103 protein-coding genes (2 of these 103 only partly in view) are annotated in these 114,536 nt (G+C 62.3%); 46 read left to right on the forward strand and 57 right to left on the reverse strand.

Translation table 11 applies throughout. The annotated features are described in order from the left end of the window. A protein-coding gene (locus tag AB4Z53_RS09855) for an ABC transporter permease (RefSeq protein WP_441595689.1) crosses the window boundary here: on the forward strand, window positions 1-424 show its 3' end. 689 nt of this gene lie to the left of the window's left edge; only the last 424 of its 1,113 coding nucleotides appear in the window; its start codon lies beyond the left edge, outside the window; it ends in the stop codon at window positions 422-424. Between the two features lie 77 nt (window positions 425-501). On the opposite strand, the gene AB4Z53_RS09860 is transcribed toward AB4Z53_RS09855, so the two are convergent. Beyond that, window positions 502-1,104, reverse strand: a complete 603-nt coding sequence (locus AB4Z53_RS09860; protein ID WP_441595690.1) for an alpha/beta hydrolase — start codon at window positions 1,102-1,104, stop codon at window positions 502-504. 151 nt (window positions 1,105-1,255) lie between these two features. Further along, on the reverse strand, window positions 1,256-2,185 hold the full coding sequence (locus AB4Z53_RS09865) for a VOC family protein (protein ID WP_441595691.1): 930 nt from the start codon (window positions 2,183-2,185) through the stop codon (window positions 1,256-1,258). A gap of 239 nt (window positions 2,186-2,424) precedes the next feature. Here AB4Z53_RS09865 and AB4Z53_RS09870 point away from each other — a divergent pair, with 239 nt between their 5' ends. Together AB4Z53_RS09870 and AB4Z53_RS09875 are read left to right on the forward strand one after the other, a co-directional pair. Then, window positions 2,425-4,251 carry a sensor histidine kinase gene (locus tag AB4Z53_RS09870; protein WP_441595692.1) on the forward strand — a complete coding sequence of 609 codons (1,827 nt, stop codon included), beginning with the start codon at window positions 2,425-2,427 and terminating at the stop codon, window positions 4,249-4,251. Next, on the forward strand, window positions 4,248-5,606 hold the full coding sequence (locus AB4Z53_RS09875) for a sigma-54-dependent transcriptional regulator (RefSeq protein ID WP_441595693.1): 1,359 nt from the start codon (window positions 4,248-4,250) through the stop codon (window positions 5,604-5,606). Before AB4Z53_RS09870 ends, AB4Z53_RS09875 begins: the two co-directional genes overlap by 4 nt. A gap of 86 nt (window positions 5,607-5,692) precedes the next feature. On the opposite strand, the gene AB4Z53_RS09880 is transcribed toward AB4Z53_RS09875, so the two are convergent. Genes AB4Z53_RS09880 through AB4Z53_RS09895 form a run of 4 tightly spaced genes read right to left on the reverse strand, consistent with a single transcriptional unit; the run spans window position 5,693 to window position 10,994 of the window. Beyond that, the gene (locus AB4Z53_RS09880) at window positions 5,693-7,294 is read right to left on the reverse strand and encodes an ABC transporter ATP-binding protein (protein ID WP_441595694.1); all 1,602 of its coding nucleotides are present in this window, start codon (window positions 7,292-7,294) and stop codon (window positions 5,693-5,695) included. Between the two features lies 1 nt (window position 7,295). Then, on the reverse strand, window positions 7,296-8,426 hold the full coding sequence (locus tag AB4Z53_RS09885) for an ABC transporter permease (protein ID WP_441595695.1): 1,131 nt from the start codon (window positions 8,424-8,426) through the stop codon (window positions 7,296-7,298). Beyond that, entirely contained in the window at window positions 8,419-9,342 is a 924-nt protein-coding gene (gene oppB / locus AB4Z53_RS09890) for an oligopeptide ABC transporter permease OppB (protein WP_441595696.1), read from the reverse strand. The genes AB4Z53_RS09885 and oppB overlap by 8 nt, the downstream gene beginning before the upstream one ends. Window positions 9,343-9,395: 53 nt before the next feature. Then, window positions 9,396-10,994, reverse strand: coding sequence for a peptide ABC transporter substrate-binding protein (locus AB4Z53_RS09895; protein WP_113535132.1), 1,599 nt, complete (start codon window positions 10,992-10,994; stop codon window positions 9,396-9,398). Between the two features lie 768 nt (window positions 10,995-11,762). Here AB4Z53_RS09895 and fba point away from each other — a divergent pair. The 3 genes from fba (at window position 11,763) to AB4Z53_RS09910 (ending at window position 14,826) form a co-directional block, all read left to right on the forward strand. After that, a complete protein-coding gene (gene fba / locus AB4Z53_RS09900) occupies window positions 11,763-12,806 on the forward strand; it encodes a class II fructose-bisphosphate aldolase (RefSeq protein WP_113535133.1) in 1,044 nt (347 codons plus the stop codon). A gap of 551 nt (window positions 12,807-13,357) precedes the next feature. Then, window positions 13,358-14,617 (forward strand): DUF2092 domain-containing protein, encoded by a 1,260-nt coding sequence (locus tag AB4Z53_RS09905; RefSeq protein ID WP_113535134.1) that lies wholly within the window; start codon window positions 13,358-13,360, stop codon window positions 14,615-14,617. Further along, on the forward strand, window positions 14,614-14,826 hold the full coding sequence (locus tag AB4Z53_RS09910) for a hypothetical protein (protein ID WP_113535135.1): 213 nt from the start codon (window positions 14,614-14,616) through the stop codon (window positions 14,824-14,826). Before AB4Z53_RS09905 ends, AB4Z53_RS09910 begins: the two co-directional genes overlap by 4 nt. Window positions 14,827-15,139: 313 nt before the next feature. Here the strand turns inward: AB4Z53_RS09910 and AB4Z53_RS09915 are convergent, their stop codons facing one another. After that, window positions 15,140-15,952 (reverse strand): MerR family transcriptional regulator, encoded by an 813-nt coding sequence (locus AB4Z53_RS09915; protein WP_113535136.1) that lies wholly within the window; start codon window positions 15,950-15,952, stop codon window positions 15,140-15,142. A 228-nt stretch (window positions 15,953-16,180) separates the two neighbouring features. On the opposite strand from AB4Z53_RS09915, the gene AB4Z53_RS09920 reads away from it, so the two are divergent. Together AB4Z53_RS09920 and AB4Z53_RS09925 are read left to right on the forward strand one after the other, a co-directional pair. Then, window positions 16,181-17,449: a 4-aminobutyrate--2-oxoglutarate transaminase gene (locus AB4Z53_RS09920; RefSeq protein ID WP_113535137.1), complete on the forward strand. Its 1,269-nt coding sequence runs from the start codon at window positions 16,181-16,183 to the stop codon at window positions 17,447-17,449. Window positions 17,450-17,708: 259 nt separating this feature from the next. After that, window positions 17,709-19,184 (forward strand): NAD-dependent succinate-semialdehyde dehydrogenase, encoded by a 1,476-nt coding sequence (locus AB4Z53_RS09925; RefSeq protein ID WP_113535138.1) that lies wholly within the window; start codon window positions 17,709-17,711, stop codon window positions 19,182-19,184. A 122-nt stretch (window positions 19,185-19,306) separates the two neighbouring features. Here AB4Z53_RS09925 and fabI read toward each other — a convergent pair whose 3' ends face one another. Genes fabI through AB4Z53_RS09945 form a run of 4 tightly spaced genes read right to left on the reverse strand, consistent with a single transcriptional unit; the run spans window position 19,307 to window position 24,489 of the window. Further along, window positions 19,307-20,092 (reverse strand): enoyl-ACP reductase FabI, encoded by a 786-nt coding sequence (gene fabI, locus AB4Z53_RS09930; protein ID WP_113535139.1) that lies wholly within the window; start codon window positions 20,090-20,092, stop codon window positions 19,307-19,309. Between the two features lie 17 nt (window positions 20,093-20,109). Then, complete coding sequence (locus AB4Z53_RS09935; RefSeq protein ID WP_113535140.1) at window positions 20,110-21,294, reverse strand: acetate/propionate family kinase; 1,185 nt, start codon at window positions 21,292-21,294, stop codon at window positions 20,110-20,112. Window positions 21,295-21,296: 2 nt separating this feature from the next. Beyond that, window positions 21,297-22,253 carry a phosphate acetyltransferase gene (locus AB4Z53_RS09940; RefSeq protein ID WP_235693182.1) on the reverse strand — a complete coding sequence of 319 codons (957 nt, stop codon included), beginning with the start codon at window positions 22,251-22,253 and terminating at the stop codon, window positions 21,297-21,299. 19 nt (window positions 22,254-22,272) lie between these two features. Next, window positions 22,273-24,489, reverse strand: coding sequence for a DUF3141 domain-containing protein (locus AB4Z53_RS09945; RefSeq protein ID WP_441595697.1), 2,217 nt, complete (start codon window positions 24,487-24,489; stop codon window positions 22,273-22,275). 362 nt (window positions 24,490-24,851) lie between these two features. On the opposite strand from AB4Z53_RS09945, the gene htpG reads away from it, so the two are divergent. Then, entirely contained in the window at window positions 24,852-26,741 is a 1,890-nt protein-coding gene (htpG, locus tag AB4Z53_RS09950) for a molecular chaperone HtpG (protein WP_441595698.1), read from the forward strand. A 93-nt stretch (window positions 26,742-26,834) separates the two neighbouring features. On the opposite strand, the gene AB4Z53_RS09955 is transcribed toward htpG, so the two are convergent. Both AB4Z53_RS09955 and AB4Z53_RS09960 read right to left on the reverse strand, forming a co-directional pair. Next, the gene (locus tag AB4Z53_RS09955; protein ID WP_113535144.1) at window positions 26,835-28,019 is read right to left on the reverse strand and encodes a CaiB/BaiF CoA transferase family protein; all 1,185 of its coding nucleotides are present in this window, start codon (window positions 28,017-28,019) and stop codon (window positions 26,835-26,837) included. A gap of 11 nt (window positions 28,020-28,030) precedes the next feature. Next, entirely contained in the window at window positions 28,031-29,218 is a 1,188-nt protein-coding gene (locus AB4Z53_RS09960) for an acyl-CoA dehydrogenase (RefSeq protein ID WP_441595699.1), read from the reverse strand. Between the two features lie 235 nt (window positions 29,219-29,453). On the opposite strand from AB4Z53_RS09960, the gene AB4Z53_RS09965 reads away from it, so the two are divergent. After that, entirely contained in the window at window positions 29,454-30,407 is a 954-nt protein-coding gene (locus AB4Z53_RS09965) for a LysR family transcriptional regulator (protein ID WP_113535146.1), read from the forward strand. A gap of 95 nt (window positions 30,408-30,502) precedes the next feature. After that, complete coding sequence (locus tag AB4Z53_RS09970) at window positions 30,503-31,630, forward strand: NAD(P)/FAD-dependent oxidoreductase (RefSeq protein WP_113535147.1); 1,128 nt, start codon at window positions 30,503-30,505, stop codon at window positions 31,628-31,630. Between the two features lie 70 nt (window positions 31,631-31,700). Here AB4Z53_RS09970 and AB4Z53_RS09975 read toward each other — a convergent pair whose 3' ends face one another. Further along, window positions 31,701-32,432: a GntR family transcriptional regulator gene (locus AB4Z53_RS09975; RefSeq protein WP_113535148.1), complete on the reverse strand. Its 732-nt coding sequence runs from the start codon at window positions 32,430-32,432 to the stop codon at window positions 31,701-31,703. Between the two features lie 238 nt (window positions 32,433-32,670). On the opposite strand from AB4Z53_RS09975, the gene AB4Z53_RS09980 reads away from it, so the two are divergent. Beyond that, window positions 32,671-33,684 carry an SIS domain-containing protein gene (locus AB4Z53_RS09980; protein WP_441595700.1) on the forward strand — a complete coding sequence of 338 codons (1,014 nt, stop codon included), beginning with the start codon at window positions 32,671-32,673 and terminating at the stop codon, window positions 33,682-33,684. Between the two features lie 83 nt (window positions 33,685-33,767). Continuing rightward, window positions 33,768-34,580, forward strand: a complete 813-nt coding sequence (locus AB4Z53_RS09985; RefSeq protein ID WP_113535150.1) for a PfkB family carbohydrate kinase — start codon at window positions 33,768-33,770, stop codon at window positions 34,578-34,580. 98 nt (window positions 34,581-34,678) lie between these two features. On the opposite strand, the gene AB4Z53_RS09990 is transcribed toward AB4Z53_RS09985, so the two are convergent. From AB4Z53_RS09990 to AB4Z53_RS10000, 3 genes are all read right to left on the reverse strand, one after another. Continuing rightward, window positions 34,679-35,650, reverse strand: coding sequence for an amino acid ABC transporter permease (locus AB4Z53_RS09990; RefSeq protein ID WP_441595701.1), 972 nt, complete (start codon window positions 35,648-35,650; stop codon window positions 34,679-34,681). A 16-nt stretch (window positions 35,651-35,666) separates the two neighbouring features. Then, complete coding sequence (locus AB4Z53_RS09995) at window positions 35,667-36,947, reverse strand: NAD(P)/FAD-dependent oxidoreductase (RefSeq protein ID WP_441595702.1); 1,281 nt, start codon at window positions 36,945-36,947, stop codon at window positions 35,667-35,669. Window positions 36,948-37,019: 72 nt separating this feature from the next. Further along, a complete protein-coding gene (locus tag AB4Z53_RS10000) occupies window positions 37,020-37,847 on the reverse strand; it encodes a transporter substrate-binding domain-containing protein (RefSeq protein ID WP_441595703.1) in 828 nt (275 codons plus the stop codon). Window positions 37,848-38,148: 301 nt separating this feature from the next. Between AB4Z53_RS10000 and AB4Z53_RS10005 the strand changes: the two genes are divergently transcribed. From AB4Z53_RS10005 to AB4Z53_RS10015, 3 genes are read left to right on the forward strand one after another with little or no spacing between them, the layout of a single operon-like run. Then, window positions 38,149-39,108 (forward strand): ATP-grasp fold amidoligase family protein, encoded by a 960-nt coding sequence (locus AB4Z53_RS10005; RefSeq protein ID WP_441595704.1) that lies wholly within the window; start codon window positions 38,149-38,151, stop codon window positions 39,106-39,108. After that, the gene (locus AB4Z53_RS10010) at window positions 39,108-40,145 is read left to right on the forward strand and encodes a sugar-transfer associated ATP-grasp domain-containing protein (protein WP_441595705.1); all 1,038 of its coding nucleotides are present in this window, start codon (window positions 39,108-39,110) and stop codon (window positions 40,143-40,145) included. Before AB4Z53_RS10005 ends, AB4Z53_RS10010 begins: the two co-directional genes overlap by 1 nt. Next, window positions 40,145-41,200 carry a sugar-transfer associated ATP-grasp domain-containing protein gene (locus AB4Z53_RS10015; protein WP_441595706.1) on the forward strand — a complete coding sequence of 352 codons (1,056 nt, stop codon included), beginning with the start codon at window positions 40,145-40,147 and terminating at the stop codon, window positions 41,198-41,200. The genes AB4Z53_RS10010 and AB4Z53_RS10015 overlap by 1 nt, the downstream gene beginning before the upstream one ends. A 41-nt stretch (window positions 41,201-41,241) precedes the next feature. Here AB4Z53_RS10015 and AB4Z53_RS10020 read toward each other — a convergent pair whose 3' ends face one another. Beyond that, on the reverse strand, window positions 41,242-42,744 hold the full coding sequence (locus AB4Z53_RS10020) for an oligosaccharide flippase family protein (RefSeq protein ID WP_441595707.1): 1,503 nt from the start codon (window positions 42,742-42,744) through the stop codon (window positions 41,242-41,244). A gap of 313 nt (window positions 42,745-43,057) precedes the next feature. Between AB4Z53_RS10020 and AB4Z53_RS10025 the strand changes: the two genes are divergently transcribed. The 14 genes from AB4Z53_RS10025 to AB4Z53_RS10090 all read left to right on the forward strand — a co-directional run bounded on the left by AB4Z53_RS10025 (window position 43,058) and on the right by AB4Z53_RS10090 (window position 58,478). Then, on the forward strand, window positions 43,058-44,218 hold the full coding sequence (locus AB4Z53_RS10025) for a glycosyltransferase family 2 protein (protein WP_441595708.1): 1,161 nt from the start codon (window positions 43,058-43,060) through the stop codon (window positions 44,216-44,218). Between the two features lie 89 nt (window positions 44,219-44,307). Then, a complete protein-coding gene (locus AB4Z53_RS10030) occupies window positions 44,308-44,691 on the forward strand; it encodes a YciI family protein (RefSeq protein WP_223728738.1) in 384 nt (127 codons plus the stop codon). A 253-nt stretch (window positions 44,692-44,944) separates the two neighbouring features. Next, complete coding sequence (gene phnC / locus AB4Z53_RS10035) at window positions 44,945-45,787, forward strand: phosphonate ABC transporter ATP-binding protein (RefSeq protein ID WP_441595709.1); 843 nt, start codon at window positions 44,945-44,947, stop codon at window positions 45,785-45,787. Between the two features lie 85 nt (window positions 45,788-45,872). Beyond that, window positions 45,873-46,778, forward strand: coding sequence for a phosphonate ABC transporter substrate-binding protein (phnD, locus tag AB4Z53_RS10040; RefSeq protein ID WP_113535161.1), 906 nt, complete (start codon window positions 45,873-45,875; stop codon window positions 46,776-46,778). 179 nt (window positions 46,779-46,957) lie between these two features. Further along, on the forward strand, window positions 46,958-47,920 hold the full coding sequence (gene phnE / locus AB4Z53_RS10045; protein ID WP_441595710.1) for a phosphonate ABC transporter, permease protein PhnE: 963 nt from the start codon (window positions 46,958-46,960) through the stop codon (window positions 47,918-47,920). An 8-nt stretch (window positions 47,921-47,928) separates the two neighbouring features. Further along, complete coding sequence (gene phnE, locus AB4Z53_RS10050; RefSeq protein WP_441595711.1) at window positions 47,929-49,446, forward strand: phosphonate ABC transporter, permease protein PhnE; 1,518 nt, start codon at window positions 47,929-47,931, stop codon at window positions 49,444-49,446. Window positions 49,447-49,573: 127 nt separating this feature from the next. Beyond that, window positions 49,574-50,281 carry a DUF1045 domain-containing protein gene (locus tag AB4Z53_RS10055; protein WP_113535164.1) on the forward strand — a complete coding sequence of 236 codons (708 nt, stop codon included), beginning with the start codon at window positions 49,574-49,576 and terminating at the stop codon, window positions 50,279-50,281. A gap of 1 nt (window position 50,282) precedes the next feature. Beyond that, window positions 50,283-51,422, forward strand: coding sequence for an alpha-D-ribose 1-methylphosphonate 5-triphosphate diphosphatase (locus AB4Z53_RS10060; RefSeq protein WP_113535165.1), 1,140 nt, complete (start codon window positions 50,283-50,285; stop codon window positions 51,420-51,422). Continuing rightward, a complete protein-coding gene (phnN, locus tag AB4Z53_RS10065) occupies window positions 51,419-52,000 on the forward strand; it encodes a phosphonate metabolism protein/1,5-bisphosphokinase (PRPP-forming) PhnN (protein WP_113535166.1) in 582 nt (193 codons plus the stop codon). Before AB4Z53_RS10060 ends, phnN begins: the two co-directional genes overlap by 4 nt. A 298-nt stretch (window positions 52,001-52,298) precedes the next feature. After that, entirely contained in the window at window positions 52,299-53,543 is a 1,245-nt protein-coding gene (hutI, locus tag AB4Z53_RS10070; protein WP_441595712.1) for an imidazolonepropionase, read from the forward strand. Next, on the forward strand, window positions 53,540-55,075 hold the full coding sequence (gene hutH, locus AB4Z53_RS10075) for a histidine ammonia-lyase (protein WP_441595713.1): 1,536 nt from the start codon (window positions 53,540-53,542) through the stop codon (window positions 55,073-55,075). The genes hutI and hutH overlap by 4 nt, the downstream gene beginning before the upstream one ends. 1 nt (window position 55,076) lies before the next feature. After that, on the forward strand, window positions 55,077-55,895 hold the full coding sequence (gene hutG, locus AB4Z53_RS10080) for an N-formylglutamate deformylase (RefSeq protein ID WP_441595714.1): 819 nt from the start codon (window positions 55,077-55,079) through the stop codon (window positions 55,893-55,895). A 2-nt stretch (window positions 55,896-55,897) separates the two neighbouring features. Further along, entirely contained in the window at window positions 55,898-57,571 is a 1,674-nt protein-coding gene (hutU, locus tag AB4Z53_RS10085; protein ID WP_223730389.1) for a urocanate hydratase, read from the forward strand. A gap of 268 nt (window positions 57,572-57,839) precedes the next feature. Beyond that, entirely contained in the window at window positions 57,840-58,478 is a 639-nt protein-coding gene (locus AB4Z53_RS10090) for a hypothetical protein (protein ID WP_113535171.1), read from the forward strand. Here the strand turns inward: AB4Z53_RS10090 and AB4Z53_RS10095 are convergent. The 6 genes from AB4Z53_RS10095 to AB4Z53_RS10120 form a co-directional block, all read right to left on the reverse strand. Continuing rightward, window positions 58,475-59,701, reverse strand: a complete 1,227-nt coding sequence (locus AB4Z53_RS10095) for an MFS transporter (protein ID WP_441595715.1) — start codon at window positions 59,699-59,701, stop codon at window positions 58,475-58,477. The genes AB4Z53_RS10090 and AB4Z53_RS10095 overlap by 4 nt on opposite strands. A gap of 184 nt (window positions 59,702-59,885) precedes the next feature. After that, window positions 59,886-61,328, reverse strand: a complete 1,443-nt coding sequence (locus AB4Z53_RS10100) for a M81 family metallopeptidase (protein ID WP_441595716.1) — start codon at window positions 61,326-61,328, stop codon at window positions 59,886-59,888. An 11-nt stretch (window positions 61,329-61,339) separates the two neighbouring features. Next, on the reverse strand, window positions 61,340-63,259 hold the full coding sequence (locus AB4Z53_RS10105; RefSeq protein WP_441595717.1) for a beta-N-acetylhexosaminidase: 1,920 nt from the start codon (window positions 63,257-63,259) through the stop codon (window positions 61,340-61,342). A gap of 24 nt (window positions 63,260-63,283) precedes the next feature. Next, complete coding sequence (locus AB4Z53_RS10110; RefSeq protein WP_113535175.1) at window positions 63,284-64,060, reverse strand: SDR family oxidoreductase; 777 nt, start codon at window positions 64,058-64,060, stop codon at window positions 63,284-63,286. A gap of 21 nt (window positions 64,061-64,081) precedes the next feature. Continuing rightward, window positions 64,082-64,945 (reverse strand): MurR/RpiR family transcriptional regulator, encoded by an 864-nt coding sequence (locus AB4Z53_RS10115; RefSeq protein WP_113535176.1) that lies wholly within the window; start codon window positions 64,943-64,945, stop codon window positions 64,082-64,084. A 25-nt stretch (window positions 64,946-64,970) separates the two neighbouring features. Then, complete coding sequence (locus tag AB4Z53_RS10120) at window positions 64,971-65,360, reverse strand: RidA family protein (protein WP_104665256.1); 390 nt, start codon at window positions 65,358-65,360, stop codon at window positions 64,971-64,973. Between the two features lie 113 nt (window positions 65,361-65,473). Here AB4Z53_RS10120 and AB4Z53_RS10125 point away from each other — a divergent pair, with 113 nt between their 5' ends. Further along, on the forward strand, window positions 65,474-65,965 hold the full coding sequence (locus tag AB4Z53_RS10125) for a hypothetical protein (RefSeq protein ID WP_113535177.1): 492 nt from the start codon (window positions 65,474-65,476) through the stop codon (window positions 65,963-65,965). 31 nt (window positions 65,966-65,996) lie between these two features. Beyond that, window positions 65,997-67,472: a M81 family metallopeptidase gene (locus tag AB4Z53_RS10130; RefSeq protein WP_441595718.1), complete on the forward strand. Its 1,476-nt coding sequence runs from the start codon at window positions 65,997-65,999 to the stop codon at window positions 67,470-67,472. Window positions 67,473-67,503: 31 nt separating this feature from the next. Here the strand turns inward: AB4Z53_RS10130 and AB4Z53_RS10135 are convergent, their stop codons facing one another. From AB4Z53_RS10135 to osmF, 10 genes are all read right to left on the reverse strand, one after another. Continuing rightward, window positions 67,504-67,767: a DUF1801 domain-containing protein gene (locus tag AB4Z53_RS10135; RefSeq protein ID WP_441595825.1), complete on the reverse strand. Its 264-nt coding sequence runs from the start codon at window positions 67,765-67,767 to the stop codon at window positions 67,504-67,506. Window positions 67,768-67,800: 33 nt separating this feature from the next. Further along, window positions 67,801-68,934 carry an ABC transporter ATP-binding protein gene (locus AB4Z53_RS10140; RefSeq protein ID WP_113535179.1) on the reverse strand — a complete coding sequence of 378 codons (1,134 nt, stop codon included), beginning with the start codon at window positions 68,932-68,934 and terminating at the stop codon, window positions 67,801-67,803. Between the two features lie 95 nt (window positions 68,935-69,029). Continuing rightward, a complete protein-coding gene (locus AB4Z53_RS10145; protein ID WP_441595719.1) occupies window positions 69,030-70,259 on the reverse strand; it encodes an ABC transporter substrate-binding protein in 1,230 nt (409 codons plus the stop codon). A gap of 38 nt (window positions 70,260-70,297) precedes the next feature. Continuing rightward, window positions 70,298-71,155: a carbohydrate ABC transporter permease gene (locus AB4Z53_RS10150; protein WP_034799530.1), complete on the reverse strand. Its 858-nt coding sequence runs from the start codon at window positions 71,153-71,155 to the stop codon at window positions 70,298-70,300. Continuing rightward, window positions 71,152-72,036 (reverse strand): carbohydrate ABC transporter permease, encoded by an 885-nt coding sequence (locus AB4Z53_RS10155; protein WP_113535181.1) that lies wholly within the window; start codon window positions 72,034-72,036, stop codon window positions 71,152-71,154. The genes AB4Z53_RS10150 and AB4Z53_RS10155 overlap by 4 nt, the downstream gene beginning before the upstream one ends. 12 nt (window positions 72,037-72,048) lie before the next feature. Then, on the reverse strand, window positions 72,049-73,206 hold the full coding sequence (locus AB4Z53_RS10160) for a Gfo/Idh/MocA family protein (RefSeq protein WP_113535182.1): 1,158 nt from the start codon (window positions 73,204-73,206) through the stop codon (window positions 72,049-72,051). 295 nt (window positions 73,207-73,501) lie between these two features. Beyond that, window positions 73,502-74,239, reverse strand: a complete 738-nt coding sequence (locus AB4Z53_RS10165) for an ABC transporter permease (RefSeq protein ID WP_113535183.1) — start codon at window positions 74,237-74,239, stop codon at window positions 73,502-73,504. Then, entirely contained in the window at window positions 74,239-75,177 is a 939-nt protein-coding gene (locus AB4Z53_RS10170; RefSeq protein WP_441595720.1) for an ABC transporter ATP-binding protein, read from the reverse strand. Before AB4Z53_RS10170 ends, AB4Z53_RS10165 begins: the two co-directional genes overlap by 1 nt. Further along, complete coding sequence (locus AB4Z53_RS10175) at window positions 75,174-76,340, reverse strand: ABC transporter permease (protein ID WP_441595721.1); 1,167 nt, start codon at window positions 76,338-76,340, stop codon at window positions 75,174-75,176. The genes AB4Z53_RS10170 and AB4Z53_RS10175 overlap by 4 nt, the downstream gene beginning before the upstream one ends. Window positions 76,341-76,441: 101 nt before the next feature. After that, complete coding sequence (gene osmF / locus AB4Z53_RS10180) at window positions 76,442-77,353, reverse strand: glycine betaine ABC transporter substrate-binding protein OsmF (protein WP_113535186.1); 912 nt, start codon at window positions 77,351-77,353, stop codon at window positions 76,442-76,444. 331 nt (window positions 77,354-77,684) lie between these two features. Between osmF and AB4Z53_RS10185 the strand changes: the two genes are divergently transcribed. After that, on the forward strand, window positions 77,685-78,152 hold the full coding sequence (locus AB4Z53_RS10185) for a DUF4126 domain-containing protein (protein WP_441595722.1): 468 nt from the start codon (window positions 77,685-77,687) through the stop codon (window positions 78,150-78,152). After that, on the forward strand, window positions 78,149-79,525 hold the full coding sequence (locus tag AB4Z53_RS10190; RefSeq protein WP_441595723.1) for an FAD-containing oxidoreductase: 1,377 nt from the start codon (window positions 78,149-78,151) through the stop codon (window positions 79,523-79,525). The genes AB4Z53_RS10185 and AB4Z53_RS10190 overlap by 4 nt, the downstream gene beginning before the upstream one ends. Window positions 79,526-79,551: 26 nt before the next feature. Here the strand turns inward: AB4Z53_RS10190 and AB4Z53_RS10195 are convergent, their stop codons facing one another. The 8 genes from AB4Z53_RS10195 to AB4Z53_RS10230 form a co-directional block, all read right to left on the reverse strand. Beyond that, the gene (locus AB4Z53_RS10195) at window positions 79,552-80,703 is read right to left on the reverse strand and encodes a M20 aminoacylase family protein (protein WP_441595724.1); all 1,152 of its coding nucleotides are present in this window, start codon (window positions 80,701-80,703) and stop codon (window positions 79,552-79,554) included. Between the two features lie 10 nt (window positions 80,704-80,713). Continuing rightward, window positions 80,714-81,478: an ABC transporter ATP-binding protein gene (locus tag AB4Z53_RS10200; RefSeq protein ID WP_113535190.1), complete on the reverse strand. Its 765-nt coding sequence runs from the start codon at window positions 81,476-81,478 to the stop codon at window positions 80,714-80,716. A 36-nt stretch (window positions 81,479-81,514) separates the two neighbouring features. Continuing rightward, window positions 81,515-82,216: an ABC transporter permease gene (locus AB4Z53_RS10205; RefSeq protein ID WP_441595725.1), complete on the reverse strand. Its 702-nt coding sequence runs from the start codon at window positions 82,214-82,216 to the stop codon at window positions 81,515-81,517. Continuing rightward, on the reverse strand, window positions 82,216-82,929 hold the full coding sequence (locus tag AB4Z53_RS10210) for an ABC transporter permease (protein WP_113535192.1): 714 nt from the start codon (window positions 82,927-82,929) through the stop codon (window positions 82,216-82,218). Before AB4Z53_RS10210 ends, AB4Z53_RS10205 begins: the two co-directional genes overlap by 1 nt. A 169-nt stretch (window positions 82,930-83,098) precedes the next feature. Next, window positions 83,099-83,899 (reverse strand): transporter substrate-binding domain-containing protein, encoded by an 801-nt coding sequence (locus tag AB4Z53_RS10215; RefSeq protein ID WP_441595726.1) that lies wholly within the window; start codon window positions 83,897-83,899, stop codon window positions 83,099-83,101. 29 nt (window positions 83,900-83,928) lie between these two features. Beyond that, entirely contained in the window at window positions 83,929-84,732 is an 804-nt protein-coding gene (locus AB4Z53_RS10220) for a dimethylarginine dimethylaminohydrolase family protein (RefSeq protein ID WP_043613513.1), read from the reverse strand. Window positions 84,733-84,763: 31 nt separating this feature from the next. Continuing rightward, window positions 84,764-85,735, reverse strand: a complete 972-nt coding sequence (ctlX, locus tag AB4Z53_RS10225) for a citrulline utilization hydrolase CtlX (protein ID WP_441595727.1) — start codon at window positions 85,733-85,735, stop codon at window positions 84,764-84,766. Between the two features lies 1 nt (window position 85,736). Then, the gene (locus tag AB4Z53_RS10230) at window positions 85,737-86,819 is read right to left on the reverse strand and encodes an ornithine cyclodeaminase (RefSeq protein ID WP_441595826.1); all 1,083 of its coding nucleotides are present in this window, start codon (window positions 86,817-86,819) and stop codon (window positions 85,737-85,739) included. Between the two features lie 92 nt (window positions 86,820-86,911). Here AB4Z53_RS10230 and AB4Z53_RS10235 point away from each other — a divergent pair, with 92 nt between their 5' ends. From AB4Z53_RS10235 to AB4Z53_RS10250, 4 genes are all read left to right on the forward strand, one after another. Beyond that, on the forward strand, window positions 86,912-87,337 hold the full coding sequence (locus AB4Z53_RS10235; RefSeq protein ID WP_113535197.1) for an Lrp/AsnC family transcriptional regulator: 426 nt from the start codon (window positions 86,912-86,914) through the stop codon (window positions 87,335-87,337). A gap of 51 nt (window positions 87,338-87,388) precedes the next feature. Next, window positions 87,389-87,910 (forward strand): hypothetical protein, encoded by a 522-nt coding sequence (locus AB4Z53_RS10240; RefSeq protein WP_441595827.1) that lies wholly within the window; start codon window positions 87,389-87,391, stop codon window positions 87,908-87,910. Between the two features lie 165 nt (window positions 87,911-88,075). Next, on the forward strand, window positions 88,076-88,471 hold the full coding sequence (locus AB4Z53_RS10245; protein ID WP_441595728.1) for a MarR family winged helix-turn-helix transcriptional regulator: 396 nt from the start codon (window positions 88,076-88,078) through the stop codon (window positions 88,469-88,471). A 116-nt stretch (window positions 88,472-88,587) separates the two neighbouring features. Further along, a complete protein-coding gene (locus AB4Z53_RS10250; protein WP_441595729.1) occupies window positions 88,588-89,883 on the forward strand; it encodes an MFS transporter in 1,296 nt (431 codons plus the stop codon). Between the two features lie 86 nt (window positions 89,884-89,969). Here AB4Z53_RS10250 and AB4Z53_RS10255 read toward each other — a convergent pair whose 3' ends face one another. The 3 genes from AB4Z53_RS10255 to AB4Z53_RS10265 all read right to left on the reverse strand — a co-directional run bounded on the left by AB4Z53_RS10255 (window position 89,970) and on the right by AB4Z53_RS10265 (window position 92,805). Next, entirely contained in the window at window positions 89,970-90,398 is a 429-nt protein-coding gene (locus AB4Z53_RS10255) for an OsmC family protein (protein WP_113535200.1), read from the reverse strand. Window positions 90,399-90,521: 123 nt separating this feature from the next. Beyond that, on the reverse strand, window positions 90,522-92,111 hold the full coding sequence (locus tag AB4Z53_RS10260) for an ABC transporter substrate-binding protein (protein WP_441595730.1): 1,590 nt from the start codon (window positions 92,109-92,111) through the stop codon (window positions 90,522-90,524). 10 nt (window positions 92,112-92,121) lie between these two features. Continuing rightward, window positions 92,122-92,805, reverse strand: coding sequence for a helix-turn-helix domain-containing protein (locus tag AB4Z53_RS10265; protein WP_223728704.1), 684 nt, complete (start codon window positions 92,803-92,805; stop codon window positions 92,122-92,124). A gap of 198 nt (window positions 92,806-93,003) precedes the next feature. Between AB4Z53_RS10265 and AB4Z53_RS10270 the strand changes: the two genes are divergently transcribed. From AB4Z53_RS10270 to AB4Z53_RS10290, 5 genes are all read left to right on the forward strand, one after another. After that, on the forward strand, window positions 93,004-93,993 hold the full coding sequence (locus AB4Z53_RS10270; RefSeq protein WP_113535202.1) for an ABC transporter permease: 990 nt from the start codon (window positions 93,004-93,006) through the stop codon (window positions 93,991-93,993). A gap of 12 nt (window positions 93,994-94,005) precedes the next feature. After that, window positions 94,006-94,911, forward strand: coding sequence for an ABC transporter permease (locus AB4Z53_RS10275; RefSeq protein WP_113535203.1), 906 nt, complete (start codon window positions 94,006-94,008; stop codon window positions 94,909-94,911). Then, the gene (locus AB4Z53_RS10280; RefSeq protein WP_441595731.1) at window positions 94,911-95,744 is read left to right on the forward strand and encodes an ABC transporter ATP-binding protein; all 834 of its coding nucleotides are present in this window, start codon (window positions 94,911-94,913) and stop codon (window positions 95,742-95,744) included. The genes AB4Z53_RS10275 and AB4Z53_RS10280 overlap by 1 nt, the downstream gene beginning before the upstream one ends. Next, window positions 95,741-96,481, forward strand: a complete 741-nt coding sequence (locus tag AB4Z53_RS10285; protein WP_441595732.1) for an ABC transporter ATP-binding protein — start codon at window positions 95,741-95,743, stop codon at window positions 96,479-96,481. The genes AB4Z53_RS10280 and AB4Z53_RS10285 overlap by 4 nt, the downstream gene beginning before the upstream one ends. Before the next feature lie 75 nt (window positions 96,482-96,556). Continuing rightward, window positions 96,557-97,063: a GAF domain-containing protein gene (locus AB4Z53_RS10290; RefSeq protein WP_113535204.1), complete on the forward strand. Its 507-nt coding sequence runs from the start codon at window positions 96,557-96,559 to the stop codon at window positions 97,061-97,063. A 112-nt stretch (window positions 97,064-97,175) separates the two neighbouring features. Here the strand turns inward: AB4Z53_RS10290 and rbsK are convergent, their stop codons facing one another. The 11 genes from rbsK to AB4Z53_RS10345 all read right to left on the reverse strand — a co-directional run bounded on the left by rbsK (window position 97,176) and on the right by AB4Z53_RS10345 (window position 110,707). Further along, window positions 97,176-98,108 carry a ribokinase gene (gene rbsK, locus AB4Z53_RS10295; RefSeq protein WP_441595733.1) on the reverse strand — a complete coding sequence of 311 codons (933 nt, stop codon included), beginning with the start codon at window positions 98,106-98,108 and terminating at the stop codon, window positions 97,176-97,178. A gap of 167 nt (window positions 98,109-98,275) precedes the next feature. Next, window positions 98,276-98,725, reverse strand: coding sequence for an RbsD/FucU family protein (locus AB4Z53_RS10300; protein ID WP_113535206.1), 450 nt, complete (start codon window positions 98,723-98,725; stop codon window positions 98,276-98,278). A 148-nt stretch (window positions 98,726-98,873) separates the two neighbouring features. Then, on the reverse strand, window positions 98,874-101,258 hold the full coding sequence (locus AB4Z53_RS10305; protein WP_441595734.1) for an aldehyde dehydrogenase family protein: 2,385 nt from the start codon (window positions 101,256-101,258) through the stop codon (window positions 98,874-98,876). Between the two features lie 5 nt (window positions 101,259-101,263). Then, the gene (gene deoC, locus AB4Z53_RS10310; RefSeq protein ID WP_441595735.1) at window positions 101,264-102,277 is read right to left on the reverse strand and encodes a deoxyribose-phosphate aldolase; all 1,014 of its coding nucleotides are present in this window, start codon (window positions 102,275-102,277) and stop codon (window positions 101,264-101,266) included. Between the two features lie 161 nt (window positions 102,278-102,438). Next, on the reverse strand, window positions 102,439-103,170 hold the full coding sequence (locus AB4Z53_RS10315; RefSeq protein ID WP_441595828.1) for a DeoR family transcriptional regulator: 732 nt from the start codon (window positions 103,168-103,170) through the stop codon (window positions 102,439-102,441). 232 nt (window positions 103,171-103,402) lie between these two features. Beyond that, window positions 103,403-105,205 carry an aminopeptidase P family protein gene (locus AB4Z53_RS10320; protein WP_441595736.1) on the reverse strand — a complete coding sequence of 601 codons (1,803 nt, stop codon included), beginning with the start codon at window positions 105,203-105,205 and terminating at the stop codon, window positions 103,403-103,405. A gap of 25 nt (window positions 105,206-105,230) precedes the next feature. Beyond that, window positions 105,231-106,247 carry an ABC transporter ATP-binding protein gene (locus AB4Z53_RS10325; protein WP_441595737.1) on the reverse strand — a complete coding sequence of 339 codons (1,017 nt, stop codon included), beginning with the start codon at window positions 106,245-106,247 and terminating at the stop codon, window positions 105,231-105,233. Then, a complete protein-coding gene (locus AB4Z53_RS10330) occupies window positions 106,244-107,257 on the reverse strand; it encodes an ABC transporter ATP-binding protein (RefSeq protein WP_441595738.1) in 1,014 nt (337 codons plus the stop codon). The genes AB4Z53_RS10325 and AB4Z53_RS10330 overlap by 4 nt, the downstream gene beginning before the upstream one ends. 1 nt (window position 107,258) lies before the next feature. Beyond that, complete coding sequence (locus AB4Z53_RS10335) at window positions 107,259-108,128, reverse strand: ABC transporter permease (protein WP_113535213.1); 870 nt, start codon at window positions 108,126-108,128, stop codon at window positions 107,259-107,261. After that, entirely contained in the window at window positions 108,125-109,066 is a 942-nt protein-coding gene (locus AB4Z53_RS10340; protein ID WP_113535214.1) for an ABC transporter permease, read from the reverse strand. Before AB4Z53_RS10340 ends, AB4Z53_RS10335 begins: the two co-directional genes overlap by 4 nt. A gap of 63 nt (window positions 109,067-109,129) precedes the next feature. Then, a complete protein-coding gene (locus AB4Z53_RS10345; protein ID WP_441595739.1) occupies window positions 109,130-110,707 on the reverse strand; it encodes an ABC transporter substrate-binding protein in 1,578 nt (525 codons plus the stop codon). A gap of 227 nt (window positions 110,708-110,934) precedes the next feature. Here AB4Z53_RS10345 and AB4Z53_RS10350 point away from each other — a divergent pair, with 227 nt between their 5' ends. Then, entirely contained in the window at window positions 110,935-111,555 is a 621-nt protein-coding gene (locus tag AB4Z53_RS10350) for a cupin domain-containing protein (protein ID WP_113535216.1), read from the forward strand. 72 nt (window positions 111,556-111,627) lie between these two features. Here AB4Z53_RS10350 and AB4Z53_RS10355 read toward each other — a convergent pair whose 3' ends face one another. Next, the gene (locus AB4Z53_RS10355) at window positions 111,628-112,659 is read right to left on the reverse strand and encodes a trans-3-hydroxy-L-proline dehydratase (RefSeq protein WP_223728689.1); all 1,032 of its coding nucleotides are present in this window, start codon (window positions 112,657-112,659) and stop codon (window positions 111,628-111,630) included. 291 nt (window positions 112,660-112,950) lie between these two features. On the opposite strand from AB4Z53_RS10355, the gene AB4Z53_RS10360 reads away from it, so the two are divergent. Next, window positions 112,951-113,616 carry a GntR family transcriptional regulator gene (locus AB4Z53_RS10360; protein ID WP_113535218.1) on the forward strand — a complete coding sequence of 222 codons (666 nt, stop codon included), beginning with the start codon at window positions 112,951-112,953 and terminating at the stop codon, window positions 113,614-113,616. A 211-nt stretch (window positions 113,617-113,827) separates the two neighbouring features. After that, on the forward strand, window positions 113,828-114,536 hold the 5' portion of the coding sequence (locus tag AB4Z53_RS10365) for an MG2 domain-containing protein (protein ID WP_441595740.1). The gene runs 4,748 nt beyond the window's last position; 709 of the gene's 5,457 nt are visible here — the first part of the coding sequence; the start codon lies at window positions 113,828-113,830; its stop codon lies off the right edge, out of view.

A 114,536-nucleotide genomic window follows, 5' to 3' on the forward strand; every position in this document is an offset into this window, starting at 1 on the left:
GATTGGCCTCTTCCACATCACCATCTATATCCTGGCGGCAGTCTTCATTTTCGGGGTGCCGTTGCGCGGCTCGCTATTGCTGCTCTATGGCAGCGCGATCTTCTATCTCGCCTCCGTCGTCGGCCTCGGCCTCTTCATTTCGGCCCTTTCGATGACGCAGCAGCAGGCGATCCTCGGCGCCTTCCTTTTCATGGTGCCGGCGATGCTGCTCTCGGGCTTCGCGACGCCGATCGAGAACATGCCCACCTGGCTGCAGCCGATCACCTACATCAACCCGCTACGCTATTTCCTCGTGATCGTGAAGGGTGTGTTCCTCAAGGACATTCCGGCGGTCGAGGTGGCGCGGCAGACGATCCCACTGTTTATGATCGCCATCGTCACCCTCTCGGCCGCCTCCTGGCTCTTCCGCCGTCGACTGGAGTAACCGGAGYAACTCCAGCCAAGGTGCGCAGTGGTTTTCCGGTCGGAGTACGCAATCGGATCCTTCCGACCGGAAACGCTCTATTCCTTCAGGAAGCGCGTGATCGCAGCAATCTCGTTCTGGCGAATGTCATGTCCGCCGGAATGCCACTCCGTGTGCGTTACCGCACCCTGCCCCTGGAAATAGTCGGCCAAGGCCTGCGTCAGCGGCGCCGGGCAGATCGGGTCGCGTTCGCCGGCGGTGATCAGCACGCGACGGCCTTTGAGCGCCGGATTGTCCTTCGGCCGGAATGGGATCAGGGGATGCATGAGCACCACCTTGTCGAAGACGCCTTTTTCGATGAGCACATTGGCGAGAATGTTCGCACCATTGGAATAGCCGAGGCCGATCACCTGCGAAGCCTGATGCTCCGTGGCCAACGCCTTTACGAAGCCGGCCATCTTTTCGGTAGCCCGGGCAAGATCCGCCATGTCATAGACGCCCTCACCCGTGCGCCTGAAGAACCTTGCCGCTCCATGTTCCGAGACGTCACCGCGCGGCGAGACGATCGTCGCATCGGGCAGAAGCTCGGTCGCAAAGGTGAAGAACTGGTTTTCATCTCCGCCCGTTCCGTGAAAGACGAAGAAGATCGGCTGACCGGGTTTGCCTGCCTTCAGCTTGTGGACGTAACCGTAATCGACCATTTTTGTCTCCTGGAGCAGTTCCAGAGCCTCAGCCCGAAACTGCCTGATTTCAAAGTGTTGGATTCACCGTTTCGATGAAACTGTGAAGCGATCTTCATAGGATCTGGTGCCAAAGGCTCGCCGGTACGGCGAGCCTTTTCTGTATCGACGACTAGTCAATCTTCTGCAGGTGGCTTTCCAGGATCGGACGCAGGTGCTTGTGCTGCTGAGGCAGCTTCAGTGCCTCGCCGAGGTGCGCGAGATCCTCGTCCCGGTCGAAGCCCGGCTCGTTGGTGGCGATCTCGAACAGCACACCACCCGGTGTGCGAAAGTAGATCGCCCAGAAGTAATCGCGGTCGATCACCGGGGTCACCTGATAGCCGGTATCCATCAGCGCCTTGCGCACTTCGAGCTGCTTTTCGCGGTTTTCGACGGCGAAGGCGATATGGTGCACCGAACCGGCGCCCTGCGAAGCGCGGCCGATATTCGGCATCGTCTCCAGGTCGATGACGCGCGCATCGTTGCCACCAGGCACGATCAGACGCGTGACGCCATCCTTGCGGTCAAGCTCCTCGTAGCCCATGAACTTCAAGAGTTCGGCCGTAGCACCTTCATCGCGAAGACGAAGTGCCGCGGAATGAAACCCGCGGATCGCATGATCCGCCGAAATGCCGCCTTCCGTCCAGGGTGCGCGCTGATCATCCTTGACCTCGACGAGCGCAAAGCCGTCACCATCAGGGCCGGCAAAGTTCAGGCGCTTCTCGCCGAAGGTTTCTTCGTCCTTGAGGCCGGAGACACCCGAAGCCGTCAGGCGATCCCGCCAGTAGCCGAGCGAACCTTCGGGCACGGAGAAGACGGTGGTCCCGACTTCTCCGGTACCGGCGCGCCCACGCGGCATGTTCGGGAACGGGAAATAGGTCATGACCGTACCGGGCGTGCCGGCTTCGTCGCCGTAATAGAGGTGGTAGACGTCCGGCGAGTCGAAGTTGACCGTCTTCTTGACCCGACGCAGACCGAGCGACTTGGTGAAGAACAGGTTGTTTTCGCGCGCATCGTCGGCCATCGAAGTGACGTGATGCAGACCCTTGATCTGATTGAGCATTGCCGTGATCCTTTCGCTCCGGCGCCACCGGGGCGCTCCGTTGGGTGATAGATGCGCTCTTCCGGCCCACAGCGAAAGCCGGCCAAGGCCAAACGCATTGTCAACATTACATTGACAGCACTACAGACTCGTCAACAATCGAGAGGCCGATTGCCCCGCGCTTGTGACCTGTTGCGCCGATGCATAAGATCGCCTTGCGGCATGCCGTCGTAGGCACGCGAGGAGGCGCGCGGACATCTGTGAAACATCGCTTGGCCCTTGGATTCCTGCTGTTGCCGCTGCTCGCGACCATACTGGCCTGGAAAGGCTACGCGGTCACGACCGACAGCTATTTGCGCGAGGCAAGCGCCCAGGCGACCACGGCGCTTCGCCTGGCCGTCACCGCGCTCGACGGCCATCTCAATCGCTACCAGGCGCTGCCGGCGTTGATTGCCGATCATGACGATGTCCGCGAGCTCGTCACCCGCCCGCGGGACCGGCGACTGCGGCAGGCCGTCGACAACTACCTCAAGGACATCAACGGGCTGTTGCAGTCCTCGGACATCTACGTGATCACGCCGGATGGCAACACCATCGCCGCCAGCAACTATGACGGGCCGACGAGCTTCGTCGGGCAGAATTTCAGCTACCGACCCTATTTCCAAGAAGCGCTTCGCGGGCAGCAATCGCGATTCTATGCGCTCGGGACCACATCGTTGAAGCGCGGCTATTTTTTCGGCTCCCCGATCCGGGTCGGAAACGAGATCCGCGGCGTCATGGTGTTCAAGGTCGATGTCGAGCGCATCGAGGCCTCCTGGCAGGGCGGCGAGTACAAGATTTTCGTCTCCGACCCGGAAGGCATCATCTTCATGTCCGGCGATCCGGAGTGGCGCTATGCGTCGATCCTGCCGCTGACATCGGACCGGCTGGCACGCACCGGGGCCTCCCGGCGCTACGCCGACGCCACCGTGCACGCCCTTCCCGTCTTGGAGAGCGTCTCGTCCGATCGTCATTTCCTCACCGTCTCGGCCGGAAACTCCAGCCGCGAATACCTGATGCTTTCGCAGCGGATGCCCGATGCGGACTGGACCGTGAATGTGCTGGTCGATACGGCCTCGGTGCGAACACAGGCGCTGACGACGGTCATCGCAGCCCTGCTTCTGCTCTGCCTTGCAGCTCTCGGCGTTGCCATCATTCTTCAGCGGCGGGCACGGCTCAACGAGCGCCTGTCGATGCAGGAGGAAGCACAGGCCGAGCTGGAACGCCGCGTCGACGAACGCACTGCCGACCTTGCGCGCGTCAACGCCCAGATCGAGGAAGAGATCGCCGAACGGCGACTGACGGAGAAGCAACTGCGCCGTACGCAGGCCGACCTGATCCAGGCCGGAAAACTGGCAGGGCTCGGGCAGATGTCCGCCGCCCTCTCGCACGAATTCAACCAGCCGCTTGCCGCCGCAAAGACCTATGCCGACAGCGCCGCATTGCTGATCGAGCGCGGTCGATCCGACGAGGCAACTGACAACATCCGCCGGATCTCCGGCCTCGTCGATCGCATGGCAGCGATCAGCAAGCACCTGCGCAACTTCGCCCGCAAACCGAACGAGAAGCTCGGGCCGGTTCCGGTCGAAGAGGTGGTGCGCGATACGATGGAGATCGTATCGGTTCGGCTGAAGGCTGCGTCAGCAACCATCGACATTGATCTCGGCGATCAGCCGCTCGTCGTTCGCGCCGGATCGGTGCGCCTGCAGCAGGTGCTCGTCAACGTCATCTCGAACGCCGCAGATGCCGTCGAGGGACTTGAAGACCGGACCATTCGCCTACGAGCTAGACAGGATGGCGGCAAGGTGTTGCTGACCGTCAGCGACCGGGGACCAGGCGTCCCGCCGGCGATTGCCGAACGCATTTTCGATCCGTTCTTTTCGACCAAGGGCGTCGGCAAGGGGCTGGGCCTCGGCCTTTCGATTTCCTATAACATTATCAAGGATTTCGGCGGCAGCCTTGTTGCCACCAATCTTGCGGAGGGTGGCGCCGAGTTCCGCATCGAACTTACCGCCGAAGATAGCAATGCCCGGGAGGCTGCCGAATGATCGAGAGCCGGATCCTGCTCGTCGATGACGAAGAGGATGTACGCCATTCGAGTGCGCAAGCGCTGGAACTTGCGGGCTTTCGAGTCGAGACATTTGCGGCAGCCGAACACGCACTGGAATTCATCAGCTTCAGTTTTTCCGGCGTAGTCATCAGCGACATCCGCATGCCCGGCATGGACGGCATGACACTTCTGCAGCGCATCCGCGAGATCGATGCCGAAGTGCCTGTCATCCTCGTCACCGGCCATGGCGATGTGCAGCTTGCGGTGCGCGCGATGCGCGAAGGCGCCTATGATTTCGTCGAGAAGCCCTTTGCGACACAGATGCTCGCCGGCACGATCCGCCGGGCCCTCGACTGGCGCGCGCTCGTCCTGGAAAACCGCCGTTTGAAGGCCGTGGCCGGCAAACGCGACGATATCGAGCAGCGGCTCCCCGGTCGCAGCCAAGTGATGGTCGATCTGCGCTATCGCATTCGCGCGATCGGCGCCGCCGACGCCGACACGCTGATCATCGGCGACACCGGCGTTGGCAAGGAGGTGCTGGCCCGCACGCTGCACGACCTCAGTGCGCGCGCCAATAGCCCCTTCATTGCGATCAACTGTGCGGCCCTGCCGGAAAATCTGATCGAGAGCGAGCTTTTTGGCCATGAGCCCGGCGCCTTTCCCGGTGCCATCCGCCCGCGCTATGGCAAGTTCGAGCATGGTCGCGGTGGTACCATCCTGCTCGACGAGATCGGCTCGATGCCATTCGACCTTCAGGCTAAATTCCTGCGCGTCCTCCAGGAACGCGTCATCACCCGGCTCGGATCGAACGAAATCGTGCCGCTCGACGTGCGCTTCATCGCGACCAGCAAAGTCGACCTCGAAAAGGAGGTTGCCGCAGGGCGCTTCCGCGCCGATCTGCTCTATCGGCTCAACGTCGCGACGCTTCGTGTTCCCTCGCTTGCACAACGCCGCACGGATATCCCGCTGCTCTTTCTGCAATTGGTCAGGGAATCCGCCGCGCGCTACGGCCGGGACGAAGTCGAGGTCTCACAAGCCATGCTGGCGGAAATGGCAGAGCGCGACTGGCCGGGCAACGTACGCGAACTGCGCAATGCCGCCGAGCGGCTGGTGCTTGGGCTTGATGCCTCGCCACACGATGCGGCGAAGGAAGATAGCGGCCGGCTTGCAGACAAGGTGGCGGCCTATGAAAAGGGCCTGATCGCCAGCGCCATCRCGGCCCACGGAGGCGCCCTGAAACCGGTTTATGAGTCGCTCGGCATCTCGCGCAAGACGCTCTACGAAAAGATGCAGAAATTTGGGCTCGACAAGAAGCTCGTCGCCGCGGACTTTTTCGCAGACGGCGATCTCTGATCGCAGCCGGCATCCGAAACCCCAAGCGCAGAAACGAATTCAGGGACGCGATCGCTCGCGTCCCTGTCAACGATGTGTCCAAAGTCTCAGATGTTGAAGGCAGCGCCGATCAGCGTCTTGGTATAGGGCTGTTTCGGCGCCTCGAAGATCGCGTCAGTTTCGCCTTCCTCGACGATCTTGCCGTTCTTCATGACGATCACATAGTCCGACATCGCCTTCACCACCGAAAGATCGTGGCTGATGAAGATGTAGGAGAGCCCATGTGAGCGCTGCAGATCGCGCAGGAGTTCGATCACCTGCCCCTGCACCGAGCGGTCGAGCGCCGAGGTCGGTTCGTCGAGAATGACGACCTTCGGCTTCAGGATCATCGCGCGGGCAATCGCGATACGCTGCCGCTGGCCGCCCGAAAACTCGTGCGGGTAGCGATTGCGCGACGCAGGATCGAGCCCCACTTCCTTCAGTGCCTCGGACGCCCGGCGGTCGCGGTCGGCGCGGCTGAGCTCGGGCTCATGCACGTGCAGACCTTCGGTGATGATTTCACCGACGGTTCGGCGTGGCGAAAGCGAGCCGTAGGGATCCTGGAAGACGAGCTGCAAGGTGCGGCGCAACGGCCGCATCTGGCCGCGGTCGAAACCGGAGATATCCGTCGTCCCGAAGCGGTAGTGACCGCTGCTCGGCAGCAGTCTCAGCAGCGCACGGCCGAGCGTCGATTTTCCGGAGCCGGACTCGCCGACGACCCCGATCGTCTGCCCCTCTTTCAGGCGCAGATTGACGCTGTCCACGGCACGGAAGACCGACTTGCCGCCTTTGAACAGTCCGCCTCCGATCTGGTAATCGACGCAAACATCGCGACCTTCGAGAATGATCGGCGCGCTGTCGGGCGGCGAAGCCTTGCGACCACTGGGCTCGGCGGCGAGCAGCATCTTCGTATAATCGGCCTGCGGCCGCTCGAAGATATCTGCCGTCGTGCCCCGCTCCACCACTTCGCCGCGGCGCATGACCGCAACCCGATCGGCGAAGTGCTTGACGATGCCGAGGTCGTGCGTGATCAGAACGATCGCCATGCCGAAGCGCTGCTGCAGCGACTTCAGGAGATCGAGGATCTGCGCCTGGATCGTCACGTCGAGTGCCGTCGTCGGTTCGTCAGCGATTAGCAGATCAGGCTCGTTGGCGAGTGCCATGGCGATCATCACGCGCTGGCGCTGGCCACCCGAAAGCTCGTGCGGGTAGCTGTCGATGCGACGTCCCGGCTCGGGGATGCCGACAAGTTCGAGCAGTTCGAGCACGCGTGCCCGCGCCTGCTTGAACGAGCCACCGCGGTGGTGAACGATCGGCTCGGCGATCTGGCGTCCGATCGGATAGAGCGGATCGAGCGAGGTCATCGGCTCCTGGAAGATCATGGTGACCTTCGCGCCGCGGACCTGATTCAAGGCCTTCGGCGGCAGGCCAACAAGCTCCTGCCCACGGTAGGTTGCCGAGCCCGTGACCTCACCGTTCTTGGCGAGCAGGCCCATGATGCCCATCATCGTCTGGCTCTTGCCGGAGCCGGATTCGCCGACGACTGCGAGCGTTTCGCCTGAGCGTACGTCGAGATCGATGCCCTTGACCGCTTCTACGGTGCCGTCAGGCGTCGAGAAGTTCACCTTGAGGCCGCGAACGGCCAGGATGGTTTCCTTGGTATCTGCCATGTCAGCGATCCTTCGGGTCGAGCGCGTCGCGCAGGCCGTCGCCGACGAAGTTCAGCGAGAACAGCGTCAGGACGAAGAAGATGGCCGGGAAGATCAAAAGCCACGGCGCCGACTGTATATTGTTTGCGCCTTCCGAGATCAGCGCGCCCCAGCTCGTCAGCGGCGCCTGAACGCCAAGACCGAGGAAGGAGAGGAAGCTCTCGAGCAGGATCACCTTGGGCACGACGACGGTCACGAAAACTATGACCGGTCCGATCGTGTTGGGGATGATGTGCCGGCGGATGATCTGCCAGTCGGTAAGACCGAGTGCCTGCGCGGCGCCGACGAATTCGCGGCGTTTGAGCGCAAGTGTCTGGCCACGCACGATACGGGCCATGTCGAGCCATTCCACCGCACCGATCACCAGGAAGATCAGGATGAACGAGCGGCCGAAGAACACGACGAGCACGACGACGAGGAAGACGAAGGGCAGAGAGTAGAGGATCTCCACCAGACGCATCATGACGTTGTCGACGCGGCCGCCGATATAGCCCGAAGTCGCGCCATAAACGACGCCGATGCCGAGCGACACGAGACTGGCGAGCAGGCCGACGGCGATCGAGATCTGGCCGCCGAGCATGACGCGGACCAAGAGGTCGCGGCCGTTGGAGTCGGTGCCGAAGGGGAAATACTCCCGGTCGACCTGACCGGTGACCTTCAGCGTCTTCCCGTCGTCTTCCGTTGCCACCACCTGGGTGTCACGAAACTCGTTGGCGCGATCGAAATAGCGCGTGGCGCGTGCGTCGATCGGCTGTTCGGAGGTGATCGTCGCGGTAAAGGTCTCGCCCTCGACGGCGAACTCCTTCAGCGTGACGCGCGCTCGCGTGGCAACGCCTTCCATAACGTCCTGAAGCGTGGACGTATCGGGCCGCGGATCGAGGCTCGGGCTGATCGAGACGTAGGACGGAAACACCTGGTCATAGGTGTGCGGAACGAAGAGCGGTCCGAGGAACGAGAACAGCGCGATCAGCGCCAGCATGAAGCAGCCGGCCATTGCGGCGCGGTTGCGCCGGAAGCGCATGGCGGCGAGTTGGAAGAGGCTTCGCCCCTTCGTTTCCGGTGTCACCACCGGGGTCTGGACGATATCAGTCATGGCGAACCCTCGGATCGAGCAGGCCGTAGAGAATGTCGACCAGGAGATTGAAAACGATGACGAAGATGGYGACGAGGATAACCGTGCCCATCACCAGCGTGTAATCGCGGTTGATCGCGCCGAGGACGAAGTAACGACCGACGCCAGGAATGGTGAAGATCGTCTCGACGACGGCCGAGCCGGTCAGAAGGGCCGCAGCGCAAGGCGCGAGATAGGAGACGACCGGCAGCATCGCGCCACGCATGGCGTGGGTGACGACAACCGTGCGTGACGGCAGACCGTAGGCCTTGGCCGTTCGGATATGGTCGGTATGCAAGGCCTCGATCATCGAGCCGCGCGTCAGGCGCGCAAACACCGCAAGCTGCGGCAGCGCCAGCGCGATCATCGGCAGGATCAGGAAGCGCAGCGATCCGTCGCCCCAGCCGCCTGCCGGCAGCCATGCGAGCACGATCGCAAAGACCAGCGTCAACACCGGGCCGACGACGAAGTTGGGCACGGTGACGCCCATGGTCGAGACCGACATGATCGCGAAATCGAGAATGCTGTTCTGCCTGAGCGCGGCGATCGTACCGGCGGTCACGCCGCCGATAAGTGCAAGCAGCAGCGCGTAGAAGCCGAGCTCCATCGAATAGGGAAGCCCCTTGCCGATCAGCTCGGCGACGTTGTTGTCCTTGTAGACATAGCTCGGGCCGAAGTCGCCGGTCACTGCATTGCTGAGATAGTGCGTGTATTGGCGCCAAAGAGGCTGGTCGAGCTGATAAGTCTTCATCAGGTTCGCCATCGTTTGTGGCGGAAGAGGACGCTCGAGGTTGAAGGGGCCACCAGGGGCGAACCGCATCAGGAAAAAGGATATGGTGACGACGATAAACAACGTCGGCACCGCACTCGCCAATCGGCGAAGGATGAAGGAAATCATGGACGTGCTCCGGAAACGACGCGCGGCGAGAGGCCGCGCGTCGTCTCAGTTCGTTATTCGGCGATGCTCAGGAACTTGCTCAGGTGCTCGTTCGGAGCATTGTCCGCCCAGCCCTTGACGCGGCTGGCAACCAGCCATAGGTCGGCCTGGGTCAGAAGCGGAGCGATCGGCTGTTCCTTCATCAGCAGCGCTTCGGCTTCGTGCAGCAGCTTGGAGCGAGCTGCCGGATCCTGCTCGTCGTAGGACTTCTTCATCAGGCTATCGAATTCGGCGTTTTCGAAATGGCCGTAGTTGAAGGTCTTGTTGGAACCGACGCTGAGCGCCAGGAAGTTCTCGGCGTCCGCATAGTCAGCCTGCCAGCCGGCGCGGGCAACGTTGAACTTGCCGCCTTCCTGCAGGTAGGCGTAGTGCGAGGACACGTCGAGGTTCACCAGCGACACCTTGGCGCCGAAGGTGTTCTTCCACATGTCGGCGACAGCCGTCGCCACGCGCTCGTGGTTCGGGTTGGTGTTGTAGCGCAGCTCGATATTGAGCGGCTTGCCACCTTCGCCGTAGCCAGCCTCCTTCATCAGGGCGATGGCCTTGTCTTCGCGGTCGAGCTGCGACAGCGTGCCGAAGTCAGCCTTGGACGGCTCACCGTAGCTTTCGATGCCCGGAGGAACCATCGAGTAGGCGGGGAGCTGCGAACCGGCATAGATCTCCTTGGCAAGGAAGTCGCGATCTACGGCCATCGACAGGGCCTGACGAACGCGAACGTCGCTATAGGGCTCCTGGCGGGTGTCGAATGCGTAGTAGTAGGTCGCAAGCGACGGCGACACGTGGACCTGGTCGTTGTAGGACGTGCGCAGGCGGTCGATCTGGTCGGCCGAGAAGTTATAGACTAGGTCCATTTCCTTGGCTTCGAAGCGGCGAACCGAAGCCGCCTGGTCGTCGATCGGGTAGAAGATGACCTTGTCGAGCTTGACGTTGGCCGCATCCCAGTAGTTGGCGTTCTTGACGACGGTCAGGCTGTCGTTCGGAACGTGGGCCTGGAGCGTGAACGCGCCGTTCGAAACCATGACGCCCGGCTTGACGAAGTCTGCGCCGTTCTTTTCAACGCTTGCCTTGCTGACCGGAAGTGCGGTCTGGTGCGCGAGCAGTTCCAGGAAGAACGGGGTCGGACGCTCAAGCGTAATTTCGACCGTCTTTTCATCGATCGCCTTCACGCCAAGCTGGTCGGTCGGCACTTCGCCCTTGTTGACCTTTTCGGCGTTCTTGATCGGGAAGAGGATGTTGGCGTAGCCGGCCGCGGTCTTCGGATCTTCAACGCGGCGGAAGGAAAAGACGAAATCTTCGGCGGTTACCGGCGAACCATCCGACCACTTTGCATCGGCGCGCAGCTTGAAGGTATAGACCGTGCCGTCGTCCGAAAGCTCCCACGTCTCAGCGACACCCGGGACGATCTTTGCAGAGGCGTCATAGATCGTCAGGCCTTCATAGAGATCCTTGAGGATGAACGCTTCGATGTTGATCGAGGTGTGGTGCTGGTCAAGCGTTTGCGGCTCACCTGCGTTGCCACGATGCAGGACAGCTTCGGCGAGTGCCGGGCTTGCTCCGATGAGCAGCGAGCCGATCAGTGCGGCAGCGCGCAGGTTGAGTTTGAGTGAAGCCATTTTGTTTCTCTCCTTCCCCTTGTTTTGGGTTTGTGATCGCAGGAGAGAAGTGCAAATCTTCTTCAAACGCAAGGCGGATTCTGCGGCTGTCTGCATCTTTATCTATAGGACAGAATTCCTTCTATCCCATAGGTTGTATTTCGTTTGCGATTCTTTTCGTCGCCTTTGCGACGGACATATGACGGAAGCAGGGCAATTTCGGGAAATCTCCTGCAACGTTTTAGGTCTGCAAATTTTGTCGACAAAACACGCCCGGAGCCGGCCGCGAATCATCGCCTATGCAAAGTTTGTGAATTTTGCCGGCAGTTTACGTAATGTGCGCAAAGAATGGCGCCGTTCGCCGCAATCTTCTTGCGACCCGCTCACTTCCTGTCGACAAATCGTTTCTATCTCACACCCGACCGACTAGTGTACAATGCAAAATAAACACGCCCAGATTGCGTCGATTACTCTTGTCCCACTCGCCTCGGAGGCACCACCAGAAAGTGAAACCAGTTCACTCCAGGGGTGTTGCATCCAGTCCACAGTAAAATCGATTGAAGCGAGTTTCGACCTCTGGCAACCTGCCTTTTGCCCGGTTGTCAAACCACTTCGATGAACTATTGTGCGCCTGACTTCGGTGGGCGCGACCAATTCGCGCGCGCCGTCACGCCGCATGGGTATTCCGGCCATCGCCTGCCTGCGATGATGTTCATGCGGCGCCTCGTGCCGGATTGTTTTTGTGGTGCACCGAAGATGGCTGCGCCGAACACCAAGGGAGAATAGCGAATGGCATTGATCACATTGCGGCAACTGCTCGACCATGCGGCGGAGAACGATTACGCGCTGCCGGCGTTCAATGTGAACAATCTCGAATACATTCAGGCCGTCATGCGCGCCGCCGATGCCACCGACAGTCCGGTGATCCTTCAGGCAAGCCGCGGCGCCCGTTCCTATGCAGGCGATGCGTTCCTGCGGCACCTGATCCTGGGCGCGGCCGAAGAATACCCGCATATCCCCGTCTGTCTGCACCTCGACCATGGCGACCAGCCGTCAACCTGCATCTCGGCCATCACCAACGGCTTCACCTCCGTCATGATGGATGGCTCGCTGGAGAAGGACGGTAAGACCGTTGCCAGCTATGACTACAATGTCGCCGTCACTGCAGAAGTGGTGAAGATCGCGCATGCGGCCGGCGTTTCGGTCGAAGGCGAACTCGGCTGCCTCGGCAACCTCGAGACCGGCGCCGGTGACAAGGAAGACGGCCACGGCTTCGAAGGCAAGCTGTCGCGCGAAGAGCTTCTGACCGACCCGGACCAGGCGCTCGATTTCGTCACCAAGACCGGCGTTGACGCGCTCGCTGTTGCGATCGGCACCAGCCACGGCGCCTACAAGTTCACCCGCGAGCCCGATGGCGACATCCTGTCGATCGAAACGATCGCCAAGATCAACAAGAAGCTGCCGAACACCCACCTCGTCATGCACGGCTCGTCGTCCGTGCCGAAGGATCTGCAGGACCTCTTCAACACCTATGGCGGCAAGATGAAGCCGACCTGGGGCGTTCCGGTCTCGGAAATCCAGAAGGCGATCCCGCTCGGCGTGCGCAAGGTCAACATCGACACGGACCTGCGCCTTGCCATGACCGGCACGATCCGCAAGAACTTCGCCGAGAACCCGGAAAACTTCGACCCGCGCACCTACCTGAAGCCGGCGACTGCGCTGATGACCGAGGTCTGCAAGGAGCGTTTCGAAGCCTTCCGCACCGCCGGCAAGGCATCGAAGATCCGCACGCTGCGCCTGCCGGAAATGGCAAAGCGCTACGCCGCTGCCTGATCCATAAATCCGCCAGCCCTCTTCGGCGACAGCAGACAAGGGCAACTGGATAATGAGACACAGATCGGCGCGCGCTCCGGAAACGGGGCGCGCGCCGATCTTTTTGCTGCGGTTTTTCAGAGATCGGCTGAAGGCCGAAACCGCAAGCCGTGCGGCCGGACACCTCGGGTCAATCGGCAACAAACGTCGCGGACAGTCGTTGGACAAGCTTAAGCGCTACTACTCATGCCTGTAGCTGCGCTGGCTTTTCCCTAATCAGATAGGATGAATTGCGCGGCAATCCGGCAGATGTACCATGCACGGCTGTGGTTGCTTCGGAGGCGTGACGACCACACTGCATCTCGAGCCTCTGCCCTAGCAGAGGCCCGTCTTCCAGCGGCCGCTGCCTGGTCGGTGATGGCGGACCGACAGTTGCATCTGGGACCTTGAGAACTGATCCCTTGACTCGCGTAGGCCGACCCAAACGGCCAGCGAGACTGAAGAATACCACGCCACTAGCGTTGCAAGTGCATTGTAATTTAATTCTCAGCAACTTGAGAAGGATCGTTGCGATGTCGAGTGCGCCAGCCAACCTGCCTGACTACGGGAAACCCCTCAACATCCGCAGGGTAATCAGAGAAGACACATCGATCAGGAGACGCCTCGTCCGAGGAGCGCTGGCACTCCTTATCCTTTCCGCCGCGCCATGTGCGTCCTTGGCCAAGGACGCGGGCGGCGCGAATATGCAGCACAGCAAGGAAGCCTTGGAGCAGGCACTACAGACAAGAGAACAGTACGACATGCCTGGCCTGCGCTTCGCCATAGCAAAGTCCACCTTGCGGGCAGGCGCAGAACAGCTTCTTGATAACGTTGCGGCCGTGCTCAAGAAGTTTCCCGACTGGAGCTTGAGAATTATCGTCCACACCGATGCGAGCGGCAACGCGGAAACCAACCAACATCTTTCGCAAGAACGTGCTGACATGATCAAGGCGGCGCTTGTCAAAAGAGGAGTTTCCGCCGACAGGTTGATCGCCTCCGGTGCCGGTCAGACTATGCCAGTTGCCAGCAACAACACGGCTGAAGGTCGAACTCGCAACCGTCGGGTCGAACTCATTCGGGTTACCGACGCGCCGGAAGCCAAAAAACTGCTCAAATCCATGTCGGACTATCTGGCTGCCCAGAAGACCCTGTCGTTCAGCTATGACTCCAACCTTCAGGTTGTCACCAATTCAGACCAGAAGCTTGGGCTATCGAGCTCCGGCACCGTAAACCTTAGCCGCCCAGACCGGGTGCATACGACCCGCTCCGGCGGGTTTGTCGATACCGAGACCTTGTTCGACGGCAAAACGCTCACCCTTTTTGGAAAAAACGTCAACAAGTACACGCAGGTGGAAATGCATGGGACGGTCGATCAACTGATAGACGAGTTGAAGGACAAGCACGGCCTGCCATTGCCGGCTGCCGACTTGCTGATGACCAATTCATATGAGGAGTTGATGAAGGGCGTCTATGACTCCAAGGACCTGGGAAGCGGCTTCGTGAACGGCAAGGAGTGCGATTCACTGGCTTTCCGCAAGGACGACGTGGACTTCCAGATCTGGGTCGCACATGGCGATCAACCGTACCCCTGCCGGTTGGTCATCACTTCCAGCAAGGTCAAGGGTGGGCCGGAATACAGCATCCAGATCAGGGACTGGAAAACTGGCGACGGTGTGCCCGCGGATGATTTCGCCTTCAAGAACACGACCAACGCCGAAAAGGCCGACGTGAAAGACCTCAAGCAGAATCTGAGTGAAATGCCGGATAATTTCGTTGTGGGAGATAAAAAATGAGCTTCTGCAAACGCACTGGAATCATCTGGCTCGTTTTGGCCGCTGCGCTCTTCATTGGCGACCTGACGGGCGAAGCGCTGAGTATAGCGCTCCCCAGCTTCGTCTCTCCCGCCATTGCCAGAGTCGGCCGTCCGCTGACACCGGTTAGCGTCGCCGGCGTAGCTCGCCGGACGACGCGGCGTTGCGCCGCCGGTGTCTATTACTGCTAGGCAACGGCAATTCCGATCCTCTGGTGTTCCGTGATCAACTTGTCCTGTTCACGGGAAGAGGATTGGCACGCTTTGACGAGGTCAACGAAGACCGCTGCGGGATCATGATCTCGCCGAACTCTTCGAAGCCATCGGGTTGTTCTGTCATCCCTTTCTTCACGCTCGTCGTAGAGCAGATCCTCTTCTGAGGGGCGCGTGCGCTTCAGAAGACGTTGCGCTTGCCCGCATCGCTGACACGCAAGGACCAGGTGGGGCTGCGGAGGCGTGAACGCCAGATGGAGAAGCGGCCCAGCGTCAGCCGGCCCGATGCCCGCTAGAATGTCGGCGGCGTGTTGACCCAGAGCAGCACGGTTTCACCGTCGTGGCGGTTCGTCCAGGCGTGGCGCCGCTTGCTCTCGAAGTAGAGCGAGTCGCCGATGCCGAGATCATAGAACTGGTCGCTGTCGAGGATGAACTCGACGCGACCCGAGAGAACATAGACGAATTCCTCGCCCTCATGCCGGTAGGCGCCCTCGCTGGAAGCGCCGGGCTCGAGCACGAAGCGGTGGCAGTCCATCTGGTTGCGGCCGTCGGCCAGCAACTGCACGGTGACGCCGGGCGTCGTGCGCGGCCATGTGCGCCATTCGCCGGCCCGTACCACCGCGCGCGCATCCGCCTCCTCCTCGCCGGAGAGGCTGGAAACGGTGGTTCCGAAATATTCGGCGATGTTGTGCAGGACGGCGACCGAAACGCCCTGCGAGGTGCGCTCGAGCGTCGACAGCACCGATGCGGCGATGCCGATTTCGCCGGCCACCTGCTCCAGCGTCTTGCCGGCTGCGTGCCTCAGGCTCCTCAGCTTGCGGCCAACCTGGTTGCCGGCGCTGTCGGCGGCTGCCGCACCGGACTGATCCTCGGCCGCGCCTTCCGCTTCGAGCGCCTCGCGGATCGCCGCAGGGTTCAGCCCACGCTCGACGCGGAACCAGGAGATGCGCTTCAACCGCGCAAGATCGCTCTCCGTATATTGCCGATGCCCTGTCGGGGATCGCTCCGGCACGACGAGGCCTTGCGTTTCCCAAAGCCTCAGCGTCGAGGCAGAAACCCCCGCCAATCGCGCCGCCTCGGCGACCTTGTAGCGCACTGCGCCCATTCCGAATTTCCCTTTATCGCCCACCGGCGCTGCCCGAATCCGTGCAATTCCGGTGTGTTCGCAACCTTAGCCGTCGCGATCAAGATCTGACAAGAACGCCGCATCAGCGGCCGTGGTGTCTCGATCACCAAATTTGATTTGCAATCGACAGTGAAAGGTGTACCACTTCCCGAATAAACTTGCAGAAAAAATGCAATATATTAACTCCAGATGTGACAGGAACGCACCATGACCAGCCTCACCGATCGCAAGAACGCCGCCATTTCTCGCGGCGTCGGCATGACCACACAGATCTACGCCGATCGCGCGGAAAACTCGGAAATCTGGGACAAGGAAGGCAATCGCTACATCGACTTCGCCTCCGGTATCGCGGTCGTCAACACCGGCCACCGTCACCCGAAGGTCATCGAAGCGGTCAAGGCGCAGATCGATCGCTTCACCCATACCTGCCATCAGGTCGTTCCCTACGAATCCTACGTGCACCTCGCCGAGCGCCTCAACGCGCTGACGCCGGGTAACTTTGCCAAGAAGACGATCTTCGTCACGACCGGCGCCGAGGCTGTCGAAAACGCCGTCAAGATCGCCCGCGCTTCGACTGGCCGCCAGGCGGTCATCGCGTTTAGCGGCGGCTTCCACGGCCGCACCTTCATGGGCATGGCGCTCACTGGCAAGGTCGTTCCCTACAAGGTCGGGTTCGGCGCTATGCCGGGCGACGTCTTCCACGCCCCCTTCCCGATCGAACTGCACGGCATCACGACCGAACAGTCGCTCGCGGCGCTGAAGAAGCTCTTTGCAGCCGATGTCGATCCAGGCCGTGTCGCCGCGATCATCCTGGAACCGGTGCAGGGTGAAGGCGGTTTCTATCCCGCGCCCGCCGCCTTCATGAAGGCGCTGCGCGAAATCTGCGACCAGCACGGCATTCTGCTCATCGCCGACGAGGTCCAGACAGGCTTTGCGCGCACCGGCAAGATGTTCGCCATGGACCATCACGATGTCGCGCCTGACCTCATCACCATGGCAAAGAGCCTTGCCGGCGGCTTCCCGCTCGCCGCCGTCACCGGCCGCGCCGAAGTCATGGATGCTCCGGCACCGGGCGGCCTTGGTGGTACATACGGCGGCAACCCGCTTGGCATCGCTGCAGCCCACGCTGTTCTCGACGTCATCGCTGAGGAGAAGCTCTGCGAACGCGCCGAGCAGCTCGGCGGCCGGCTCAAGCAGCGCCTCGCGGCAATCCGCGAGCAGGCGCCTGAAATCGCCGATATCCGCGGCCCCGGCTTCATGAACGCCGTCGAGTTCAACGACGTGAAGACCAACCTGCCGAGCGCAGACTTCGCCAACAAGGTGCGCCTGATCGCTCTGGAAAAAGGCCTGATCCTCTTGACCTGCGGCGTCCACGGCAACGTCATTCGCTTCCTGGCGCCGATCACCATCCAGGACGAAGTTTTTGCCGAAGCGCTCGACATTCTCGAAGCGTCGATCCTCGCGGCGCGTGGTTGACCTTCGACCGGGCGACCACCAATGCGGTTGCCCGGTGCATAACTCCTTAAATCGGGGTCGACTTAGGGACAAAATTATGCAGCAATTCAAAGGACTACAGCGGCGACCTTAGCGCGTCTTGAAAGACGCGCGGCGCTGTGGGTGCTGCGCGTCAATTCAGGCGCGCAATGCTCGGGTGCCGTCGTCGATCGGCACCCGCAAGAACAAGCAAAAGCGGGTCTGCCGTCTCGCGGTGGGCCATCGCCGGAGGATGCCCGCCATGACCTTGACCCCCGCCTTGACCAAGCACTTGCGCGCCGCCGAACTTTTCGCGCCGCTACACACCATTGCGCATGCCGCCACAGGCTGGACCGGCGCGACCTTCGACGTCTTCAACCCTTCCACCGGCGAACTGCTGGCGACCCTTCCGGATATGGGGATTGAGGAGGCGCGCACGGCAATCGAAGCCGCTGCGAAAGCGCAGGTTCTCTGGGCGGCAAAACCCGCCAAGGACCGGAGCGCCGTGCTTCGGCGCTGGTACGACCTGATCGTCGAACATGCTGACGATCTCGCTGCGATCCTGACCGCCGAAATGGGCAAGCCGATTGCGGAATCGAAGGGCGAGGTGCTGCATGCAGCAGCATACGTCGAGTGGTATGCGGAAGAGGCGAAACGCATCTATGGCGAGACCTTCCCGGCCCCGGCCAACGACCGCCGCATGCTCGTCATCAAACAGCCTGTCGGCGTCGTCGGCACGATCACGCCCTGGAACTTCCCGGCATCGATGGTCGCCCGCAAGATTTCGCCGGCCCTTGCCGCCGGTTGCACGATCGTGCTGAAGCCGGCCGAACAGACCCCGCTCGTCGCCGGCGCCATGTTCGTGCTCGCCGAAAAGGCAGGCTTCCCCACCGGCGTCGTCAACCTGCTCTATGCCGCAGAAGGTGCCGCGATCGGCCGCGAGCTCTGCAGCAACCCGAAGGTGCGCAAGATCAGCTTCACCGGATCGACGGAAGTCGGCCGGCTTTTGATGCGCCAATGCTCCGACCAGATCAAGAAAGTGAGCCTCGAGCTCGGCGGCAACGCCCCGTTCATTGTCTTTGACGATGCCGACATCGACGAGGCGGTGGACGGCGCTGTCCAGGCGAAGTTCCGCAACGCCGGCCAGACTTGCGTTTCGGCCAACCGGATCTACGTGCAATCGGGCGTACATGACGCGTTTGCCGAGAAGTTCGTCAAACGCGTCGCCGAGCTGACCGTCGGCGATGGTTTCACGCCTGATATCACCATCGGCCCGATGATCGACAAACACGCCATAGAGAAGATAGAAGCCCATGTCGCCGACGCGGTCTCCAAGGGCGCCAAGGTGCGCGCCGGCGGCCACCGGATCGGTGCATCAGGCACCTTCTTCGAGCCGACCGTTCTCACGGGCATTTCGACCGACATGCGCGTCGCCCAGGAAGAAACCTTCGGCCCGATCGCCCCGATCATCCGCTTCGAGACGGCCGAGCAGGTCATCGCCGAGGCCAATGACACGATCTACGGCCTGGCCGCCTATTTCTACGCCGAGAACTTGAAGCGGGTCTGGCATGTAGCCGAAGCGTTGGAATACGGCATGGTCGGCATCAACACCGGCCGCATGTCCTCGGAAGCAGCCCCCTTCGGCGGCATCAAGCAATCCGGCATCGGCCGCGAAGGCTCGCGCCACGGGCTCGAGGATTATCTTGAGATGAAATATCTCTGCATGGGCAACATCTGACCATGCAGAGACCCGGCGGCTAAAGCGCGTCGCGATCTTTCAGATTCGATCCCTGCAATTTAGGCTGTTGATTTGTCGCATGTCGTAACCGCAAAACCGCTGCGCACTTTTGCGCGACATGCTTAGTCGATGATGTGGTAGCCGCCGTCAACATAGAGCACCTGGCCCGTGATCAGACGGGCGGCGTCATGCGCAAGGAAGGCGGTGGCCGCGCCGACGTCGTCGATGTCAATCAGCTCGCGGCTCGGCGACTTAACCTTGGTCTTTTCCAGCAGCGCGTCGAATTCCGGAATGCCGGAAGCGGCGCGCGTCGCCAGAGCTCCGGGCGAAATCGCATGCACGCGGATCCCCTTCGGGCCGAGTTCGGAGGCGAGGTAGCGCACGGCACTTTCGAGTGCTGCCTTGGCGACCCCCATGATGTTGTAGTTTTCCACCACCACCTGTGAGCCGTGATAGGTCATGGTGAAGAGCGTGCCGCCGTTCTTCATCAGCGGCTCGGCGAGATGCGCCATGCGGATGAAGGACCAGCAGGAAATATCCATTGTCTTCAGGAACCCCTCGCGCGGGACATCGACCACGCGGCCGCCGAGCGTATCCTTCGGCGAAAAGGCGATCGAATGTACGAGGAAGTCGAGCTCACCCCAGGTATTGCCGATCTCCTCGAACACCGCTTCCATTTGGCCTGGGACGGCGACGTCGAGCGGCAGGAACAGCGGCGCCTCGATTTCCCGCGCCAAAGGCTCCACATGGGGTTTTGCCTTGTCGTTCAGATAGGTGACCGCCACCTCCGCCCCGAAGGCGCGAAAGGCGCGGGCGCAGCCCCAGGCGATCGACCGATCGTTGGCGATGCCGACGATCAGCCCTTTGCGGCCATCCAGAAGTTTGGCCTTTGCGACAGGAATGGACATGAATTGTCTCCGATGGGTCAGGCTGCACGAGTTCGAAGGAGTGCCAGCGTGTGGCGCGCGATCATCAGTTCCTCGTCGGTCGGGATGACGTAGAGCGCGACGCGGCTTGATGGCGTGGAGATAACCGTGGCACCCGCCTCGTTCGCGGCCGGATCGAGTTCGGCGCCGAGCCAGGCGAGGTTCTCCACGACCCGGGCACGAATCTGGGCGGAATTCTCGCCAACGCCCGCGGTGAAGACGAAGGCGTCGATACCGCCGAGCGCGGCCGCAAGCATGCCGACGTTGAGCCCGCTGCGATAGAGGAAGTGATCGATAGCGAGCTTGGCGTGCGGGTCCTCGCTCGCGAGAAGATCACGCATATCGTTCGACACGCCGGAAAGCCCCTTGAGCCCGGCTTCGTGATAGAGCAGATCCGAAACGGCCTGGGCGCTCATGCCGCGCTGGAGGATCAGGTAAAGCACGACACCCGGATCAAGCTGGCCCGGCCGCGTTCCCATAGGCAGGCCGTCGAGCGCGGTAAAGCCCATGGTGCTTTCGATGCTGTGGCCGTTGCGCAAGGCGCACATGGAGGCGCCGCTGCCGAGATGTGCAACGATGACGCGGCCGCCCGCCACGGCAGGCGCCACGTCCCGCAGACGCTCCGAGATGTATTCGTAGGAGAGGCCGTGGAAGCCATAACGCCGCACACCGTCTTCATAGAAGCTGCGCGGCATGGCATAGCAGTTCACTTCTTCCGGATGGCCATGGTGGAATGCCGTGTCGAAACAGGCGACCTGCGGCACATCCGGGTTGATCGCCATGGCCTGGCGGATCGGCGCAAGGTTGTTGGGCTGGTGCAGCGGGGCGAGGTCCTGATAGCCAGCCAGGCGTTCGAGCACGGAGGCATCGATCAAGACAGGTTCGGCAAAGTCGGGCCCGCCATGCACCACCCGGTGGCCGACCGCCCGCAATGTGAAGCCTTCAAGGGTCAACAGCCAATCCCGCGCTGCGGCGATGGCGGCCGGCAGGTCGCCGACGATGGCGGCCTCATAGTTTCGGTCCACGAGCACAGTCCCATCGGCTGCCTTCGCCTGGAGCCGCGGACGCGTACCGATGCCCCCGATCTGCCCCTTCACCCGGCGTTCGAGACCGGCATCCGTGATCCCGAATACCTGAAACTTCAGGCTGGACGATCCCGCATTGACAACGAGAAGTGCATCCATGGCTACACCGCCGCAACTTGCGCCGCGCGCCGCCGCGCCGCGTAGAGCGAGGCGACCGCGCAGGAGGCGAGACGCGTGCGCACGGAGTCTGCCCGCGAGGTCAGCACGATCGGCACGCGCGCACCAAGGACGATGCCGGCCGCATCGGCACGTGAAAGGAAGGTAAGGTTCTTCGCCAGCATGTTGCCGGCCTCAAGATCCGGCACCACCAGGATCTGTGCCCGGCCGGCGACGGGAGACTTTATCCCCTTGATCTGCGCGGCCTCCGGATCGATCGCATTGTCGAAGGCCAGCGGTCCTTCAAGCAGGCCGCCGGTGATCTGGCCGCGTTCTGCCATCTTGCAAAGCGCCGCCGCCTCGATCGTCGACGGGATCTTCGTCGTCACGGTCTCGACAGCCGAGAGTATGGCGACACGCGGCTCGCCAAGTCCGATCGTGACCCAGAGGTCGATCGCGTTCTGCACGATGTCGCGCTTGGCCTCGAGGTCCGGGAAGATGTTGATGGCGGCATCGGTGATGAAGAGCGTCTCGGCATGGCCCGGCACATCCATGATGAAGACGTGGCTGATTCTTCGATCGGTCCTGAGGCCGGTCGCAGACGCTGCAACTTCCTTCATCAGTTCGTCAGTATGCAGGCTTCCCTTCATCAGCAGCTCGCCGCGGCCTTCGCGGATCATCGCCACCGCCTTCGCCGCCGCCGCATGACTGTGCGGCACATCGACGATCTCGTAATTTCCGAGATCGAGCCGGTGTTCGGCAGCGACGCTGCGGATTTTCGCTTCCGGGCCGACGAGAACGGGCGTGATCAACCCCGTCTCGGCTGCCTCCAACGCGCCGCGCAGCGAGGTTTCGTCGCAAGGGTGCGCGACGATGGTGACCGCCGGCGTTTCGTCTCGCGCGGTGGCAATCAGGAGATCGTATTTGGACTGCTCAAGCGGCAGTGCGGCTACGTCGGACACGTCGGTACTCCTTCTACGATCAGGATGCGGCACGATTACGGACGGTCTTGCCGGCGCTGATCGCGACCGGCGGCTCGCTCTCCAGCCGGAACAGCGTCGCCACCCGTTGCAGCCGCTCGGCCGCAAGACCTGTCAACGCGCCGGAGACCTCCAGCACCTCGCGAAGCGCGGTGAAGGCGGCGCGACGCTCCTCGATCGGTTCCGGCAGCAACTTCGGAAGCGCCGCAAGTGCGGCCTCCTCGTCGATCAGCAGCATGAAATACTGTTCGCGAATGACCGCCTTGAACTCAGCGAGCGTCAACTGCTTTGCGGAGGCGTGCGCGCGCCGAAGCCTGCGAACGGCCTCGAGCCCGCGCTCGTCGGCGCCGCCACGCGCCATACCGACAAAGATCAACGCCCGGGCAAGCCCCTCGCATGTCGAGCCGTCGGCAAATTTCGTCTTAAGTTCCGCGATCCGTGCTTCGACGAGGGCTTTATGAAGCAGGCTTTTCTCGGCTCTTCGCGGTGGCTGGTTCGAATTCGTGTCGATACCGAGTGCCGCCTGCAAAGTCGGAGCACCGTAGATGGCGTGGAAGCTCTGTTCAGAAAGATATTCGGCTGTACGACGCCAGGCGTCGAGGCCGTCCACGATCTGCTGCGACAAAGCCTCCTGCCAGGCGATGAACGGGTTGCCTTCCGCCGCAGGCTCGCGGTTCTCGCGAACATAGTCTGCAAGCGCCGACGTCCACGCCATGAAGGGATTGTCCGGCCCGAAAAGCGCATATTGCAGCCGCAACGGATGCATGTTGCGCATAGCCTCCGCCACAGGCGGCGTTGCCGCCGCCTTGACGATCGGCTGCAGGTAGGTGCGGTAGAGCGCCAGATTGACCTCCGAAAGCTTCGCTGCGGCAGCGAAACGACGCTCGTCCTCGATGTCGTTGCCGCCGAGCGCGCGGATATCATCGAGCGTTCGCGCCTCGCAGCGCATCAGCCATTCGCCAGAGACGAGGTCCCTGCCCTCGACCGCCTCGCTTGCGGGTGTCAATACCGCTTCGTAGAGCCCCGGGGGAAGGACGTCGATAAAATCGATGTTGGAAGCAAACTCATCGTGCTCTTTCCGCGCGACACCGGCAGAGACGAAGATGCCGAGATGCCCAACCGTCTCGTGCACGGTGTAGACGATAGTCTGCCCGTAGGCACGGATATCATCGACACTGTCGTAAAGGTCGAGGATCCAATCGAGCGCCTGCTGCGGCGGGGTGATGTTGTCGCCCTTCGAGCAGAACACGACGATCGGAGAGCGGATGTTGCGAAGGTCGACCGCCGTTCCATCGGAGGTACGGATCTCGCCGGCGGCGAGCTTGTTGCCGACGAAAAGTTCATCGACGATGAACTGCATCTCCTCGGCATTCAGCGTCACATGCCCGCCCCACCAGCGCTCGAAGCCGAGGTAGCGCGCAGCCTCAGTGTCTATCTTCGAATAGAGATTGTACTGCTTGGTCCAAAGCGTGTTGGCCGGATTCTGGTTCTCGAAATTCTGCACCAGCCAGGCGCCGTCGAAGACGCCGGCGCCGAGGTCGCCGGTCAACGCCGTCAGCCAGCTGCCGCCAAGAAGCCCGCCGGAATAGCGCATCGGGTTCTGCCCCTTGACGCCGGCCCAGTAGGAAAGCGGTGCGCCGGCAATGATGATCGGGCCGAAAAGCTCCGGCCTCAGCGCGGCAACGATCGTCACGGCCCAGCCCGCCTGGCAATTGCCGATCACGCAGGGCTTGCCATCCGCGTTCGGATGGCGGGCAATCACGGTTTCGAGGAAGTGCGCTTCAGCATGCGCGATATCCTCGATCGTCTGGCCGGGAACAGGATCAGGAAGGAAACCGATGAAATAGCAGGGATGGCCCGCCTTCATCGCCACGCCGATCTCGCTGTCCGCCTTGAAGCCGCCAATGCCGGGGCCATGACCGGCCCGGGGATCGACGACGACAAATGGACGCTTCGACGGGTCGACCACGACGCCATCGGGTGGAACGATGCTGACCAGCGCATAGTTCACCGGCCGCGCGAGCGTACGCCCGTCGCGGACAAGCTGGGCCTCGAATTCCAGTACGTTCGGTGCAGTCTGCGTCCTGTGTTCTTCGTACTGCGCGCCGCGCTGGCGCATCACGTCGAGAAAAAGGACCGAGCGCTGCCAGGCATCGAGCGAATAGGAATAGGCATCGGCGAAAGTCGGTATTGTCGGGCTCGTGGAATGCTTGGGCATGGTGTCCACTCCTCGGTGCGATTGAAGGCCGGCCCCGTCACCAAGGCCAATAGAACAACGTAATTCGTCTCGCATTGACCTTAGTCAAAGAGATAGGCGGCAAAGCTGCGATATGAACTCGGCATAGATGACCCGAGAACGTCTGCTCGGGTCGCAGGAACATAACAGTGGAGTATTACGGCGATTTGTCGCCTTCACGAATTTTCGCCTTCAACCCCATCGAAGAAGCATACGTTTCGCCAGTATTCAGCGCCTCTTCGCACTGCAGCATTATACAGAAATGGGTACCGCGCAAGACGACCCTTGAAATTCAGGACGCAGCTTGCCAATTGGGGCGCAAAGCAGAAGGAGTTGCCAAGGCGATGAGCGATACTGAAATGTCCGTAGAGAAACATGTCTTCGAAGCCGATGTGGCGCGACTGCTCCATCTGATGGTGCATTCTGTCTACTCCGATAAGAACGTCTTCCTTCGCGAACTGATTTCGAACGCCGCGGATGCCTGCGAGAAGTTGCGCTACGAGGCGATCGTCTCGCCTGAACTCTTGGCCGGTGACCCGAGCCCGCGCATCACTCTAACGCTCGATGAAGAAAACAGCCGCCTCGTCGTCGAAGACAACGGTATCGGCATGGGCCGCGACGAACTGGTCGAAGCGCTCGGCACGATTGCCCGGTCGGGCACGCGCGCCTTCATGGAGCGCATCGAGGCCGCGCAAGGCAAAGAAGGCGCACAGCTCATTGGCCAGTTCGGCGTCGGTTTCTATTCCGCCTTCATGGTCGCCGACAAGGTCGATGTCGTTTCGCGCCGTGCCGGTACCGAACATGCATGGCTGTGGTCTTCCGACGGCAAGGGCAGCTACACGGTTTCCGTCGCGGAGCTCGCTGACGCCCCCGCGCGCGGCACACGCATCACGCTGCATCTGATGGAAGATGCCAAGACCTACACCTCGCGCTGGACCGTCGAGCGCATCGTCAAGGATCAGTCCGGCCACGTCCCTGTGCCGATCTCGATTCTGGAAAAGCCCGATGCCGAACCGGTACAGGTCGGCGACGGCACAGCGCTCTGGACCAAGCAGAAGAGCGAAATCAGCAAGGAAGATTACGCCGATTTCTATCGCGGCGTCGCCGGCCAGTATGACGACCCGGCACTGACGGTGCATTTCCGCGCTGAAGGCCGTCACGAATATACCGCACTCGCCTTCGTGCCCGGCTCGAAGCCCTTCGATCTCTTCGACCCGGACCGCAAGGGCCGGATGAAACTCTACGTCAAGCGCGTCTTCATCACCGACGAGGCGGAATTGCTGCCGCGCTACCTGCGCTTCGTGCGCGGTCTCGTCGATACCTCCGACCTGCCCTTGAACGTCTCGCGTGAGATGATCCAGGAAAGCCCGCTGCTTGCCAGCATCCGCAAGGGCGTCACCAACCGTGTGCTGACGGCGATCGAGAAACTGGCGGAAAGCGAGCCCGAAACCTTCGACAAGGTTTGGGGAAACTTCGGCAGCGTGCTGAAGGAAGGCATCTACGAGGATTACGAGCGCCGCGAACAGCTGATCGCGCTGTCGCGCTTCCGTACCACCACATCCGATGAAGGCCAGCGCAGCCTTGCCGACTATGTCAAGGGTATGAAGGACGGCCAGTCGGCGATCTACTATCTGACCGGCGACAATCTCGGCCAGCTCAAGGCCTCACCGCAGCTCGAAGGTTTCCGCGCCCGCGGTATCGAAGTCCTGCTCCTGACCGATCCGGTCGACAGCTTCTGGGTCACGTCCGCACCGGACTTCGACGGCAAGCCGCTGAAGTCGATTACCCAAGGGGCGGCAGATCTCAGCGCGATAGGCAAGCCGGAGGGCGACAAGGAAGAAGCGCCGCAGGCCAGCCAATTGGTCATCGATTTCGTTGCCTTCGCCAAGGAAACACTCGGTGCGGCAGTGTCCGACGTCCGCACGTCCGAGCGCCTGACGGAAAGCGCCGTCTGCCTCGTCGCGCCGGAGCACGGCCCCGATCGCCAGCTCGAAAAGATGCTTCAGGGCGCCGGCCGCCTCGACGATGCAGCCAAGCCGATCCTCGAAGTGAACCCGAACCATGCGCTGATTACGGCGATGGCCGCCAGCCCCGCCGGCGACACGGCGTTCCGGACGGACGCCGTTCAGCTTCTGCTCGACCAGGCCCGCGTGCTTGACGGCGACAAGCCGCAGGATCCGCGCGCCTTCGCCGAACGCCTGTCGCGCGTCTTCGATCGCGCACTCAAGGCCTAACAGAAAGGCCCTGGAAATCTCTTGGATTTCCAGGGCCTTTTGCTGTTTTCTACAGCACCGCTTGAGCAGGTGCCGTCAGAGACAAACGCTACGTTAGTCCGCCTTTGCGGTTTGCATCCCGATTTCCGCCAACACCTCGTCCGTATGTTCCCCAAGCCGCGGCACGCCACGGTCCAGTGCAAGCTCGGCGGCTGAAAAGCGAATTGGCGTCCTCACCCCCGGAGAGGTACCGGCGGCAGCGCCGGAATGTGGCGTATCCACCCGCATCTGCCGATGCTCGATCTGCGGATCGGCAAAGACGTCGGCAACGGTGTTGATGGGTCCGCCGGGCACGCCGGCATCTTCCAGCAACTTCAACAGCGTGTCGCGCTCGATCTTTGCCGTTTCAGCGGCCAGTTCCGGCGTGAGCGTGTCCCGGTTCTGCACTCGCAATGCGTTGGTCAGATAACGCTCGTCGGTGGCAAGTTCAGCTCGCCCGAGCAATGTGCAGAACTTCACGAACTGCCGATCGTTGCCAACAGCGACGATCAAATGACCGTCCGATGTCGGGAAGACCTGATAGGGCGCGATGTTCGGATGCGCATTACCAAGCCGGCGCGGCGCCTTGCCGGAGACCAGGAAATTCAGCGCCTGGTTGGCGAGCACGCCAGTCATGCAGTCGAGCAATGCCATGTCGATCTGCTGCCCCTCACCGGTGCGCTCGCGCTGGGCAAGGGCTGCCTGCACGGCGATCACACCGTAAAGGCCGGTGAAGATATCGGCAAAGGCAACGCCGATCTTCTGCGGCTCGCGATCCGGCTCGCCGGTCAGATCCATGATGCCGCTCATGCCCTGCACGATGTAGTCGTAACCGGCGCGGTGGGCATAGGGGCCATCCTGACCGAAGCCGGTGACCGAGCAATAGATCAGCCGCGGATTGACCTTCTTCAGGCTCTCGTAATCGAGCCCGTATTTGGTAAGCCCGCCGACCTTGAAGTTTTCGAGCAGCACGTCCGACTGGGCGGCGAGGCGACGTACGGCCTCCTGCCCCTCCTCCGTCGTGAAATCGAGCACGACAGACCGCTTGCCGCGGTTGCAGGCGTGGAAGTAGGCGGCGTCGAGCTTCTCGCCGCCTTCACCCGCGACGAAGGGCGGGCCCCAGGTGCGTGTGTCGTCGCCTGCCGGGCTTTCAACCTTGATGACGTCGGCACCCAGATCGGCCAGCGTCTGGCCGATCCATGGGCCCGCAAGAATGCGGGCCAGTTCCAGGACGCGAATGCCCTTCAGCGGCGTTTCCATGACGGCACCGCTCAGAAGAAGGCCTGAAGGCCGGTCTGGGCACGACCGAGGATCAGTGCATGAACATCATGCGTGCCCTCGTAGGTGTTGACAGTCTCGAGGTTCACCATGTGGCGCATGACCTGGTATTCCTCGGAGATGCCGTTGCCGCCGTGCATGTCGCGGGCCATGCGGGCGATATCGAGCGCCTTGCCGCAATTGTTGCGCTTGACGATCGAGATCATTTCCGGGGCCATGCGGCCTTCGTCCATCAGGCGACCGACGCGCAGCGACCCCTGCAGGCCGAGCGTGATCTCCGTCTGCATGTCGGCAAGCTTCTTCTGGAAGAGCTGCGTCTGCGCCAGTGGGCGGTTGAACTGCTTGCGGTCGAGACCATATTGGCGTGCCGCGTGCCAGCAAAACTCGGCAGCACCGAGTGCGCCCCAGGAAATGCCGTAGCGGGCACGGTTGAGGCAGCCGAACGGACCCTTGAGGCCTTCCACATTCGGCAGCAGCGCTTCCTCGCCGACCTCGACATTGTCCATGACGATTTCGCCGGTGATCGACGCGCGCAGCGACAGCTTGCCGGCGATTTTCGGGGCGGAAAGGCCCCTCATGCCCTTTTCGAGCACGAAGCCACGGATAGCGCCGCCATGCGCTTCCGACTTCGCCCAGACGACGAAGACATCGGCGATCGGTGCGTTGGAGATCCACATCTTCGAGCCGACGAGGCGATAGCCGCCCTCGGTCTTGATCGCACGGGTCTTCATGCCGGCCGGGTCGGAACCCGCATCCGGCTCGGTCAGGCCAAAGCAACCGATCCATTCGCCGCTGATGAGCTTCGGCAGATACTTCTGCTTCTGCTCCTCGGAGCCATAAGCGTAGATCGGGTAGATCACCAGCGACGACTGCACGCTCATCATCGAGCGGTAGCCCGAATCGACGCGCTCGACTTCGCGGGCAACCAGGCCGTAGGCGACGTAGGAAGCACCAACGCCGCCATAGGTTTCCGAGACGGTCACGCCGAGCAGGCCGAGTTCGCCCATCTCACGGAAAATTTCGGGGTCGGTCGATTCTTCGCGGTAGGCGTCGATGACGCGCGGCTGCAGCCGGTCCTGCGCATAGGCCCGCGCGGTGTCGCGGATCATGCGCTCGTCCTCGGTCAACTGATCGTCGAGGAGGAACGGATCATCCCATTGAAATTGCGTCTTGCCGGCCATGTTTCTCTCCCATCGGATTATTCCGCATGTCTTATCGCAAGGGGTGCATGGCGTTTCAAACGAAATTGAGGCACCGCCTCATGCGTTCAGGGAATGGCCTTTCATTCGCCCCGGCGGCCCCGTGTTGCAAATTCGCTAGAATATGACGACAAGATCGGACGTCCTTCGCTCCGCCGGTCCCCGTTGCAGAACGAATGGCCAGTGCAACGCCAGAGATCAGAAGCAAGCCACGACCATGGCCAATGACCGCCTCGAACGCTTCGCCCACAATCTCGACTGGAATCTGCTGCGCACCTTCGTGGTGCTCGTTGAGGAAGGCAGCATCACGGCCGCGGCAAACCGCCTGCTCCTACAGCAGCCTGCCGTCAGCATGGCGCTGAAACGGCTGGAGCAGACCGTTGGCCAGAAGCTCATTGACCGGCGTCCCGGGCGCTTCAACCTGACGGACGCCGGCGCCCGCCTGCATGCCCAGTGCCGCGACATCTTCGCAGCCGTCATCCGGCTGCCGAATGTCCTGGAAACCGCCGGCGAAGAGATCACCGGCCACCTCAACATCCACTCCGTCAGCCACGCACACAACCCCGCCTGGGACAGCAAGCTCGAAAGCTTCTTCCGCCTGCACCCGAAGGTGACACTGTCGGTCACGGTCGCAACGACGGTCGACGTGCTGAGCGCGGTGGAGCGAAACATCGCGACCATGGGGCTTTGCGACGGCAATATCCCTGACTGGCTCCACAAACGTTTCCACGTCCGCGAGCGCTATGCCCTTTATTGCGGCCGCAGCCATCCGCTGTTCGGTGCCGAGGGCATCGACTTCAACGATCTCAGAGGCAATCCCTATATCGCCTTCATCGCCGATGTGCTGGGTGGACAGCATATGAACTCTGTGACCGCGGTGCGTGCAGTCGGGTCCTTCGGCCAGCAGGTCCGCGCCGTCTCCTGCAATGTCGAGGAGGTCATGCGGCTGATCATGTCCAATGTCGGTATCGGCATGCTTCCAGACCACCTCACGGCGCCGGCCGTTGCAGGAGGTCAGCTTTGGCAGCTGCCGCCCTATGCCGATCTGCCCACCACCGATGTCTTCCGCATCTGGAACCCGAACGCGATCCTCAATCCGGCCGAGGCTGCGTTCCTTGCCCATGTCGCCGATACGGAACCGCTCGACCACTGCCTTGATGAGAGCGCGTGACCATCACGAGAATTGATAGTCGCATTTCCGGTTATAAATTTGAACGCTGATAGCCGCTTATCTATGGTCCCGCCAACAATCAATGGAGGCGGGATATGCGGGACTACGATGTGGCGATCATTGGCGGCGGGATCGCGGGCCTGTCACTCGCCTACTTCTTGGCGCCACATCGCTCCGTCGTGGTGATCGAGCGGGAAGACGGGCTCGGCTATCACAGCACCGGCCGCTCGGCAGCAGAGTTCGTGCTCCGCTACAACGCACCCGAGGTCTGCGGGCTTGCCGCCATCTCGAAGTCCTTCTTCGACAATCCGCCTGAGGGGTTCTCCGAGGTAGCGCTGCTCAAGCAGCGCGGCGGCGTCATGATTGCCAACGCCGAGAAGGCTGACCGCTTCGAAGAGGTGTTCATTGAAGAGAGCCGCGCCAACGCCGAAATTCGGCGTCTGACGGTCGACGAAGTCATTGCACGGGTACCGATTCTCCGGCGCGACTATGTTGCCGCCGCCTACTACGATCCGCATTTCTGGGACATCGAGGTGGAAAACCTGGTCCAAGGTTACGTCCGGGGCGCCCGCCGCCACGGTGCGGCGATCATCGAGCGCTCTGACGTGCTGGCTCCGCGCCGCGACGGCGACCGCTGGGTACTCACGACGAGTGCCGGCGATATCAGCGCCAAGACGATCGTCAATGCCGCCGGCGGCTGGGCAGATCCGGTAGCGGAACTCTTCGGCGTCACGCCCGTCGGTATCGTTCCGCACCGACGCACGGCGATCACCGTCGACCTGCCCGACGGCATCGACGCGCTCACCTTGCCGGAGATCAACGAGATCGACGAAGACTTCTACATGAAGCCCGAGGGCGGGCGGCTGCTCGCCTCGCCGGCAGACGCCACCCCTTGCGAGCCGGCCGACGTCCAGCCGGAGGAGATCGACGTTGCCTGGGCGGCCCACTACATCGAAGAGGCAACCACCGTGCCGGTTCGCCGCATCTTCAAGAGTTGGGCCGGCATGCGCAGCTTCTCACCCGACAAGTTGCCGGTCATCGGCTTTGCCCGCGACCGGCCGGATTTCTTCTGGCTCGCCGGCCAGGGCGGCTATGGTATCCTCACCTCCCCGGCCCTTGGCGCACTCGCCGCAAGCCTCATGATCGGTGCCGCAGCGCCGGAAGGCTTTGGCGCGGTGGGTCTCGATGCCTCGAAGTTCAGCCCGGCGCGCCTGGAGAAGTAACGAGCACACCTGCCGTCACACATCGCCTGCCGTCACAGATCGATTGGCGGCCGACCTCAAATCGGCCGCATCACTTCCGCGCCAGGCTGAAGGAAAAATGGCTGCCGCGGTGATAGTCGAGCGCGTAGACAACGGGCACGCCAGCGGCATTGAAACAGGTCTCGCGGATCAGCAGTGCCGGGCCGAAATCGCGCAGATCGTTGCGCTCCACGACATCATCGGGAAGCAGGACGGCGGCAACGATCGCCGCCGACATCCTGGGCCTGCTCCGGTGCTGGTCCAGCAGGTCGAGCAGTGAACCTGTCCAATCGATATCGTAAAGACGCACCGGGATGATGCTGCGCGGAATAAAATCGACGCAATAGAGGATCGGCTCATCCTTGTGCAGCCGCAGCCTTTCGAGGCGGATAACCCGCTCCCCCGGCTGAAGCCGCAATTGCTCAGCCGTGGCGGCGTCAGGCGTTTCCTCCGCCACGGAGAGAACCTTGTTGGCCGTGGCGTAGCCATAGTGCCGGGCCATGTCCGTGACGCTTTCAAAGACGGTGATGGGCCGATCGACCTGAACGGCGGACATGGCCGAGACGAAGCGTCCGCGCCCGTGTTCGACATAAATGATGCTGTCCTGTTCGAGCAGCTTCAGCGCTTCGCGCAGCGCAGGACGCGAGATCTTGAAGCGCTGGGTCAACTGCGCCTCGGTCGGCAGTTTGTCGCCAGGATTGAGCCCTTCGTCGCGAATCAAGTCAGCGATGCGGTCGCGAAGCTGAATGACCAGTGTGCGCGTATCGCGAAGGGGTTCGTCCAATTCCTCTCACTCCGTCGAACAATCGTAAATATGTTCTTGTCTGACAAATTCCGGAAGGTCAAGTGCGCCCCAGTCCACCCGAATTTTCGCTGCTTCTCAGCCGGCATCGCGATGCGAATTGGTAGTGCAGAGATATCGCCCTTGACACCGCTTTGCATTGTTGTCAGTTGTCTTACAACACTGGAGAGGCGGTGGACAACCATGACCACCGGCCGAGGCAACCATCGGGAAACATGTCATGCTGAACTTTGACGAGCAGAGATTTCTTCGCATCCAGTCGGGCGCCGCCGCGCTGCGCCAACAACTCGACGAAACCATCGCGGCCTGCCTCGCCACAGGCGCTGAGAACATCTTTTTCACGGGAACAGGCGGTGCCGCCATCCTGATGCAGCCGGCTGCCCAGCTCCTTCAACGCCAGTCCCGTTTTCCCACATATATCGACCTACCGGCCGAGCTCGTCCTTTCCGGATCGGCAAACCTCAATTCAAGGTCGATCGTGGTCATTCCCTCCCTCTCCGGCACGACGAAGGAAAGTGTGGCGCTGCTCGAGAAGGCAAAGTCGGTTGGCGCGACGGTATTGACGCTCGTCGGACATAAGGACACGCCGCTCGGCCAAGGCGGCGACCACGTCTTCGTCAACTTCGCCGAGGACGACACTTCCTGCGAATCCTTCTATCTGCAATCACTCTTCATCGCGCTTTCGATCATGCACCACCGCGGAGAACTCGAAGGTTACGAGCGGATCGTGGACGAATTGGAAACCCTTCCGAAATCGCTGCTGGAGGTTAAGCGCGGCTTCGAAGCCCAGGCCGAGGATTATGCGAAGGTTCTCGCCGGCTCGAGCTATCACATCATCACCGGCGCCGGTAACGTCTGGCCGGAAGCCTTCTACTACGGCATGTGCATTCTCGAGGAGATGCAGTGGATTCGCACCCGTCCGGTGCATGCGTCCGACTTCTTCCATGGAACGCTTGAACTGGTGGAAGACGATGTCAGCGTTATCCTGTTCAAGGGCGAAGATGCGATGCGTCCGCTCGCCGAGCGCGTTCAGAACTTCGTGCCCGGCTACACGAACAAGCTTACCGTGCTCGACACGGCGGAATTCGCCCTCCCCGGCCTTTCTCCCGAAGTGCGTGGTCTCGTCGCGCCGATCGTACTTGCAACCGTGCTCGAGCGCATCAGTGCCCATCTCGAAGTGATGCGCAATCACCCTCTGACGACGCGGCGTTACTACAAGCGCGTTGCCTACTGAGCATTCGATACGTAATCGTTCGCCCGACTGTCGCACATGCGAGAACGCGTTCGCGACTTTCCATTCGCCTGCGAGGAGACGTCATGGCCACCTTTCGCCTTGCTGCCGTTGGCGACAATTGCATTGACCGTTTCCAGGCGCCGATAAGCGAGGCCTATGTCGGTGGCAACGCGATCAATGTCGCCGTCCAGTGGGCGCTTCTTGGGCACCAATCCCACTACTTCGGCGCCGTCGGCGGTGACCGCGACGGCGCGCAGGTGCGGCAGGTTCTTGAACAGAACGGCGTGCGGCTCGCAGGTCTCAAGGAGCGCAATGTCAACACCGCCTATACCGACATCGGCGTCACCCCGGAGGGAGACCGTGTCTTCCTCTACGAGGATTTCGGTGCCTGCGCCGGCTATCAACCCGACGCGGACGACCTCGCTCTCCTGAAAACCATGGATCACGTGCATATCGGCTGGCTCGACGATGGCGGCGCCTTGCGAAGGGCACTGGCAACTGCGGGCGTCAGCGTTTCGCAGGATATGTCCGTCAACGCCACCCCGGCCAACCTTGGCGTGCAAGGTCTCAGCATAGCCTTCGGCTCCGGCAGCGACGGCGATCAGGACGCAGAACGATTGGCCGGTGATTTCCTTGCTCGCGGAGCCCGGCTCGCCATCGTGACGCGCGGCGCCCTCGGTTCGCTCGCCGGCAACGGAGCCGAACTGGTGTCAACCGGAAGCCGGCCGGTCGATGTCGTCGACACCACGGGCGCGGGCGACAGCTTTATCGCCGGTTTCATTCTCGCTCACCTTCAGGGCCGCCCACTGGTCGAACGGTTGGAGGCCGGGCGCGACCTCGCTGCGCGTACCTGCACCCATGTCGGCGGGTTTCCGCAACAGCCGCACGCTCTCTAGCGAAACGACCCGCCATGTACCCGGCCCAATTCAACAGGGGCCAGGCAGACGGCGGGGCACCTCAAACCTTCGTCAAGATATTTGCGTACGGACCCTAGTCACCGGGCATTGTACCGCCCGAAGCGGGCTTCGACACGCGACTGCAGGAATTCGAGGCCGATCGACAGGATCCAGTAGATCATCGAGGCGGTGATCAGCATCTCGATGTGACGGAACTCGGTCTGCCCCTGGGTGCGGGCGAGATACATGATCTCCCAGACACCGACGACGGAGACGAGGGAGGAGTCCTTCAGCATGGCGATGAACTGGTTGCCGGTCGGTGGGATGATGACGCGCATCGCCTGCGGCATGACCACGAGCGCCATCGTCTGGTTGGGGCTGAGGCCGAGCGCGGTCGCGCCTTCGGTCTGGCCGCGCGGAATGCTCTCGATGCCGGCGCGGAAGATCTCGGTCATATAGGCGCCATAGCAGAGCGACAGCGCCAGGATGCCGGCCGGCACCGCACCGATGACGTAGCCGACCTGCGGCAGGCCGAGATAGATGATGTAGATCTGCATCAACAGCGGCAGGCCGCGGAAGAGCGAGGTGTAGAAGGTGGCGAGCCCGTAGATGACGCCGTTCTTCGACAGCTTGGCAATGGCGCCGACGAGCGCGATCAGGGTGGCGATCGCGATCGAGATCACCGAGATGTAGAGCGTCGTGACGACGCCCTGGGAGACCAGGTAGCCGATCTTCTTGGCGATGAAGGCGAAGGACAGATCGAACGAGTAGAAGAACAGCATCAAGAGCACGAAAAGCTCGACCCAGACGCCGATCACCTGGCCGCGGCGCGGCAATTGCCGCAAGGCCTTCCAGTTCGCCGCCGCGATCAGCGCGACCAGCCCGGCGCTGACCAGCCGGGCGAGCGCCGGATTGGCCTCCAGCCATTCCGTCGACGGCGGCAGCAGATGGCCGATCCAGGCGGAGCTGATGCCGAGCCCGTAGATCGCCATCGTGACGAGCGCCAGCATGAGAAACAGGCCGGACCGTCGCGCGACATCCGGATAAGTCAGTATCAGACGACCAATCATCTCAAATCTCCGGCGTTCAGGCGGCGCGCTCGCGCCACCAGTCCTGTGCCTGCAGTTTCCAGTAGGTGAGTTGGGCCACCGCCAGTCCGGCATAGCCGCCGGCCCAGACCAGGCCGAACGGCCGGAAGAGCTTGTAGCGGTCGGACTGGCCGAGAATGCCCTCGGCCACCAGCTTGCCGCCGATCGCTGTGGTGTTGAGGCCATGGCCGCCAAAGGCGGTGCAATGCCAGACACCCGGCCGCATCTCGCCGATCTGGGGCATCAGGTGGCGGGCATAGGACATCAGGCCCGACCAGGCGAGTTCGGTCTTCAGTTCCTTCAGCTGCGGATAGGTGCCGGTCATCTCGCGGCGCAATTCGGCGGCAAGGGCGGCCGGCGAAGCGGCACGGGTGGTGATGCGCCCGCCCCAGAGCAGGCGCTTGCCGCCATCGACCAGCCGGTAATAGTCGCCGGCGCGGCGGTTGTCGCCGATCGCATCGCGGGTGGCGATCGCCGACCGGATCAGCTCCGGCGCTTCCTCGCTCAGCATCACATAGGTGGCGATCGGCAGGAAGGCGCGCTGCAGCCGGCCATTGAGCGCGCCGGTATAGCCACCGGTGGTGAAGACCACCTGGCGTGCCCTGATCCGGCCGCGAGCGGTCGACACCGTCTTTTCGGCACCGTCGAGCATGCTTGCCGTTGCCGCCGAGCCCTCGTAGATCCGCCCACCCAGCCGCTCGATTTCTTCCGCCACCGCCCGAAGGTAGTTCAGCGGATGCATGTGGAAGGCCTTGGGGTCACGCAAGCCTTGGAAATAGCGCTTCGACTTCAGCACCGCGCGAATATGCTCGGTGTCGAAATACTCCAACTCGTACCCATAGTTTTGACGCATCGCATCGGCGTGCGCCTTCAAGCTGCCGCCGTCGTCATAGCGCAAGACACTGGTGATTCCGGGCTGTGCATGTGCGCTCTCGATCTTCAGCGCCGCGATCGTATCACGAACGAAATCCACGCCTTCGATCGACAGACGGTGGATTTGACGTGCACCTTCGGCACCGGCCGCACGAGCGATATTCTCGCCACCGGTCGCGAAACCGGGGCTGACAAAGCCGCCATTACGGCCTGATGCGCCGAAGCCGACGCTTTCCGCTTCGAGCACGACAACCGACTGCCCGGCGCGTGCGAGCTGAAGCGCCGTTGTCAGACCGGCGAGCCCACCGCCGACAACGACCGTGTCACATTCGATAGTTTCGGAAAGCACTGGTCTGACCTTCCGGTCGACCATCGTGTTTTTATAGTAGGTATCGGGATAGGACATGTTCTTGCGCCCTGCAGACAGCGATTAGGGGGTGCGGGCGGCACGATCTGCCGCCCCACAGACTTGTCCACTTCAGTCGGCGCTGTAGTCCTTGCCGTACCACTTGGTGGTAAAGCCTGCGAGCGTGCCGTCCTTCTTCATCTCAGCGATGAGATCGCCAATCTTCTTCGTCCACTCCGGATCGGTCTTTTCCGCGATCACGACAAGCGGTTCCTTGAACGCGTACTCGCCTTCGAGCACCTTCAGCGGATAACCGTTCTTGATGGCGTTGAGCGCGGTCTGTTCTGGCGCAATCACGGCATCGAGCCGCACGCCGTCGCCGAGGCGGAGGTCGTCGAAGGGAAGCATGGAATCGGCGAAGGTGCGGATCTCACCCGGTTCCAGCTTATATTCGATCGGCGGCAGGCCCGGCGCGTCGATTTCCAACTGACGACGAATGAAATCCTCCGAAGTCGTTGCCGTTTCGACCCCAATGACCTTGCCGTTCAAGTCGGTGACAGCCTTCGCCTTGCTGTCCTTGTGAACGACGTAGACATAGGGGCTGTAGTAATAGATGCCGGCAAAGTCGATGACCTGGGCGCGTGGCTTGGTCGGGGTGACCGAGCCGACGCCGACGTCATAACGTCCCTGCCATCGGCCGCCGGTCAAAGTGGCCCACTCCGGCGTTTCGAAGCTGACTTCGACGCCAAGGCGCTTGCCGATCTCGCGGGAGACATCGATGTCGAAGCCGACAAGCTGGTTGCTGTCGTCGAGATAGCTCTGCGGCGGCCACCCGCTGTTGGTGGCGACAACCATCGCCTTCTTGCTCATGACACGGTCGAGCGTCTCGCCCGCCTGCGCGGCGGTGGCAAGCGCCAGCGCGGCAGCGCCGACGGCGAGCTGTAGAATCAGTTTCCTCACGCATTCCTCCTGTTTGAACGTCAGCAATGGGTTCCCGTTTATGTAAGATGTCTGACAACATAAGTTAGAAAAGATCGATAAAGACGAGTCAAGGGCAGAAGCGCGCCCAACTCCATGAAACGAAGTGATGGGACCATATGTCTCCGTGATGAATGAGCCAAAGGGACGAGAGCCGCCCGAACTGCGCCGAGGCCCGGCCACCGTGTCGCCACATCGTTCTGGAAACCTTCGCCCCGCTGCGCGCCCAAGATGGGATCATCAAGGGTCGCCTGAATCGAGGTTCTCTAGTGACGGATATGCGATGTCCACCATGAAGGAATATTCCCGCCAGTTCCTGGCGCGGCAAGCCCCCGATCTCCTTACCCATCTCTACCGTTGGTCTCGCTCCAATCGTTTTCGCGGCGAGCGGCGGATCAACACCCGCGAGTTCATAGAGATGCAGTATCGCGCCCGCACGGGAAGAGAGTTGCAAGTCGACGAGCCGCGAGGGCTTAGCGAAAAGCTCAACGCGCTGAAGCTGATGCCGGCGACCGCATTGCAGACGATCTGCGCCGACAAGATCAAGGTGCGCGACTATGTTGCCGAGCGTGTCGGCCCGGATATCCTCATCCCAGCGATCCTGTCCACCTATCGGCTGAGGGATATCACGCCGGAGACCATTCGAGAGGAGGCCTTCGTCCTCAAGACGAATCACGACTTCGGCGGTGTGGTGATATGCCGTGACCGGGACACGTTCGACTGGGGTGCCGCCCGCGCCAAGCTCGCCGATCACCTGGCGTTCAACCATTGGTACCGGCATCGCGAGCCTGTTTACCGCGATATCCGGCCCGGTGTCCTGGTCGAGGCGTTTCTGGAACCGGACGCGGCCGACGGCCTTCGCGAATACAAGATTTTCTGCTTCCACGGCCGCCCACATTTCATAATGGTCATCCGCGAGAAGGACGGCGTGCGCAGCAAGACGGTCTTCGACACCGATTGGCAGCCTTTGCCGGTGCGGCGGCGCGGTGCGCCAGCTGCGGCGGACGGCATAGAACCTCCCCAATCCCTTCGGTCCCTGCTCGATATTGCGACGGAACTCGCCGCTCCATTCGCGTTCAGCCGGGTCGACCTCTACGAAAACTTCGGCCGCATCCGCTTCGGCGAGATCACCTTCTTCCCCGAAGGCGGCACAGATATTTTCGAACCTTATGAGTGGGAACTGCGTTTCGGGGACTTGCTGAGATTGCCTGGAGAGCAACCAAGAAAGGGACCCCACGCTTGATGCTGCAAAGTCTGGTTGACCAAACGATCGACAAGCGCCGCCTTCGCTTCCTGAAAAGCCACGCCCGTCGCTACTGGGCCGACAGCGCCTCGGCCGACGACCGGCAACTGGCGCCGCTGCAGCGGATCCAGGACATCCTGGCCGGTTTCGATCCGAAGGAGGCCGATTGGTATCGACAGATACGCGGCGACCTCGACGGTGTCGTGAGCAATTGCGAAAGAGAACAGCACCTGCACGGGCTGAACGGGCACTATGCCTATGTTCTCGACAACAAGGCGGTGTTCGGAGAACTCCTTGCCTCGATGCGGTTGCCGACCCCACAGATATTCTCCTGCTATTTCGGAGACCGATGGCATTGGCGGGACGACAGCCGGCGCGCCTTCGGCGATGAACTCGCGACCCATGGCCGTTTCGTCATCAAGCCGGCGCTGGGTTCGAAAGGACGTTCCGTGCAGATCGGCACGGCAATGGACCACGTCAACAATTACCGCGGCGAAGATGCGATCCTGACCAGCTTCGTGCAGCAAGCCGACTATGCGCAGACGATCTTTCCCGACGCCTTGAATACCATACGTCTGCTGATGCTGCGGGACGATGATGGCGCTCCGGTCGCAGCCGCGGCCATTCACCGCTTCGGCGGCGCCCGCTCGGTGCCGGTCGATAATTTCAGCGCCGGCGGGCTGGTCTCGAAAGTCGACCTGCAAACAGGCCGGCTATCCCGGGCCTTATCAATCGCGGACGGCAATCTTGTCCGCTATCACGATGTGCATCCGGACACGCAAACGACGATTGCCGATGTCGAGATTGCCCACTGGCCCGCGGTCCTGCGGCTTGTCGAGGATCTCGGCCGCGCCTTCCCGTATCTGCACTATGTCGGCTGGGACATCGCCGTAACGCCCGAAGGACCGACCGTCATCGAAGGCAACGCCCACCCGAGCCTGCGCTTCTTTCAGCTTTACGACCGCCTGCTCGATGAGCCGCAACTGCGTCGGATCTTTGCCCGCTACATTCCACGAGCCAAGGATGGCCCACTCTGATGGGCGCGCTCCCGATCGTCGGCGTGGTACGCCACCGCCTCTCGCTCCTGCAGCACTTCTGGGCGCTGGAGCGGCGCGGAAATCGCGGCCTTCCCAATCTGCGGCTGATGAGCCGCGGCTTCCTCTCCAACCGCGCCTGGCTGTATCCGCTCGACCGGTTCGACGGTCACCTGTTTCTGACCGACCTCGAGGCGGAGGCCCGGTTGCCGCGGCTGAACAGCACCGAAGCCATGGCGCTTCTCGGCGACAAGCTCCTGTTTCATGAATGGGTGCGCTCCGGAAGCTTCCCGGGGACCTGCCCGGAGTTGATCGGGCTCGTCGAGGACGGCCGTGCCACCGCGCCCGATGGCAGCCCGTTGCCGCGCGCCGACGTTGAAGGCCGCGCTATGATCTCTAAGCCGGTCGATGGCAGCGGCGGCCGCGGCGTGCGACGCATTTCATCAGTCGACGAGGTCGATCGGCGCGGTCGCTTCTTGCTCGAGGCCGCAGTGGTGCAACACCCTTACGCATCGGCGATCTATCCGCATGCCGTCAACACGATCCGGGTGCTAGTCGGCCATGACGAAGCGTCCGGCAAGACCATCCTGCTCGGGGCGGCCCACCGGTTCGGAACGGAACGCTCGCGGCCGACAGACAACTTCAAGGCCGGCGGGATCGTGTCCCTGATCGAACTGGAAAGCGGCACGCTCTCCGATGCGATTTCCGATGACGGCGGCCCAAGCCGAACCACGCTCCCCCGCCACCCCGAGACCGGCACTCGCATCGGCGGCATGRCCATCCCGCATTGGAACGACATCAAGACGCTGGCGCTCGCATGTACGCGCTCGATCGCGGGGCTCGCCTATGTTGGCTGGGATGTCGCCTTGACCGAGAAAGGTCCGATCGTGATTGAGGGCAATGCGGCACTCGCCAATCCCAACCTCATCCAGTTTCACGAGCCGATGCTCTTGCGCCAGGAAGTGCGCGATTTCTTCGCTGCAAAGGGCACCATCAGCCCAAACCGACTGGAGCGCATTCGCGCATCACAACGCCACAGGGCCTTCGAGGCAGGCTAGGCTCTCCGAACCACTGGTCTGCATTGGACGCGCGCCCCTGTTTATGGAGCAGACATCGTTCCGAGAATGAGTGGAATCCGCGATTTCGCCGAAGCCCAATCCCCGCGGATGACGTCAAAGACCGCCTTGAACACAAGCACAGTCTCGCGCGGATTGAAGGCCGCCCAGGCCACTCCATACACAATGACACCGATCGCAACCTGCAGGCAGAGCATCAGGACGGGCGCAAGGCCATCGATCATCCGCCCGGCAGTCCAGACGGCGCCCGCCATGATCAGCGATGGCATCGCGGCAATGAAGAGCGTGCGCAACTGCCCCAGGGGATGGAGGGCGGACACGCGATAGACCTGCATGGCGCCCACCGGCCAAAGTGCCCATTGCCTCAGCGACAGCGCGGCTGCGACGCCGACAAGGCCGTATTGGACGCCGACGAAAAGGAAGGCGACACCCAGCACGATCGACAGCACCGAAATAAAAGAGACCGAACCCATGCGCCCGAAGGCCACCAGCACGGCCGTGTTGAAGCTCGAGACCGGCGCCCGCAAGGTTCCAAGAGCGAGTACCTGCAGTACCGGGACGGCTTCGGCCCACCCCTCGCCGAAGGCCAGCGGCACGAGGATCGGTGCGATCATCGCAACGCCGAGAACGACTGGCCAGAACACCCAGGTGGTCAGCCGGACCGACGTATCGATCAGCTTGGCGAGCCGCTCGCGGTCATGCTGCAATTGCGATGCTGCCGGAAAGGCGACCGCGGCAACGGGGCCACTCAGAATATTGTGCAACTGGTCGAGCAGCCGGCGGGCAACCGCAAAAAGGCCGAGCGCTTCCGTCCCGAGCCACTGGCCGATGAACAGTCGCGGCAGGGCGTTCTGGGAGACGTAGGTCAGTCCGTTGTTCTCGACCCTGCGGGATGCAAAACGCAGCACATCGATGAGTTCCTGGCGGACAAAGCCGAAACCGGGCGACCAGCGCGCTGCGGGAATCAGCATGATCAGGTTCACCGAGCGCCGCACGATCTCCATGATGACGAGGCTCCAGATACCGGCGCCCGAAATCGCCAGCACAACGCCGACCGCGACCGCCAGCACACCCGATACCGCCCCGATGCGGGCAAGCTCGTTGAACTGCAGGCGCCGCACGAGGATCTGGTTGGGGACGCTTGCCAGCCCCGTGAGGATTGGCAGGACGAGCATCGCAAGCAGCGGCGCCTTGAGCTGCGGCGCCTCGAAGAAGGCTGCGGCCACCCCACTGCTGACACCGATGACGACTGCCGAGAGAACGGAGATGACAACCAGGGCGGCGAAGGCCGCATTGCGATGTCCGGTCGTGGCGTCCGGTTTCTGCACGACGATGTCGGCCGCGTGTCCCCCGACGAAGATTTCGGCGAAGCCGACGATCAGCAGCCCCAGAGCAAAGACACCATAGGTTTCCGCGCCGAGGATTCTCGCCAGGATGATGGTGCTGATGGTTGCAAGCAACGCCTGCGCCAATTGGCCCAATGAAGCCCAGATGGCTTGCCCGGTCAGTTTTACTGCTCGGCTCAATAGAAATGCCTTCCGTCGTTCGGCTCACGAACCACAACACCGCACGTCATGAGACGCGTTGCGGTCGATATAGCTGCGTTGCCGCAGGTCTTTGTCCTCAAAACGCGGTCGATTTAAGGACAAAGACTTTCAGCGATCGAAACGAGCCTGCATTCTATCTCACGATAGATTTTGGCTTGTTGTCGAAATTGAGGGCGGCCTGCCATTTTATCAACGCTTCACACGTTGAAGGTGCATCGATCGCCCCGAAAGAACCTTGGGGAACTGGGAAGGCGCCAAGAGGAGAGGCTGCCATTGAGGAGGAGCACAAGGCATGAAGTTATCGGACGTATCTCGCAACGGCGCCCGCATCTCCATCATTGTCCCCACCTACAATCGGGCCCAATATCTACCAGCTTCGCTCGATGCATTGTTGCCGCAGATTGGACGCGATGACGAGATTATCGTCGTCGTCGATGGCTCGACCGACGAAACGGCTGACGTGCTTGCCCGGTACGGAAACCGGATCGAGGTCATAGAGCAGGCCAATGCCGGCAAGGCGCGTGCATTGAACGCCGGGCTACAGAAAAGCAGGGGGCAGTTCGTCTGGATCGTCGATGACGACGACGTTGTTTGCCCCACGGCGCTCGGTGATCTCATGCAGGTCTTCGAGGCCGATCCATCGGCCGGCATCGCCTACGGGCGCTATGTGCGTTTCCAGCACGAAAAGGATGGCGCCGCCAAGTTCCTGGACACGGGCTACTGGAACGACTGTCCGACGAACGAATTCCTGATCGCCACGCTTGAGGATTTCTTCGTCCACCAGCCTGGCATGCTCGTCCGCCGCAGCCTCTATGACGCCGTCGGGGCATTCGATGAAGCACTGCCGCGATCCGTGGACTACGACATGCTGATCAGGCTTTCTCTCCTCGGCAAGGCGGCTTCGACCGCCAATGTCATCTTTCACCAGCGCCTGCACGACGGCGACCGGGGACCGGCGGCGAGCCGTTTCCAGGCGCAGCGACGCGATCAAAACTGGATCAGCAATGATGCGCTGATCTTCGATCGTTTGCACCAGACCTTGCCGCTCACCGACTATCTGCCGTCGCGGCGCATCGAGAGTGGCGATGAAGAGCGCAGCGCGCTCCTGCAGCGGGGTGCGATCATGGCCCGCAAGAAGCGCTGGGACATCGCCATCTCCGACTTCGGTCGCGCTCTTGAGCAAAGCCGGAGTCCGCTGACGCCCTATGAAAAGCGCATCCTCCGGCGCGCGACTGGATCGAAATACGACTGCGACGAGGTCTTCGGGAATGCCCTGATCGACGAAGGACTGCGCTCGCTCAGCGGCAGTTTTCCGCCGGGGCGCGAACTCGCCCGTTCGCTCGCCCGCGGCCTTGTCTGGAGAGCGCGCCAAGCCGCGGCGCAGGGTCAGCTCAAGCGCAGTTCGCGCATCGCCGCCCAGGCCTGTCGTTGGTCCGCCGCGTCCTGGGGCTGATTTCCAAGCGAGAGTTGTGGCCACGAACCTCGCGCGCCGATTGAAGCCGCCAGCGAAACCTGACAGGAATACGTCCGGGAGGACGGTTCATGTATTATGCAATCTTGGCTTATCACACGGCAGGCGTGGTCGAATCCTGGAGCGCGGAAGAGGACGCGGCCCTGATGTCCGACCTTCTCGAGGTTCATGAGCGCTTCGTTCAGCAGAAAGCCTTCGGACCGGCTGCGCGGCTCGGGCCTGCCGAAGGTGCGGTGACGCTCAGGGGCCAGGGCGAAGGCATCGTCACCGACGGACCTTTCGCCGAGACCAAAGAGCAACTGCTGGGCCTCTACGTCGTGGACTTTCCGACGATCGACGCAGCCATAGCGGCTGCACGCGAACTGCGGCGCAGCAATCCTACCGCGATCTACGAGATCCGGCCGATCGCCCTCTATGTTCCGGGGGCAACCTTGGAGCCTGGCACCGAGGGCTAGGAATCACGCGGCGGTAGCGCCCCGGGAGCGCCCTGGCTACCGCCCCGAACCCATTCGGATCAGCACGCAATCACGCGGAAGGTGACCAATCGCGCCTGCGCCCGGGCTGCGACGTTCACATTTGATTAACCCAGCCCGCGTGGGTGTGAACTGTAACAGAACTTACAACAAACTGACATTTCGCTTTCATGAAGCGCCGCTATGGCAGGTGTCATACCGATGACCGGTCTCCCCGAAAGAGGACCTGCTAGAAATGTTTCAGTTGAAGAGTGTAGCCCGCCAGTTCGGCAAGAAGACAGCCGTGAGTTCGGTTACCTTCGACATTCCCCAAGGGCAGATGGTCGGCGTAATCGGCCGCTCGGGCGCCGGCAAGTCGACGCTGCTGCGCATGATCAATCGCCTCGTCGACCTGTCTTCGGGCTCGATCGTCTATGACGGCACCGAGGTCTCGTCGCTTCGCGGCGCAGCGCTCCGCAACTGGCAGCGCGACTGCGCCATGATCTTCCAGCAGTTCAACCTGGTGCCGCGCCTCGACGTGCTCACCAATGTGCTGCTCGGCCGCCTCAACCACCGTTCGACGGTCTTGAGCATCCTCAACATGTTCACCCGCGAAGAACGCATCATGGCGATCGGCGCGCTGGAACGCCTCGGGATCGAGCAGACGGCCCTGCAGCCGGCCGGCACGCTTTCCGGCGGCCAGCAACAGCGCGTCGCGATCGCCCGCGCCCTGATGCAGCAGCCGAAGGTTCTGCTCGCCGACGAGCCGATCGCCTCGCTTGACCCGCTGAACGCCAAGATCGTCATGGATGCGCTGCGTGACATCAACGAGCGCGACGGCATCACAGTCATCACCAACCTTCATACGCTCGATACCGCGCGCAATTATTGCGAACGCATCATCGGCATGGCGCACGGCCGCGTCGTCTTCGACGGTCAGCCCAAGGATCTGACGGCGGCAGCCGTTGCCGAGATCTACGGCGCCGATACGGGCATCGAGGAATCGATGACCTCCACCAGCATCAACATTCCGGCGGCTGAGCCGCAGGAAGAAACGGCATCGGCCGGCCTCAAGCCGCTGGCACTGGCCGGCATCTGACGCCCGCCAGGATCGAAAGCCCGCGTCAAGGGCACCTCTTTGAAACCCAATAGATCCGGCCGAGCCGGACACACGGGAGAACCTTATGCTGAAGAAAGCTCTTCTGAGCGCCGTCGCGCTCCTCGCCCTCGTCGGCCACGCACAGGCTGAAGACCTCAAGGATTTCCGCATCGGCATCCTCGGCGGCGAAAACGAAGCCGACCGCCTGCGCAACTTCCAGTGCCTCGTCGACAAGCTGCCGGCTGCGATCGGCGTCGAGAAGGTCTCGCTGTTCCCGGCTGCCGACTATGACGGCGTTATCCAGGGCCTGCTCGGCGGCACGCTCGACTACGCCGAACTCGGCGCTTCCGGCTACGCCAAGATCTATCTGGCCAAGGCTGACGCCGTCGAGCCGATCCTGACGACCGTTCAGACCGACGGCTCGACCGGCTACCACTCGATCATGGTTGCCCGCAAGGATTCCGGCATCACCAAGCTCGAAGACCTGAAGGGCAAGAAGCTCGGCTTCGCCGATCCGGACTCGACCTCTGGCTACCTCGTCCCGCTCGTTACATTGCCGGAAGCAATCGGCGCGCCGGTCAAGGAGTTCTTCGGTGAAACCGGCTTCGGCGGCGGTCACGAAAACCTGGTTCTCGAAGTCGTCAAGGGCACCTTCGATGCCGGCACGACCTTCGGCTCGGGCGTCGGCGAATTCAAGGACGGCTACACCTCGGGCAACCTGAAGAAGATGGTCGACAAGGGCATCCTCGACATGAACGACCTGGTCGAACTCTGGAAGTCGCCGCTGATCCCCAATGGCCCGGTCGTCGTGCGCACCTCGATGAACGACGACATGAAGGCGAAGTTCAAGCAGTTCATGCTCGACCTGCCGAAGACCGACGCCGCGTGCTTCTCGGCCATCCAGGGTGGCGATTTCACCGGCTTCACCGAAGTCAACGCCGACTTCTACAAGCCGATCATCGACGCCCGCAAGGCAACGATCGGCGGCTGATAGACCGCATACCTTGGGAACGCTGGCCGCCCAAACGGCCAGCGTTTCCTTGTTTGAAGGGGTGCTCCGCGCCCATCCTCAGCGGATGTCTATCGCTTAGTTTTCACGCATTTCCTGATGGAAGGCCGCATGGCGCTTTCCTGGAAATGCCATAGAGGCCGGCGCGAGCCGGAACGATCATGGCAACTTCCCTGCTCCCGCGGCATCTGAGCGACAACGGCGCCGTCATTGAGCGCCACTGGCAGGAACTCAGTTCCCGCCGTAGGCTCTATTCCTGGCTCGGCTTCGGCGTTCTCTTCCTGGCTCTGTCGGGCTCGCTTTGGTTCGCCAACGATTCCAACGCCGGCAAGTTCTTCGATCGCCTGCCGCATTTCTTCGACTTCGTCGGCGACCTCGCGCCGCGTGACGGGCTGGAAATCTTCCGCGCCATGTTCGACCTGCCCTCGCCCWATGACGACGGCAGCTTCAAGTACAACTATCCCGAAGGCCGGCTCTACCTGACCGGGAGCTTCTACATTCCCGAATATGTGCACAAGATGCTGGAGACCGTGAACATCGCGATCTTCTCCACTGTCATCGGCACCGCACTCGGCTTCGTGCTTTGCTTCCTCGCCGCGCGCAACCTGATGCCCAACCCCTGGATCCGTGGCATCGTTCGCCGCATCATGGAGATCCTGCGCGCCTTTCCGGAAGTCGTAATTGCCGGCTTCTTCCTCGCGATCCTTTCGCTCGGGCCCATTCCCGCGATCGCTGCGGTCTCGATCCATACGATCGGCGCGCTCGGCAAGCTCTTCTACGAAGTGGTCGAAAACGCCGACATGAAACCCGACGAAGGCCTGCGCGCCGCCGGCGGCAACTGGATCGAGCGCGTCTGGTTCGGCATGGTGCCGCAGGTACTGCCGAACTTCACCAGCTATTTCCTCCTGCGCCTCGAGATTAATGTGCGCGCCTCGACCATCATCGGCGCCGTCGGCGGCGGTGGCATCGGCGAGTTGCTGCGCCTCTCGATCGGCCAGGGCCACCAGGCGAAAACGCTTGCGATCGTCATTCTGCTTTTCGCGACCATTTTCGCTGTCGACCAGTTTTCCGCCTGGCTCCGCCGTCGCCTTGTTGGCGAACAGTCCTTCCAGCTGGCCCAGTAGGTGCACGCATGACCACGACCACACGATTGAACCCGATGGAAATGGATGCGATCGCGAACCGCCATCCAGAACTCCTGAAATCCTCTACCTCCAAGCGCGTACGCACGGCAGCGGTTACCGGCGGCATCGTCGTATATCTCATTTTCAGCTGGTGGTTCTTTTCGATCGGACAGGTGCTGGGCAATGCCAACTGGGGCATCGCCGGCACCTACCTCGCCGATTGGGTTTCCTATGAAGTCCGCCCGGAAATCCACATCGCCCCTGACCGGACGATGAGCCTGAACTATCAACGCAATTCGCCGCTCGGACCGAACCCCAGTCCGGACTGGGTCGAACTCGACAAGGAAACGGTGACACGCCGCGTTGAAATTCCGACGCCGGCAACACAAACGGCAAAGCCGAAGGCAAGTTCTTCCTTCAGCTTCATGACGCCAGGCTCTGCACTGGGTGGCGCAACCACCGCCGAAGCTCAGAACCGGGTCGAAACCCGCACGGAAGAGGTGCTGACGCGCGTCGTTGTTACCTACGACCGCTCGACCAGGATCGAGATCGCCGACAGCCTGGTCAAGGCAACCCATGGCGGCGAGACCTTCGTGATGGCCGTTGACGGCGCCGACAGGGTGACACCGCAGGGCACGCTGCCCACCTGGGCGACGCAGAAGCGCCCCGGCGAGAAGATCGTGCTTGCTTTCGGCGCCACCGGCTGGGCGGAGGTCGAAGGTGACGAGGTTTCCATCCGCAACCGCTTCTTCGGCTGGGCGAATTTCCTCTTCGACACCAACTCGCCCTTCTTCGGCAAGAGCTACGGCGAAGTCGCTTCGCTCATCATGTCCGGCGAGCGGATCGATCCGGCGCGTTCCAATCTTTCACTCGCCTGGAACAACATCCTCTACAATGCCGAGTGGCAGCATCTGGATGTCTGGACGAAGCTCCTGCAGACCGTCGTCATGGCCTTCGTCGGCACGCTCTTTGCGTCGCTGATCGCCTTCCCGCTCTGCTTCCTTGCCGCCCGCAACATCACGCCGAGCTTTATGACCAATCAGTTGGTCAAGCGCTTCTTCGACTTCCTGCGATCGGTGGACATGTTCATCTGGGCGCTGTTCTTCACCCGCGCCTTCGGCCCGGGACCGCTCGCGGGTATCTCGGCGATCTTCTTCACCGACACGGGAACGCTTGGAAAGCTTTATTCGGAGGCGCTGGAGAACATCGACGACAAACAGCGCGAGGGCGTGAAGTCGGTGGGTGCTGCGCCTCTGGCCGTGCAGCGCTTCGGCGTGCTGCCGCAAGTGTTGCCGGTTTTTGCCAGCCAGGCCCTCTATTTCTGGGAATCAAACACCCGCTCGGCGACGATCATCGGCGCTGTCGGTGCAGGCGGCATCGGCCTCAAACTCTGGGAAGCAATGCGCACCAATTCCGATTGGGAAAATGTCGCCTACATGGTGCTTCTGATCTTGCTGGTTGTCTTTATTTTCGACAGCATCTCGAACGCGTGCCGTTCGCGCCTGATGGGCAGCAAGGCACATTGACGACTGCCAGGCATTTGCGCGTCCGCCATCATGATGTTGTCATGGAAATCGGCTAGCTGCGCATCGCATCCCGCAATCAATCGACCCGCCGCCCAGGCGGGCCGGTCGCTACAAGAAAGTGAAGACCGTGCGCTATGCAATCTATTTCGCGCCGCCGGCGGACGACCGGCTGTCGCAGACCGCGTCCCGTTGGCTTGGCCGTGACGCCTTTACCGGCGAGGATCTCGATGCCCCGGCGATTGCCGGCCTCGACCAAGAGGTGCAGCGCGCACTGACGAGCGATCCACGGCGCTACGGCTTTCACGGCACGCTGAAAGCCCCCTTCGAGCTTGCAGAAGGCCGGGACGAGGACGAACTGCTTAGCATCTTCGAATGCTTCGCCGCCGACCTCGATCCCTTCGAGATCCCGGAGATCGTTCTCCATCAACTCGGCCCGTTCTTTGCCCTCGTTCCTTCGGCTCCTTCCGCAGAACTGCAGGACCTCGCCGAGGACGCTGTTCATCGCTTTGATCCCTTCCGCGCGCCGCTGTCGGATGCCGATTTCGTCCGCCGCAAGCCGGAAAATCTGCCTGAGCGCCAGCGGCGCTACCTGCGGGAATGGGGCTATCCCTATGTTTTCGAAGAATTTCAGTTTCATCTGACCTTGACCGGTCCAGTGCCCGCCGAGAACAGCGATTTCATGCGCCGGGCACTCGAAACGACCTTTGCCGAACACACCGGAAAGCCGCTTCACGTTACGTCAGTCGCACTCTTCGTCGAACCGGAGCGCGGCGCACCCTTTACTGTCCGCTCCCTGCTGCCGCTCGGCAGCGACACCCAACGAAAGATCGCATGAGATGAGCAAAGAACAGGTTTTGACCAACGCCCGCATCGTCCTCGAGGATAGTGTCCTCGACGGTTCGGTGCTGATCCGCGACGGCAAGATTGCCGACATTTCCGAGGGCACGGTTGCCAGCGGTGAGGACTTCGAAGGCGACTATCTGATCCCTGGCCTCATCGAACTGCACACCGACCACCTCGAAGCCCACTACTCGCCGCGCCCGGGTGTACGCTGGTTGAAGATCGCGGCGATCCAGGCTCATGACGCACAGGTGGTCACCTCCGGCATCACCACGGTCTTCGACTGCCTGCGCCTCGGTTCCGACGAGGACGGCGGCTTCCAGAAGGGCGAGATGCGCAGCATGGCCGACGCGCTGGCACAGGCCAAGGAAGAAGGCCGCCTGCGCGCCGACCACCTGATCCACCTCCGCTGCGAGGTTTCGACCTCCGACGTACTCGATCACTACGAGGACTTCCAGAACGACCCGCAGGTCAGGCTCGTCTCGCTGATGGACCACGCCCCCGGTCAGCGCCAGTTCCAGACGATGGACCAGTACACGCTCTACTACAAATCCAAGCGCGGCTTCTCGGACGAGGAATTCGCCCGCTTCGTCGAGCGCCAGCAGGCGCTTTCGGCAAAATATGCCGGCCCGCACCGCACAGCCCTTGCCCAGGATTGCGCCGCCCGCGGCATCACCATTGCCAGCCATGACGACGCGACCGTCGATCACGTCGAAGAATCGATCGGCTTCGGCATCAAGCTTGCCGAGTTCCCGACGAGCTTCGAAGCTGCCGAAGCCTCGCACCGCGCAGGTCTGAGTGTGCTCATGGGTGCGCCGAACATCGTGCGCGGCAAGTCGCACTCCGGCAACATCGCTGCCCGCGACTTGGCGGAGCGCGGCGTGCTCGACGTGCTGTCGTCGGACTATGTGCCCTTCAGCCTGATCCACGCACCCTTCGTACTTTCGGACGAAATCGAATCCATCGACCTACCGAAAGCAATCGCCATGGTGACCTCGACGCCGGCCCGCACCGTCGGTCTCAATGACCGCGGCCGCGTTGCCGTTGGCCTGCGCGCCGATATCGCCCGCGTGCACCGCAAGGAAGGCATCCCGGTCGTACGCTCCGTCTGGCGCGAAGGACGGCGTGTCGCATGAGCGCGAACGAACAGGGCGCGCTCGTCGTCGTCGTCGGCCCGAGCGGCGCCGGCAAGGACAGCGTCATGGGCTTTGCCGCCCGACATTTTACCGACTGTCACGATGTGCATTTCGTCCGTCGTGTCATCACCCGCCCGTCGGATGCCGGCGGTGAAGTGCATGAAAGCGTCTCGGAGGATGAATTCGTCGACATGCAGAAGGACGGCGCCTTTGCCGTCTACTGGGATGCGCACGGCCTGAAATACGGCATCCCGTCCGCGGTGCTCCAGAATGTCCGGAACGGCATGACGGCGATCGTCAACGGCAGCCGCGGTGCCCTGCCGGCGTTCCGTGAAGCCTTCGGCGAAATCGCCGTCGTCGTCGTCACGGCAGAAGCGCCGGTGCTCGCGAAACGGCTTGCCGAACGCGGCCGTGAAAGCGAGGAAGAGGTGTTACGACGTCTCAGCCGCCTGGCGCCCGATGTCACCTCAGGCCCCGGCGTCAGCGTAATCGATAACAGCGGTCGGTTGGAAATCGCCGGCAATCGCTTTGTCGAGGTCGTTGAACGGTTGCGTATCAAGGCGGATCACGCGGCCTAGCGCGGCCAGCCTTCGCGACCGATAGGCCTCGAGTCGCTAGCACGCATCGCAACGAGCATTCTCAAGATATCCAGGCAATGGCCCCGAACCTCAGGTTTGGGGCCATTCTTTTTGCTGCGCCGGAGGTACGGCGGCCGGCCGAAATATTCCGCGAAATCAGATTTCTAACGCAATCTCTTCAGCTACTTCATCGTGGTCCGGCGGCCCGATCGCCCTTTTCTTTTCCGAGAGCTCCATAAATTTCCTCTTGTGGAGCAAATTAATATGTATATACATTATATCCAGTGGAGGCGACCTCATGACCCAAATCTCGACCAGCAAGCAGGCACCCGGAATCTGGCGCAACGTGCGTCTCGTGACGCTCGGCGAAAACGTCGAGGGGCTTGGTCTCGTCGAGGATGCGGCTGTTGCGGTCGTCGATGGGCGCATCGCCTATGCCGGTCCGGAGGGTGACCTTCCCGCCGAGTTCTCACGCAGCCTTGAAGCGACCGACGGCCAGGGCCGCGTGATGACGCCCGCCCTCATCGACTGCCACACCCATCTCGTTCATGGCGGCAACCGCGCCCGCGAGTTCCAGATGCGGCTCGAAGGCGCCACCTATGAAGAGATCGCACGCGCCGGCGGGGGAATCGTTTCCTCGGTGAAGGCAACCAATGCGCTGTCCGTCGATCAACTCGTCAAAAGCGCCCTGCCGCGCCTCGACACGCTCCTTTCCGAAGGTGTTTCGACCGTTGAAATCAAGTCCGGCTACGGGCTGAACGTCACGGCCGAACTCAACATGCTGCGCGCCGCCCGCAAGCTCGAAACGCTCCGTCCGGTGCGCGTCGTCACCAGCTACCTCGCCGCCCACGCGACGCCGGCCGACTACAGGGGTCGGAACGGCGACTACATCACCGACGTGGTTCTGCCAGGCCTCGACGCGGCCCATGGCGAAGGTTTGGTCGACGCAGTCGACGGGTTCTGCGAGGGCATCGCGTTCTCGACCGCTGAGATCGCCCGTGTCTTCGACCGCGCAAGGGCACTCGGCCTGCCGGTCAAGCTCCACGCCGAACAACTTTCCAACCTCGGCGGTGCCAAGCTCGCGGCTTCCTACGGCGCGCTCTCGGCCGACCATCTCGAATATCTCGACGCCGAAGGCGCCGCAGCGCTTGCCAGGGCCGGCACGGTCGCCGTGCTTTTGCCCGGCGCCTTCTATGCGCTGCGCGAAGAGCGCCTTCCACCGGTCCAGGCGTTGCGCGACGCCGGCGCACATATCGCGATCGCCACGGATTGCAATCCCGGCACTTCGCCGCTGACCTCGCTGCTTCTGACCATGAACATGTCGGCGACGTTCTTCCGGTTGACGGTTGCCGAATGCCTCGCCGGTGCGACGCGTGAAGCCGCCCGCGCCCTCGGCTTGCTCGCCGAGACAGGAACCATCGAGGTCGGCAAATCGGCCGATCTCGCGCTTTGGAACATCGAGGATCCCGCCGAGCTCGTCTACCGCATCGGCTTCAATCCACTTCATGAACGCATCTTCAGAGGGCAAAGGACTGGTCAATGACCATCATTCTACACCCGGGCTCCGTGCCCCTTCGCGACCTCGAAACCATCTACTGGACTGGCGAACCCGCCCGTCTCGACCCGTCGTTTGACGCTGGTATCAAAAAGGCGGCCGGCCGCATCGCCGAGATCGTCGCTGGCAACGCGCCGGTCTACGGCATCAACACCGGCTTCGGCAAACTCGCCTCGATCAAGATCGACAGCGCCGACGTCGCGACACTGCAGCGCAACCTGATCCTGTCCCATTGCTGCGGCGTCGGGGAGCCGCTCGCAGAAAACGTCGTGCGTCTGATCCTGTCGCTGAAGCTTGTCTCGCTCGGCCGCGGCGCTTCCGGCGTCCGGCTCGAACTCGTACGGCTGATCGAAGCCATGCTCGAAAAAGGCGTCATCCCGGTCATCCCCGAAAAGGGCTCGGTCGGCGCCTCCGGCGACCTCGCGCCGCTCGCCCACATGGCCGCAGTCATGATGGGTCACGGCGAAGCCTTCTTCGAAGGACGTCGCATGTCCGGTACCGAAGCGCTGTCCGCCGCCGGCCTGACGCCGGTCGTGCTGGCCGCCAAGGAAGGCCTGGCGCTGATCAACGGCACCCAGACCTCGACGGCGCTCGCGCTCGCAGGTCTCTTCCGCGCGCACCGCGCTGCGCAGGCAGCGTTGGTTACCGGTGCCATGTCGACCGACGCAGCCATGGGCTCTTCTGCACCCTTCCATCCCGATATCCACACGCTCCGTGGCCATCGCGGCCAGATCGATACGGCAGCTGCGCTGCGGGCGCTGCTCGCGGGCTCCGCAATCCGCGAAAGCCATATCGAAGGCGACGAGCGCGTACAGGATCCCTACTGCATCCGCTGCCAGCCGCAGGTCGACGGCGCCTGCCTCGACCTCCTGCGCTCGGTCGCCCGCGTGCTCGAGACCGAAGCCAATGCCGTCACCGACAATCCGCTGGTTCTTTCGGACAACTCGGTCGTCTCCGGCGGCAATTTCCACGCCGAGCCGGTGGCTTTTGCAGCCGACCAGATTGCGCTTGCTGTCTGTGAAATCGGCGCGATCTCGCAGCGCCGTATCGCGCTGCTCGTCGACCCTGCCCTCTCCTACGGCCTGCCGGCCTTCCTCGCCAAGAAGCCGGGCCTGAACTCCGGTCTGATGATCGCGGAAGTCACCTCGGCGGCGCTGATGTCCGAGAACAAGCAGCTCTCGCATCCGGCGTCCGTCGACTCGACGCCGACCTCGGCCAACCAGGAAGACCATGTCTCCATGGCCTGCCACGGTGCACGCCGCCTGCTGCTGATGACCGAAAACCTGTTCTCGATCATCGGCATCGAAGCGCTGACCGCCGTCCAGGGCGTCGAGTTCCGCGCCCCGCTGGCGACGAGCCCCGAACTGCAAAAGGCCGCTGCCGCGCTTCGCGCCGTTTCGCCGACGATCGAAGAAGACCGCTACATGGCCAATGATCTCAAGGCTGCTGGCGATCTCATCGCCTCCGGCCGCCTGAACGCTGCCGTCTCTGCCGGCATCCTGCCGGGCCTGGAGGCCTGAGATGGCGGTCTTCGAAGTCAAACGAGGCAACTCCCCGGTCATCCTCGGTTTTCCGCATACGGGCACCGAAGTGCCGGCTGCGATCTGGGACCGTCTGAACGACAACGGCCGGATCCTCGCCGATACCGACTGGCATATCCACGAGCTCTATGACGGCCTCCTGAAGGACGTCACCGTCGTTCGCGCGACCTTCCATCGCTACGTGATAGACGCCAATCGCGATCCCGAAGGCGTCAGTCTCTACCCCGGCCAGAATACGACCGGTCTGATCCCGGATACGGATTTCGACGGCAAACCGATCTGGAAAGACGGAGAGGCGCCGACCGAAGCCGATATCGCCGAGCGGCTCCGGACGTTCCACGCGCCCTATCACGCAGCGCTCGCCGCCGAGATCGAGCGCGTCAAGGCGATCCATGGCGTCGTCGTGCTCTATGATTGCCACTCGATCCGCTCGCACATCCCGTTCCTCTTCGATGGCAAACTGCCGGATCTCAACATCGGCACCGACATGGGCAAGACCTGCGCGCCGGAGATCGAGAAGGCGACGGCCGATCTTGCAGCGGTGGCTGAGGGTTACAGCAGCATCCTCAATGGCAGATTCAAGGGGGGCTGGACCACCCGCCACTATGGCCGTCCGGAAACCGGCGTGCACGCGATCCAGATGGAACTCGCGCAATCGACCCACCTGGCCGCCGAAGAGGCACCGTTTGCGCTCGACGCCAACCGGAGCGCACGGCTCCGCGAACCGTTGAAGGCCATCTTGGACCGCATCGAAACCATCGCATTTGACCTCAAGACACAGACAGGGAGCGAGGCATGACCATGAACAATCCGCGCCACAACATTCGCGACGTGCGCGCCCCCCAGGGCACGACGCTCAATGCGAAGAGCTGGCTGACAGAAGCGCCGCTGCGCATGCTGATGAACAACCTGGACCCGAACGTCGCGGAAAACCCGCACGAACTCGTCGTCTACGGCGGCATCGGCCGGGCGGCGCGCACCTGGGCCGATTTCGACAAGATCGTCGAGACGCTCAAGGACCTGAACGACGACGAGACACTGATGGTGCAGTCCGGCAAGCCGGTCGGCGTCTTCCGCACTCACAAGGACGCCCCGCGCGTTCTGATCGCCAACTCCAACCTCGTGCCGCACTGGGCGAACTGGGATCACTTCAACGAGCTGGATAAGAAGGGTCTTGCCATGTACGGCCAGATGACCGCCGGCTCGTGGATCTACATCGGCACGCAAGGCATCGTGCAGGGCACCTACGAAACCTTCGTGGAAGCCGGTCGCCAGCACTATGGCGGCAACCTGAAGGGCAAGTGGGTGCTGACCGGTGGTCTCGGCGGCATGGGCGGCGCCCAGCCGCTCGCAGCCGTCATGGCCGGCGCATCGTGCCTTGCCGTCGAATGCAATCCGGACTCGATCGATTTCCGCCTTCGCACCCGCTACCTCGACGAGAAGGCTGAGACGCTGGACGAGGCGATGGAGATCATTGCCCGCTGGACTGCGAACGGCGAAGCGAAGTCCGTCGGCCTGCTCGGCAACACTGCCGAGATCCTGCCGGAGATGGTGCGCCGCGGCATCCGCCCCGACATGGTCACCGACCAGACTTCGGCACACGACCCGGTCAACGGTTACCTGCCGAAGGGCTGGACGATGGCCGAATGGAAGGCCAAGCGCGAAAGCGACCCGAAGGCTGTCGAAAAGGCAGCACGCGCTTCGATGCGCGAGCATGTGGAAGCGATGATCGCCTTCCAGGACATGGGCATCCCGACCTTCGACTACGGCAACAACATCCGCCAGGTCGCCAAGGAAGAGGGCCTCGAAAACGCCTTCGCCTTCCCGGGCTTCGTTCCGGCCTATATCCGTCCGCTCTTCTGCCGAGGCATCGGCCCGTTCCGCTGGGCGGCCCTGTCCGGCGATCCGGAAGACATCTACAAGACCGACGCCAAGGTCAAGGAACTGCTGCCCGACAACAAGCATCTGCACAACTGGCTGGACATGGCGCGCGAGCGCATCTCCTTCCAGGGCCTGCCGGCGCGCATCTGCTGGGTCGGCCTCGGCGACCGCCACCGCCTCGGCCTCGCCTTCAACGAAATGGTCAAGAACGGCGAGCTGAAGGCTCCTGTCGTCATCGGCCGCGACCATCTCGACTCCGGTTCTGTCGCTTCGCCGAACCGCGAGACGGAAGCGATGAAGGACGGATCGGACGCCGTTTCCGACTGGCCGCTTCTGAACGCCCTGCTCAACACCGCTTCGGGCGCCACCTGGGTGTCGCTGCATCATGGCGGCGGCGTCGGCATGGGCTTCTCGCAGCATTCGGGCGTCGTCATCTGCGCCGATGGTACGGATGATGCGGCCAAGCGCCTGGAGCGCGTTCTCTGGAACGACCCGGCGACCGGCGTCATGCGCCATGCCGACGCTGGCTACGAGATCGCGCTCGATTGCGCCAAGGAAAAAGGCTTGCGTCTGCCGGGCATTCTCGGCAACTGACCCGCGACCGACCGACATACTCAAGGACCTACAGATAGGGGCGCCGAAAGACGCCCCTATCACTTTTTGATGAGACTGGTGTCAGGAGTGCGCCTTCCTGGCCCCGGCGCCTTGCAGCCGTGGATAGCAATGCTAAAAAAATCGAGATGCCATCGCATTGCCCGCGACGCGTTACAGGACGTCTCCGTTCACTCACCCGCGCGCTGGTTTTTGATGAGAAGGCTTCATGCGTTGGGGCAGGAACAGGAGAAGAACCATTAGACATTTGATGTTTGCCACCGGGCTTCTTACGAGCGTCTTTGTTGCCTCGTCTGCGCTCGCTCAGACCGTGAGTTTCTTCGGCCCTGTTCGCAACGGCGAACGGCATTTTACCGCCTTCCCGGAGTTTATCGGCGTCGGAATGAGCCAAGGGGAGACCAAGAAGAGGGACGTGGTCTTCTCAACAATTCAAATGCTCGCCATCAGTGCCGGTATCGAGGTGCGAGCCCAGCCGGGCCTCGGAAGAAACACCATCGGTGTCATATTTAGAGAAGATGTCATCCAGAACGGCCGGGTCAACCTTAGCAAAATTGAAGATTTCGGCTTCGACGCCTACTACAACAAATTGCTCAACGACACCGCGGGAAGCGGTGCTGGAAACTGCGCCTCTGCCGTGAGCTATTCTGCGGAAGGGCGGTTTGAACAAGCCGTCGTCGTTGCAAACAGCAATGTCCCCGATCAGGAATTGGCAACCTGCGTGGCTCAGGCGCAGGCGCATGCGCTGGGGATAGTCACCTTTAACTCCAGCAAGGCCGACTTCTCTCGCTTCATCGCGAGGATCATGATCCTCGTCGATCAAAAGAAGAGATGTCTCCAGGACAATCAAACCAAATTCACCTGCACATTTGTCGATGAGCCCTGGGACTAACCCGGTTCGCGGCTGACCGTCCTCTTTCCCTTTCTGTCGCCGTCGAGGGCCAACAGCAGCACCAACCCGACAAGCCCCCCAGCACCGCCGAGCAGCGCCGTGCCGGAATAGTTACTGATCCGCGTACCCAGCGCGAAAAGCCCCGCGCAAAGCCCGCCGCTGAGGAACAGGTTCACCGCGATCAGTGAACTTCCCAGTCCCGGACGGTCGGCGATCAGGTCTTGCAAATAGCTGATCGGAATGGTGATCAGCGCTGCTGCGCCAAAGGCGCTGATCAGGGTTAGCGCGTAGATCTGCCAGGTGGCCGTGGAAAAGCTGAGGAGGACCATGTAGCCGATATAGATGGCCGTGCCCAACGCCAGCGCCTTGTACGGCACGAGGCTCAACTGGATGCGCGCCCAGACGAAAATGAAAACAACCTCCAGGAACGCGACGATACCGACGATAATGCCGATATCAGTGACGCTTCCACCGACCTCATCGGTCATGATCAGCGGCAACACGGCGGAGTTGACGTGCAGCGTCGACGTGATCGTCGCAACGGCAATCACCCGCAGGAAGATACGCGGCGCCAGGATCTCGCGGAACGATGTCCAATAGGAAAGCCGCTTGCCGAGCGACGGATCAACGCCGCCTTCGTTGGGCAGCGAAAAGAACACGATCAGCAGATTGGCGGTGCAGCCCAGGCAGGCAAGCAGATAGGCGGGCAGCATGCTCTCCCCGCCCGCCAGGGCAAAGCCGACCAGTCCCGGTACCAGAACCCACGCGAGCGAGATGGCGGCACGTGCCCCCGTCGTCAGCGACGCGGCGTCATGGCCGCTCATCCGGCGCGCAATACTGCGGACATTGGCAAAGAGCAGCGTGTAAACCGCGCCGTAGATCGGCAACAGCAACAAGACGCTGACGACAAAACTCATCTGATGCGGCAGTAGATAGACGATACCGTAGCCAACGACGCCGAACAGGATCGCAGTCGACATCAGCACCCGGTAGTTGCCGACGCGGTCGGCCAGGATGCCGATCGAAACGCTGACGATGACATTGACCGTCGAGGCGAGAAGGATCAGCAGCGAATAGAGAGCGTCGCTCAGGCCCAGTTCGTTGATGCCGACGACGGACTGGTAGGGTGACGTCGCGGCACCCGCAAAGCCAAACAGGAAGATCGCCAGCATGCTGATCCGCATGGCCGGGTTGCGCATAGCGCTGAAAATGGTGGAAGTCATGCTAGAACGTGTCCGCGAAGCGGGTGGAGGATATCGCACAATCCCTTAAATCACGGTCGATTTAAGGACAGAATATGCAGCAAGTGAAGGCGTCACAGCGTTGTTTACCGGCCCAATAGACCGGGGCGCTGCCAAGGAAGGGCCTACCCGAAAACTCGGACAGGCAAATGCGGATAGTGAAGCCTCAGCCGTCGCTCGACCAGCGGGACGAGAAGCGGGCGACAGGCTCAAACCCAAAATCCTGATCGAACGGGTAAGCCGGCCGCTGACGGCGCAGGCTCGCAAGGCCGGAGATGCCCTGGTTGACGACACCTTCGGTCAAAGCCATCAGATTGGGGTTGGCGATTGGCGCAAGTTCCGGCGACAGGTAACCCGACTTGACGACGAGCAGCCGCACCGCCTGTGGATCGAGCCCCAGGCGCCGGAAATCCTCGATATCGTGATAGGGCCTGCGGCGCGCGGCAATGACGATTTCGATGGCGCCGACGCGCACCACCGCCTGCCGCTCCCGCTCAGCACCCGGATCGTCGAGCCTGACGACCTCGACCAGCATCTCGGCGCATGGGCTTGCCGGGTCGAGGCTGCCGCCGATCTTCAGCATCAGCGTTTCACCGACACCCGCGGCAAAGCAGGCTTCGACCGCGGGCCGGTCGGTGATGCCGGCAATCAGGGCGCCGCGCCAACTGCGCGCCAGCAGAGCTTTCAGCACATCGGCACGGTCGCCGACGCCACCGCCCGTCGGGTTGTCGCCCGAGTCGGCAAGGATGATCGGGGTCGTCGTCGCCCGTTCGGCGATATCGAGCATTTCATCGAGCGGCCCAGTCACCGGGCCGAAGCGAAAGTTTCTCCGCTGCGCCCAGTAGCCGGCGGCAATCTCTTCCGCCGCCTGCTTGGCTGCTGTCCTATCGGTCGCGGTGACGACCGCGCAGGCGGTCGCCCGCGGCTCGTCGGCCCAGACGTAACCGACCATCAGATTGGCGTCGAGAACGCCGGGACGTTGGTCCATGTCAGGCAGTTGCGCATAAAGCGACTTCGCCGGCTCGTCCTCCGTCGAGGTGCATTCCCCGGGCAAAAGCACGGGAACCGGAACCCAGGCAATACCCGGACGGGATCCGCTTCTCAATGCCGAGACAAGCATCGACCAGGCGCGAGTCATGGTTTCCGGCGTGTCGATATGCGGCGCGGTGCGATAGGCGGCAAAGATATCGAGCTGATCGATAATCCTCTGGCTGACATTGCCGTGCAGGTCGTAGCTCGCCGCAATCGGGCAATCCGGACCGACGACAGCACGCGCCGCCGAAATCCAGTCGCCTTCGGCATCATCCATGCCGTCGACCTTGATGGCGCCATGCATGGCGAGATAGAGGCCATCGATCGGTAAGGTGGCGCTTAGCTTCTCAAGGAACTCCACCTTGAACGCCTCGTATGTCGGGCGCGACACGGGGCCACCGGGCACGGCCCGCGCATGCAGCAGCGGCATGTGCTCGACGCCCTCAGCCTTCATGAAGCTGAAATACTCTGCTTCCAGCAACGCTTGCCCACGCAGGACACGAAAATCTTCTTCCGTCATCAGGACGGGCGAATAGGTGCTGCACTCGGTGTGGATGCCACCAACGGCGATGCGCATGGCTTTTCCTCTCAGAGATTGGGGCTGAGCGGCGCAATGGCCGCGAAACGCTGCCAGTCCTTCGCCGCCTTCGGTGTCCAGGCCGCCTCGGCGATCGCCGGAAGGCGCGGAAAAACCAGGCGATTGAAGTAGCCGCGCGACAGGAAATGTTCGCTCCAGATGCAGGCCTGAACACCCCTGAGGCGCGGTTTCAGCTCCTCGGGAAATTCGCCTTCGGCCTCATAACCATAGGTGTGGGCAGGCGTTGCGGTACCGGCCCAGCTTGCGCCCGGCTCCTGCCAGGCATCGGCCTGCGCCATGTCGAGGTAGTAAGCCTGTCCGGGGGTCATCACCACGTCATAGCCTTCGCGGGCGAGCTCGATCCCGACCTCTGGCCGCTCCCAGGCCATCAGCAGCGTATCCTCGGTCGAGACACCGCCGCCATGGGCCACCTCGTTCCAGCCGGCGAGCTTGCGGCCACGCGCCGTCAGCATCTGCTTCACCCGCTTCAGGAAATAGGATTGCAGCGCGAAGGTACCGGAAATGCCCGCCTGCTCCATCAGCTTCTTGGCCAGCGGCGACGCAAGCCAGGAGCCGTTCGCCACCTCATCGCCGCCGATGTGGATATATTCGCTTGGGAAAAGCTCGACCATCTCGTCGAGGACCTTCTCCAGGAACTCGTAGGTGAAGGCAACGGCCGGGTTGAGCGCGTTGTTCGGATAGCCCTGAACCGAATGATAGCTTTCCGGTGCTTCCTGACCGTCGGTCAGATCCGGCAACGCCACCAGGGTCGCCGTGCTGTGGCCAGGGATATCGATTTCGGGCACCACATCGACATGAAGCGCCGTTGCCTGCGCGACGATCGCCTTCACATCCGCCTGGCTGTAAAACCCGCCGACGGGTTCGGCACCATTGCCGAGCTGCGGCAAAAGCAGCTCATCCGGACCGCGCAGGACCCCGAGCGTCGTCAGCTCCGGATAGGCCTTTATCTCCAGACGCCACGCTTCATCGTCCGTCAGATGCCAGTGGAAGACGTTGAGCTTGAACCAGGCGAGAATGTCGATCAGCCGTGCGACGTCGGCCGTCGGATAGAACTGGCGGGACACATCGAGATGGCAGCCACGCCAACCATAACGCGGCGCATCCGAGATCGTGCCAGTCGACGGGAAGTGGAATTTTCCGGGGTGGTTGCGCGCGCCGTCCAGCAACTGCGCGAGGCTCGTCAGGCCGTATTGCCGGCCGGCGCTGCCGCCGTAGCTGAGGCGAATTTCGGTCTCTGAGAAATCCAGGCGATAGGCTTCTCCCGCCAGAGCTGCATCCGCCGTGAATGCCACCGGCCGGCCCTGCCTCGAGCCGGCAAGGCTGAATGGCGCATGCGCCGCAGGGAACAGGCGGCGGAACATCGACAGGACCGTGTCGACGGCTGCAACGTCGTCCTGCTTGGCATCGGCCGCCGGATAGAGAGTGACCGGGAAACCTGAGCCAGCACGAAGCTCAAGCTTCGCCGGCCACGGCTGCAGCGCATAGGGCTGGTCGAGCCTGCCTTCCGGAAGCTGCACCGGCGGCGGTTCGCTGACGGCGTTCTCAAGAAGGAGATCGGAGACGGCGACCGGCACATGGCGGCCGTCAGCGAGCGTCAGATAGGCGGACTTGGCGCCGTCCGTGCAATGACGTGCATTGCGATGCAGGCCGCTGACGGTGAATCTCCAGCTTTCACCGTTCTCGATCGTCAGCCCGGCCGGCGGCGCGAATTCGTGAAAATTGGCGTTGCGGCGCAGGAACACGGCATTGTCGCAGGCCTCGGGATCGATCACCCGCGTGAGCGAGGTATAGACGATCCTGAAGCCGGAAAGAGGCGCACCGGAGAAATTGAACAGTGTGAAGGTGAACCGGCCAAACGGCCCGCCATCCGGCTGCCAGGACGCCTCGAGACGGTAGGAAACCGGGTGCATGCTCATCCTCCAGAATGCTTTAGGTCAGTAGTGGCTTGATTGCGAAAACGTACGGGCGAGTTCCGCCTGGCCGGCGGTGAGGCCGCAGTCGACAGGCAGGCAGACGCCCGAGATGGCCGCAGCCATCGGCCCCGCCAGGAAATGCACCGCATTGGCCACATCGTCCGGGTTGACGATACGCTGCAACGGATACCAGCGGCGCGCCTCTTCGAAGACATCCGGATTTGATGCCGCCCTCGCCTCCCATGCCTGGGTGCGCACCGTGCCGGGCGCCACGGCGTTCGAGCGAATGCCGAACTTGCCGTATTCCACGGCAATGAGCCGCGTCAGATGCAGGAGACCCGCCTTTGCGGCGCTATAGGCCGGGTGGCCAAAAACATTCATGCCGTTGACCGAGGCGATGTTGACCACCGAGCCGCGGGTCTCTTTCAGCATGTCCTCAACGGCCCGAAAAGTGAGGAAGGCTGCTTCGAGGTTCAGCGCATTGTCCATGCGCCAGATCTCAGGCGTCGTATCATGCAGGCTGACGGCACGGGCAGCGCCGGCATTGTTGACGAGCGTCCGAACCGATCCCTTGCCCTTTGCTGTCGCCGCCATCGCTGCAACGCTCTGAGCATCCGTCACGTCGCAGGCGAGCGCCACAAAACGGTTTTCGTCGCCGAGCGCGCGCGCGGCCCGTTCGGCGGCCTCCGCATCGATGTCGACGAGCAGGATCACATCGTGATCGTCAGAAAGCTTGCGCGCGATAGCGCGGCCGATATCGCCGGCAGCGCCGGTTACGATCGCTAGGGATTGCGTCATGCGCTGACCTTTCGCGGCACGTCAGTCTCCGAGAAGCTGGCGATCGTCACCGTCGCGGTGCGTGACCAGCTGCTGTTTGATGCGCCGAAGTGTGGTCGTCGCCTGGGGCTGCACCCGATAGGCGACGAGGCTGGAGAGGATGTCGAGCAGCGCCAGATAGGCGATGCGGGTGGAGGTGGGGCGGTAGATATTGTTGCCCTCGGGCAAATCGACCGGAACGGTGATGCTGGCGGCGGCCGCCACCGGACTGCCGCTCTGCGTCAGCGCAATGGTCGGCACCTTCAGTTCGCGGGCGAGCGTAAAGGCGCGCACGAGCTCGGCATTGCGGCCGGAAAAGGACGAGCCGATGACTACGTCGGTCGGCCGCGCCGCCGCCGTCATCATCAGCTGCATGCTGTGATCGGAGCTGGACGTGATGCGAAGCCCGTAGCGAAAGAGCCGGTTCTGCAACTCGGCAGCGATCATCGAGGAATTTCCGCCGGAACCGAAGGCATAGATCATTTCGGCTGCCGCGATCCGCTCGACCGCCTGCTCGATGGCGGCCAGATCAAGCGAGCGATGCAAGAGGAACAGCGCGTTCTGTGACTTGGTGATGATGTCCTGGGCGACGTCGCCCGTCTCGCGACTCTTGGGCTCCGGCTTCAGATAGCGCATGCCGATATAGGCGGTGCGGGCGAGCTGCACCTTGAAATCGGAGAAGCTGTCGCAGCCGAGCCGCCGACAGAAGCGGGTCACAGTTGGCGGCGAGACATCCGCCTTGCTCGCCAATTCGATGATGGAGGCGTTCACCGCGAATTCGAAATCGTTCAGGAGAATGTCGGCAATGCGGTTTTCCGATTGGGAGAGCCGCCCTTTTTCTTCCTGTAGTGTCGCGAAGATGTCCATCGGCCGCTTACGCCCTGCTTATTGATCAACCTTCCTTCGGCTTATAGGCGACGCAGTCGATCTCGACCTTGCAATCGACCATCATCGACGACTGGACGCAGGCCCGCGCCGGCGGATGAGCACCGAAATACTCCTGGTAGATCTTGTTGAAAGTCCAGAAATCCCGCGGGTCGTCGAGCCAGACGCCGCAACGAACCACATGCTCCGGACCGTAGCCGGCTTCAGTCAGGATGGCCAGCACGTTGGCGATCGTCTTGTGGGTCTGCGGGATGATCCCGCCCTCGATGATCTCGCCGTTTTCCATGGCGACCTGGCCGGAAACATAGAGCCAGCCGTCAGCCTCGACGGCGCGCGCAAACGGCAAGGGCTTACCACCAGCGCCAACCTGTTCCGCACCATATCTCTTGATGGTCATGTCAGCCTTCGTGCAAATTATTTTCTTTGATCGTTGACAAGTGACCATAGAAAGCTGAATTTGACCAGCGAAAAACACCGTTCATGAAAAGAATTTCAATCCAGGGCGCGAATATGCGGGATCCTTTCGTCAATCCATTCCCCTCCTCCGATGCTGCTCGCCACTCGATCTGGGAGATGCTTGTCTCTCGTGACATCACCGCTTTTCTGGCGGCCGACTGGTCGATGGTGTCAGGCGATTTCGTGGAGGACAGCTTCATCGGCATCGACGGCCGGCGCGAAACCAATCCCGACAATTGGCGGCTGACCTTCCCGTCGCTTGCAGCCTATCGCGACGAGTGGCTGCGCCAGGCGCAGGATTTCGCCGGTCAGAGCTTTGCCGAAGACCCACGCACCGCGATCTTCACGACCACGACGCTCGAAGACATTGAGATCAACGGCGACCAGGCGCTGGCACGCAAGAAGTTCGACGGCAGCCTGAAAAAGTCCGACGGAAGCGTGGACATCCTGAAGTGGCAGACGGTCTATTACTGCCGCCTGCATGAGGGTCGCTGGAAGATTGCCGGCTTCACCGGTTACCTGCCGAACCCGATGGGTCCGGCTTGAGCGCGACGCGACATTAAAAAGGCAAAAGGCTTTGCGGATCTTCACAGCGGCGCTTGCGACCGAGACCAACACCTTCTCCCCGATCTGCATCGACCGCCGGGCCTTCGAAGCCTCGCTCTACGCACCGCCGGGAGAACACCCGGAAACGCCGACGCTTTGTACGGCACCGATCACCGTCGGCCGGCAAGTCTGCGCTGAGAAGGGCTGGGAGCTGATCGAAGGAACCGCCACCTGGGCGGATCCCGCCGGCCTCGTCAACCGGGAGACCTATGAGAGCCTGCGCGACGAAATCCTCGGTCAACTGCGCGCTGCCATGCCCGTCGATGCCGTGGTGCTCGGCTTGCACGGCGCCATGGTCGCCGACGGCTACGAAGACCCCGAGGGCGACCTGCTCACGCGCGTGCGCGAGATCGTCGGCCCCGATATCCTCGTCTGCGCCGAACTCGACCCTCACAGCCACCTGACGGCCAAGCGCGCTGCCGCGTCGAACTTCTTCGTCTACTTCAAGGAATTTCCGCATACCGACTTCGTCGACCGCGGCGAAGATCTCTGGCGCATCGCCGTCGATACGCTCGAAGGGCGCGTCACGCCCGTCATGTCGATCTTCGACTGCCGCATGATCGATGTCTACCCGACCTCGCGCGATCCGATGCGCTCCTTCGTCGACAAGCTCATGCGCATCGAGAAGGAAGATGCGGATGTGCTTTCGCTCTCCGTCATCCATGGCTTCATGGCCGGCGACGTTCCGGAAATGGGAACGAAGCTGCTCGCCGTCACCAATGGCAAGCCCGAGAAGGGTGCAAGCCTCGCTCGGGAATTGGGCCTCGAGCTCTTCTCACACCGCGGCACGTTCATCATGCCGCAGATCGACGAAAAGCAGGCCGTTGACGAAGCGCTCGCTGCGACTGTGGGGCCTGTCGTGATCGCCGATGTCTGGGACAATCCGGGCGGCGGCACCGCCGGCGACGCAACGGTGCTGCTCGAAGAGCTTCTGGCGCGTGGCGCAACCGACGTCGCAGTCGGAACGATCTGGGACCCAATGGCGGTACAGATCTGCATGGCAGCCGGCGAAGGCGCAGAGATCCCCTTGCGCTTCGGCGCCAAGTCGGCGCCCGGAACCGGCAATCCGGTCGACGGCACGGTCAAGGTGGTCAAGCTGGTACGTGACGCCGAGATGCGCTTCGGCGAGAGTTTCGCCCCGTTTGGCGACGCCGCTCACGTTCTTTTCGACGGGATCGACATTATCTTGAACTCGACCCGCGCGCAGAGCTTCGACCCAAGCCTCTTCTCGGTAATGGGCATCGACCCGACCCAAAAGAAGATCCTGGTCATCAAGTCGACCAACCACTTCTACGCGTCGTTCTCTAAGATTGCGTCAGAAATCCTCTACTGCTCGGCGGGCACCCCTTACCCGAACAACCCGGCCAGAACTGACTACAAACGCGCGCCTAAAGACATCTGGCCGAAGGTCGACAATCCGCACGGGACGGCGAAGGGCGCGGCCTGACCGTTGCTTCCGGTCGGGCACGACCAAAAATTCACCCATCTACCGCCTGGCGGGCCATCTTGATGTACCGCGCGACGTGCTTCGCATCGATGTCCGCCGGGCGCAGGACCTTGATATGGCGACGGCGCTTGCCTGTGTCCTCCAGAACGGAATGCGGGTCGGGCAAGGCGGCGCCCCGGCTGAACTCCAGTGTCACATGGTGACATCGGAGAAGACGCCGCAAAAGTTGTCCTTCGACGAAAGCAGGATCCCGCCATACAGTCGCGACGGCAAAGAGCGGCCGCCAGCCGACAATGGGCGGCGACCACTACCCTGGTTTACTCGCCCGTCAGGCGGCTGCCGGATCGAGCACGCCGATGTCGATGTCGGTCAATTCCACCCGACGTTCAAGCGCGATGCCCGCTTCGTCGAACAGGTGGCAATCGGCAACCTGAATGCCGGTCTGGATCATCTCCTCCGGCCGGATCGCCGCCGTTCCCGGCAACATGGCGCAGAAGTTTTCACCTTCCCCGCCGATTGCCGCATAGGCGACCGTATGGGCGCCGAGACGCTCGATCACCGTTGGTGTCACCTTGAGGTTCAGATCTCCGGTTCCGAGCGTGATGTGCTCCGGCCGCACTCCGAGCGTCAACGTCCGCCCGACGAGACCGGGTTGCGACGTAACGGGGATGGTCACCGTCTGCCCCTTGTAGTCGACCTCGACGCCGGCATCGCTGACGCCCTTGCAGGTAACCGGGAGGAAGTTCATCTTCGGATTGCCGATGAAGCCGGCAACGAAGGTATTGGCAGGTTTGTGATAGAGTTCGAGCGGCGCGCCCGTCTGGGCAATCTGCCCGGCATTGAGGACGACGATCCGGTCCGCCATCGTCATCGCCTCGACTTGGTCGTGCGTGACGTAGATCATCGTTGCCTTCAATTGCCGGTGCAGTTTCGCCAATTCGATGCGCATGTCCGCCCGGAGTGCGGCGTCGAGGTTCGACAAAGGCTCGTCGAAGAGGAAGATCTTCGGTTCGCGCACGATCGCACGCCCGATCGCAACACGCTGGCGCTGGCCGCCGGAAAGCATCCCGGGCTTTTGCTGCAGGCGCTGATCAAGGTGCAGAATGCGCGCGGCATGCTCCACCTTGGCCTTCAGCTTCTCTTCGGCCATTTTTTCCACGCGAAGCGGAAAGGCGATGTTCTCGAAGACGCTCATGTGCGGATAGAGCGCGTAGGACTGGAAGACCATCGCGATACCACGCTTGACCGGCGGCAGGTCGTTGACGCGCTTGCCGTCGATCAGGATGTCCCCTGAGCTGGTCTCGTCGAGACCGGCTATCATCCTGAGCAAGGTCGACTTGCCGCAACCGGAGGGTCCGACGAAAACGACGAACTCACCGTTCCTGACTTCGAGATCGATGCCCTTCAGCACCTCGAAATTCCCGTAGAATTTCTGAATCCGATTGAGATTGAGCTGTCCCAAAAAACTGTCTCCGGCCACCGGCGAGAAGCGGCTCATTTATAGCAGAGTTAGGTGGGGCCGCGAACCGATCTTGTCGGCGCGCGACCCCGGTGGCCTTACTTGTACTCTTCGAGGCTGGAAGCCGCCTTCTTCAAGGCGTCGGCCGGCTCGGCCTTGCCGGTCACAACCGACTGGACCATCTCGATGATGACATTCTGGAAGCCCTTGTAGTCGGTAAAGAGCGGCTCGGGACCACCGTAGGTGATGCCATCGATGAACGGCTTCCAGTAGGGATCCTTCTTGACGAATTCATCGACCATCGGCGACGGACGAAGCGGCGTCAGGCCGGCGCCCCCCTGAAGCTCGTATTCGCCCTGCGGGCCCGGCGAGGTGATGAACTTGGCAAATTCGATCGCCTTCTCCTCGACGCCCGAACYCTTGAAGATCGCGAGGCTGTCGGTGATGAGCAGTGTGCCCTCGCCCTTGGCTTCGGGACCGAGCGGCAGCGGTGCCACACCCCAGTTGACCTTGGTTTCCTTCAGGCGCGTCGCCGCACCCGAGCCCGCCTGGATCATGCCGACCTTGCCGTCGAGGAAGATGGCGCGGATTTCGTTCTGTTCGTAGGCGGTGGCGCCTTCGACCGAGAAAGGCGTGATGTCCTTGTAAGCCTGCAGCGCAGCAAGCACCTGCGGGCTGTCGATGACGATCTTGTCGCCGTCGATGACCTTACCGTTGTTGGTGTACACCCAGTGCATGAACTGGTGCATGGTGTTGTCGAAGGTCTTCGCCGGCAGGCCGTAACCGGCAATGCCGGTCTTTTCCTTGATCGTCTTGGCGAATTCGATTTCCTCAGCCCAGGTTTTCGGCGGCTTTTCCGGATCGAGACCGGCCTGCTTGAACAGGTCCTTGTTCCAATAGAGCGCCTTGGTCGAGAACGCGATCGGAACGCCCCACTGGTTGTCGTCGAAGGTCACGGTATCGACGATGTTGGGATAGTACGTCTTCTTTTCCTCGTCCGTCATCGGTACAGGAACGATGAGATCGTTCTGGGCGAATTCCTTCAGCGTGCGCGAGCCGACATAGGCCATGGCGACCGGCGTGCCGGCAGCAGCAAGGGTCGTTGCCTTGTCCTGGCACTGGGCCCAGCCGACGACTTCCGGCGTTACCTTCCAGCCCGGGTTCTTCTCTTCCCACTGCTTGATGTATTTCTGGTGGACCGCATCCATGGTGTCGCCGCAGTAGATCCAGCTGATCTCCTGGTCGGCCGCCTTGGCGGTCACGGCGCCGAGCGCGGTCGAGCCGAGCAGGGCAAGGGCGAGCACCCCCGTCTTGAATTGAATAGACACGTTTTTATGCTCCCGTTCTCTGGTGGTTGACTTAAGTCTTATTGTTTCACCGCGCCCGCGGTCAGCCCGCTGACGAGATAGCGTTGCAAGAGGAAGATCACGACCACGGCCGGCGCGATGCCGACGAAGCTTGCCGCCATCAGTTCGTTCCAGACCACCTCCTGGCGTCCGAAATAGGCAAACAGCCCGACGGGAAGCGGCATGTATTCGCTCTTGGAATTGAAGGTCAGCGCGTAGATGAACTGCTGGGCATAGGCGCCGATGAAGGTGGTGATGGCCACCACGGTAATGCCAGGCATGGCGATCGGCAGGATCACCCGGCGCAATGTATAGAAGTGGCTGGCGCCGTCGACGAAAGCGGCCTCGTCCAGTTCGCGCGGGATGCGCATCATGTAGGTGCGCAAGAGCCAGATCGCAGACGGGATCAGGAAGGCGACGCCCGGCACGATCATGGCGAGATAGGTGTTGAGCACGCCGAAGGTGCGCATCAGCCGGAAGAGCGGGATCAGCAGTACGGCGCCCGAAAACATGTTGACCGCAAGGAATGCGCCCAGGAGCACACCGGCGCCACGGAAGTTGAAGCGGGCAAAGGCGTAGGCCGCAGGAATGACGAGCACCAGCACGATGGCCGTGACGATGGTGGAGATGAAGAAGGAATTGAAGATGTAGCGGGCAAAGCCCGGCACGCTCTCCCACATCGTAAAGTAGGCGGCAAACGAGCCGTTTTCCGGCCAGAAGCGATAAGGTGACGAGAACAGCAGCCCGAGCGGCTTCAGCGACACCAGGAAGCCCTCGACGAAGGGCGCCAGGATGAAGCACAGGAAGACGAATATACCGGCATAGATGCCGACAAGCTCGTACCAGCGGTAACGGTTGATCAGGGCAGGCTGGCTCATTTCTGTTCCCCCTGAGAAAGACGGCTGGTGACCCGGAAATAGGCAAAGCAGAAGATCGACAGGAAGATGCAGATCAGCACGGCGCGCGCTGCCCCTTCGCCATATTTCTTCGACCCGATCGCGGTGCGATAGGTGTCGATGATCATCGTGGTGGTCTCACCGTTGGGACCGCCCTGGGTGAGGATCCAGATGATGTCGAATGAGTTGAAGGTCGCGATCAGCGACAGCATCGACATGGTGATCAGCGACGGCACGAGCAGCGGCAGCGTGATGCGGCGGAACCGATAGAAACGCCCGGCCCCATCGGTCCAGGCCGCCTCATAGAGATCCTGCGGGATCGCCTGCATGGCCGCCAGCATATAGAGCGTCACCAGCGGCACACCAATCCACACGTCCGTGACGATCGTCGCCCAGAACGCGGTTTCGCCCCGCGCCAGGAAAGCGATCGGTCCATTGCTGAGGCCGAGGTTCTGCAGCACGCCCGAGATCATGCCGAACTGGCCGTTGTACATCCAGCCCCACATGAAGATGCCGATTGCCATCGGCACGATCCATGGCGGCATGGTGAGGAGACGGAAGAGCGCCCGGCCCGGTACGGCCGCATTCAGCATCGTTGCGCCGAAGACGCCGATGATCATCTTGATCGAGACCGAGAAGAAGGTCCAGATGAAGGTCCGGAAGATGACTTCCGCGAAGGTCTCGTTGAAGATCTTGTTGTAGTTGGTCCAGCCGACCCAGTTGGTCGTCTTCTTCAGCGACGCATCCGTAAACGACAGGATGAAGGTGTCGACCAGCGGATAGGCGACGATCACCGTGACGTAAAGGACAGCAGGAAGAAGCAGGATCCAGGCGAAGATGACCGTGCTGCGTTGAACACTCATCCCGCGCCTCCCTTACGCTGCGCGGGAATGCAGGGCTTCGTCGAAACGGTCCCAGATGGGCCGCAGATCTATCACGCTCTTCTTGCGCCGCGCCTCGTCCATCGAAAGGGCAAGGATGCCCGCTTCAAGCGCATCCAGCGTCGAGACCGGCAGCGGCCGGCCGTCACGGACGTGGCCGATGATGTCGGTCGCCATCTGCTCGTCGGCGCCGTAGTGCTGCGACAGTTCCGTAGCGGCGTACTTGTTCTCGATGACCTTCTTGCCGGTCAGCATCTCGTGCACGTCGAAATAGCCGCGGATGAAGTCGCCCTCGGCCATGCCACGCGATCCCATGATACAGAAGCGGCGGAACTGGTCCGGCACGTTGAGATTGGTGTGGAAGTTCATCCCGACGCCGTTGGCATATTCGACGATCGCCACTTGGTAGTCGATGATGTCGCCGTCACTGTCGAAGACCTTGTCCGAGCCCATCCAGCCGCTCGGCTTGCGGTGGAAGAGTTCCAGGTCGTTGATGCCTTCGCGGGCCGGGTCGTTGGCAGGGATGAAGCTCTTGCGGCCGCCGAAGCTTGCCACCCTCTCCGGGCGGGCGCCAACGACGCCGTTATAGAGATCGAGGTCGTGGCAGCATTTTTCCAGCATGAAGCTGCCGGAATAGCGCTCATAACGGCGCCAATCGCGCATGAAGAAGGCGCCATGATAGGGTTCGATGTGCTCGGAAGCCTCGATCGAGACTACCTGCCCAAGCTTGCCTTCGGCAAGCGCCGCACGCAGGTCGCGATACATCGGCGCATAGCGCAGCACGAGGCCGACCATCAGACGCTCATGACCGAACTTCGCCATCAGCGCCGCAAGCTCCAGGCTCTCCTGCACCGTCGTCACGATCGGCTTTTCGCTGAAAACCTTGAGACCAGCCTCAAGACCGATACGAATATGGTCGAGATGCATGTGGTTCGGCGAGCCTATCATCAGGAGATCGAGCTTCTCGTTGGCGATCAGCTCTTCGGGGGTCGCATATGCCTTGCCAGGCGAGATGCCCTTTTCGGTGAGCGTGGGCAGACCAGCCGGGTTCGGATCGACGTAGCCGGCGATCTCGAAGCTCTCGTCCATGGCCTTGAAGACATAGCCGAGATAACCCAAACGGAATCCGAGTCCGATGATACCGACTTTCATGCTCGTCCTGTTCCCCTGCCTTTTGGCGTAATTTATTTTCGCAGACTGGGACAGTTTTTTCAGGGCGTCAACCCAAATCCGCATATTTTGTAAAATTGTGAAATTCATTTTCATGCTGAAGGCACGTGCCGAGAAAGCAGGCATTTCACGGACAACCAAAGAGAGTGAGTGAACCGCAACTCTACGGCAGGCAGAAAGCGGTCCAGACCACTGCACGTTGCGTGGCCTTCATGCATGCTTCGATTTTGGTTGAGACGACCGTCGCGCGACCTTGGCGACGGATCAATCAGCGCCTTTAGCGGCCCATTCGAGCGGCGAGTTTTCTTTCAGCCGCCTGCAATCCGTCGTGCAGCAGCACGGCAAGTGTCGCAACGATCAGGCCGCCCTGGACGACGAAGGAAAGGTTGTTCGATTGCAGGCCGGCGATAATGACCTCGCCAAGCGTTTTCGCCGCGACCGTCGATCCGATCGTCGCGGTTGCCAGGCTGATGACCACCGAAAGCCGGATACCGGCGAGGATCACCGGCATCGCCAGCGGCAACTCCACCTTCAGGAGGCGTTGGCCACTTGTCATGCCGGCGCCGCGCGCCGCCTCCATGACGGAGGGTGGCAATGTCGTCAGCCCCGTCAGCGCATTCTCGAAGATCGGCAGCAGGCCATAGAGAAAAAGCGCGATCAGCGTCGGCTTCTCGCCAAAGCCGAAAATGGGAACGGCAAGTGCCAACACGGCGACCGGCGGAAAGGTCTGGCCGATATTCACCAGGCTGCGCGACAGCGGCAGAAATTCGGCCCCGGATTCGCGCGTCACCAATATTGCCAGGGCGAGAGCAACCAGTGCAGCAGCGGCCACCGCAACGGCGACGGTGCGCAGGTGCAACAGGGTCAGCTGCAACAGGCTGCCTTGATTGTAGATCACAGGTGCATTTTCCTGAACCAGCGGCCGCAGCAGTGGCTCGAACCATTGCGGCTGCAGCAGGAAGGCGATCAGAACCAGAAATACCGCGAGGCGAAGAAGGCTGGAGAATTTCGGCATCAGGCTGGCCCGGCCGCGCGTTTCGCCAGCCCCACGAGGCTAACCTTGCCGATGAGTGCACCGTCCGGACCGGCAACGGGCAGCGCGCTCCGGCCGGACCAGAGGAGTTCGGCCAGCGCCTCCCTCTGGCTGAGCGTGCTCGAAATCGCGGCCCCCTCCGCTGCCCCCGGCTCGACAGCGCTTGAGACCGGCTCGATCGCAAGCAGGCGATAGGGCCGCTCGCCGAGCCCGATCAGGCTTTCGACGAAGGGGGTCGCAGGTTTCAGCAGCATTTCGGCGGGCGTCGCATATTGCACCACCTTGCCCTTGTCCATGACGGCAATGCGGTCCGCGAGCTGGAAAGCCTCTTCCATGTCATGGGTCACGAGAATGATCGTCGTCTCGAAATGCTTCTGGATCGCGAGCAGATCGTCCTGGGCTTTGGCGCGAATGATCGGATCGAGCGCGCCGAAGGGCTCGTCCATCAGCAAGACCTTCGGCTCGGCCGCGAGTGCCCGGGCGACGCCGACGCGCTGCTGCTGACCGCCGGAAAGCTCGTGCGGAAAGCGTGGACCAAAGGCGGCCGGATCGAGCTGGAACAACTTCAGAAGCTCATCCACCTTGGCATCGATGCGCGCACGCTCCCAGCCGAGCAGCGTCGGAACCGTGGCAATGTTCTGGGCGACGGTTCGGTGCGGGAACAGGCCATGGCCCTGGATGGCATAGCCGATCCGCCGGCGAAGCTCGTAGCCCGGTAGCGACCGGTTATCCTCGCCGTCGAGACGGATCGTACCCGATGTCGGTTCCACCAACCGGTTGACCATGCGCAGCAGCGTCGTCTTGCCGGAACCGGAGGTGCCGACGATGACGGTGACCGTGCGCGGCGCGATCGTCAGGCTGACGTCGTCGACGACAGCCGTATCGCCATAGCGCTTGGTGATGTTCTCGATCTCGATCATGCGGCTTCTGCCTGTCTGTTGTTGGGTGTGGCCATCTCGATCATCGCGTCGAGCACGATCGCCGCGGCAAATGCCAGCACAACGGTCGGTACAGCGCCAAGCAGAACGAGATCCATCGCGGTCTGTCCGACGCCCTGGAAGACGAAGACGCCGAAGCCGCCGCCGCCGATCAGCGCCGCAATCGTCGCCAGGCCGATATTCTGCACGAGCACGATGCGGATACCCGTGAGGATCACCGGAAAGGCCAGCGGAAACTCGACGCCGACCAGCCGCTGCCAATCGGTCATACCGATGCCGCGGGCAGCGTCATTCGCGTCCCGCGGAACACCGGCCAGCCCGACGACGGTGTTGGCAACCACCGGCAGGAGCGAATAGAGGAACAGCGCGACAAAGGCCGGCGCAACGCCGATGCCGCGAATGCCGATCGTGGCTGCGCCGGGCACATTGGCGGCAATCCAGCCAAGCGGCGCAATGAGGATGCCGAACAGTGCGATCGACGGGATCGTCTGGATCGCGTTCAGGACACCCAACAAACCATCACGCAGCCGCGTGACGCGATGGCAGAGGATACCGAGCGGAATGCCGACGATGGTTGCGGCCACGAGCGAGCCAAGCGCCAAGGTCACGTGCTTGCGCGCTTCCGCCCAGAACGTGTCCACCCGGCTCGAATATTCCTTCAGGATGGAAAGGCCGTCCCAGCTGCCGGAGAGCAACAGGATGCCGACAAAAGCGAGCACGGCGACGAGCACAACGACGCGCACGAACGGCGCCGGGCGCAATCGCGTCAGCGCATCGGCGGCAAGGAGCCCGAAGGCGAAGAGCATGACCCAGAAGCCGGAGGCCGGAGAAACCCGAGCGTAGGTGTTGGCTTCGGGCGTCAGGTGGCTGGCAGCGACACCGATGCCGAGCGCCAGCACCGCAAGCGCCACGAAAGCCGCGACCAGGCGCAGGAGCACCGGCGAGCGCACGGCTGCCAAGACGGCGCCTGCAAGGATGACCAGCAGGACCGCCACGCCCCACGGCTGTGGCAGGGACTCTATGATCGTCTTTGCCTCGCCGGCGACGATGCGATTGGCGCGAAACGTTGCAAAAGGCGCGATGAAGGCACCGCCAAACACCAAAACCGCGATGATCGCTCCGAGCTTGTCAAAGCGGAGTTGCATCAAATCACATTCCCTCCCCGCCTGTGCCGGCGCGACTTCGGCACCTGCAGGCATGCCCCGGGACGCCGGCCATCGGACCAGCGTCCCGGTAACCGGTCAACTTATTTCAGGAAGCCGTTCTTCTTCAGGAAGTCTTCGGCAACCGCCTTGGCCGGTTCGCCGCCGACCTGGACGCGACCGTTCAGGTCCTGGAGCGTCACGAGATCGAGCTTCTCGAACACCGGTTTCAGCAGTTCCTCGATCTTAGGATTTTCCTTGAGCACGGCCTCGCGGATGATCGGGGCCGGCTGGTAGACAGGCTGTACGGCCTTGTCATCTTCCAGCACGACAAGACCCGAAGGCGCGATGCCGCCGTCCGTGCCATAGACCATGGCCGCATTCGCGCCGTTCGTCTGGTTGGCCGCCGCAGCGATTGTCGCCGCAGTGTCACCACCGGAGAGCGTGATCAGCTGTTCCTGCTTCAAGGTGAAGCCGTAGGTGGTCTGAAACGCCGGCAATGCCGCGGCCGAGTTCACGAATTCGGACGAGGCGGCCAGCACGACCTTGCCGCCACCGGCGACATATTTGCCGAAGTCGCTGAGCGTCTTCAGCTTGTTTTCGTCCGCCACTTCCTTGCGCAGCCCGATCGCCCAGGTGTTGTTGGCCGGCGACGGCGTCAGCCAGACGATCTTGTTGGCGTCGTAGTCGAGCTTCTTGGCGGTCTCGTAACCCTTGGCGGCGTCCTTCCAGACCGGATCGTCGGCCTTCTCGAAGAAGAACGCGGCGTTGCCGGTGTACTCCGGATAGATATCAATTTCGCCGGCGGTGATCGCCTTGCGCACGACCGGCGTCGCACCGAGCTGGACGCGATCTACCGTCTTGATGTTGTTGGCATTGAGCACGGCCAGAATGATGTTGCCGAGCACGCCGCCTTCGGTATCGATCTTCGAGGAGACGACCACATCGGCACTGGCCGTGGCAGCGGTCAACGTGAAAGCGATGGCAGTTCCGATAAGCAGTCTGGTCAGGCGCATGGGTTTCTCCCTCGAATTTCGATCCGCAAGTTTGATCACGGAATGTCCGCCGCGTCGGGGCAAGCCATTCCATATATGTCAGCCCCCGGCAAAAAATAGGGTTGCACGCAGAGACTGTGGCGGGCGAAAAATTTCATCGGCCACTAACGCCATCGAAAACATAGACTATCGTATTCGGCGACGAGCGATTGAGCGTTGCAATCGGTCGCGTTGTCGGCCACCTTGAATAAGGCCCGCCAGAACATCTACGTTCATTCTTGGTTGCGATGCCGCTCGACCCGACCGCTTGGGGGCTGGTGGCGGGTTCGCCCGGCGAACGTTCGGGGAATTCATGTCGATCTATCTTCTCGCGCTGCTTATCGGCGTGGTCGCCGGCCTGCGAACCATGACTGCACCTGCCGATGTCAGCATTGGCGCTGCGGCCGGCTGGTTACCGCTCAGCGGTACCTGGGCCGCCTTCATGGGCTTCCGGTTCACGCCCTACATTTTCGGCCTTTTGGCGCTCGTAGAGTTCGTCGGCGACCAGTTGCCGAGCACGCCGAGCCGCAAGGTTCCGCAGCAGTTCGGCGCCCGTGTCGTCAGCGGCGGTTTCTGCGGAGCCGTGCTTGGCACCGCCGGAGGTGCTATGCTCGGCGGACTGGTTGCGGGCGTCATCGGTGCAGTCATCGGAACGCTCGGCGGCTATGAAGCTCGCAAGCGCCTCGTTGGAGCCATCGGCGGCAGGGATCTGCCGATCGCCCTTCTCGAGGATGCTGTCGCCATTCTCCTCGCACTCTGGGTGGTGTCCTCGGTGTCATGAAGAAACATTTCGACGCAATCATCATCGGGGCCGGCCAGGCAGGACCTTCGCTGGCCGGCAGGCTGACATCGGCGGGAAAGTCCGTCGCCATCGTCGAGCGAAAGCTGTTCGGCGGTACCTGCGTCAACACCGGCTGCATGCCCACCAAGGCGATGGTTGCAAGTGCCTATGCCGCGCACCTGGCGCGGCGCGGCGCGGACTACGGTGTCACGACCGGGCCGGTTACCATCGATTTCGCGCGCGTCATGGCGCGCAAGGACACGGTGCGGTTCACATCGCGCAAGAACGTCGAAAGCTGGCTGAAGGGCATGAAGGACTGCACGGTCTTTGAGGGCCACGCCCGGTTCGAAAGCTCGCATGAAATCCGCATCGGCGAAGACCTGCTGTCGGCCGATCAGATCTTCCTCAATGTCGGTGGGCGTGCCGCGACGCCGGATTTCCCGGGCGTCGAGGACGTGCCTCATCTGACCAATGTCTCGATCATGGATCTCGACACCCTGCCCCGCCACCTGATCGTGGTCGGCGGCAGCTATATCGGGCTCGAATTCGCGCAGATGTTCCGCCGCTTCGGCTCTGAGGTGACCGTCATCGAAAAGGGGCCGCGGCTGATCGGCCGCGAGGATGCGGACGTTTCGGACGCCATTTTGGCCATCCTCGAAAAGGAAGGCATCCAGTTTCGCCTCAATGCCGAATGCATCCGCTTTGCCAGCCGCGGAGATGAGGTCGTCGCTGGCGTCGATTGCACCGCCGGCGCGCCCGAAATTTCAGGCTCCCATCTGCTGCTCGCCACCAGCCGCCGGCCGAACACGGACGATCTCGGCCTGGATCGCGCCGGCGTGAAGACCGACGCCCGTGGCTATGTCGAGGTCGACGAGACGCTCAGGACCAACGTGCCTCACATTTTCGCCATGGGAGATTGCAACGGCCGCGGCGCCTTCACCCACACGGCCTATAACGACTTCGAGATCGTCGCGGCAAACCTGCTCGATGGCGAGGCTCGGAAAGTCAGCGACCGCATCTCGACCTATGCACTCTTCGTCGATCCGCCGCTCGGCCGCGCCGGCATGACGGAAACCGAAGCGCGCAAGTCCGGCCGCAAGCTGCTCGTCGGCACGCGACCGATGACCCGTGTCGGCCGTGCGGTCGAAAAGGGAGAGACCGAGGGGTTCATGAAGGTGATCGTCGACGCTGAGACCAAGCAGATCCTTGGCGCTTCTATCCTCGGCACCGGCGGCGACGAGGCGGTGCAGAGCATCCTCGACGTCATGTATGCCGGCAAGCCCTACACGACGATCACGCACGCGGTGCACATCCACCCGACCGTGTCGGAACTGATCCCCACGGTCTTCGGCGATCTGCACCCGGTCGCCTGAGCGGCCAGGCATGAGAAGCCTCGTGCTTAGACGAGCGCGGCGCGTGCGAGGTGGTAGAAATACATCGCACCGCGCTCAAGGATTTCATCGTTGAAATCGTAGCGGGTGGTGTGCAGGCCGCTGCTGTCGCCGTTGCCGACCAGCACATAAGCGCCCGGCACCTTTTCGAGCAGGAACGAGAAGTCCTCGCTGCCCATCAGCGGCTCGGGCAATTCGACATAAGCGTCGGCGCCGAAAGTCTCCGCGATCACCGCCCGAGCGTCTTCGACCGCCTCGGCATCGTTGATCGTCGCGGGATAGCCGACCTGCCAGTCGAAGGTGGCCTCTGCATTGTAGCTTTCCGCCTGCAGGCGGGCGATCTGCTCGACGCGCTCCTGAAGCTGCTTGCGGACGACAGGATCCATGGCGCGCATGCTGATTTCCAGCACCGCCGTATCGGGAATGATGTTGGAGGCGGAACCCGCCTGGAACGACCCGACGGTCAGAACAGACGGTTGGTGTGGCGAGATGTTGCGCGACACCAGCGTCTGCAGCGCCATCACCACGCTGGAACCGACGACAACCGGATCGACCGTCAGCTCCGGCTGGGCGCCGTGGCCGCCCTTGCCCCGGATGGTCAACGTCAGCACATCGATCGATGCGGCCATCGCACCGGCGCGGCTGGAGAACTGACCGACCGGAAGGCCCGGCCAGTTGTGGAGCGCATAGACCCGCTCGCAGGGGAAGCGCTCGAAAAGACCGTCCTCGATCATCAGCTTGCCGCCGCCAAAGTTTTCCTCGGCCGGCTGGAAGATCAGGTGAACCGTGCCGTTGAAGCTCTCGTCCTTTGACAGTGCCCAGGCGGCGCCGAGCAGCATGCTGGTGTGACCGTCATGGCCGCAGGCATGCATCGCGCCCGAGTGCTTGCTCTGGTAGCCAAGACCGGTTTCCTCTTGCATCGGCAGCGCGTCCATGTCGGCGCGAAAGCCGATGGCGCGGTTGCTGTTGCCGCGCTTCAGTGTCGCGACGATGCCGGTTGTCGCGAGACCACGGGTAACCTCGAAGCCCCAGGATTGCAGCAGGCCCGCAACGAACTCCGAAGTCTTCACCTCGGAAAGGCCGATCTCCGGCATCTCGTGCAGCTTGTGGCGGATATCGACGAGTTCAGGCAGGAACTCGGAAAATTTGGCGTCGCGCATCGGGGCCTCCTCAAGCCATCTGCAGGAACTGGCGCAGACGCGCCGATTGCGGGTCGCGCATCACCTGCGCTGGCGCGCCGCGCTCTTCGACCAGCCCCTTGTGCAGGAAGATCACTTCGCTGGAGATATCACGGGCGAGTGACATTTCATGGGTGACCATCACCATCGTGCGGCCCTCTTCGGCCAGCTTCTTGATGACGAGCAGCACCTCGTTGACGAGCTCCGGATCGAGTGCCGAGGTCGGCTCGTCGAAGAGCATCACCTCGGGCTTCATCGCCAGCGCCCGGGCGATTGCCGCGCGCTGCTGCTGGCCTCCGGAGAGCTGGTTCGGATAGTGATCGCGCTTCGGGGTGATGCCGACCTTTTCCATCAGCAGTTCGGCCTCACCGATCGCATCCTTCTTCGCCATGCCGAGCACATGCATCGGCCCCTCGATGATGTTTTCGAGGATGGTCTTGTGCGACCAGAGATTGAAGCTCTGGAACACCATGCCGAGCCGAGTGCGGATGTGCTCGAGCTGCCGCTTGTCGGCGGCATGAAATTTGCCGTCCTTGCCCTTGACGGTGCGGATCACCTCTCCCGAAACGGAGATTTGGCCCTCGTCCGGCGTCTCAAGATAGTTGATGCAGCGAAGCAACGTGCTCTTGCCCGAACCGCTGCTGCCGATCAGCGAGATGACATCGCCGGACTTTGCCTCGAAGGAGACGCCCTTGAGCACCTCGACCGACCCGAAGCTCTTGTGAATGTTGTTCACCGAAAGCGCTGTTGCGACCATGTTCGTTCCTCTCGCGCGCCGTGGCGCGCCTCCTCTTTAGGCCTTCGCCGTGCGGTAGCGGGTGAGCCGCTTCTCGACGACACCCATGATGCGCGTCAGGATGAAGACGACAGTGAAATAGATGATGCCGGCGGCGATCAACGGTTCAAAGATCAAAAGCGACTGGCGTTGCAGCATGCGGGCCGTGCCCATGACCTCAAGGATCGTGATCGTCGAGGCCAGAGACGTCGTCTTCAACAGGATGATCAGATCGCCCGTCAGCACCGGCAGGCAGGAGCGGAACGCCTGCGGCAGGGTGATGCGGCGGAGAATCATCAACGAGCGCATGCCGATCGATTTCGCCGCTTCGATCTGGCCGCGCGGGACCGCCTTGATCGCGCCACGGATGACCTCGGCATTATAGGATGCCTGGTTGAGGCTGAGCGCGAAAATTGCATACCACAGGCCGTCACGCAGATACGGCCAGAGGAAGCTGTGTCGCACCCAGGTGCCGGGCAGGATTTGTCCGAGACCGTAATAGATCAGGTAGATCTGCACGAGCAGCGGCGTGCCACGGAAGGCGAAGGTGAAGACATAGGCCGGAACCGAGAGCACACGGCGACCGGAAAGCCGGGCAAGCGCCACGAGCGTGCCGATGACGAGGCCGAAGACGCCGGCGACAGCTGTCAAAAGCAGCGTCAGCGGGGTCGCCTTGATCAGCGCCGGCAGAAAGCCGATGACGTTGAAGAACGTATCCATCAGTGGTGCCCCCGGTTGAGGCGGCGTTCGATCTGGGCGATCACCAGCACGGAGACGAGCGTGATCGCCAGGAACAGGATGGCCGTCAGCCCGTAGAAGAAGATGTACTGCTTGGTGCCGGCAGCGGCCCTGTAGCCGGTGTAGAGCAGCTCGCTGAAGGAGCCGAGCACGCTGATGATGGCGCTTTCCTTGGTGATCGACAGCCAGAGATTGCCCATGCCCGGTACGGCATGACGCATCATCTGCGGGAAGATGATGCGGATGAAGACCTTGCGACGGGGCATGCCGATCGAAACCGCCGCCTCGATCTGGCCGGGAGGCACGGAAAGGAAGGCAGAGCGCAGCACTTCGGTCATGAAGGCGCCGGAGACGAAGGCAAGCGCGATGATTGCTGCCCAGAAAGAGCTGAACTGGAAGGTTTCAGCCACCAGGCCGAAGTGTTTCAAGAGCCGTTCGGCGCCGCTGGCGACCGAGAAATAGAGAAGCAGAATGACCAGCAGCTCGGGAAGGGAGCGGACGACGGTCGTGTAGATTTCGGCAAGGAACCGCGGGAAGCGGTGCTTCGACAGCTTGCCGGCAGCGCCCAAGAAGCCGAAGAGAACCGCGACCGCATAGGCGACCACGGACACCTGCAAGGTCATCACCAGGCCCCAGGCGAAATCGTCGCCCCAGCCCTCGCCGCCCCAGGCAAGCAATTGCCAGTAATAGTCCATCCGTCGTTACCTGTTCCCGATTTTTTGCCAGCCCGGAGCGCCGCCCGTCCTGTCATGGCGGGCAAGGGCGTCGTCGCAATGGCTGCAAGAATGCCCCGGCGCTACGGCCCGGTTGGCGATCGAGGGCGGCGGCAAAGCAACAAGCCGGCCGCCGCCCTTCAAGTGCAGATTACTTCTTGCCGAAGATCCACTTGTCGACAAGCGACTTAGTCGTGCCGTCCTTTTCCAGGGCGGCAAGACCGGCGTTGACCTTCTCGAGGGTCGCCGCATCGCCCTTGCGCACGGCATAGGCGACACCTTCACCGAGCGTGACGTTCTTCKGAACTTCGACCTTGACCTCGTAGTCGGCACCTTCAGGCGTCTTCAGAAACGTCTGGATGTAGAGGTCGGGGATCAGCACGTAGTCGACGCGGCCGGCGATGAGGTCGRCAACCGAGTTGTCGGCGGTGTCGTAGCTCTTGGCTTCGGCGCCCGTCAGGTACTTGGCGACGTAGGCAGACTGTACGCTCGAAGTCTGGACGCCGATGATCTTGCCCTCGACGCTTGCAGGGTCAATGATCTTGCCGGAGCCGTCGGCAGCATCGGTCGTCTTGATCTCGCTCGTATCACCCTTGGAGCCGACGAAAGACGTGCCTTCGGTGTAATAGGGCGTCGAGAAGTCGACGACCTGACGGCGCTCGTCGGTGATCGAGAAGGCGCCGATGATGAAGTCGACCTTCTTCTCCTTCAGCGACGGGATCAGGCCGTCCCAGGCCATCTGGCTGATCTCGCACTTCACGGCCATCTTCTCGCAGAGCGCGCGAGAAAGGTCGGCTTCGAGGCCCTCCCATTCGCCGCCGGCATTGACCTGAGTGAACGGCATGTAGGGCTCCGGCGTCATGCCGAGCCGCAGCGTGTCCTCGGCCAGCGCGCTGCCAGCAGCCATGGAGAGGGCGATCCCTGCGAACAGGGCGGTCTTCAACGTCTTCATAAATGTTCCTCCTCGGGGATTGCGTCGGATCAGAGCGTGTTGCTGAACCAGCGCAGCGACATGCAGGAAAGACCCGCGTCGATCTTGCCGATCTCCGTCGTCTTCATCGGCACGACCTTGTAACCGAGCTTGTCGAGCATCTCGATCGTGCGCGGGAAGTCGGAACCGACCATGACGACGTCGTTGACGCGCAGCGCATTGGCCGCCGGCTCTTCGCCTTCAGGAATGATCACCTGCTTGAAGCGTTCGAAGGCACCCGACTTGGCGAGGCGCGCAGTCGAAAGCACGGTCTCGTCGTCGAGCAGCGAGCAGTCGGTCTTGAAGTGCAGCACGCCTTCCGGCGTCGCGACGATCTCGCTCTTGCGGCCAAGCTTCGTCAGGCAAGCCTGGAGGGCTTCGGCGCCAACCTTGTTGGTGCGGGCCGAGAGGCCGATCATCACGCTTTCGCGTGTGGTCAGCACGTCGCCGCCATCGGCGAAGCCTTCGCCCGGCAGGTCGAGCACGGTCTCGAACATGGCGCGCAGCGTCGGTTCGATCTCCGGAGTTTCCTTGACGCGCGTCTCGGCACCCGGGCGCAGCAGGATCGCGCCTTCGGTGAAGACCAGCGCCGGATCTTCGACGAAGATCGAGTCCGGGAAGGCTTCGAGCGCTGGCAAGACCGTCACCTTCACGCCCGCGTCCTTCATCGCCGCGATATAGGCATCGTGTTCGGCCTTCACACCTTCGAAGGTGGGGTTGCCGCGGTCATCGGCGCGAAGGCCGTTGACGACCGACTTCGACGGGGTGCGGACGATGATGTTGTTGAACTGATAGACGGGGCGTGACTGCGACATTTGTAGTACCTTTGGCTTGGATGAGGTGCTTCTATCGATCGGACATGGCGGCGTAAAGCGGTTGCTTGTTCACGTTTTCCCGACGTGACAAGTGAACCCCGGCCAGCATGCAACGCACGGAACCGCCGGCGAGCTCGATGGTCGGAACGTCGAAGGCGAGAACACGGGCAGAGGCTTCGAGCGCCTTGACCTGATCCGCGCGGAGCGAGGCGAGTGCACGGGCGGATATGACGACGACGCGGCCGTCGGCACCATCGAGTTCGATGGCATTGCCGGCGAAGTTCTCGATCTGGTCGAGCGTGAGATCGATGACCTGGCGCCCGGTTTCCTCGAGACGCGCGCAGATTTCCTGGCGGCGCGCCGCATCCGGGATCATGCTTGTACCGATCAGCGCAAACTCCGTGCCGATGCACATCAGCACGTTGGTGTGGTAGATCGAATTGCCCTGGCGATCGACCGCACCGAAGATCATCGGTTCGAAGTTGAAGTGGGTGCAGAAGCGTTCCAGCGCCACTTCGTTGGTGCGGTTGGAGCGGGCGGCATAGGCGACACGACCGATATGGTCGAGCACCATGGCGCCGGTGCCTTCCAGATAAACGCCGTCCTTTTCGAGACCGGAATAGTCGATCACGTCTTGAACACGATACTCGTTCTTCAGCATCTCGATGATGTCGAAGCGGCGCTCGCTCTGGCGGCTTTCCGAGTACATCGGATAGATCGCGACGTGGCCGCCCGAATGGGTCGAGAACCAGTTGTTCGGGAAGACAGAGTCGGGACGGGTCGTCGTTTCGTCTTCGAAGAGGTGAACGGCAACGCCGGCGCCCGCGAGCCCGTCAGCCATGCGGCTGACTTCGTCAAAGGCGGCCTTGGCGATTGCCGACGGCTGCCGTGCGGCATCGGTTGCCTGGAAGGCGTTGTCCTTGGCCGTCATCGGGTTCGGGCCGAAATGGTGCGGGCGGATCATCACGACGCCCTTCGGCGCCTGTACGGACAGTCTCTTCATGTTACGCAGCGCTCCGCTCGACAGGGGGTGCCGGCTGTTGCCGGAACAGACCATAGAGATCGCGCGGGTGCTCCGGCTGCGTCGTCAGGTCGAGTTCCGTGTAGAACGCCGTGCCCTGGATCTTGTCGCGCAGGAAGCGTAGCGCGGAGAAGTCTTCCGTCGCGAAACCGACGGAATCGAAGATGGTGATCTGTCCGTTGCTGCGACGGCCTTCGGCCTCGCCGGTGATAACCTGCCAGAGTTCGGTGACCGGGAAGTCCGGCGCCATCTGCTGGATCTCGCCTTCGATACGGGTCTGTTCCGGGTATTCGACGAAAACGTCGGCGCGGCGCAGGATATCGCCTTGGAGTTCCGTCTTCCCGGGGCAGTCGCCACCGACGGCATTGATGTGCACGCCGGCGCCGACCATGTTGTCGGAGAGGATCGTGGCGTTGCGCTTGTCGGCCGTGACGGTCGTGATGATGTCGGCGCCTGATACGGCTTCCTCGGCGGTCGCGGCGACGACAATGTCGAAGTCCATATCGGCGAGGTTGTTGCAGAACTTGTCAGCGGCTTCTGAATCGATGTCGAAGACCTGCAGGCGCTTGACGCCGAGCAGAGCGCGGAAGGCGAGCGCCTGGAACTCCGACTGGGCACCGAGACCGATGATCGCCATCGAGCGGGCGTCGGGACGAGCGAGGTACTTTGCCGCGAGCGCCGACGTGGCCGCCGTGCGAAGACCTGTCATGATCGTCATCTCGGAAACGAGACAGGGATAGCCCGTGCTGACATCGGAGAGAACGCCGAAGGCGGTCACGGTCTGCAGGCCCACATTCGGGTTCTTCGGGTGGCCGTTGACGTATTTGAAGCCGTAGTGCTCGCCGTCCGAGGTCGGCATCAGTTCGATGACGCCGGTCTTCGAGTGGCTGGCGAGCCGCGGGGTTTTCTCGAATGCGTTCCACCGACGGAAATCATCCTCGATATATTCCGCAAGACCTACAAGAAACGTCTCAATGCCGATCGATTTGACCAGCTCGATTACGTTGCCGACACCGACATACTGAACCACGTTAAAAACTCCATCGGAGAAATTCGATGGAGTCAGCCTAGGCAAGCAAGAAGTGAGTTGAAATTTTAAACCTGCCTAATCTGCAACAGCTTATTGAGCAATTTGCGCAGTCGTACTATACAATATTCATGCATATCTTCGACGAACTCGATCACCAGCTCATCTCGCTCCTGCGAGAAGACGGCCGCGCGCCCTACTCCAAGATCGCCACCGTGCTCGGTATCTCCCGCGCCACCGTGCAGACGCGCATCGACCGGCTGCTCGAAAGCGGCGCGGTCCTGGGCTTCACGCTGCGCGTGCGGCAGGATTATGACGATCGCGCCATCCGTGCGATCATGATGATCGAAGTCAGCGGCCGCAACACCACCAAGGTCATCAAATACCTGCGCGGCCTACCGGAACTTTACGCGCTTCATACGACCAACGGCGGCTGGGATCTGGTCGCTGAAATCCGCGCCAACAGCCTCAGCGATTTCGACCGCATCCTGCGCGAAGTGCGCGACGTCGAAGGCGTCTCGAACAGCGAAACGAGCATCCTGCTCAGCACCGTCTAACGCTTCCACCACTTTTCGCGCACCTTGCGCGTGACCAAGACAGGCATGACCATGAGCCATATCCCGCAGATCGACTACGACACCGCTTCCGACGATATCCGCGCCGCCCATGACGAGGAGGTACGCGTGCGTGGCCGCATGACCAACATGAAGCGCACGCTGCTGCATTCGCCGGTTGCACACCGCATCTACGCCGAATGGTTCACGCTGCGCGAGGAATTGCGCCCAGCGCTCGACGATCGGGAGATCTGGTTCCTCTCCCATTCCATTTCCGAGGCCATGAAGTCCCCTATTGCCATGGGCTTCTTCCGCCGTGCCTTCGCCAATGCCGGCATCGATTTTCACAGCGTCGTACCGAGCGAGAACGAACAGCGGCTGATCGATTTCGGTCGCGCCATCGTCGCCGACAGCAATGCCGTCCCGGAGGAAATCTGGACCGAGCTGAAGGCGCGTTACGACGCCAAGGCGCTGGTCGATCTCGTCGCCTTCTCCGGCATCATGGTCGCGACCGCCCTCTTCAACAATGTCGTCGAGGTCGAGTTCGACAAGGAACTCGAGCCGTTCGTCGACTGACGCTCGGCAAGTTCGACAAGCCTGTCATTAGGGCGGCGCGCAGGCGCGTTTCTGCCGTCTCCTCACGAGAATCAAGTTTTCGCAGGCGTCCGTGAAGGCGCTCGTCTGCGGCTCCGGTCACCTCGAATACTTGACGTCATCGATTTGCGTGCATATACACGCTTCATGTCTCGTTGCTATTGCATTCTCCTGCGCAAGGCCTCCCGCAAGCTTTCGTCACTCTACGACGACGCTCTGGAACCGATTGGCATCAATGTCGCCCAGTTCAGCCTGCTCCGGCACATTGAACGCGGCCAGCCGATCTCGATCACCGAACTCGGCCGCCAGACCGAACTAGAGCGTTCAACGGTCAGCCGCAACATCAAGGTGCTGGAAGGCATGGATCTCGTCGCAACCGGCGCCGGCGCTGACCAGAGGGAGGCTGTCGTCGAGCTGACCGAAAATGGTCGAAACATCCTGCAGGACGGGGCGCCGCTCTGGCAGGGCGCCCAGGACAAGATCGAGGCGAAGCTCGGGGTGGAAGACACCGCAAAGCTGAAGGAATTGCTGCAGGCACTTTAGACGAGGCGGTCGGCTGATAGCCCACCACAGAAAGAAAGAAGTCCCGAGGCGCGGAAGGCGATGTGCATTGCGCCCGGACCTGCTCCCCAAACAATACGGGCGAAAGGAAGTCCACGATGTTCGGTCCAGCGCTTGCGCGTTATCTTGCCAGACGCAATATCCATTACGGCTGGGCGGTGGCCGCCGTCACCTTCCTGGTCATGCTGTCGACCGCCGGCGCCATGGGCTCGGCCGGCGTGCTGATCAAACCGCTTGAGACCGAATTCGGCTGGTCCAATGCCCAAATCTCGCTGGCGCTCGCGATCCGTCTTTGCCTCTTCGGCCTGCTCGGTCCCTTTGCGGCATCGTTCATGAACCACTTCGGCGTGCGCCCGGTCGTTTCCACCGCGCTGATCCTGATCATATCCGGCATCGCCGCCTCATTCTACATGGCGGAGCTCTGGCATCTGGTCGCGATCTGGGGCGTGGTGCTCGGTGTCGGCACCGGCATGACTGCGCTCGTCCTCGGTGCGACGGTGGCAACCCGTTGGTTCGATAAGCGACGGGGCCTCGTCGTCGGACTGATGACCGCCAGCAATGCCACCGGTCAGCTGGTGTTCCTGCCGCTGCTCGCCTCCCTTACCGAAACGATCGGGTGGCGCTCGGCCCTGACGCTGATCATCGTCATACTGCTGGTGGCTTTCACGCTGGTTCTGTTGCTGATGCAGGATCGCCCCGGTAACCTCGGCCTCGCCCCCTTTGGTTCCAAGCAGATGGTACCGGCACCACCGAAGGCAAAGAGCTTCGGTGCCCTGCTGATGGCGCCGATCAGGGCACTCGCCGACGCTGCGAAGACCAACACCTTCTGGGTGCTCTTTGCCACATTCTTCGTCTGCGGCTTCAGCACCAACGGGCTGATCCAGACCCATTGGGTTTCGATCTGCGGTGACGTGGGTATTGCCGCCGTCGCCGCAGCCAGTCTTCTGGCGTTGATCGGCGTGTTCGATCTCATCGGCACCATCGGCTCCGGCTGGCTCTCCGATCGCTACGACAATCGCTGGCTGCTCTTCTGGTTCTATGGCCTGCGCGGCCTGTCGCTGATGTTCCTGCCGTTCAGCGGCTTCAACATCTACACGCTGTCGATCTTCGCGGTTTTCTACGGCCTGGACTGGGTCGCAACGGTACCGCCGACGGTAAAGCTCTCGGCCGAACGCTTCGGTCCCGAACGGGCAGGCCTCGTCTTCGGTTGGGTTTTTACCGGTCATCAGCTCGGCGCTGCCAGCGCGACCTTCCTCGCAGGCGCAAGCCGGACGTCGCTCGAAACCTATACCCCGGCGTTGCTTGCCGCCGGAATGCTCTGCATCGTGGCGGCCCTGCTGGTCTTGACCATCGGTCGGCGCCAACCGGAGGCGCTAGCGCCGCAGCCGGCCTGAGCTCATCACCGCTGCTGCTTAAAAAAGGGGGCGGGCTGCCCATCGCAGCCCGCCCCCTTTCTGTTGGACATTGGGACCGGCGAACGTCAGTGATTGACCTCGGTCACGAATTCCGGATTGCCCCGGATCGTGTTGCTGACGGTGCAGATCTCGTTTTCGGCGGCTTCCGCGATCGCATGACGGACCGCGTCGTCGAAATCACCCTTGATGTCGAAGACGATGATGAACTTAGCAACCCGGGAGGGTTCGTCATGGGCCTTCTCGCCGGTCACCTTGGCGCTCACTTCCGTCAGCCGGTCGAGTACGCCGTAGCGGCTGGCGGCGATCCGGGCGCTGAGCACCAGGCAGCTCGCGAGCGATGCGTAGAGCAGATCGAGTGGGCCGTAGCCGGGCTGCGACGGGCCGGTGACGATATCGAGCTCACCGCCGGTCACCGATGTCACATGCGGAAAACCTGTCTTGCCGACGACGGCCGTCGCACCGGTTTCCCGCGTTCTCACCTTCACATCCGCCATTTCGCATACCTTCCCAGAACTTATCAAAGCGATCAGTAGAAACACGTCGCCCCGGGCCGGAAGGCCCAGGGCGTTTGATATGTGCGCCTTTTTCTGATCGGCGCAAGGGTGATCACCAGACGATCAGTTCTTCTTCACCAGGCGGTAGAAGACGTAGTCCGAGATGGCGCCGTTGACGTAGCCTTCGACCTTGTCCTTCATCGCGACCTGGGTCGCTGCCTGGAACATGATGACGATCGGCGACTTTTCCTGCACCTTGCGCTGCAGGTCGACGTAAAGCGCGTCGCGCTTGGCCGGATCGGCTTCCTTCAGGGCTGCCTTGGTCGCTTCATTCAGTTCGGCCGGGACGGCCCAGCCGTTGCGCCAGGTGGTCGTCGACTGATACTTGTCGTCAGCGTTGTCTTCGTTGTAGGCGAAGGCCTTGGCGTTCGAATGCGGGTCCATGAAGTCCGGGCCCCAATAGAGCAGCATCGCTTCGTGGGTGCGCGCACGGTATTTGGTGATGACCTGGCTGCCCGTGCCCGGGATGATCTCGAAGTTGATGCCGGCTTCTGCGAAGGATGCCTGCAGCGACTGCGCCATATCGGTGAACGGCGTAGAGTTGATGACGTCGAGGGTTACCTTGATCGGCGTCTTGATGCCGGCATCGGCCAGGATCTTCTTGGCCTTTTCGACATCGTAGCTGTAGGGGGTCTCGTCGAGCGAACCCGGGAAGCCCTTCGGCCAGAATGCCTGGTGTACTTCCATCTGCCCCTTGAGGAAGCTGTCGGTCATGCCCTTGTAATCGACGAGGTAGCGGGCGGCTTCCCAGACGGCTTCCGGCTGAAGTGCTGCATCCTTCTGGTTGAAGGAGAGGAAGTGCACGGCGGCCTGCGGGTAGGATTCGACCTTCATGCCGTCCTTGCCCTGAAGGCCCGACACCTGGTCCGGCGTCAGGTTCTTGGCCATGTCGACGTCGCCGGTCTGGAGCAGCAGCTGCTGGGTGGCGGCTTCAGCTACGTGACGGATGATGACGCCCTTGATCGCCGGAGCGCCACCGAAGTAGTTGGGGTTGCTCTGGAGGTTCAGGAGTTCGCCGGCGCGGAACGCCTTCAGCACGAACGGACCGGTACCGGCCGAGTTCGCCTTGAGCCAGGCATTACCGAAGTCGCCGTCGGCTTCGTTGGCCTTGACGGTCTCCGCATCGATGACCGAGGCCGGGCGGGCGGCGAGAACGTTCAGAACGAAGGCCGACGAGAAGTCGCCTTCATACTTGATCGTGACCTTGTTGCCTTCGGCGGTCACCATCTTGTCGATGTTCTCCGGCGTCCAACCGAGCTGCGTCAGGATGAAGGCCGGGGCCTTGTTGAGAACGACGACGCGCTTGAAGGAATAGACGACGTCTTCGCCGCGCAGCGGATTGCCGGAGGAGAAGGTGACGCCATCGCGCAGCGTGAAAGTGATCGTCTTGGCGGCATCGTCAGCCGTCCATTCGGAGGCGAGGCCCGGCGCCAGCTTCTTCACGTCGGGCGCATCGTACTGCACCAGGCGGTCGTAGGTCTGGGTGACGTATTCGCCGGAGGAAAACTCATAGGCTTCGGCCGGGTCGATGCTGACGATGTCATCGATGTTCTGTGCAACGACCAGCACTTCCGCCGGCGTTTCGGCGAGCGCCGCCGGCGCTACGCTCATCATCAGGGACGCCGCGAAGACCGCGGCCTTGAACATTCTCATCATCATTCTCCTATTTTCGATGAGGCTTGGTTTTTGTCGGTGCCGGCTTCAGCGCCGATTGCGGCGTGCCGGTCTCGTTGGATTGGAAGGCGCGCGGCCGGAAGAGCGGCAGGGTGCCGGTCCAGATCAGTCGCACCGGGGTGTCCGTCTTGTTCCACCAGTAGTGGGGCTGGATGCCGCGGAAATGCAGGCCATCGCCCGGGGAAAGCGTGGTGTCGTCGCCGTCGAGGCCGAAGAGGATCTCCCCCTCAAGCATGTAGACGAGCTCCTCGCCCTCGTGGCTGAAGACCTCGGAGCGATGCCCCGGCGGAATGGTAATGACGAAGCTGGAAAGCTGGTTGCCGGCGAAGTCGGCGCCGATCCGCTCATAGGATACGGGCGAGCCTCCGACCGAAAACACCATGCGCCCCTCGGCCCGCGAGAGGCCGGTATCGATCGCCGGCGCCAGGATGAAATGGTTGAGTTCGGCTCCGAGCCCCTGGGCAATCTGCGCAAGCGTACCAAGCGAAGGCATCGCCAGATCGCGCTCGATCTGGCTGAGATAGCCGACAGAAACGCCGGACGCGTCGCTCAGCGTCTGCAAGGTCATGTGCATCTGCCGCCGGCGCGTGCGCACCAGCGCGCCGACCTTGGGCTGCCCTGCCCCGCCAGATTTTCCGGACGTTGCGTCTGCCTCCTCCGACGGATCGCTCACCCATTCCCTCCCAGTAAAATTTTTTTGATTTAAGCAAACTTATTTATATACTCCAAGCGATTTTTTGCGCTATCGACAGGACAGACCGCAAGCGAAGAGGGATGGAATCGCCACGTGGCAAACGACAGCACCACAGCAGCAGCGCCTGTACGTCGCGCCGCTCGGCCAAGCCGGACACGGCAGCGCCTTTTCTCTTTGATGGGCTTCCTGGTTACGCTCGCGATAACCTTCATCGGCTTGCTCGCGATCACCTTCTTTATCGGCCGTATCGTGCCGATCGACCCGGTTCTGGCCGTCGTTGGCGACCGTGCACCCGTCGCTGTCTATGAGCGTGTGCGCCAGGAAATGGGGCTCGACCAGCCGCTGATTACCCAGTTCGTCCGCTATGTCGGCGATGTCGCAACGGGCAATTTCGGAACCTCGGTCTCAACCGGCAGGCCGGTTCTCGAAGACCTTGCCCGCGTCTTCCCGGCCACGTTGGAAATGGCGACGCTCGGCATCATCCTCGGCGTGCTGATCGGCGTGCCGCTCGGTGTTTTTGCCGCCGCCCGTCGAGGTTCCTGGCTCGACCAGGGCATCCGCGTCGTCGGCCTGCTCGGCTATTCCGTGCCGGCCTTCTGGCTTGGCCTCGTCGGCCTCGCGATTTTCTATGCCCGGCTGAAATGGGTCGGCGGCCCCGGCCGCGTCGACATCTTTTATGACGGCATGGTGACGCCGGTGACCGGCCTGATCCTTGTCGACAGCATTATCGCCGGCGAATGGGAGATCTTCCGCAACGCCGTCTGGCACCTGATCCTGCCGGCGTCCTGCCTCGGCTTCTTCTCGCTCGCCTATATCGCTCGCATGACACGCTCGTTCATGCTCGACCAGCTGAGCCAGGAATATGTCACCACCGCCCGCGTCAAGGGCGTGCCGGAGCGCCTCGTCATCTGGCGCCACGCCTTCCGGCCGATCCGCGTGCCGTTGATCACCGTCATCGGCCTGTCCTACGCCGGCCTGCTCGAAGGCTCCGTGATGATCGAGACGATCTTCTCCTGGCCCGGCATCGGCAACTACCTGACCGTGGCCCTGCTCAACGCCGACATGTCGGCCGTGCTCGGCTCGACCCTCGTCATCGGCGCGGTCTTCATCGGCATCAACAAGATTTCGGACGTGCTCTATCGCGTGCTCGATCCGCGTGCACGCTAGGAGGAGGCGGACATGACCACACTTCGCGACTGGCTGATCGACGACAGCCCCGCCTCGCCTATGCAGGCACGCCTGGGGCGTTTCTATCGCATCTTCGGCGCTCTCATGCGCAATCCGCTGGCCGTTGTCGGCGCGATCATCATCGCAGCCTTGGTGCTGACGGCTCTTTTCGCCCCGTGGCTGGCGACACATGATCCGTTGCGCCAGTCGCTCGGCGAACGCCTTCTGCCGCCAAGCGCCGCCCACTGGATGGGAACCGACGAACTCGGCCGCGATATCTGGTCGCGCGTCGTCTACGGCGCACGCATCACGCTCGCCATTGTCACGCTGGTCGCCGTGCTCGCGGCTCCGGCGGGCTTGGTGATCGGCGTCGCCGCCGGATATTTCGGCGGGTGGGTCGACCGTATCCTCATGGGCATCACCGACATCTTCCTGTCGCTGCCGAAGCTCATCCTGGCACTCGCCTTCGTCGCAGCACTCGGCCCCGGCATCGAGAATGCGATCATCGCGATCGCCATCACCTCCTGGCCCGGCTATGCCCGCGTCGCCCGTGCAGAAACGCTGACCTTCAAGAACTCCGAATTCATCTCGGCCGTTCGCCTGCTCGGCGCTTCGAGCCTGCGCGTCAACCTCGGCCACGTGCTGCCGCTCTGCACCTCCTCGATGATTGTCCGCGTCACGCTCGACATGGCCGGCATTATCCTGACGGCCGCTGGTCTCGGCTTCATCGGCCTCGGCGCCCAACCGCCGCTGCCCGAATGGGGCGCGATGATCTCACGCGGCCGCTCGTTCATCCTTGACCAATGGTGGGTCGCGACCATGCCCGGCTTTGCCATCATTCTCGTCAGCCTCGGCTTCTGCTTCCTGGGCGATGGCCTGCGCGACGTACTGGATCCGAAGAGCGGGGAGCAGCGCTGATGACAAAGCTTCTCGAAGTCGAAAATCTGCGCGTCACATTCCCGACGCCCCGTGGCGACCTTGATGTCGTGCGCGGCATCTCCTTTACCCTCGGTCGCGAACGCCTCGGCATCGTCGGCGAAAGCGGTTCGGGCAAGTCGATGACCGGCCGTTCGATCCTGCAGCTCATCCGGGCGCCGGGTCGCGTCACGGCCGACAAGCTCGTCTTCGACGGCATTGACCTTCTGAAGCAGTCCGAGCGGCAGATGCGCGCCATCCGCGGCGCCCGTATCTCCATGGTGATGCAGGACCCGAAGTTCTCGCTAAACCCGGTCATGACCATTGGCGAACAGATTGCCGAAGCGCTGCTGACGCACCAGAAACTGCCGCGCCGCGAGGTCAACGCCCGCGTGCTCACCATGCTGGAATCGGTGCGCATCGCCGATCCGGAGCGCGTCGCCAAGCTCTATCCGCACGAAGTCTCCGGTGGCATGGGCCAGCGCGTGATGATTGCGATGATGCTGATCCCGGAGCCCGACCTTTTGATCGCCGACGAGCCGACCTCGGCGCTCGACGTTTCCGTCCAGGCCCAGGTGCTAGACATCATCGACGAACTGGTCAAACGCAAGGGCATGGGGCTGATCTTCATCAGCCACGACCTCAACCTCGTTTCCAGCTATTGCGACCGCATCCTCGTCATGAACACCGGCGAGGTGGTCGAAGAGTGCAAGGCCGGCGAGCTGATGGCGGCCAAGCACCCCTATACGCGCGGGCTTATCGCCTCCATTCCGCGCCTCGATGAAACACGGGACGAGCTGCCGGTGCTCGACCGCAGCGCATGGGCCAAGGCATGACCGCGCTCTCTCTCAAGAACCTCGACATCTCCTACGGCGACGTGCAGATCACCCACGATGTCAATCTCGACATTGCCGACGGCGAGAGCTTTGCGCTTGTCGGCGAAAGCGGCTCGGGAAAATCGACCGTGCTGAAGGCGATCGCCGGCCTCGCGCCGGAATGGTCAGGCGAGATCACCGTGCTCGGCTCGCCGCGCAGCCACGGCATTGACCGCGCCTTCTCACGCCAATGCCAGATGGTGTTTCAGGACCCCTACGGCTCGCTGCATCCGCGCAAGACCGTCGATGCCACGCTCGGCGAAGCGCTGACGATCCACGGCATCGGCGATCGCAACGCCCGCATCGAGGAGGTCATGACCTCGGTCGGCCTCGATCGCAAGTTCCGCTTCCGCTTTCCGCACCAGCTCTCGGGCGGCCAGCGCCAGCGCGTGGCGATTGCCCGGGCGCTGATGCTGAAGCCGAAAGTGCTTTTGCTCGACGAGCCGACGTCGGCGCTCGACGTCTCGGTCCAGGCAGAAATCCTCAACCTGTTGAAGCGTCTGCGGCGCGAACAGAACCTCACGTTCCTGATGGTCACCCACAACCTGGCCGTCGTCTCCTTCCTCTGCGATCGCCTCGCCGTCATGCGCCAGGGCCGTATCGTCGAGATTGCCGATGTCGCCGACCTCAAGCGCGGCGACCTCAAGGATCCCTATTCGCGTGAGCTGATGCAGATCAGCGCCGCGCATGCCAACTAGGATGGGACAAGGAAAACGCGGGCGATATCCCGTCCACGTCCCATTCTAAATATCGAGTAACCCCAAGGACATAGCATGAACAGTGAACAGATCGCTGCCGCGCTGGCGGAATTCGACGCGGCCATTGCCAAGACCACCGATGCCGATGCGGTATGGACCGCATTGCAGACGCTTTGCCGCCAGGTGATCGGCGCCAAGCTCTTCACCATCATGACCGTCGACATGGTCAACGAAGTCGCCCGCCGCGCCTACACCTCGCACCCTGAGGAGTACCCGACCTCCGGTACCAAGCCGATCCGCTATGACAGCTGGTTCGACATCGTGCACAAGGCGCACCAGACCTTTGTCGCCAACACCATCGTCGACATCTCCAAGGTCTTCGGCGATCACGAAACCATCTGGTCGCTGGGCTGCGGTTCGGTCGCCAACATCCCGGTTGTCGTCGGAGGCGAGCTGCTCGGCACGGTCAACTGCCTCGACGTTGAGCACCACTATACGCCGGAGCGCGTAGCGCTCTCCAAGCATCTGGAAATGCCGGCGAAGCTCGCCTTCCTCGCCGCCGCCCGCGCCGAGCGGACCTGAGCTTTCCCTGCATTTGAGAGTACGCATTTGCGCAGGAAGCACCCAGTGCCTTCCTCGATCTGCTCGAAGCCGCCCGTCACCCGCGGGCGGCTTTGCTTATTTGCCTGTAAGGTCAGGCCGCCGCGCTTTGGGCGAGAAAAGCCTCGATCTCGGCGAGCGTCGGCATGGCCGGTGCCGTGCCGCGGCGCGTGACTGCAATGCCCGCCGTCGCGCAGCCAAAGCGCACGGCGTCAACGGGCGCCAAGCCCCGCGCCAACGCTGCCGAAAAGCCGCCGACGAAGGCATCCCCTGCCCCGGTCGTGTCGATTACCGGCCCTGGCGCCATTGCCGGAACGAGAACCGATTGCTCACGGGTGTGATAGAGCACGCCGCGCGCCCCGAGCGTGATCAGAGCCGCCTTGACCCCTCTGGCAAGCAGCGCATCACCGGCACGGGTGATGTCATCGTGCGAAGAAAGCGAGAAGCCGACGATTGCCGCAGCCTCGGTCTCATTGGGAACGAAGTAGTCCGAGAGCGGATAGATCGATTCCGAGAATGGCTCGGCCGGCGCGGGATTGAAGACCGTGGTCACACCAGCCGCGCGCGCGATCTCGAGCGCCCTTTGCGCAGCCGCAGCCGGCTGTTCGAGCTGGGTCACGAAAACCCGCGACGCTTCGATCGTCTCACGCGCCGCCTCGACATCACCCACATCGATCGCGCCAGCAGCGCCGGGATAAACGATGATCGCGTTTTCACCATTCTGATCGTTGACGTAGATGAAGGCCGCGCCCGTCGGAAGGTCGTCCATCTGCACGATCTTCGTCGTGACGCCCGCTTCGGCATAGGTGCGTAGTGCCATGTCGCCGAAAGTGTCGTGCCCCAGCCGCGATATGAAGGTCACCGGACTGCCGGCACGCGCGGCAGCAACTGCCTGGTTCGAGCCCTTGCCGCCCGGGCCGACGGAAAAGCCGCTGCCGATGATCGTCTCTCCGATGGCAGGCATACGACGCGCCATGTAGGCGGTGTCGGCCACGAATATCCCCAATATCGAAACGCCAACCTTCATCGTCTGGTACCCTCTCCCGAAAAGCTCTGAGACGACGCGCAAGCGGATCAACGGCTGCGCGAGATGCAATGGATTGAAAACGGCGCAGCGGCTCACGTCGAAAGCCTCAGCGGAGCGGGTTGAAGAAGAGCCTGGCAGCTTCCGCCCGTACCCCAATTCACCGTGGTTTAGGCGGGTGGGATGACGCCCTTGGTGAGGAGGAAGCAGCCGTAGAACCGGGTTTCTCCTGTGACGATGACGCAATAGGTCTTCTTGGCTTCCTCGTAAAAGGCAAACCGCTCGATGCCGTAGAGGGGCGCCGACTTGCCTTCCGCCTTGTCGACCACGGCCTGGACCTCCCGCTGCACCGCCGGAAGCTCATCCGGTGCACCCATCACCTCCATCCGGCCGACGGACGGCTGCAAAGGCGTATCCAGCGGCAGAACCGAGAGAACCGCCTCCATGGCGCGCGCCGCCGAGACGTTGTCGATCCGCAACAATTTGCCGATCACCGACTTGCGGGCAATCGCATCCGCCGGGAAATTCGTGTCGACGATCGCCAGCGTGTCGGCGTGTCCCATGGACCGAAGCGCATGTAGTACATCGGCATTGAGGGCCGGATCGATATTCTTGAGCATGCACTCCTCCTCCCAGCACATTGGCGCTTCGGCCTGCAGACACACCTATCGCGTCTTCAGAGACGCAAGGTGCTGCGGCCGGAACCCAACTTCACGATTGAACCCCGAAACGCGGGCCGACTCCCTTCGGCCCGCAGGGGAGAATTCCCTATTCGCCGTAGGGGATCCAGATGTTTTTGACGTCGGTGGCGCGACGCAGATAGGCCGGGCCTTCTGCCGCCTCCCGATCCAGCCAGTTCGTCGCCTTGCCGTAGTCGACGAAGGTGCGCTTCAGGTTGCCGACCGAGAGCTTCTCGACGAGGGTCGAGAGTTCCGCCGAACCGAAAGCCCAGAGCGCATCCACGTCGTTGTGGCTTGCGAGCGTCTTTGCCAGTTCGATCGTCGAGCCGGTGACGATGTTGACGACGCCGGCCGGAACGTCGGACGTTTCCAGAACCGTGTAAAAATCGGTCGCGGCCAACGGATGCTGCTCGCTCGGCACCACGACGACGCGGTTACCGGTGGCGATCAGCGGCGCAACCAGGCTGATCATACCGAGCAGCGGCGCTTCCGGCGGGCAGACCACACCGACGACGCCGATCGCCTCGGGTATCGCAAGTGCTACGCCGCGAAGCGGCGGCTGGTGGATCGCGCCCTCGTACTTGTCCGCCCAGGCGCCATAGGTGAAGAGACGCGCGATCGAGGCTTCGACTTCTGCCTTGGCGTTCGCCACAGACGCGCCGGTCATGTCGGCAATACGGTCGGCGAACTCCTCGGCACGGCCGCTCAGATTCTCGGCGATGTAATAGAGGATCTGCGCACGATTGTGCGTCGTTGCCGACGACCAGGCGGATGCGGCTTGCGCTGCCACAACCGCATTGCGGATGTCCTTGCGGTTGCCCTCGCCGACTTCGCCAAGCACCTTGCCCTTGGGCGAAAGCACGTTGCGGTTATAGTTGCCATCCGGCCGCGCCTGCTTGCCGCCGATGAAGAGCTTGGCGGTGCGGTCGACATCCGGCATGGCGAAATCGCCGACGGCCGGCTTCAATGTCGGTTCAGCGACCGCGGGGCGCAGCTTGCGGCCGGCCCAAGCCTTCGGCTTCAGATATTCGTAGCACCCCTCGCGGCCGCCCTCGCGGCCGAAGCCAGACTCGCGCTTGCCGCCGAAACCGGCAGATGCATCGAAGAGGTTGGTCGCATTGACCCAGATGACGCCGGCGGCGAGCTTGGCTGCGACATGCAATGCCAGGCCGATGGTCTCGCTCCAGACACTGGCGGCAAGGCCGTAGCGCGTGTGGTTGGCAAGCTGGATCGCCTCTTCCGGGGTGCGGAAGGTCATGGAGACGGCGACGGGGCCGAAGATCTCTTCGGTCGCAACGATCGAGGTGGGCTGAACGCCGGTAAGCAGGGTCGGCGGATAGAAGCTGCCGCCCTTCGGCAGTTCGATCTTCGGCTGATGCAGGGCCGCACCTTCGGCGACACCCTTGGCGACCAGGCTTTCGATCCGGTGCAGCTGCACCGGCGCGACGATCGCCGCCATGTCGATCGCCTTGTCGAGCGGATGACCGACGCGCAGCGTCTGCATGCGGCGCTTCAGCCGCTCGTAGAACAGGGGTGCCACGCCTTCCTGAACGAGAATGCGCGACCCGGCGCAGCAGACCTGGCCCTGGTTGAACCAGATGGCGTCAACCACACCTTCGACTGCGCCGTCGATATCGGCATCTTCAAAAACGATGAAGGGCGACTTGCCGCCAAGTTCGAGCGTCAGCGACTTACCGGTGCCGGCGGTGCGCTCACGAATGAGGCGGCCGACCTCGGTCGAGCCGGTAAAGGCGATCTTGTCGATGTCCGAGTGCTCAACGATCAGCGCGCCGGTTTCGCCTTCGCCTGTGACGACGTTGAGCACGCCGGCCGGAAGACCTGCGGCAGCCGCGAGTTCGGCAAAGAGCAGCGCCGTCAGCGGCGTGAATTCCGCCGGCTTCAGGATGACGGTGTTGCCGAGCGCTAGAGCGGGCGCGACCTTCCAGGCCAGCATCAGGAACGGGAAGTTCCACGGAATGACCTGACCGACGACGCCGACCGGCAGCTGATCGGCAAACTCGGTTTCCTGCAGCTGCGCCCAGCCTGCATGGTGATAGAAGTGGCGAGCGGCGAGCGGCACGTCGATATCGCGGGTCTCGCGGATCGGCTTACCGTTGTCGATCGCCTCGACGACCGCGATCAGGCGCGCGTGGCGCTGGATCATGCGGGCGAGTGCATAGAGATGGCGGGCGCGGGCATGGCCCGGCAGCTTTGCCCAGGGGCCTTGCGCCTTGCGGGCAGCGGCGACCGCATCGTCGACGTCCTTGGCACCACCGAGTGCTACCTTTGCAAGCAGCTTGCCGGTTGCCGGCTCGTTGGTCTCAAAGGTCTTGCCGGACGCGGAGGCAACGAAGGCGCCATTAATGAAGTGGCCGAATTCGCCCTTGTGGCGCGCCAGCCACTGACGGGCTTCGGTGTCGGCCTCGGGTGCTGGACCATAGGACATTTCGTCAAAATACCTTGCGACAGTCATCGGGATCATCCAATCGGGTGACGGTTGAGGGCCGAGTAGGCGCCGGTAACGTGATGTTCGAGCTGGCGCTCGATATCGGCGAGCAGGCTCGATGCGCCGATGCGGAAGAGGTCCGGTTCGAGCCATTCACGGCCGAGCTCGTCCTTCATCAGGAACTGGTAGTTCAGGATATCCTTGGCAGCCGAGATGCCGCCGGCCGGCTTGTAGCCGACTTTCAGGCCGGTCCGCTCCTGGTAGGCGCGGATCATGCGCAGCATGATGAGCGTCACCAGCAGCGTGGCGTTGACGCCTTCCTTGCCGGTCGAGGTCTTGATGAAATCGGCGCCGGCCATCATGCAGACGAGCGAGGCGCGCGCGACATTGCGCAGCGTCTTCAGGTCACCTGTCGCCAGGATCGCCTTCACATGGGCGTCGCCACAGGCGGCGCGGAAGTCACGCATCTCGTCATAGAGCGCCTGCCAGTTGCCGGTCAGCACGTGCTCGCGGGTAATGACAATGTCGATTTCCTTGGCGCCGTCGGCAACCGACGCCTCGATCTCCCGCAGCTTCACGTCATGCGGGATGAGACCAGCTGGAAAACCGGTGGAGACGGCCGCAACCGGAATACCGGAACCTTCCAGTGCCTCGACAGCCGTCGAAACGAAACGGTGATAGACGCAGACCGCGCCTGTGGTGATGCCGCGACCGCCCATGCCCATGGCTTCGAGCAGATCCTGGCGCACGGGCTGACGCGCCTTGGCGCAGAGGCGCTTGACGCGCTCCGTCGTGTCGTCGCCATTGAGGGTCGTGAGGTCGATGCAGGTGACGGCTTTCAGCAGCCAGGCGGCCTGCGCATCCTTCTTGACGGTGCGACGGCCCGGCAATGTCGCGACGCGGCGCTCGGCTGCCGACAGGTTGACGCGCTGGCCGAGCACCCAACCAAGATCCAGATCGATACCATCGTTGCGCGGCCAATTATGGCCCGACGCCGGCAAATGCGCTGCTTTCGACGCGCCGGCTTTCACAGCAAGGTCTTCCAAGTGAGAACTCCCTGTCGCGGCACTGACGCACATTCAAGGCGCACTCGCCGGGATAATCAAATTTGTTATTTTTCTACCGATTTTTGTGACTATTCCATCAAACCATCAGCGTGTCAAGGGAAGCCGCGACCGTGATTGGTCGTCACTCGCCCAATCACGGGCTAGAGGCCTGGTATCTCTGTCTCGCCTTCTTCGGTGATAACCGAGCGGAAAGCCCTGACCGGAGCAAAGAATGCCGGCTTCAACTTGCCGATTTTGCTGAGGTCGACGACGAGATGGCTTTCGCGCGCGAGCGAGATGACCTTTTGCTTCACAGCCACCTCATGGAAATGGACGCAGGTCGCGCCGCGACCGGGGTCGACCCCAGCCGCTGAAAGGAAGGCGACATTGATCCCGAGCGAATCGAGTGTCTCCAGCCCGGAATTACCGGAGAAGGATGCCGAGGCCGGGTGATATACGCCGCCCAGCATGACGATCCGCACGTTCGGTTTGTGGGTCAGTTTTCCCGCAACGTTTAGCGAGTAACATACCGCAGTTATTGAATAATTCTCTGGAATAAGATCGACGAGATATTCGAGCGTTGTGCCGCAATCGATGAAGATCGTTTCGTCCGGGCGGATGTGGCGGGCAGCGTGGACGCAGGCATCCCGCTTGGCGGCGGCGTGACTATCGGCTTCGCGCGCGAGTTCATATGGCGCGTCCCCTTCGATCTCGGTCGCCGGCACGATGTGCCCGCCGAGAAAGGCGAACTGGCCGGGATTGTCGGCGACATCACGGCGAATGGTCATTTCAGAGACGCCGAGCAGGGCCGCGGCGTCGCGCAAGTGCAGGACTCTCCGCCCTGAAAGAGCATCTGCGAGCTGGATGATGCGGGCTGTCTTGCGGCTGACCATGATTTCTTCCGTGTCCGACGTGTTCTGCAGCCTTACGCGGTGCGAACAGATTTTGTGAAAAATATCACAAACACTCTTCTCCAAGCAAGAGGAGTCACATTGATTGAAAGCGACCGTCGTGCCGAGAGCGCCGCCACAGAACCGATCGCCAAGAAATGACAACGGCGGGCCAACCGGCCCGCCGCTCCACTGAAGTCATGCCAATCCGCGCAAAGAAGCGGCCGAGACGCTATCACGCGCTGATCGGCGCCGTCCTCTCGGCAAGCCAGCCCACCGTCTCCGGCTCAAGCAAGCCGTCCAGTTCCTGCGCGACCCGACGATGATAGGCGTCGATCCACCAGCGCTCTGCCACGGTCAGCAGACCGAGATCGGCCAGCCGCAGGTCGATCGGCACCAGCGTCAGGCTCCGGAAGCTCAGGAACCCGTCGCCGTCGTCCACCACCTCGACCTGGTTCTCGATGCGGATGCCGTAGGCGCCGGCCTTGTAATAGCCGGGCTCGATCGTCGTCACCATGCCGGGCGTAAGCTCGATCTCGTTGACGCGCCGATCGAAACGTTGCGGCTGTTCGTGGACCGAGAGAAAGTGACCGACCCCATGGCCGGTGCCGTGGTCATAGTCGAGCCCGAGGTCCCAGAGCGGACGGCGGGCAAAGGCGTCGAGCTGGTGGCCGAAGGTTCCCTTTGGGAACTTGAGCGACACCATGGAGATCAGTCCCTTGAGAACAGCGGTGTACGCGCGCCGGATCTCGTCATCGACAGGGCCGATCGCGGTCGTGCGCGTGGCATCGGTGGTGCCGGTCAGGTACTGCCCACCGGAGTCGAGCAGATAAATGCTGCCCTTGCGGATCAGGCCATTGCTCTTCTCGGTCGCCGCATAGTGACACATCGCAGCGTGGCCGCCTGCCGCCGAGATCGAACGGAAGCTCGGCTCGACGAAGCTTTCTGCCATCGTGCGGTAGGCAAGGATGCGCTCCTCCGCCTCGAGTTCGGTAACGGGTTTGCCACTCGCATCCCGCTCCAGGGCGTGCCGCTCGAGCCAGGCGAAGAAGCGTATCCAGGCAGCACCATCCAGACGGTGGCAGTCACGGAAGCCCGCAAGCTCGGTCGTGTTCTTGTGCATCTTGGCAAGCGTGATGGGGCTTTTCGCAAGCTGCACCGTGCCGCCGGCGGTGCGGGTCGCATGGGCTGTCGCCGAAGGGGCAAAACCGGGATCGATCAGCGCCGTTCGTCCGGCCGCCACCGCCTTGACGCGTGCAAGCAGTTGTCCGGGCTCGGCCATCGCGACACCGTCGAGCTCGAAATCGGAGAGATCGTTCGGGAGCTTGCGATGATCGACCAGCCATTCCGTCTGCCCGGCGCGGTCGAAAATCAGGAAGGATTGTGGCATCGGGTTGAAAGCGACGTCCCGGCCACGGACATTGAGGAACCAGGCGATGTTGTCGGGCTGCGCCTCGATCAGGAGATCGGCCCCCTGCTCCGCCAGCATGGCGGCGATGCGGCTCCTCTTCTCGGCAACGCTTTCGCCGGAATAGGCGACCGGGAAGGCCATGATCTTGCCGAGCGGCTTTTCCGGCTGGTCGGTCCAGATCGCGTCGACAAGGTCTTCGTCGACGGACGTCCAGACGCCACCCGCCTGCTCAACCGAGCGGCTGCAGTCCGCATCCCAGGTGGAGGGCAAAAGCATGGCGTTAAAGCCGACACGCTCGCCCTTGCGCAGATTGTTCTTCAGCCAATCCTTGAGCGGTGCGTCATAGAAATGCTCGATCGCGAAGGTCCCGAGATCCACTTCGTCGCGCACCTGCACCTGGTAACGGCCGTCGACGAAGATCGCTGCACGGTCGCGCATGACGATCGCCACTCCGGCTGAACCGGTGAATCCAGTGACGAAGGCCAGGCGATGGTCATGTGGCGCGCAGTATTCGCCCTGATGTTCGTCGAAGCGCGGCACGACGTAGCCGTCGAGCCCGGTCTCCGCAAGCTTGCGCCGCAGCGCGCCAATCCGGCCGGACATATCCGGCCTTGCTCTCGTATCCATGATGTCTTTCCTATCCAGTGGAGTTTCAGGCGTCGCCGATCGTTTCGGCGAAATGGCAGGCGGTCATGCCCGATCCGACCGGGCGGAGCGCCGGCTTCTCGCGGCGGCAAAGCTCGGTCGCGTGCGGGCAGCGCACGTGGAAAGGGCAGCCGGGCGGGATGGCAAGAGGGCTCGGCAGTTCGCCGACAAGTGCCGGAGCGCGACGCCTGGCGCCTGGGTCAAGCGACGGCGCGGCAGCCAGCAACCCCTTGGAATAGGGATGCATCGGCTTTGAAAACAGCGCCTCCGACGGGCCGATTTCGACGATGGCGCCGAGATAGATGACGGCGACCCGGTGCGAGACATGGCGCACGAGCCTGAGATCGTGCGCCACGAACAGCACCGTCAGGCCTAGCTCGTCCTGAAGCTCGATCAGCAGGTTGACGACCTGCGCCTGCACCGAAACGTCGAGCGCGGAAACGAGTTCGTCGGCGACCAGACAAGTCGGCTCCAGCGACAGCGCCCGCGCAATGCCGATGCGCTGGCGCTGGCCACCCGAGAATTCGTGCGGATACTTGTCGGCGGCGCCTTCGGGCAACCGCACCAGCTCCAGCAGCTCGTCGACCCTTCGGTCGATCGCCGCGCCCTCGCGCATGCGATGCACCGTAATCGCCTCCCGCAAGGTGTCACGCACGGTCATGCGGGGATTGAGCGAGGTGTAGGGATCCTGAAACATCATTTGGACGCGCCGGTTATAGGCGCGTCGCCTCGCTCCCTTGAGGCCGACGACGCTCTCGCCCTTAAACAGAATATCGCCTGATGTCGGCCGGTGCAGGCCGGCGATCAGGCGCGCGAGTGTCGACTTGCCGCAGCCGGATTCGCCGACGATCCCGAGCGTCTCGCCGGGCATCACATCGAGATCGATGCCGTTGACCGCCGAGACGACCTGCTGCGGGCGCCGGGCGAGCGTGTCGGACAACGAACGCCGTTTCTCGAACTGGATCGACAGCGCACGCAGCGAGAGCAGGGGCGGTGCACTTATCTGGGCAGGAATGGTGGTCATTGCGCCGCCCTCCGCGGTCCGAAATGCGCATGGGCATCGTCAAGATGATGGCAGGCAACCAGCCGCGACGAACCGCTTGCTGCGAGCGCGGGCCGAATGTCAGGACATTCGCGACCAGCGACCGGACAGCGGGCGCTGAAGGCGCAGCCAGGCGGCAGCACGTTCAGTGCCGGCGGCGCACCGGGAATGGAATAGAGCGGTGTTCGTGGCGCAACGTCACGCGGGATCGAGCGCAGCAACCCGAGAGAATAGGGGTGACGCGCATCGGCGATCACATCGGCAGTCGTGCCGATTTCGCAAAGCCTGCCGCCATACATGACGGCGACACGGTCGCAGGTCTCGGCAACGACACCCATGTCGTGGGTGACGAGGATGACCGCCATGCCGAGATCGCGGCTCAGCGATTGGATGAGCCTGAGGATCTGGTCCTGGATGGTGACATCAAGCGCCGTCGTCGGCTCGTCCGCCAAAAGCAGTTTCGGATTGGAGGCGAGCGCGATGGCGATCATCACCCGCTGACGCATGCCGCCTGAGAACTCGTGCGGGAAATCATCGAGACGATTGCGCGCACCGGGAATGCCGACGAGATCGAGCAGTTCGATCGCCCGCGCCTTTCGCGCCCTGGCGTCGAGGTCCGTATGCGCCACGAGGTTTTCCGAAATCTGCAGGCCGACGGTGAGCAGCGGATTGAGCGACGACATCGGCTCCTGGAAGATCATCGCGATTTCGCGGCCGCGAATGCGCCGCAGACGCGTCTCGTTCAGCGGTACGAGATCCTGGCCGTTCCAGAGGATTTCGCCGGCGACACGGCCGCGCGGCCGGATGATGCCGAGGATCGAGCGCAGCGTGATGCTCTTGCCCGAGCCGGATTCACCAACAAGCCCGAGGATTTCCCCCTGCCCCACCTGGAACGAGACGTCGTCGACGGCGACCAGTGGGCGGTCATGCGGGCCGAACTCGGTGCGAAGGTGCCTGACGTCGAGCACGACAGCTTTTTCTGTGCTTTTCATCTCAGCGCCCCTTTGGTCGAAGCAGGTCGGCAAGGGCGTCGCCGACGAGGCTGAAGCCGAGCCCGGTCAGAACGATGGCGATGCCCGGCATCAGGCTCATCCACCAGGCCGTCATCAGGAAGTTGCGGCCCTCGGCGATCAGGACACCCCATTCTGCTGCCGGCGGCTGCGCGCCGAGGCCGAGATAGCCGAGCGACGAGCCGAGCAGGATGGCGAGCGCCATGTCGGTCATCCAGTAGACGAGGATCGGCGAGATCGCGTTTGGCAGAAGATGGCGGAAGATGATGCGGCGATCGGAATAGCCGAGCACCCTGCCGGCGGCAGCATAGTCGTTGGCCTTCTGCGCCATGATTTCGGCCCGGGTCAACCGGGCGTAATAGACCCAGTTCACCGCGGTGATCGCCACATACATGTTGACGAGGCCGGGACCGAGGACGGCGACGATCGCGATCACCAGGACCAGGAACGGAAAGGTGATGATCGCATCGACGCAGCGGCCGAAGATCACGTCGGCAATGCCGCCGTAGTAGCCGACAAAGGCGCCGACGGTGAGCCCGATCAGGAGCGCGAAGATCGTTGCGAAGAAGGCCATCTGCATATCGACCCGATAGGCCCAGATGACGCGCGAGAGCACGTCGCGGCCGAAATTGTCGGTACCGAAGGGATGCGCAAGGCTCGGCCCCTGCTGGATCGCCTGCAGATCGAAGGCGAGCGGATCGTAGGGCGCAAAGACCTGGGGGAACAGCGCGAATGCGAGGGACAGGCCGAGAATGGCGATGCCGACGACGAAGGACGGGCGGGTGAAGGCGCGCGCCAGAAATGCGGTCAGCCGTCCCCGCGTCCGCGGATGGGTTTGGGTCAGGACCGTCATGATTGGCGAAGCCTCGGATCGAGCCAGGATTGCACGACGTCCGTCAGCAGGAAGACGACGGAGACGAGCACGGCGAAGGTGAGCGTCAGGCCCTGGATCAGCGGATAGTCGCGGGCAAAGATCGCCTCCAGCATCAGCCGGCCGACGCCGGGAATGGCAAAGACCGTCTCGGTCACCAGCGTGCCGCTCATCAGGTTGCCGATCGACAAGCCGAGCAGCGTCACGGTCGAGACGAGCGCATTGCGCAGCACGTGCCGTGTCATGATGATCCTCGGCGAAAGACCCTTGGCCCGCGCGAACTGCACGTAGTCGGCGTCGAGCACCTCGATCAGCGAGGCCCTGAGATTGCGAAGGATGATCGCCGACGTATAGAGCGCGACGCTGAGTGCCGGCAGGATCAGATGGTAGAGATTGGCAAGAAAGGTCTTGCCGTAGCCACCGACCGGAAACCAGCGCAGTTGCGCCGCCAACACCGTCAGCAGTAGGAGCCCGATATAGAAGACGGGCATGGAAAGGCCGACCTGAAAGACGCCGCGGATGGCGACATCGACCGGGCTGTTGACGCGTGAAGCCGCGAGAAACGCCAGCGGTCCCGCGAGAAAGACCGCGAGCACGACCGAATAGAGCGCCAGGAAGATCGTCGTYGGCAAGCGGCTGAGAATGACCTCGGTCACCGGCGCTTTCAGCATGATCGAGCGGCCCAGATCGCCGGTCAGTGTGTTCTTGACGAAGACGAGGAACTGCACCGGCAACGGCTCATCGAGACCGAGATTGTGCCGGATCTGTTCGAGCTGGGCATCGGTCGCCTTGGCCTCGGCCATGGCGATCGCCGGGTCGCCCGGCAAAAGGCGCACGAGCAGGAAGATGAAGACCATCACCAACAGGAACGTCGGGATGATCTGCAGCAGCCGTGCCACGAGATAGGAAAGTGAGGGCATGGTTCCAACCTTCAACGGAAAACCGGGCGGCTTGCCGCCCGGCTCTCTCTGATCGTTCCGCTATCAGTCGGCGCGCCAGGCTTGCGAGAAGTCGTTGGCGCCGAGCGGCGTCTGGACGTAGCCCTCGATCGACTTGGAGACAGCGACGGCGAAGGGCGTTTCGAACAGGAAGAGCAGCGGCGCTTCCGCCGCGTAGATTTCCTGCATGCGCTTGTATTCGTCCTTGCGCTTGGCCGGATCGGTCTCGACGTTGGAGGCTTCGAACAGCGTGTTGAATTCCTGGTTCTTCCAGCCCGTACCGACGGCCTGGCGCTGCTTGTAGTAGCCGAGCCAGCCGGTCACCTGCGCCGGGTCATTGACGTCGTTCGCCCAGCCGTAGGTGTGGATATCGAAATCGCCGGAGCGGTTCTTCTCGCCGCGCGTCGGGTTGTCGACCTGCTCGACCTTGAGATTGACACCGAGCGGCGCCCACATCTGCTGGAGTGCGGTAAACAGCGTCGCATCGTCAGCGCTGCCTGCAAGCGTGGTGAGCTTCACCTCGAAGCCGCCGCTAAGACCGGCTTCCGCCAGCAACTGCTTGGCCTTCTCCGGATCATAGGGATAGAGCGGCTCGGGGCCATAATGAAGCTGCGTCGCCGCAGACATCAGCGAGGTCATCGGCTTGCCGGTATCGAAGGTCACGAGCTTGATCAGCACGCTCTTGTCGGTCGCGTAGTTCAGCGCCTGGCGCACCTTGATGTCCGCAAGCGGGTTCTTCGCGCCGTCCTTCTTCGCCTCGCGCGTATTGATCGGCGCATAGACGATGCGGGTCGATGGGAAGAGCTCCATCTTCAGGTTCGGATCGGCCCCGAGTTCGCCGACGCGGGCAAAGGGAATGAACTCGGCCGCGTCGACTTCGCCGGCCTGCAGCTTGAGGATGCGGGTCGCATCATCCGGAATGACGAGGAATTCCACCCGGTCGAGATAAGGCAGCGGCTTGCCGTCTTCGCCCTGGCGCCAGTAGTTCGGGTTGCGCTCGAAGCTCATGCTCGAGCCCTGCACGTGGCTCTTCATGACGAAAGGCCCCGAAGTGATCGGACCGGCAGTGAAGAAAGCGCGCGCCTTTTCCTGGTCGGTCGCACCTGCCGCCTTTTCGAAGGCCGCCTTCGGCATGATGCCGGTATTGAAGGTTGCGAGGATCGAGATGACCGTCGGGTCGGGGTTCTTGAGCGACACGGTGATCTTGTTGCCATCGGCCGTGACCTTGTCGACAGCGCCGAGCAGCCCGGCCCAGGGACCGAGTTCGGCATTGCGCGCCCGGTCCAGCGAGAAGACGACGTCAGCGCCGGTCAGTTCCGAGCCGTCGGAAAATTTGAGGCCGCTTCGGAGCGTCAGGGTGATGGTCTTGCCGTCAGCCGAAACCTCGTGGGCCTCGGCGAGGCCTGGCACGATAGATCCGTCGGGGCCGTTGCGCAGCAGCGTTTCATAGAGGCCGTTCACCATCCAGAGGTCCGGATTGCGGTCAGCATAGACGGGATCGATGACGGTCGAGTCGTCGTAGCGCGCGAATGTCATCGCGCCGCCGCGTTCGATCGCAAATGCCGAGGTGGCCGCAAGCAGCCCCAGTGTCGTGCCGAGCAGGATAGGCAGTATACGTTTCATCTCACTCCTCCTTTTGACCGCAGCCGCTATCGATCGTGCGTCGAACACGCTTATTGGATATTGGATCCAATTTTTCTTAGTGTTTTTTGCCGCCGACGGATTGCCGCGAAGACGTTCTTGTAGTTCCCCTTTTCAAGAAGGCTGGCATTCGATCTGATCGGCTTGCCGAACCAACTTTAGTTGGACTAAAGTACATCGATAGACGTGAGTCAAGCGGAAAGAAAATCATGCCCCTGAAGATCGAAGAGGCGCCCGAAGTCCATGAAGGCGCCTCCCTCCCCGAAGCCGCGACGCCCGCCTCGCTCGGGCAGATGCTGAGAGCCCGTCGCAAGGAAATCGGCAAGACGATGAAGGACGTGGCGCGCGAAGCCGGTCTGACGGAGGGCTTCATCAGCCAGATCGAACGCGGCATCTCTACCCCGTCACTGATCTCGCTTTACAACGTCGCAAACGCGCTTGGCACCAGCGTCGATACTTTCCTGTCGCAGCCGCCGCAGCATTCGCATTCGATGGTTTCGCACGCGGGCAAGCGCACCGGCTACAATGTCGAGACCAAGGAACGCGTCTACGAACTGATCGAGCGCGGCTTTCCCGGTGCGGCACTCAACGGCTGCATCACCCATATGCCCGAAGGCTACGCCTCTGAACTGACGAGCCACGAGGGCGAGGACTTCCTTTACCTGATCGACGGCGAGATGCTCTACGAGATCGACGGCAAGGAATATCTGCTGAAATCCGGCGACACGCTGCACTTCCCGGCCTCGCTGCCGCATCGTGCCCGAAATGTCGGCGCGGGGCCGGCCCGCGAACTCTGGGTCGGCACCACCCGGATCATAAAGGAAGACTAAGCCGGCAGACTTGGCCGGAACGTGGTGGCCGAAAGATACGGGCCGCAACCAGGCGGCCCGCAAATGCAGACCTTACTGCTTGCGCGGCCATGTATCGGCGAGGCGGTAGCCGGCCGGCCACGGATCCGCCGGATCGAGCATCACCTGGTGCGTGCCGGTGATCCAGGCACGGCCGGAGATTTCCGGCACGATCGCCGGGCGTCCGCCGACGGTGGCTTCACCGACGATCCGGCAATCAAACGTCGAATCGATGATGGAATGGCCGCTGAAGCGCTGGCCGACCTTCATCACTCCACGCGCATGCAGCACCGCCATGCGCGCCGAGCAGCCGGTCCCAGTCGGCGAACGGTCGAGCTTGGCCGGCTGGATGACAACGGTGTTGCGACCGTGCAGAACACCATCCTTTTCCTCTACCGGCAGTGTCAGCTGGCAGAAGGAGATATGGTTCCATTCCGGGTTTTCCGGATGGGTGAAGCCGAGCTGCTCGTTGGCCGCGCGGGTGATCTTGATGCCGGTTTCGGCAAGTTCGCGCGCCTCGTCCGGCGTCACCGAGAAACCGAGGGCCCGTGCGTCGGTGATGACGAAGCTGTCACCACCATAGGCGGTATCGACGGTCAGCGTGCCCAGCCCCTCAACCTCGAGCTTGGCGTCGAGCTTGTCGGCAAAGGACGGAACGTTGGTGACGGTGATCCGCTCGGCCTTGCCGTTGCGGCACTGGGCAACGACGTTGACCAATCCGCCCGGCGCTTCCAGGACCATGTGCGTTTCCGGCTCCTGCATCGGTACGATGCCGCTGTCGAGCAGCACGGTCGAGACGCAGATCGAGTTGGAGCCGGACATCGGCGGCGTATCTTCGGGCTCCATAATGATGAAGCCCATGGTCGCACGCGGGTCCTTCGGCGGGACAAGCAGGTTGATGTGACGAAAGACGCCACCGCGCGGCTCGTTGAGCACGAAATTGCGAAGCGTCTGGTCTTCTGCGATGAAGCGACGCTGTTCCCAGAGCGTGTTTCCGGGCGGTGGCGCAACGCCGCCGACGATGACGTCGCCGACCTCACCCTCCGCGTGGCAGGAAACGATATGGACGACCTTGTTGCTGCGCATGCCCTTGCTCCTTCCGTGCTGGTGGACGGGCGCCACCCGAGCGCGCCGATACCCTTCGCATCGACCGCCCTCCTATATTACCGGAATGATCGCGCGACGGCGCTGAACCCGGCCAAAAGACTCATAGAAAAATTGGATCCAATATACAATATGAAATATTCAAAATCGCTGCGAGAACCCAACGCCTCTGTTGCCCGACACCAGGATTGGACATATGACCATTGACCAACAGCGCGAAAACGCTTCAGAATTCGCCGATCCGGAAGGTTTGGCCAGCAGGGTTTGAACACGATGAAACTCGATGCCGTCGACGTCAGGCAAGCCGCCTCAGCCGCCGATATCGTCTATGAGGCATTACGCAAGGCGATTATCGAAGGCGACATCGCCGAGGGCGAGAACCTGCGCCAGGACCACATCGCCCAGATGTTCAACACCAGCCGCATCCCGGTACGCGAGGCACTGTCGCGACTAGAGCAGCACGGCCTGATCACCACCGAACGCTACAAGGGCGCCGTTGTCGCCGGTCTTTCGATCGAGGAGATCGAGGAAATCTTCGATTTCCGGGCGCTCATCGAGGCCGAAGTCATCCGTCTTGCCGTGCCCAATCTCGACCGCCGCACGCTGGAGCTTGCACGCCAGCATTGCGAGGAGTTCGAACAAGAGGACAACTCCGACCGTTGGGGCGAAATCAACCGCAACTTCCACTACAGTCTCTACGAGGCAGCGCGGCGTCCTTACTACCTGCAGATCGTCCGCGCCTCGCTCGATCGCATCGACCGCTACCTCCGGGCGCAGTTGACGCTGACCTCAGGCGTCGCCCGGGCGCGTCGCGAGCACAAGGCGATCCTGGATGCCTGCATGGCGCGCGACGCCGAGCGCGCGAGTGCGCTGACGCGTGACCATATTTTGGACGCCGGCCGTTCGTTGACTATCTTCCTCAGAGAACAACGAGGCTAGCGGCGCAGGTTCGCCGCGCCCCGGGCCATCTGTCATAATAGTTTGAATTACATATCGTTTTATCTTGTTTCATTCTGGATCGATATTTGATCCTTCACTCCCGGACTCCCGCTCAAATTGCACGGCGCGTCGACCTCTCCTCGGTTGACAAGCGGAGCGGAAGCCTGAAAAGTGAAGCCCCTATCGAGACCGGCAGCGTTGGGAGGACTTGATGTCTGTGCGCGCGTTTTTCGGCCTTTCCACCCTCTTCTTGTCGATTTTGACCGCCGGCATCCCCGCCGTTGCCCAGGAGAGTGGACGGCAGATCGAGATCACCAAGGACGGCGACTATTTCGGTTTCGACCTCCGGACCGAACAGAACGTCTCGCTCGACGAATGCCAGCAGACATGCATCGCGGATCAGGCCTGCCGCGCCTTCACCTACAATCCCAAGGTGAAGTGGTGCTTCCTCAAGTCCGACTATAACCAGCTCAACACCTTCCCCGGTGCCATCGCCGGAAAGGTCGTGCAGCCGCAGGCCACACAAGCCGACATCGGGGCGCCGCCGCGCCTGAAATTCCTGTCGGATCAGATCCTGCAGGATGCCCGCAACACCAAGGCCAATCTGGCGCTGGCCGACGACCAGCAGGGCATGGGCGTCAATACGCTCATCGACATGGCGCGCGGCCAGGCCGGCATGGGCAATATCGAAAATGCGCTGAAGGCCTTCCAGGGCGCGCTGGCGATCACGCCCGATGACGCCGAGCTTTGGCTGGAGGCGGCGCGCACGGCAAACCGCATCACCAACAATTCGGCCGTGTCGATGCAAGCCGCGATCGCGGCGATCAACGGCTATGAACTGACCCGCACGACCGAAAGCCGGGCGCATGCGCTTGCCGTCATGGCGAAATCGCTCGAAGGCGCCGAAAACTTCCGCGCCG

Origin of the sequence: Ensifer sp. 2TAB8 (assembly GCF_052115125.1) — a bacterium.
Classification (GTDB): domain Bacteria; phylum Pseudomonadota; class Alphaproteobacteria; order Rhizobiales; family Rhizobiaceae; genus Ensifer.

Excerpts from the sequence above, each read along its gene's own strand:
- AB4Z53_RS09925 (WP_113535138.1), top strand. The coding sequence starts at position 17,709 with ATGACCTTGACCCCCGCCTTGACCAAGCACTTGCGCGCCGCCGAACTT.
- hutU (WP_223730389.1), top strand. The coding sequence starts at position 55,898 with ATGAACAATCCGCGCCACAACATTCGCGACGTGCGCGCCCCCCAGGGC.
- AB4Z53_RS10170 (WP_441595720.1), bottom strand. The coding sequence starts at position 75,177 with ATGATCGAGATCGAGAACATCACCAAGCGCTATGGCGATACGGCTGTC.
- AB4Z53_RS10315 (WP_441595828.1), bottom strand. The coding sequence starts at position 103,170 with ATGGTCAGCCGCAAGACAGCCCGCATCATCCAGCTCGCAGATGCTCTT.
- AB4Z53_RS10345 (WP_441595739.1), bottom strand. The coding sequence starts at position 110,707 with ATGAAACGTATACTGCCTATCCTGCTCGGCACGACACTGGGGCTGCTT.
- AB4Z53_RS10100 (WP_441595716.1), bottom strand. The coding sequence starts at position 61,328 with ATGCGCATCGCCGTTGGTGGCATCCACACCGAGTGCAGCACCTATTCG.
- AB4Z53_RS10360 (WP_113535218.1), top strand. The coding sequence starts at position 112,951 with ATGAAACTCGATGCCGTCGACGTCAGGCAAGCCGCCTCAGCCGCCGAT.
- AB4Z53_RS10190 (WP_441595723.1), top strand. The coding sequence starts at position 78,149 with ATGAAGAAACATTTCGACGCAATCATCATCGGGGCCGGCCAGGCAGGA.
- AB4Z53_RS09970 (WP_113535147.1), top strand. The coding sequence starts at position 30,503 with ATGCGGGACTACGATGTGGCGATCATTGGCGGCGGGATCGCGGGCCTG.
- AB4Z53_RS10355 (WP_223728689.1), bottom strand. The coding sequence starts at position 112,659 with ATGCGCAGCAACAAGGTCGTCCATATCGTTTCCTGCCACGCGGAGGGT.
- AB4Z53_RS10150 (WP_034799530.1), bottom strand. The coding sequence starts at position 71,155 with ATGAGCCAGCCTGCCCTGATCAACCGTTACCGCTGGTACGAGCTTGTC.
- AB4Z53_RS09960 (WP_441595699.1), bottom strand. The coding sequence starts at position 29,218 with ATGGCCGGCAAGACGCAATTTCAATGGGATGATCCGTTCCTCCTCGAC.
- AB4Z53_RS10205 (WP_441595725.1), bottom strand. The coding sequence starts at position 82,216 with ATGGATACGTTCTTCAACGTCATCGGCTTTCTGCCGGCGCTGATCAAG.
- AB4Z53_RS10235 (WP_113535197.1), top strand. The coding sequence starts at position 86,912 with ATGCATATCTTCGACGAACTCGATCACCAGCTCATCTCGCTCCTGCGA.
- AB4Z53_RS10300 (WP_113535206.1), bottom strand. The coding sequence starts at position 98,725 with ATGCTCAAGAATATCGATCCGGCCCTCAATGCCGATGTACTACATGCG.
- AB4Z53_RS10105 (WP_441595717.1), bottom strand. The coding sequence starts at position 63,259 with ATGCACCCGGTTTCCTACCGTCTCGAGGCGTCCTGGCAGCCGGATGGC.
- AB4Z53_RS10290 (WP_113535204.1), top strand. The coding sequence starts at position 96,557 with ATGAACAGTGAACAGATCGCTGCCGCGCTGGCGGAATTCGACGCGGCC.
- AB4Z53_RS10165 (WP_113535183.1), bottom strand. The coding sequence starts at position 74,239 with ATGCCGAAATTCTCCAGCCTTCTTCGCCTCGCGGTATTTCTGGTTCTG.
- phnD (WP_113535161.1), top strand. The coding sequence starts at position 45,873 with ATGCTGAAGAAAGCTCTTCTGAGCGCCGTCGCGCTCCTCGCCCTCGTC.
- AB4Z53_RS10115 (WP_113535176.1), bottom strand. The coding sequence starts at position 64,945 with ATGGACATCTTCGCGACACTACAGGAAGAAAAAGGGCGGCTCTCCCAA.
- AB4Z53_RS09865 (WP_441595691.1), bottom strand. The coding sequence starts at position 2,185 with ATGCTCAATCAGATCAAGGGTCTGCATCACGTCACTTCGATGGCCGAC.
- AB4Z53_RS10195 (WP_441595724.1), bottom strand. The coding sequence starts at position 80,703 with ATGCGCGACGCCAAATTTTCCGAGTTCCTGCCTGAACTCGTCGATATC.
- AB4Z53_RS10095 (WP_441595715.1), bottom strand. The coding sequence starts at position 59,701 with ATGACTTCCACCATTTTCAGCGCTATGCGCAACCCGGCCATGCGGATC.
- AB4Z53_RS10090 (WP_113535171.1), top strand. The coding sequence starts at position 57,840 with ATGTTTGCCACCGGGCTTCTTACGAGCGTCTTTGTTGCCTCGTCTGCG.
- AB4Z53_RS09955 (WP_113535144.1), bottom strand. The coding sequence starts at position 28,019 with ATGGAAACGCCGCTGAAGGGCATTCGCGTCCTGGAACTGGCCCGCATT.
- AB4Z53_RS10030 (WP_223728738.1), top strand. The coding sequence starts at position 44,308 with ATGTATTATGCAATCTTGGCTTATCACACGGCAGGCGTGGTCGAATCC.
- fabI (WP_113535139.1), bottom strand. The coding sequence starts at position 20,092 with ATGTCCATTCCTGTCGCAAAGGCCAAACTTCTGGATGGCCGCAAAGGG.
- hutI (WP_441595712.1), top strand. The coding sequence starts at position 52,299 with ATGACCCAAATCTCGACCAGCAAGCAGGCACCCGGAATCTGGCGCAAC.
- fba (WP_113535133.1), top strand. The coding sequence starts at position 11,763 with ATGGCATTGATCACATTGCGGCAACTGCTCGACCATGCGGCGGAGAAC.
- AB4Z53_RS10285 (WP_441595732.1), top strand. The coding sequence starts at position 95,741 with ATGACCGCGCTCTCTCTCAAGAACCTCGACATCTCCTACGGCGACGTG.
- AB4Z53_RS10185 (WP_441595722.1), top strand. The coding sequence starts at position 77,685 with ATGTCGATCTATCTTCTCGCGCTGCTTATCGGCGTGGTCGCCGGCCTG.
- AB4Z53_RS10125 (WP_113535177.1), top strand. The coding sequence starts at position 65,474 with ATGCGGGATCCTTTCGTCAATCCATTCCCCTCCTCCGATGCTGCTCGC.
- hutH (WP_441595713.1), top strand. The coding sequence starts at position 53,540 with ATGACCATCATTCTACACCCGGGCTCCGTGCCCCTTCGCGACCTCGAA.
- AB4Z53_RS10005 (WP_441595704.1), top strand. The coding sequence starts at position 38,149 with ATGTCCACCATGAAGGAATATTCCCGCCAGTTCCTGGCGCGGCAAGCC.
- AB4Z53_RS10255 (WP_113535200.1), bottom strand. The coding sequence starts at position 90,398 with ATGGCGGATGTGAAGGTGAGAACGCGGGAAACCGGTGCGACGGCCGTC.
- AB4Z53_RS09885 (WP_441595695.1), bottom strand. The coding sequence starts at position 8,426 with ATGACTGATATCGTCCAGACCCCGGTGGTGACACCGGAAACGAAGGGG.
- AB4Z53_RS09965 (WP_113535146.1), top strand. The coding sequence starts at position 29,454 with ATGGCCAATGACCGCCTCGAACGCTTCGCCCACAATCTCGACTGGAAT.
- AB4Z53_RS10220 (WP_043613513.1), bottom strand. The coding sequence starts at position 84,732 with ATGTCGCAGTCACGCCCCGTCTATCAGTTCAACAACATCATCGTCCGC.
- AB4Z53_RS09945 (WP_441595697.1), bottom strand. The coding sequence starts at position 24,489 with ATGCCCAAGCATTCCACGAGCCCGACAATACCGACTTTCGCCGATGCC.
- htpG (WP_441595698.1), top strand. The coding sequence starts at position 24,852 with ATGAGCGATACTGAAATGTCCGTAGAGAAACATGTCTTCGAAGCCGAT.
- AB4Z53_RS10025 (WP_441595708.1), top strand. The coding sequence starts at position 43,058 with ATGAAGTTATCGGACGTATCTCGCAACGGCGCCCGCATCTCCATCATT.
- AB4Z53_RS09880 (WP_441595694.1), bottom strand. The coding sequence starts at position 7,294 with ATGGCAGATACCAAGGAAACCATCCTGGCCGTTCGCGGCCTCAAGGTG.
- AB4Z53_RS09980 (WP_441595700.1), top strand. The coding sequence starts at position 32,671 with ATGCTGAACTTTGACGAGCAGAGATTTCTTCGCATCCAGTCGGGCGCC.
- AB4Z53_RS09905 (WP_113535134.1), top strand. The coding sequence starts at position 13,358 with ATGTCGAGTGCGCCAGCCAACCTGCCTGACTACGGGAAACCCCTCAAC.
- AB4Z53_RS10335 (WP_113535213.1), bottom strand. The coding sequence starts at position 108,128 with ATGACGGTCCTGACCCAAACCCATCCGCGGACGCGGGGACGGCTGACC.
- AB4Z53_RS10250 (WP_441595729.1), top strand. The coding sequence starts at position 88,588 with ATGTTCGGTCCAGCGCTTGCGCGTTATCTTGCCAGACGCAATATCCAT.
- AB4Z53_RS10275 (WP_113535203.1), top strand. The coding sequence starts at position 94,006 with ATGACCACACTTCGCGACTGGCTGATCGACGACAGCCCCGCCTCGCCT.
- AB4Z53_RS09985 (WP_113535150.1), top strand. The coding sequence starts at position 33,768 with ATGGCCACCTTTCGCCTTGCTGCCGTTGGCGACAATTGCATTGACCGT.
- AB4Z53_RS10010 (WP_441595705.1), top strand. The coding sequence starts at position 39,108 with ATGCTGCAAAGTCTGGTTGACCAAACGATCGACAAGCGCCGCCTTCGC.
- ctlX (WP_441595727.1), bottom strand. The coding sequence starts at position 85,735 with ATGAAGAGACTGTCCGTACAGGCGCCGAAGGGCGTCGTGATGATCCGC.
- AB4Z53_RS09920 (WP_113535137.1), top strand. The coding sequence starts at position 16,181 with ATGACCAGCCTCACCGATCGCAAGAACGCCGCCATTTCTCGCGGCGTC.
- AB4Z53_RS10305 (WP_441595734.1), bottom strand. The coding sequence starts at position 101,258 with ATGACTGTCGCAAGGTATTTTGACGAAATGTCCTATGGTCCAGCACCC.
- AB4Z53_RS10155 (WP_113535181.1), bottom strand. The coding sequence starts at position 72,036 with ATGAGTGTTCAACGCAGCACGGTCATCTTCGCCTGGATCCTGCTTCTT.
- osmF (WP_113535186.1), bottom strand. The coding sequence starts at position 77,353 with ATGCGCCTGACCAGACTGCTTATCGGAACTGCCATCGCTTTCACGTTG.
- AB4Z53_RS10260 (WP_441595730.1), bottom strand. The coding sequence starts at position 92,111 with ATGAGAATGTTCAAGGCCGCGGTCTTCGCGGCGTCCCTGATGATGAGC.
- phnN (WP_113535166.1), top strand. The coding sequence starts at position 51,419 with ATGAGCGCGAACGAACAGGGCGCGCTCGTCGTCGTCGTCGGCCCGAGC.
- rbsK (WP_441595733.1), bottom strand. The coding sequence starts at position 98,108 with ATGAAGGTTGGCGTTTCGATATTGGGGATATTCGTGGCCGACACCGCC.
- AB4Z53_RS10200 (WP_113535190.1), bottom strand. The coding sequence starts at position 81,478 with ATGGTCGCAACAGCGCTTTCGGTGAACAACATTCACAAGAGCTTCGGG.
- AB4Z53_RS10175 (WP_441595721.1), bottom strand. The coding sequence starts at position 76,340 with ATGCAACTCCGCTTTGACAAGCTCGGAGCGATCATCGCGGTTTTGGTG.
- AB4Z53_RS09910 (WP_113535135.1), top strand. The coding sequence starts at position 14,614 with ATGAGCTTCTGCAAACGCACTGGAATCATCTGGCTCGTTTTGGCCGCT.
- phnC (WP_441595709.1), top strand. The coding sequence starts at position 44,945 with ATGTTTCAGTTGAAGAGTGTAGCCCGCCAGTTCGGCAAGAAGACAGCC.
- AB4Z53_RS10270 (WP_113535202.1), top strand. The coding sequence starts at position 93,004 with ATGGGCTTCCTGGTTACGCTCGCGATAACCTTCATCGGCTTGCTCGCG.
- AB4Z53_RS10245 (WP_441595728.1), top strand. The coding sequence starts at position 88,076 with ATGTCTCGTTGCTATTGCATTCTCCTGCGCAAGGCCTCCCGCAAGCTT.
- AB4Z53_RS10280 (WP_441595731.1), top strand. The coding sequence starts at position 94,911 with ATGACAAAGCTTCTCGAAGTCGAAAATCTGCGCGTCACATTCCCGACG.
- AB4Z53_RS09915 (WP_113535136.1), bottom strand. The coding sequence starts at position 15,952 with ATGGGCGCAGTGCGCTACAAGGTCGCCGAGGCGGCGCGATTGGCGGGG.
- AB4Z53_RS09860 (WP_441595690.1), bottom strand. The coding sequence starts at position 1,104 with ATGGTCGATTACGGTTACGTCCACAAGCTGAAGGCAGGCAAACCCGGT.
- AB4Z53_RS10210 (WP_113535192.1), bottom strand. The coding sequence starts at position 82,929 with ATGGACTATTACTGGCAATTGCTTGCCTGGGGCGGCGAGGGCTGGGGC.
- AB4Z53_RS10325 (WP_441595737.1), bottom strand. The coding sequence starts at position 106,247 with ATGACCACCATTCCTGCCCAGATAAGTGCACCGCCCCTGCTCTCGCTG.
- AB4Z53_RS10160 (WP_113535182.1), bottom strand. The coding sequence starts at position 73,206 with ATGAAAGTCGGTATCATCGGACTCGGATTCCGTTTGGGTTATCTCGGC.
- AB4Z53_RS09990 (WP_441595701.1), bottom strand. The coding sequence starts at position 35,650 with ATGATTGGTCGTCTGATACTGACTTATCCGGATGTCGCGCGACGGTCC.
- AB4Z53_RS09935 (WP_113535140.1), bottom strand. The coding sequence starts at position 21,294 with ATGGATGCACTTCTCGTTGTCAATGCGGGATCGTCCAGCCTGAAGTTT.
- phnE (WP_441595711.1), top strand. The coding sequence starts at position 47,929 with ATGACCACGACCACACGATTGAACCCGATGGAAATGGATGCGATCGCG.
- AB4Z53_RS09995 (WP_441595702.1), bottom strand. The coding sequence starts at position 36,947 with ATGTCCTATCCCGATACCTACTATAAAAACACGATGGTCGACCGGAAG.
- AB4Z53_RS10350 (WP_113535216.1), top strand. The coding sequence starts at position 110,935 with ATGCCCCTGAAGATCGAAGAGGCGCCCGAAGTCCATGAAGGCGCCTCC.
- AB4Z53_RS09895 (WP_113535132.1), bottom strand. The coding sequence starts at position 10,994 with ATGGCTTCACTCAAACTCAACCTGCGCGCTGCCGCACTGATCGGCTCG.
- AB4Z53_RS10330 (WP_441595738.1), bottom strand. The coding sequence starts at position 107,257 with ATGAAAAGCACAGAAAAAGCTGTCGTGCTCGACGTCAGGCACCTTCGC.
- hutG (WP_441595714.1), top strand. The coding sequence starts at position 55,077 with ATGGCGGTCTTCGAAGTCAAACGAGGCAACTCCCCGGTCATCCTCGGT.
- AB4Z53_RS10110 (WP_113535175.1), bottom strand. The coding sequence starts at position 64,060 with ATGACGCAATCCCTAGCGATCGTAACCGGCGCTGCCGGCGATATCGGC.
- AB4Z53_RS10120 (WP_104665256.1), bottom strand. The coding sequence starts at position 65,360 with ATGACCATCAAGAGATATGGTGCGGAACAGGTTGGCGCTGGTGGTAAG.
- AB4Z53_RS10240 (WP_441595827.1), top strand. The coding sequence starts at position 87,389 with ATGAGCCATATCCCGCAGATCGACTACGACACCGCTTCCGACGATATC.
- AB4Z53_RS10060 (WP_113535165.1), top strand. The coding sequence starts at position 50,283 with ATGAGCAAAGAACAGGTTTTGACCAACGCCCGCATCGTCCTCGAGGAT.
- AB4Z53_RS10320 (WP_441595736.1), bottom strand. The coding sequence starts at position 105,205 with ATGGATACGAGAGCAAGGCCGGATATGTCCGGCCGGATTGGCGCGCTG.